General features: G+C 60.3%; 93 protein-coding genes and 5 tRNA genes (2 of these 98 cut by a window edge). 49 read left to right on the forward strand and 49 right to left on the reverse strand.

From position 1 onward, the window contains the following. Positions 1–373: the final stretch of a zinc dependent phospholipase C family protein gene (locus tag BLW03_RS08535; protein ID WP_074653368.1), read on the forward strand. It extends 1,253 nt beyond the left edge of the window; 373 of the gene's 1,626 nt are visible here — the last part of the coding sequence; its start codon lies beyond the left edge, outside the window; it ends in the stop codon at positions 371–373. A gap of 76 nt (positions 374–449) precedes the next feature. Here BLW03_RS08535 and BLW03_RS08540 read toward each other — a convergent pair whose 3' ends face one another. The 3 genes from BLW03_RS08540 to BLW03_RS08550 form a co-directional block, all read right to left on the reverse strand. Then, positions 450–716 (reverse strand): hypothetical protein, encoded by a 267-nt coding sequence (locus BLW03_RS08540; protein ID WP_074653370.1) that lies wholly within the window; start codon positions 714–716, stop codon positions 450–452. A gap of 424 nt (positions 717–1,140) precedes the next feature. Next, complete coding sequence (locus tag BLW03_RS08545) at positions 1,141–2,214, reverse strand: radical SAM protein (RefSeq protein WP_074653371.1); 1,074 nt, start codon at positions 2,212–2,214, stop codon at positions 1,141–1,143. A 150-nt stretch (positions 2,215–2,364) separates the two neighbouring features. After that, positions 2,365–4,068 carry an alpha/beta hydrolase-fold protein gene (locus BLW03_RS08550; protein WP_074653373.1) on the reverse strand — a complete coding sequence of 568 codons (1,704 nt, stop codon included), beginning with the start codon at positions 4,066–4,068 and terminating at the stop codon, positions 2,365–2,367. Between the two features lie 147 nt (positions 4,069–4,215). On the opposite strand from BLW03_RS08550, the gene BLW03_RS08555 reads away from it, so the two are divergent. Together BLW03_RS08555 and BLW03_RS08560 are read left to right on the forward strand one after the other, a co-directional pair. After that, positions 4,216–5,616 (forward strand): NADP-dependent isocitrate dehydrogenase, encoded by a 1,401-nt coding sequence (locus BLW03_RS08555; RefSeq protein ID WP_074653374.1) that lies wholly within the window; start codon positions 4,216–4,218, stop codon positions 5,614–5,616. Between the two features lie 184 nt (positions 5,617–5,800). Beyond that, positions 5,801–7,201, forward strand: a complete 1,401-nt coding sequence (locus BLW03_RS08560; RefSeq protein ID WP_074653376.1) for an NADP-dependent isocitrate dehydrogenase — start codon at positions 5,801–5,803, stop codon at positions 7,199–7,201. 69 nt (positions 7,202–7,270) lie between these two features. Here the strand turns inward: BLW03_RS08560 and BLW03_RS08565 are convergent, their stop codons facing one another. Then, a complete protein-coding gene (locus BLW03_RS08565; RefSeq protein ID WP_244502016.1) occupies positions 7,271–7,819 on the reverse strand; it encodes an alkylhydroperoxidase, AhpD family in 549 nt (182 codons plus the stop codon). A gap of 109 nt (positions 7,820–7,928) precedes the next feature. Then, a complete protein-coding gene (locus tag BLW03_RS08570; protein ID WP_074653379.1) occupies positions 7,929–8,468 on the reverse strand; it encodes a peroxiredoxin in 540 nt (179 codons plus the stop codon). 400 nt (positions 8,469–8,868) lie between these two features. Here BLW03_RS08570 and typA point away from each other — a divergent pair, with 400 nt between their 5' ends. From typA to BLW03_RS08600, 5 genes are all read left to right on the forward strand, one after another. Continuing rightward, on the forward strand, positions 8,869–10,680 hold the full coding sequence (typA, locus tag BLW03_RS08575; RefSeq protein ID WP_074653381.1) for a translational GTPase TypA: 1,812 nt from the start codon (positions 8,869–8,871) through the stop codon (positions 10,678–10,680). Between the two features lie 271 nt (positions 10,681–10,951). Next, the gene (locus BLW03_RS08585; RefSeq protein ID WP_074653385.1) at positions 10,952–11,296 is read left to right on the forward strand and encodes a hypothetical protein; all 345 of its coding nucleotides are present in this window, start codon (positions 10,952–10,954) and stop codon (positions 11,294–11,296) included. A 2-nt stretch (positions 11,297–11,298) separates the two neighbouring features. Beyond that, positions 11,299–13,038 carry an ArnT family glycosyltransferase gene (locus BLW03_RS08590; protein WP_074653386.1) on the forward strand — a complete coding sequence of 580 codons (1,740 nt, stop codon included), beginning with the start codon at positions 11,299–11,301 and terminating at the stop codon, positions 13,036–13,038. A 69-nt stretch (positions 13,039–13,107) separates the two neighbouring features. After that, complete coding sequence (locus tag BLW03_RS08595; protein ID WP_074653388.1) at positions 13,108–13,806, forward strand: hypothetical protein; 699 nt, start codon at positions 13,108–13,110, stop codon at positions 13,804–13,806. A 171-nt stretch (positions 13,807–13,977) separates the two neighbouring features. Then, positions 13,978–14,940: an LOG family protein gene (locus BLW03_RS08600; RefSeq protein WP_139285147.1), complete on the forward strand. Its 963-nt coding sequence runs from the start codon at positions 13,978–13,980 to the stop codon at positions 14,938–14,940. A gap of 58 nt (positions 14,941–14,998) precedes the next feature. Here the strand turns inward: BLW03_RS08600 and BLW03_RS08605 are convergent, their stop codons facing one another. Beyond that, positions 14,999–15,946, reverse strand: coding sequence for an alpha/beta fold hydrolase (locus tag BLW03_RS08605; RefSeq protein WP_170834992.1), 948 nt, complete (start codon positions 15,944–15,946; stop codon positions 14,999–15,001). Between the two features lie 132 nt (positions 15,947–16,078). Between BLW03_RS08605 and BLW03_RS08610 the strand changes: the two genes are divergently transcribed. Next, a complete protein-coding gene (locus BLW03_RS08610) occupies positions 16,079–17,245 on the forward strand; it encodes a glycosyltransferase (protein WP_074653391.1) in 1,167 nt (388 codons plus the stop codon). Here BLW03_RS08610 and BLW03_RS08615 read toward each other — a convergent pair. After that, positions 17,184–18,422, reverse strand: coding sequence for a hypothetical protein (locus tag BLW03_RS08615; RefSeq protein WP_074653393.1), 1,239 nt, complete (start codon positions 18,420–18,422; stop codon positions 17,184–17,186). The genes BLW03_RS08610 and BLW03_RS08615 overlap by 62 nt on opposite strands. Positions 18,423–18,548: 126 nt before the next feature. Between BLW03_RS08615 and BLW03_RS08620 the strand changes: the two genes are divergently transcribed. Next, positions 18,549–20,507 carry an ABC-F family ATP-binding cassette domain-containing protein gene (locus BLW03_RS08620; RefSeq protein WP_074653394.1) on the forward strand — a complete coding sequence of 653 codons (1,959 nt, stop codon included), beginning with the start codon at positions 18,549–18,551 and terminating at the stop codon, positions 20,505–20,507. Between the two features lie 268 nt (positions 20,508–20,775). Here the strand turns inward: BLW03_RS08620 and BLW03_RS08625 are convergent, their stop codons facing one another. Next, the gene (locus BLW03_RS08625) at positions 20,776–22,587 is read right to left on the reverse strand and encodes a TonB-dependent receptor plug domain-containing protein (protein ID WP_074655878.1); all 1,812 of its coding nucleotides are present in this window, start codon (positions 22,585–22,587) and stop codon (positions 20,776–20,778) included. Positions 22,588–22,715: 128 nt separating this feature from the next. On the opposite strand from BLW03_RS08625, the gene BLW03_RS08630 reads away from it, so the two are divergent. From BLW03_RS08630 to gluQRS, 4 genes are all read left to right on the forward strand, one after another. Then, on the forward strand, positions 22,716–23,765 hold the full coding sequence (locus BLW03_RS08630) for a CPBP family intramembrane glutamic endopeptidase (protein ID WP_083350414.1): 1,050 nt from the start codon (positions 22,716–22,718) through the stop codon (positions 23,763–23,765). 205 nt (positions 23,766–23,970) lie between these two features. Continuing rightward, a complete protein-coding gene (locus BLW03_RS08635) occupies positions 23,971–26,775 on the forward strand; it encodes a phosphoenolpyruvate carboxylase (protein WP_074653396.1) in 2,805 nt (934 codons plus the stop codon). A 119-nt stretch (positions 26,776–26,894) separates the two neighbouring features. After that, complete coding sequence (locus tag BLW03_RS08640) at positions 26,895–27,776, forward strand: hypothetical protein (RefSeq protein ID WP_074653398.1); 882 nt, start codon at positions 26,895–26,897, stop codon at positions 27,774–27,776. Between the two features lie 47 nt (positions 27,777–27,823). Beyond that, a complete protein-coding gene (gluQRS, locus tag BLW03_RS08645; protein WP_348270839.1) occupies positions 27,824–28,726 on the forward strand; it encodes a tRNA glutamyl-Q(34) synthetase GluQRS in 903 nt (300 codons plus the stop codon). Between the two features lie 52 nt (positions 28,727–28,778). Here the strand turns inward: gluQRS and BLW03_RS08650 are convergent, their stop codons facing one another. Then, on the reverse strand, positions 28,779–29,672 hold the full coding sequence (locus BLW03_RS08650; RefSeq protein WP_074653400.1) for a LysR family transcriptional regulator: 894 nt from the start codon (positions 29,670–29,672) through the stop codon (positions 28,779–28,781). 71 nt (positions 29,673–29,743) lie between these two features. Between BLW03_RS08650 and BLW03_RS08655 the strand changes: the two genes are divergently transcribed. Beyond that, on the forward strand, positions 29,744–30,628 hold the full coding sequence (locus BLW03_RS08655) for a DMT family transporter (protein WP_074653401.1): 885 nt from the start codon (positions 29,744–29,746) through the stop codon (positions 30,626–30,628). 53 nt (positions 30,629–30,681) lie between these two features. Here the strand turns inward: BLW03_RS08655 and BLW03_RS08660 are convergent. The 3 genes from BLW03_RS08660 to BLW03_RS08670 all read right to left on the reverse strand — a co-directional run bounded on the left by BLW03_RS08660 (position 30,682) and on the right by BLW03_RS08670 (position 32,254). Then, positions 30,682–30,758 (reverse strand) — tRNA-Pro (locus BLW03_RS08660). Positions 30,759–30,889: 131 nt separating this feature from the next. Continuing rightward, a complete protein-coding gene (locus BLW03_RS08665; RefSeq protein WP_074653403.1) occupies positions 30,890–31,126 on the reverse strand; it encodes a superinfection immunity protein in 237 nt (78 codons plus the stop codon). A gap of 126 nt (positions 31,127–31,252) precedes the next feature. After that, positions 31,253–32,254 (reverse strand): aldo/keto reductase, encoded by a 1,002-nt coding sequence (locus BLW03_RS08670; RefSeq protein ID WP_074653405.1) that lies wholly within the window; start codon positions 32,252–32,254, stop codon positions 31,253–31,255. Between the two features lie 144 nt (positions 32,255–32,398). Between BLW03_RS08670 and BLW03_RS08675 the strand changes: the two genes are divergently transcribed. After that, entirely contained in the window at positions 32,399–32,797 is a 399-nt protein-coding gene (locus BLW03_RS08675) for a RidA family protein (RefSeq protein ID WP_074653406.1), read from the forward strand. A gap of 80 nt (positions 32,798–32,877) precedes the next feature. Beyond that, the gene (gene msrB, locus BLW03_RS08680) at positions 32,878–33,324 is read left to right on the forward strand and encodes a peptide-methionine (R)-S-oxide reductase MsrB (protein WP_074653408.1); all 447 of its coding nucleotides are present in this window, start codon (positions 32,878–32,880) and stop codon (positions 33,322–33,324) included. Positions 33,325–33,380: 56 nt separating this feature from the next. On the opposite strand, the gene BLW03_RS08685 is transcribed toward msrB, so the two are convergent. After that, positions 33,381–33,773 (reverse strand): hypothetical protein, encoded by a 393-nt coding sequence (locus BLW03_RS08685; RefSeq protein WP_074653410.1) that lies wholly within the window; start codon positions 33,771–33,773, stop codon positions 33,381–33,383. Between the two features lie 35 nt (positions 33,774–33,808). After that, on the reverse strand, positions 33,809–34,282 hold the full coding sequence (locus BLW03_RS08690) for a DinB family protein (RefSeq protein ID WP_074655881.1): 474 nt from the start codon (positions 34,280–34,282) through the stop codon (positions 33,809–33,811). A 64-nt stretch (positions 34,283–34,346) separates the two neighbouring features. On the opposite strand from BLW03_RS08690, the gene BLW03_RS08695 reads away from it, so the two are divergent. Both BLW03_RS08695 and BLW03_RS08700 read left to right on the forward strand, forming a co-directional pair. Next, the gene (locus BLW03_RS08695) at positions 34,347–35,663 is read left to right on the forward strand and encodes an ArnT family glycosyltransferase (RefSeq protein ID WP_074653411.1); all 1,317 of its coding nucleotides are present in this window, start codon (positions 34,347–34,349) and stop codon (positions 35,661–35,663) included. Between the two features lie 64 nt (positions 35,664–35,727). Continuing rightward, positions 35,728–36,282, forward strand: coding sequence for a hypothetical protein (locus BLW03_RS08700; RefSeq protein WP_074653413.1), 555 nt, complete (start codon positions 35,728–35,730; stop codon positions 36,280–36,282). 74 nt (positions 36,283–36,356) lie between these two features. Here the strand turns inward: BLW03_RS08700 and BLW03_RS08705 are convergent, their stop codons facing one another. From BLW03_RS08705 to BLW03_RS08730, 6 genes are all read right to left on the reverse strand, one after another. Beyond that, positions 36,357–36,833 carry a hypothetical protein gene (locus BLW03_RS08705; protein WP_074653414.1) on the reverse strand — a complete coding sequence of 159 codons (477 nt, stop codon included), beginning with the start codon at positions 36,831–36,833 and terminating at the stop codon, positions 36,357–36,359. A 76-nt stretch (positions 36,834–36,909) separates the two neighbouring features. Continuing rightward, positions 36,910–37,482: a hypothetical protein gene (locus BLW03_RS08710; RefSeq protein ID WP_074653416.1), complete on the reverse strand. Its 573-nt coding sequence runs from the start codon at positions 37,480–37,482 to the stop codon at positions 36,910–36,912. Positions 37,483–37,890: 408 nt separating this feature from the next. Next, the gene (locus BLW03_RS08715) at positions 37,891–39,411 is read right to left on the reverse strand and encodes an AAA family ATPase (protein WP_074653417.1); all 1,521 of its coding nucleotides are present in this window, start codon (positions 39,409–39,411) and stop codon (positions 37,891–37,893) included. Between the two features lie 55 nt (positions 39,412–39,466). Beyond that, positions 39,467–40,585 carry a hypothetical protein gene (locus tag BLW03_RS08720; RefSeq protein WP_139285149.1) on the reverse strand — a complete coding sequence of 373 codons (1,119 nt, stop codon included), beginning with the start codon at positions 40,583–40,585 and terminating at the stop codon, positions 39,467–39,469. 599 nt (positions 40,586–41,184) lie between these two features. Further along, positions 41,185–43,803, reverse strand: coding sequence for a RelA/SpoT family protein (locus BLW03_RS08725; RefSeq protein WP_074653421.1), 2,619 nt, complete (start codon positions 43,801–43,803; stop codon positions 41,185–41,187). 55 nt (positions 43,804–43,858) lie between these two features. Further along, a complete protein-coding gene (locus BLW03_RS08730; RefSeq protein ID WP_212733164.1) occupies positions 43,859–45,058 on the reverse strand; it encodes an alpha/beta hydrolase in 1,200 nt (399 codons plus the stop codon). Between the two features lie 378 nt (positions 45,059–45,436). Between BLW03_RS08730 and BLW03_RS08735 the strand changes: the two genes are divergently transcribed. After that, positions 45,437–46,273 (forward strand): TIGR03435 family protein, encoded by an 837-nt coding sequence (locus BLW03_RS08735; RefSeq protein WP_074653422.1) that lies wholly within the window; start codon positions 45,437–45,439, stop codon positions 46,271–46,273. A gap of 176 nt (positions 46,274–46,449) precedes the next feature. Beyond that, the gene (locus BLW03_RS08740; RefSeq protein WP_139285150.1) at positions 46,450–48,063 is read left to right on the forward strand and encodes a DUF5060 domain-containing protein; all 1,614 of its coding nucleotides are present in this window, start codon (positions 46,450–46,452) and stop codon (positions 48,061–48,063) included. A 189-nt stretch (positions 48,064–48,252) separates the two neighbouring features. On the opposite strand, the gene BLW03_RS08745 is transcribed toward BLW03_RS08740, so the two are convergent. Then, complete coding sequence (locus BLW03_RS08745) at positions 48,253–49,962, reverse strand: L,D-transpeptidase family protein (RefSeq protein ID WP_074653425.1); 1,710 nt, start codon at positions 49,960–49,962, stop codon at positions 48,253–48,255. Positions 49,963–50,055: 93 nt separating this feature from the next. Here BLW03_RS08745 and BLW03_RS08750 point away from each other — a divergent pair, with 93 nt between their 5' ends. Next, positions 50,056–50,316, forward strand: coding sequence for a hypothetical protein (locus BLW03_RS08750; protein ID WP_074653427.1), 261 nt, complete (start codon positions 50,056–50,058; stop codon positions 50,314–50,316). A gap of 195 nt (positions 50,317–50,511) precedes the next feature. On the opposite strand, the gene BLW03_RS08755 is transcribed toward BLW03_RS08750, so the two are convergent. From BLW03_RS08755 to BLW03_RS08760, 3 genes are all read right to left on the reverse strand, one after another. After that, positions 50,512–51,270, reverse strand: a complete 759-nt coding sequence (locus BLW03_RS08755) for a DUF72 domain-containing protein (RefSeq protein WP_074655882.1) — start codon at positions 51,268–51,270, stop codon at positions 50,512–50,514. A gap of 33 nt (positions 51,271–51,303) precedes the next feature. Continuing rightward, positions 51,304–51,459: a hypothetical protein gene (locus tag BLW03_RS20605; RefSeq protein ID WP_170834993.1), complete on the reverse strand. Its 156-nt coding sequence runs from the start codon at positions 51,457–51,459 to the stop codon at positions 51,304–51,306. 71 nt (positions 51,460–51,530) lie between these two features. Beyond that, positions 51,531–51,606, reverse strand: a tRNA-His gene (locus BLW03_RS08760). Between the two features lie 61 nt (positions 51,607–51,667). Between BLW03_RS08760 and BLW03_RS08765 the strand changes: the two genes are divergently transcribed. From BLW03_RS08765 to BLW03_RS08785, 6 genes are all read left to right on the forward strand, one after another. Then, a complete protein-coding gene (locus BLW03_RS08765; RefSeq protein WP_074653429.1) occupies positions 51,668–52,882 on the forward strand; it encodes an acyltransferase family protein in 1,215 nt (404 codons plus the stop codon). A 21-nt stretch (positions 52,883–52,903) separates the two neighbouring features. Further along, positions 52,904–53,512: a DUF4112 domain-containing protein gene (locus tag BLW03_RS08770; protein ID WP_074653430.1), complete on the forward strand. Its 609-nt coding sequence runs from the start codon at positions 52,904–52,906 to the stop codon at positions 53,510–53,512. 168 nt (positions 53,513–53,680) lie between these two features. Next, positions 53,681–53,757, forward strand: a tRNA-Pro gene (locus BLW03_RS08775). A 102-nt stretch (positions 53,758–53,859) separates the two neighbouring features. Next, a complete protein-coding gene (locus tag BLW03_RS20405; RefSeq protein WP_139285151.1) occupies positions 53,860–54,195 on the forward strand; it encodes a hypothetical protein in 336 nt (111 codons plus the stop codon). A gap of 26 nt (positions 54,196–54,221) precedes the next feature. Continuing rightward, positions 54,222–54,347, forward strand: a complete 126-nt coding sequence (locus BLW03_RS21130) for a hypothetical protein (protein ID WP_280138028.1) — start codon at positions 54,222–54,224, stop codon at positions 54,345–54,347. 24 nt (positions 54,348–54,371) lie between these two features. Continuing rightward, positions 54,372–54,992: an HD domain-containing protein gene (locus tag BLW03_RS08785; RefSeq protein WP_074653433.1), complete on the forward strand. Its 621-nt coding sequence runs from the start codon at positions 54,372–54,374 to the stop codon at positions 54,990–54,992. Positions 54,993–55,177: 185 nt separating this feature from the next. On the opposite strand, the gene BLW03_RS08790 is transcribed toward BLW03_RS08785, so the two are convergent. Beyond that, positions 55,178–55,621, reverse strand: a complete 444-nt coding sequence (locus BLW03_RS08790) for a c-type cytochrome domain-containing protein (protein WP_074653435.1) — start codon at positions 55,619–55,621, stop codon at positions 55,178–55,180. A gap of 319 nt (positions 55,622–55,940) precedes the next feature. On the opposite strand from BLW03_RS08790, the gene BLW03_RS08795 reads away from it, so the two are divergent. From BLW03_RS08795 to BLW03_RS08820, 6 genes are all read left to right on the forward strand, one after another. Then, on the forward strand, positions 55,941–58,100 hold the full coding sequence (locus BLW03_RS08795) for a DUF5715 family protein (RefSeq protein WP_074653436.1): 2,160 nt from the start codon (positions 55,941–55,943) through the stop codon (positions 58,098–58,100). Between the two features lie 21 nt (positions 58,101–58,121). After that, a complete protein-coding gene (locus BLW03_RS08800) occupies positions 58,122–59,072 on the forward strand; it encodes a YIP1 family protein (protein WP_244502017.1) in 951 nt (316 codons plus the stop codon). A 174-nt stretch (positions 59,073–59,246) separates the two neighbouring features. Further along, the gene (locus BLW03_RS08805; protein WP_074653438.1) at positions 59,247–60,311 is read left to right on the forward strand and encodes a YheT family hydrolase; all 1,065 of its coding nucleotides are present in this window, start codon (positions 59,247–59,249) and stop codon (positions 60,309–60,311) included. Then, positions 60,305–60,898, forward strand: a complete 594-nt coding sequence (locus BLW03_RS08810) for a hypothetical protein (RefSeq protein ID WP_074655884.1) — start codon at positions 60,305–60,307, stop codon at positions 60,896–60,898. Before BLW03_RS08805 ends, BLW03_RS08810 begins: the two co-directional genes overlap by 7 nt. 92 nt (positions 60,899–60,990) lie before the next feature. Further along, positions 60,991–61,067 (forward strand) — tRNA-Arg (locus BLW03_RS08815). Positions 61,068–61,376: 309 nt separating this feature from the next. Next, positions 61,377–61,835 carry a nuclear transport factor 2 family protein gene (locus BLW03_RS08820; protein WP_074653440.1) on the forward strand — a complete coding sequence of 153 codons (459 nt, stop codon included), beginning with the start codon at positions 61,377–61,379 and terminating at the stop codon, positions 61,833–61,835. A gap of 487 nt (positions 61,836–62,322) precedes the next feature. Here BLW03_RS08820 and BLW03_RS08825 read toward each other — a convergent pair whose 3' ends face one another. The 4 genes from BLW03_RS08825 to poxB all read right to left on the reverse strand — a co-directional run bounded on the left by BLW03_RS08825 (position 62,323) and on the right by poxB (position 66,601). Then, on the reverse strand, positions 62,323–62,814 hold the full coding sequence (locus BLW03_RS08825) for an FtsX-like permease family protein (RefSeq protein WP_170834995.1): 492 nt from the start codon (positions 62,812–62,814) through the stop codon (positions 62,323–62,325). A 289-nt stretch (positions 62,815–63,103) separates the two neighbouring features. Next, a complete protein-coding gene (locus tag BLW03_RS08830) occupies positions 63,104–63,307 on the reverse strand; it encodes a hypothetical protein (protein WP_074653443.1) in 204 nt (67 codons plus the stop codon). 354 nt (positions 63,308–63,661) lie between these two features. After that, a complete protein-coding gene (locus BLW03_RS08835; RefSeq protein ID WP_074653444.1) occupies positions 63,662–64,519 on the reverse strand; it encodes a GGDEF domain-containing protein in 858 nt (285 codons plus the stop codon). Between the two features lie 345 nt (positions 64,520–64,864). After that, entirely contained in the window at positions 64,865–66,601 is a 1,737-nt protein-coding gene (gene poxB / locus BLW03_RS08840; protein WP_074653446.1) for a ubiquinone-dependent pyruvate dehydrogenase, read from the reverse strand. Between the two features lie 209 nt (positions 66,602–66,810). Between poxB and BLW03_RS08845 the strand changes: the two genes are divergently transcribed. Next, positions 66,811–67,020, forward strand: a complete 210-nt coding sequence (locus BLW03_RS08845; RefSeq protein WP_074653448.1) for a hypothetical protein — start codon at positions 66,811–66,813, stop codon at positions 67,018–67,020. 28 nt (positions 67,021–67,048) lie between these two features. On the opposite strand, the gene BLW03_RS08850 is transcribed toward BLW03_RS08845, so the two are convergent. After that, entirely contained in the window at positions 67,049–68,092 is a 1,044-nt protein-coding gene (locus BLW03_RS08850) for an LLM class flavin-dependent oxidoreductase (protein WP_139285154.1), read from the reverse strand. Then, a complete protein-coding gene (locus tag BLW03_RS08855) occupies positions 68,082–69,092 on the reverse strand; it encodes an ATP-grasp domain-containing protein (protein WP_074653449.1) in 1,011 nt (336 codons plus the stop codon). The genes BLW03_RS08850 and BLW03_RS08855 overlap by 11 nt, the downstream gene beginning before the upstream one ends. Positions 69,093–69,523: 431 nt before the next feature. On the opposite strand from BLW03_RS08855, the gene BLW03_RS08860 reads away from it, so the two are divergent. Beyond that, a complete protein-coding gene (locus BLW03_RS08860) occupies positions 69,524–73,093 on the forward strand; it encodes a TonB-dependent receptor (RefSeq protein ID WP_244502018.1) in 3,570 nt (1,189 codons plus the stop codon). Positions 73,094–73,141: 48 nt separating this feature from the next. Then, positions 73,142–74,587 (forward strand): sulfatase-like hydrolase/transferase, encoded by a 1,446-nt coding sequence (locus tag BLW03_RS08865; protein WP_074653452.1) that lies wholly within the window; start codon positions 73,142–73,144, stop codon positions 74,585–74,587. 40 nt (positions 74,588–74,627) lie between these two features. Here the strand turns inward: BLW03_RS08865 and BLW03_RS08870 are convergent, their stop codons facing one another. Then, complete coding sequence (locus tag BLW03_RS08870) at positions 74,628–76,058, reverse strand: sulfatase family protein (RefSeq protein WP_170834996.1); 1,431 nt, start codon at positions 76,056–76,058, stop codon at positions 74,628–74,630. A 270-nt stretch (positions 76,059–76,328) separates the two neighbouring features. Between BLW03_RS08870 and bcsA the strand changes: the two genes are divergently transcribed. Beyond that, on the forward strand, positions 76,329–80,708 hold the full coding sequence (bcsA, locus tag BLW03_RS08875; protein WP_074653455.1) for a UDP-forming cellulose synthase catalytic subunit: 4,380 nt from the start codon (positions 76,329–76,331) through the stop codon (positions 80,706–80,708). A gap of 42 nt (positions 80,709–80,750) precedes the next feature. Continuing rightward, positions 80,751–81,923: a glycosyltransferase family 4 protein gene (locus BLW03_RS08880; protein ID WP_074653456.1), complete on the forward strand. Its 1,173-nt coding sequence runs from the start codon at positions 80,751–80,753 to the stop codon at positions 81,921–81,923. Between the two features lie 90 nt (positions 81,924–82,013). On the opposite strand, the gene BLW03_RS20415 is transcribed toward BLW03_RS08880, so the two are convergent. From BLW03_RS20415 to BLW03_RS08910, 6 genes are all read right to left on the reverse strand, one after another. Continuing rightward, a complete protein-coding gene (locus BLW03_RS20415; protein WP_139285155.1) occupies positions 82,014–82,304 on the reverse strand; it encodes a hypothetical protein in 291 nt (96 codons plus the stop codon). A gap of 196 nt (positions 82,305–82,500) precedes the next feature. Continuing rightward, positions 82,501–83,787 carry an MFS transporter gene (locus tag BLW03_RS08890; protein ID WP_074653459.1) on the reverse strand — a complete coding sequence of 429 codons (1,287 nt, stop codon included), beginning with the start codon at positions 83,785–83,787 and terminating at the stop codon, positions 82,501–82,503. A 122-nt stretch (positions 83,788–83,909) separates the two neighbouring features. After that, positions 83,910–84,809, reverse strand: a complete 900-nt coding sequence (murQ, locus tag BLW03_RS08895) for an N-acetylmuramic acid 6-phosphate etherase (RefSeq protein ID WP_074653461.1) — start codon at positions 84,807–84,809, stop codon at positions 83,910–83,912. A 69-nt stretch (positions 84,810–84,878) separates the two neighbouring features. Then, entirely contained in the window at positions 84,879–86,750 is a 1,872-nt protein-coding gene (locus BLW03_RS08900; RefSeq protein WP_074653463.1) for a tetratricopeptide repeat protein, read from the reverse strand. Positions 86,751–86,845: 95 nt separating this feature from the next. Continuing rightward, complete coding sequence (locus tag BLW03_RS08905; RefSeq protein WP_074653464.1) at positions 86,846–87,490, reverse strand: energy transducer TonB; 645 nt, start codon at positions 87,488–87,490, stop codon at positions 86,846–86,848. Continuing rightward, positions 87,487–88,248, reverse strand: coding sequence for a sigma-70 family RNA polymerase sigma factor (locus BLW03_RS08910; protein WP_074653466.1), 762 nt, complete (start codon positions 88,246–88,248; stop codon positions 87,487–87,489). Before BLW03_RS08910 ends, BLW03_RS08905 begins: the two co-directional genes overlap by 4 nt. Before the next feature lie 311 nt (positions 88,249–88,559). Between BLW03_RS08910 and BLW03_RS08915 the strand changes: the two genes are divergently transcribed. Beyond that, positions 88,560–88,862 carry a hypothetical protein gene (locus tag BLW03_RS08915; protein WP_074653467.1) on the forward strand — a complete coding sequence of 101 codons (303 nt, stop codon included), beginning with the start codon at positions 88,560–88,562 and terminating at the stop codon, positions 88,860–88,862. 129 nt (positions 88,863–88,991) lie between these two features. Further along, positions 88,992–89,067, forward strand: a tRNA-Ala gene (locus BLW03_RS08920). A gap of 464 nt (positions 89,068–89,531) precedes the next feature. Here the strand turns inward: BLW03_RS08920 and BLW03_RS08925 are convergent. Together BLW03_RS08925 and BLW03_RS08930 are read right to left on the reverse strand one after the other, a co-directional pair. After that, on the reverse strand, positions 89,532–90,863 hold the full coding sequence (locus BLW03_RS08925) for a DUF1501 domain-containing protein (RefSeq protein WP_074653469.1): 1,332 nt from the start codon (positions 90,861–90,863) through the stop codon (positions 89,532–89,534). A gap of 10 nt (positions 90,864–90,873) precedes the next feature. Next, positions 90,874–92,643: a DUF1800 family protein gene (locus tag BLW03_RS08930; RefSeq protein WP_170834997.1), complete on the reverse strand. Its 1,770-nt coding sequence runs from the start codon at positions 92,641–92,643 to the stop codon at positions 90,874–90,876. Between the two features lie 226 nt (positions 92,644–92,869). Between BLW03_RS08930 and BLW03_RS20610 the strand changes: the two genes are divergently transcribed. Together BLW03_RS20610 and BLW03_RS08945 are read left to right on the forward strand one after the other, a co-directional pair. Then, positions 92,870–93,106 carry a hypothetical protein gene (locus tag BLW03_RS20610; RefSeq protein WP_170834998.1) on the forward strand — a complete coding sequence of 79 codons (237 nt, stop codon included), beginning with the start codon at positions 92,870–92,872 and terminating at the stop codon, positions 93,104–93,106. A gap of 584 nt (positions 93,107–93,690) precedes the next feature. Next, complete coding sequence (locus BLW03_RS08945) at positions 93,691–94,914, forward strand: dipeptidase (protein ID WP_074653480.1); 1,224 nt, start codon at positions 93,691–93,693, stop codon at positions 94,912–94,914. Between the two features lie 11 nt (positions 94,915–94,925). Here BLW03_RS08945 and BLW03_RS08950 read toward each other — a convergent pair whose 3' ends face one another. The 3 genes from BLW03_RS08950 to BLW03_RS08960 all read right to left on the reverse strand — a co-directional run bounded on the left by BLW03_RS08950 (position 94,926) and on the right by BLW03_RS08960 (position 100,626). Continuing rightward, a complete protein-coding gene (locus tag BLW03_RS08950) occupies positions 94,926–96,293 on the reverse strand; it encodes a hypothetical protein (RefSeq protein WP_244502019.1) in 1,368 nt (455 codons plus the stop codon). A gap of 68 nt (positions 96,294–96,361) precedes the next feature. Next, a complete protein-coding gene (locus tag BLW03_RS08955) occupies positions 96,362–97,345 on the reverse strand; it encodes a Gfo/Idh/MocA family oxidoreductase (RefSeq protein WP_074655887.1) in 984 nt (327 codons plus the stop codon). An 8-nt stretch (positions 97,346–97,353) separates the two neighbouring features. After that, entirely contained in the window at positions 97,354–100,626 is a 3,273-nt protein-coding gene (locus BLW03_RS08960) for a TonB-dependent receptor (RefSeq protein WP_074653482.1), read from the reverse strand. Positions 100,627–100,758: 132 nt separating this feature from the next. Here BLW03_RS08960 and BLW03_RS08965 point away from each other — a divergent pair, with 132 nt between their 5' ends. Beyond that, positions 100,759–101,562, forward strand: a complete 804-nt coding sequence (locus tag BLW03_RS08965) for a GntR family transcriptional regulator (protein WP_074653484.1) — start codon at positions 100,759–100,761, stop codon at positions 101,560–101,562. Positions 101,563–101,604: 42 nt separating this feature from the next. On the opposite strand, the gene BLW03_RS08970 is transcribed toward BLW03_RS08965, so the two are convergent. From BLW03_RS08970 to BLW03_RS08985, 4 genes are read right to left on the reverse strand one after another with little or no spacing between them, the layout of a single operon-like run. Continuing rightward, positions 101,605–103,908 (reverse strand): family 20 glycosylhydrolase, encoded by a 2,304-nt coding sequence (locus BLW03_RS08970; RefSeq protein ID WP_083350425.1) that lies wholly within the window; start codon positions 103,906–103,908, stop codon positions 101,605–101,607. Between the two features lie 25 nt (positions 103,909–103,933). Then, on the reverse strand, positions 103,934–105,100 hold the full coding sequence (locus BLW03_RS08975; RefSeq protein ID WP_074653485.1) for an N-acetylglucosamine-6-phosphate deacetylase: 1,167 nt from the start codon (positions 105,098–105,100) through the stop codon (positions 103,934–103,936). Beyond that, a complete protein-coding gene (locus BLW03_RS08980) occupies positions 105,097–105,861 on the reverse strand; it encodes a 6-phosphogluconolactonase (protein ID WP_074653487.1) in 765 nt (254 codons plus the stop codon). Before BLW03_RS08980 ends, BLW03_RS08975 begins: the two co-directional genes overlap by 4 nt. A gap of 42 nt (positions 105,862–105,903) precedes the next feature. Continuing rightward, positions 105,904–107,382, reverse strand: a complete 1,479-nt coding sequence (locus tag BLW03_RS08985) for a sodium:solute symporter family protein (protein ID WP_074653489.1) — start codon at positions 107,380–107,382, stop codon at positions 105,904–105,906. A gap of 364 nt (positions 107,383–107,746) precedes the next feature. Here BLW03_RS08985 and BLW03_RS08990 point away from each other — a divergent pair, with 364 nt between their 5' ends. Then, complete coding sequence (locus BLW03_RS08990) at positions 107,747–108,118, forward strand: response regulator (RefSeq protein WP_170834999.1); 372 nt, start codon at positions 107,747–107,749, stop codon at positions 108,116–108,118. Between the two features lie 15 nt (positions 108,119–108,133). Here BLW03_RS08990 and BLW03_RS08995 read toward each other — a convergent pair whose 3' ends face one another. Beyond that, positions 108,134–109,756 (reverse strand): ribulokinase, encoded by a 1,623-nt coding sequence (locus tag BLW03_RS08995; RefSeq protein WP_074653492.1) that lies wholly within the window; start codon positions 109,754–109,756, stop codon positions 108,134–108,136. A 151-nt stretch (positions 109,757–109,907) separates the two neighbouring features. On the opposite strand from BLW03_RS08995, the gene BLW03_RS09000 reads away from it, so the two are divergent. Further along, a complete protein-coding gene (locus BLW03_RS09000) occupies positions 109,908–111,182 on the forward strand; it encodes an MFS transporter (protein WP_074653494.1) in 1,275 nt (424 codons plus the stop codon). Here the strand turns inward: BLW03_RS09000 and BLW03_RS09005 are convergent, their stop codons facing one another. After that, a complete protein-coding gene (locus tag BLW03_RS09005; RefSeq protein ID WP_244502020.1) occupies positions 111,183–111,947 on the reverse strand; it encodes a GntR family transcriptional regulator in 765 nt (254 codons plus the stop codon). Positions 111,948–112,050: 103 nt separating this feature from the next. On the opposite strand from BLW03_RS09005, the gene BLW03_RS09010 reads away from it, so the two are divergent. The 3 genes in view from BLW03_RS09010 to BLW03_RS09020 are tightly spaced (at most 11 nt apart) and all read left to right on the forward strand, a layout consistent with a single transcriptional unit that may run on beyond the window. After that, entirely contained in the window at positions 112,051–113,136 is a 1,086-nt protein-coding gene (locus BLW03_RS09010; protein WP_074653495.1) for a sialidase family protein, read from the forward strand. Positions 113,137–113,147: 11 nt separating this feature from the next. Further along, positions 113,148–114,041, forward strand: a complete 894-nt coding sequence (locus BLW03_RS09015; RefSeq protein ID WP_139285156.1) for a dihydrodipicolinate synthase family protein — start codon at positions 113,148–113,150, stop codon at positions 114,039–114,041. After that, positions 114,038–115,343, forward strand: the 5' portion of a protein-coding gene (locus BLW03_RS09020) for a fucose isomerase (protein ID WP_074653498.1). Its footprint extends 281 nt past the window's final position; the window shows 1,306 of its 1,587 coding nt (coding positions 1–1,306); the start codon lies at positions 114,038–114,040; its stop codon lies off the right edge, out of view. Before BLW03_RS09015 ends, BLW03_RS09020 begins: the two co-directional genes overlap by 4 nt.

Below are 115,343 nucleotides of genomic sequence, written 5' to 3' on the forward strand. Positions count from 1 at the left end.
GCAGGCAGCGGCAACCGCCGCGCAGGCTGGCGTCGATCCAGCGCAGGCCGGCGCTGCCATCGCGCAGCCATTGGGCGATGTACCGCTGACCCTCACCTCAATCGACCTTGACACCGGCAAGACCACAGCACCGGGCGAGTACGGACTTGCCGACAAGACCTACGCGGAACTGCTGGAGAAGGTAGCCGTGTTGCCCTCGATCCCGGCAGATGCCCTGCTCCGCAAGGATCTGCTGCTGTACTTCGGCGCGGACCAGGCGGCGAAGAACTCCTTGAGCAAAAACCCGAAGGACTGGGCGAAGGTCCAGAACGCGCTCGCGCAGATGAAAGCGGCGCCGGCAGCACCTCCGGTAACGCAAACAACCGGGGACTGAGCGGCGCCTGTGATTGAGCTTTCGGGGCAGCAAACAGGATGGAAACAGTCATCCCGCCTTGGAGCTGCAACAGACTTCAGTTCGATTTCGCCTGTGCTTTTGCCGCAGCCTTTGCTGCTTTGTCCTGCTGCTTCAGCGCCTTCTGCTGCGCTTTCTCAGACTTCTCCTGCTCATGGCTGGCGTGTGCCTGCTTGCTGAGTTCCTTCTGCGCGGCCTTGCTGTCTGCAGGGCTGGCCGGCGCGGCCTGAGCAGCGGGGCCCGAAGCCTGGGGTTCCTGTGCGAACGATGCGCCTACTGCGAGAAGTGTCACAAGGGTTGCGGTAGCAAATGTGTTGCGATTCATCGATGTCTCCTGCGGTGTTGGATGGCCCACACACTTTGGAGGCAACATGCCAAGCTGCGTCGGACTGCATCGCCAACATAAAGAAGACGGAGATTGGATACCCCATTCTTGTCTGGGTTGGCGAAGCCTCGCCGTGAAGCCTCTGAAAATCCTGTCAAGCCCTTAATCTCACAAGTCACACAAAACAAGGAAGATCCAAGTGGCCGGAAATACCTCCGGATTTGAGATAATAGAAACAGAAGAAAAAAGGCGAGGCCACGGGCCTCGCCTTTTGCGTTTGCTATCCACAATCGACGTAAGTCGTCTGTTATCTATTATTTAGCTCTAACCCCTTTGGAATCTAATTTTTGCCAAATCGGGAACGTCAACTCGTTTCGAATCTAATATTTAGCGAAAACAGGGGGGAGGGGGTACTGCCATGACGCTACTGAATCTGAACCAGTTCCCCATGACCGCTGTGCGCCGTCGGCGGCGTCACCGAGTTGCTCTGCGGCGCGCGCCAGTGGTCGATGTAGCTGACCTGGTGGACGCAGGAGATAGTGCAGTTGGGCGCACAGCCCTTCTCCGTCAGGAACTCACGCTTCACGTCCGCGGTGGTGTACTCCGACAGCGGCGTCGCAGGGTAGCCACGCTGCTGCGAACAGTAATGCACCAGGCCGTTCTCGCAGACATACAGGTAACGACCGCCAGCGCGGCAGCGCCAGTCGTTCGGCTCGCCGTTTGCGATGGCTTCCTGGAAGTGATTGAAGCGCGAATAGCTGCGGCGCGTCAGCTTGCGGACGCGCTCCCAGACCGTGCGCTCTTCCCCGCCCAGCGGCTTCAACTGGCCGCTGCCATCGTGAATGATGCCGATGGTCGACGAGAAGCCAAGTTCCAGTGCGCGCGTCGAGACCGTAAATGCATCCTGCGGGTTGGCCACACCGCCGCCCACGACAGAGTTGATATTCACGTGAAAGTCCGCGAACTCGGCCAGCCAGAGCAGGCGCTGGTCCAGCACTTTCAGGCTCTTCTTCGACACGGCATCCGGCATCACGTTGTCGATGGAGATCTGCATATGATCCAGACCGGCCCTGTTCAGGCGCTCGATCCGTTCCTTATTCAGGTAGTAGCCGTTCGTAATCATGCCGGCCAGCGCGCCGGTCTTGCGAATGCGCTTGATGATCTCGTCGAGATCAGGGTGCATCAGCGGCTCGCCACCCGAGATGGTGATGACCGACGTGCCCAGGCGACCCAGGTCGTCGATGCGGCGCAGCATCTCGTCCAGCGGCGTGGGATCGCTGTGGTCGTCGTACTCGTTGCAGTAGGTACAGGCCAGGTTGCAGCGGCGCATCGGTACGATCTGCGCCATGTAAGGGTGGCCCGTCGACAGCACGGCAGAGGCAATCCCGCGCAGCTCGCGCAGGCGAAGCATCGCCAGCTTGATGCGGCGGCGCAGCGGCATGGGCCGGTGGCCCGGCTTGAACTCAAACGCCGGTTTGGTAACAACTGCAGTCGACATACGCTTTTGATTCTATCTCGTTCGAGACGACGCGACTTTCTGCCCGAACGCTTGAAGAGTCGCTGCGGAACCCGGATGCCCCATTCCGTTGCGAAGCAAAAGGGTAGGCTATCGCGCGGAGGCGCGACCGTCTTTCAACTGTCAAGGAAATCAGTACACCCAGCTCTTCACATCCGCTCCGGCCGGAGCGGTTTTGATCATGTGCTCGGTCATCATCGGCAGCAGACGTTGTGCCCAGTTCGCGCTGTTCTGCTGCATGGTGTACTCGCTCGGGCCGCCCACGTAGCAGTGCGGCATGCCCGGACCGTACTGGAAGGTGGCGTCGCTGTGCGGATTGCGTGTGCTGTCGAGCTGCGTCTGCAACAGGTGCACCGCGTTGTTCAGGAAGTACGTATCGCCATCGCCGACAGCAACGTGCAGCTTGCCCTCAAGCTTTGGTCCCAGCGTCGGCCAGTCGCGCTGCAGGATCGCGGCCAGGTCGTAGTGGTCTTGCCAGTACTGCACCACCTTCTTATCGATGACGCCGGTGATCGGGTCCAGCACCGGCGCGGGGTAGCCATCCGCACCCTGCGGCGAGAACACCGCCTGCCAGATCATCCACTGCTCGGTCGAGCGGCCGTGGGTTCCCAGCACCTGCTCGAACGCGAACTCATCGCCAGTGTTGGCGAGAATCGACCCGTCCGGTTTGCGATCGGCTGCAATCGGCACGCTGCCGAAGTCGCCATGCCGCACGAAGGCGTTGGTGTCGTTGTAGAGATCGATGTTCTGGTACGCGTGAAAGTCCACCGGATCCGGACACGCGCCGTACGCACCGTTGTAGTTGTCCGGGTAGAAGATCTGCGTCGCCAGCGCCTCCCATCCGCCTGTACTACCACCGGCGGTAGCCCGCGCCCAGCCAGCGCCGATGCCGCGAAACTGCGCCTCGACCGCAGGAATCAGCTCCTCGTTGACCGCCGATCCATACGGCCCAACGTTCGCCGAGTCCACGACGTAGCTGTCGTCGTAATACGGATTCTGGTTCTGCACGTACAGCATGATCACTCGTGGCAGGCGACCGGTCGTCCAGTCCTGGAAGAAGCGATAGCCCGAAACAAGCCGCGGAACGGCATCCCCCGTCGGCGGTGCGGCAGTGAACGTCGGCTTCATGCCGTAGGAGAAGTGGTCCTGCCAAACCACCAGCGGATACTTCGCGTTTGGGTGCTCGTCAAAGCCGTCCGGCAGCAGCACCCACGCGCCCAGGTACGTGTCACGGCCCCAGAACCTGCTGAGCTTCTCACTCTTGAAGCGCATGTATTTCAGCCACCTCGACGTTGCAGGGTTCGCTGCAATGACCTCAGGATCCTGCGGTGTGCCCTTCATCTCCGGCAGAAAGGCGTCCAGTGTCAGTTTGATCGGCGCACTCGACTTCGGATCGAAGTGAACCTTCACCGGCTTGTTGTACGGATTGCCCGGCTTGCGATTCCAGTGCTGGCCCTCGCCCTTATCGGGTGGGAGCCAGACGGTCTTGCCGTTTCCAAGATGGAACTCTTCGTAGACATTGAAGACGCCCTGCACAAAATAGTCTCCTGCCGGAATCTCAGGGAGCGAGCGCAGCGGATAGCCAAAGGTCTTCGCATCGATGTTCACAGTGGCAGCGGAGGCCGCTCCATCCAGTCCCACGTCCACGCCGAAGCCCTGCGCCGACTGATACTGCTCGTCCATCTGCATGCGCGGTTCAGACTTGTCGTCCTTGCTGAAGATCACGATCAGGTGACCGTGCAGCGTCTTCGAGGGCAGCGTTACCTCCACCGTGCGCTGTGCAAGCGCCGCCGTGGAAGTGAGCAGAAGTGCGATGGCAGCAAAGGAGGTCATCATGGGTGGTCTCAATGTATCAATCGCGGAATGTCGCAGGCTATGCGAGCCTCCAGGCCGAAGGGGTTATCGATAATCCGTTAGACTGGAAGATGACCATGCGGAAGAAATCTCCGCTTGTGAACCCCTCACAATGGAGAGCAGCGGATCGTGCAGACAAGCTACAACGGCATCGAAGTCCCAACAGACGGCAGAGCAATCACCTACGCAAACGGCACCTATGGTGTTCCTGATGTGCCGATCATCCCGTTTATTGAGGGCGACGGCGCCGGCCGCGACATCTGGAAGAATGCACGCAAGGTGCTGGACGCAGCCGTGCAGAAGAGCTATGGCGGCACAAAGAAGGTGGCCTGGTACGAGATTCTGGCCGGTGAAAAAGCTTATGGACTGACGCAGAACTGGCTGCCGGACGATACCGTTCAGGCCTGCCTCGACTTCCGCGTCAGCATTAAGGGACCGCTCACCACGCCCATCGGCGGCGGCATACGCAGCCTGAACGTAACGCTGCGCCAGACCATGGACCTGTATCAGTGCATCCGCCCGGTGAAGCACTATCCCGGCGTGCCCAGCCCCGTCACCAATGCGGATGATGTGGACGTCGTCATCTTCCGCGAGAACACGGAAGACATCTACGCCGGCATCGAGTTCAAGGCAGGCTCGCCCGAAGAGGCCAAGCTGCGGGAGTTCGTCAACACTCAGCTCCTCGCAGGCACCAAGAAGCAACTGCGCTCCGACGGCGGCATCGGCATCAAGCCCATCACGGAGAGGTCGTCCAAACGCCTCGTCCGCGCGGCCATCCAGTACGCCGTTGATCACGGCCGTAAGGTCATGTCGATCGTCCACAAAGGCAACATCCAGAAGTTCACCGAAGGTGCCTTCCGCGAGTGGGGCTATGAAGTCGCCGTCACCGAGTTCCGCGACAAGATCGTCACTGAGCGTGAAAGCTGGATCCTCGGCGCACTCGACAAGGATCCGAATACACCTTCCGAGGCGATTGCAAAACTCGTCGAGCCGGGCCTGAAGTTCGCACCTCCCGCCTTTGAGCAGAAGATCATCGCGGAAGTGAAGGCTGTGATCGCCGCCATCGGCAAGACCCACGGCAACGGCGCATGGAAGCAGTTGATCCTCGTCAATGACCGCATCTGCGACGCCATGTTCCAGGACCTGCTGATGAAGCCGCAGGAATATGACGTTCTGGCTACGACCAATCTCAACGGCGATTACCTCTCCGACGCCGCGGCCGCGCAGGTCGGCGGTCTTGGCATCGCGCCTGGTTCGAATATCGGCGATGGCTATGCCGTCTTCGAAGCGACCCACGGAACCGCTCCGCGGCTCGCGGATCAGGACGTCGTGAATCCCGGCTCTGTGATCCTTTCGGGGGCGATGTTGCTGCAGCTGATTGGCTGGAAAGAAGCTGCCGGTCTCGTTGAAAAGGCGATGGAAAAGACCATCTCGCAGAAGTACGTCACGGTCGATTTCGCAAAGAACATGCCGGGCTCCACGCAGGTTGGAACCACGGCATTCGCCGATCGCGTGATCGAAAACATGTAAGGGTCACGACTCGTACGGAATGGAGGAGGGGCACCGCGAAGTTACGCGGTGCCCTTTTCCATTGGAGCGAAACGGTAACATTCTCGCCTGCGCTCCCATCGGCGGTATACAGTGGCGGTGTCTTTTGGACCCAGGGCTTCCGCGCGTCCAGACAAAGTCCCAATCCCGATGGAGCTAAGCACCCATGCAGACAAGCTATAACGGCATCGCCGTCCCCACCGAAGGCAAGGCGATCGAGTACGCGAACGGCACCTACACGGTCCCGGATAATCCGATCATTCCCTACATCGAAGGCGACGGCACAGGCCGCGACATCTGGAAGGCTTCGCAGCGCGTGTTTGATGCCGCGGTCGAGAAGGCGTACGGCGGTAAGAAGAAGGTCTACTGGCTGGAAGTGCTGGCCGGGGAAAAGAGCTACCGCAAGACTCAGAACTGGCTGCCGGATGACACCGTGAAGGCTACCGTCGACTTTCGCGTCTCCATCAAGGGACCGCTGACCACACCGGTGGGCGGCGGCATTCGCTCGCTCAACGTAGCCCTGCGCCAGTTGATGGATCTGTACCAGTGCGTGCGCCCGGTGAAGTACTACGCCGGCGTGCCCAGTCCGGTAAAGCATCCGGAGAAGCTGGACATCGTCCTCTTCCGCGAGAACACGGAAGATATCTACGCTGGTATCGAGTTCCGCGAAGGCACGCCGGAAGCGAAGAAGTTCATCGACTTCGTCAACAACACCATGCTGGCCGGCACCAAGAAGAAGGTCCGCGAAGACTCGGGCGTTGGCGTGAAGCCCATCTCCATCTTCGGATCGAAGCGCCTTGTCCGCGCGGCCATTCAGTACGCCGTAGACCATGGCCGCAAGTCCGTAACGCTCGTCCACAAAGGCAATATCCAGAAGTTCACCGAAGGCGCCTTCCGCGAGTGGGGCTATGAAGTCGCAACGGAAGAGTTCCGCGACAAGGTCGTCACCGAACGCGAGAGCTGGATCCTCGGCAATCTGGAACAGCATCCGGGACTGTCCACCAGGGATAACGCCACGATGATTGAGCCGGGCATCGAGTACGCACCTCCCGAGTTTGGCGAGAGCGTCATCAAGGAAGTCGAAGACACCCTGCAGGCCATCGGCGAGACGCACGGCGGCGGCAAGTGGAAGAGCAAGATCCTCATCACGGACCGCATCGCCGATTCGATCTTCCAACAGATCATCATCCGCCCGTCGGACTACTCCGTCCTCGCAACGACCAACCTCAACGGTGACTACATCTCCGACGCCGCAGCAGCGCAGGTCGGCGGGCTTGGCATCGCGCCGGGCGCTAACATCGGTGACGGCTTCGCCTGCTTCGAAGCAACGCACGGCACAGCTCCAAAATACGCCGACCTCGACGTCATCAACCCCGGCAGCGTCATGCTCAGCGGCGTCATGATGTTCGACTTCCTCGGCTGGACCGAAGCCGCACGCATGATCGAAAACAGCATGGAAAAGACCATCCAGCAGAAGTTCGTAACTTACGACTTTGAACGCCAGATGCAGGGCGCAACCAAGGTCAAGACCAGCGAATTCGCCAGCAAGCTGATCGAGAACATGTAATTCAGTTCCCAACATGCAAACAGAGGCGCCGCGATGTGTTGTCGCGGCGCCTCTGTTTCGACTTACAAATTAGACAGTTGCGAGTTCCGGAGCAGACGCCGTAGCAATTTCCTCCAGCACCGGTCCAATCGCGTGAATCACCGAGCACACGCGGATCACCGCGGCAATCGTCTCTTCCGAAACGCCCTTCGAACGGACGACATTCTCGTGGCTGTCCACGCACTTGCCGCAGCCATTGATGGCCGACACCGCTAGGGACCACAGCTCGAAATCATTGTGATCCACGCCATGCGAGCGCAGCACATTCATCCGCAGCTTTGCGGGCAGCGTCGCGTACTTCTCATTCGACGACAGGTGGTGGAACCGGTAGTAGATGTTGTTCATGCCCATGATCGCAGCGGCAGCTTTGGCAGCATCAAGTTCGGTGCCGGACAGGTGCTTCGCAGCTTCCGCAACCGCCGCAGCCGTCAGCGGGGCGGTGCGCGTTGCAATGGCCGAAGCCACAACCGTGCCCCACAACTGCTGCTTCGTCAGTTCCGTGTTGTTGCGAACCAGCGAGGAGTAATTCAGGCGCAGATCCTTCGCATAATCGGGGAGGGAGTCAATCAGGATATCCATCGACATAAAGCGTTTCCTTTCCGCGGCCCATAGATATGAGCCGCGCTGAAGAATGCGGGCCACAGAGCAAGTCTGTGGCCCGCGCATGGGTCGTTCGAACGTGGGAGAGTTACGCGGTGACGAGGGTTTCTTCGCCCTTCTGCCAGTTGCAGGGGCAGAGTTCGTCGGTCTGCAGAGCGTCCAGAACGCGCAGAACCTCCTGCGGATTGCGACCCACCGACAGGTCTGTGACGTAGACAAAGCGGATCACTCCCTGCGGATCAACCAGGTAGGTGGCACGCTGAGCAACGCCTTCTTTCTCATCCAGAATGCCGAGCTGACCACACAGGTCACGCTTCACATCGGCGAGCATGGGGAATGGCAGGTCGCGCAGATCCTCATGGTTGTTGCGCCATGCCAGGTGGACGAACTCGCTGTCGATCGACAGACCCAGGATCTGGCAGTCGCGATCCTTGAACTCCGTATTCAGCTTGCCGAACGCTGCGATCTCCGTGGGGCAGACGAAGGTGAAATCCTTCGGCCATGAGAAGACCAGCAGCCACTTGCCGTCGTAGGTCTTGTTGTCGATGGTCTGAAAAGCGTTGTTCTTATCGCGGGAAACGGTCGCAAGAACGCTGAAATCGGGGAACTGTTCGCCAATACCAAGCATAGGAAAATCTCCTGAAAAAGTGGGTGTCGAGTGATGCAGAAAGCGCAGCCGATACGCTGCGAAAGCGGTTTGGCCCAAAAGCCTGTAAGCGTAGTAAACAAGAATTGTTATTGTCCAGCAAGCGTTCTCAGCTGTGGATGGGCGATCAGCGGACGATGACTGCTTTCCTGTTCGGTTTTGGAATGGGTGCGAAGGCGATACCCATACCGGCGCGTTCACCCCGTCGTAACGACTCGATTCGCTCAATGCGATAGACTAGATAAGATGTGCGCGAAGTCCTTGCGGACTTGTCTGTGCGCCTCCCTCTGTCAGCTCATGCTGCCTGCTCTTTCGTCGAGCGCGTGCGTGTGCCTGCAAGACTCTTTCGCGCATCGCCGCGAAAACAAGAAGGTACCAAGTTTTGAGTTCAGTGATTCGCAACATCGCCATCATCGCGCACGTCGATCACGGCAAGACCACCCTGGTTGACGCGATGCTTCGGCAGAGCGGCACCTTCCGCGCGAACGAAGCCGTGACCGACCGCGTCATGGACTCGAACGACCTCGAGCGCGAGCGCGGCATTACGATTCTGGCCAAGAACACGGCCGTTCTGTACAACGACACCAAGATCAACATCGTTGACACACCGGGCCACGCCGACTTCGGCGGCGAGGTCGAGCGTGCACTCAAGATGGTGGACGGTGTCGTCCTTCTCGTCGATGCATCGGAAGGTCCGCTGCCGCAGACCCGCTTCGTGCTGGGCAAGGCGCTCGCCGCCGGCCTGACCCCGATCCTCGTCATCAACAAAATCGACCGTCCTGACGCGCGTGTGCAGGAAGTGCTGAATGAGGTCTATGACCTGTTCATCGACCTCGACGCCGACGAGAGCCTGCTCGACTTCCCCGTGGTCTACACCAACGGCAAGGCCGGCACGGCGACTCTGGACATGGCTGTCCCTGGTACCGATCTGCAGCCCCTGTTTGAGACCATCGCCAAGGCCATCGCACCCGCAACGGGCGACGCGGACGGCGCTCTGCAGATCCTCGTGACGAACCTGGATTACTCCGATTACCTCGGACGTCTCGGCATCGCTCGCGTCTTCAGCGGTACCCTCAAGACCGGCGACATGGTCAACATCGCCAAGCTTGATGGCTCGTTGATGCCCGTCAAGATCACCAAGCTCTTCAGCTTCAATGGATTGAAGCGCACTGACATCGAAGAGACCACCATTGGTGACATCATCGCCGTTGCCGGCGTTGCCGGTCTGACCATCGGTGAGACGATCACCGGTCTCGAGAACCCGCAACCGCTGCCGAAGATTGTCATCGATGAGCCGACGATCGCCATCCAGTTCTCCGTAAACAATTCGCCGTTCGCCGGCCGCGAAGGTTCCTTCGTCACCAGCCGTAACCTGCGCGAGCGTCTCGACAAGGAACTGCAGACGAACGTCTCCATCCGCGTTGAGGATACCGACAGCCCCGATACCTTCAAGGTGCTGGGCCGCGGCGAACTGCAGCTTGCCGTTCTGATTGAAATGATGCGTCGCGAAAGCTTTGAGCTCACCGTCGGCCGTCCTGAGATCGTCACCAAGCGCATCGACGGCCAGCTAATGGAGCCCGTCGAGTACGTCACCATCGACGTTCCGGAAGAGTTCGCCGGCACCGTCATCCAGAAGCTTGGACCCCGCAAGGGCGAAATGATCAAGATGCACGGACAGGGCCGTGTTCGCATGGAGTTCAAGGTGCCTTCGCGTGGCCTGATCGGCCTGCGTTCGGAGATGCTGACAGAAACGCGCGGCACCATCGTGATGAACACCCTTTTCGACGGCTACATCGCCTACCAGGGTGAGATTCCGCAGCGCCCTACCGGCGCTCTGATCAGCGACCGTACCGGCGTCACCACCACCTACGCGCTGAACGGTTTGCAGGAGCGCGGTACGCTCTTTCTGGGTGATGGCGTTGACGTCTACGAGGGCATGATCGTCGGCGAAAACAGCCGCGATAACGACCTCGACGTAAACTGCGTCCGCGAAAAGAAGCTCACGAACATGCGTGCTTCCTCCGCAGACGAAGCACTTCGCCTCGTTCCCTACAAGCAGCTAACGCTCGAGCAGTGCATTGAGTTCATCGCCGACGACGAACAGGTGGAAGTCACCCCCAAGTCGCTCCGCATGCGCAAGAAGGTGCTGCAGGCCAATCGTCGCCCACGTCGCCAGGGTGGCAGCGGCGAATAAGACCTAAACCAGCAGATTAAAAAGGAACGCAGCGAGCCAACGAGGTCGCTGCGTTCTTCTTTTTGCGCCAAGATAGCTTCAAGCTCGGCACAAAGCCGGGCGCTCCAATCTCTCGCAGCTTCATCGCGAAGGGGTGTTTCGCGCGAAGCGCGAACTGGCTCTCGTGATTACGCGGTCCTTTTTCGATACCACCACTGATCCAGCCCCGGACATAAGACGGCACCCGCGCAGATGCCCTTCCTCGGCTCCCGCTCTGTTAGCGTTAGAGCTGATGTCCGTGCCGCAGCAGACCCGTCTCGCAGCATCCCCCTCGGCGCAGACCGCAAGTGCCGCTGCGCCTCCGTCCGAGTCGCTGGGGCCACCAGCCGCACCGGTGTGGCTGCAGCGCCTGTCGTTGTTTGTGCTGGTGATCTTCTGCCTCTACCTCGGCCTGCTGATCGCCGTGCTGCCGTGGTGGAAGGACATGTGGGACCGCAACGCACTCCTGATGGAATACCCCGCGCTGCGTTCTTTCCTCATGCGTGGCCCCGTACGCGGCCTGATCAGCGGACTGGGCGTACTGGACCTGTGGATCGGAATCAGTGAGCTAATCCACTACCGCGACTATCGGAGCTAACGATGGAGACGGCCCAGACGTCGATCACACAAGCCCCAACGCTGACACGAGGGGATACCTTCGTAGGATGGCTGTGCATTCTCCCCGTACTACTCAGCGTGCTGGCGGCTGCACCGTTCGCCGAGATGGGCGTGCACGACGACTGGTCCTACATCTACAGTGCCAAAATCTTTGCTGAGACCGGCCATATTGCCTATAACGGCTGGGCCGCGTTCCCGCTGGGATGGCTGCTATTTGCCGGGGCACTCTTCATCAGAGTCTTCGGGTTCTCTTTCACCACAGTTCGCTCAGTTGATGTCATCATCGGCTGTCTCTCCGTACCGCTGGTTCATGCGCTGTTTCGGCGTCTTGGTCTAAGTCGCAGGACATCGGTTGCAGCAACCCTGACGCTTGTCTTATGTCCGCTGTTCCTAGCGCTGACAGCAAGCTTTATGTCCGACATTCCTTCGTTGTTCTGCATGCTCCTCTGCCTCTACGGCTGCGTCCGGGCGATGCAGGCGCGCACTGATCGCGCAGCTTGCGCGTGGCTAATGACAGCTGCTATCGGAAACCTGGCAGGCGGGACCGTGAGGCAGATTGCCTGGCTGGGCGTCCTAACCATGGTTCCTGCAACCGCATTCTTCCTACGCCGACGACGTGGAGTATTCGCTACCGGCATGGCGGCATTTGCACTTTCAGTCCTCATGATTGCGGCCATCTTGCACTGGTTCAACCACCAACCCTACGTTGCAATCGAGCCGCTGCTTCCAACGGAGTTCTCACGAAGGGGTCTATGGCTCATCGTGAAAGTTGGATTCCGAGCTGCCTGCACCATGGTCCTTGTTCTGTCGCCTCTCCTCTTCGCGCTCGCGATGGGGTACCCGATCCGAGATCGCCGCGCGCGGCGCGCACTGCTGGCGATATTGAGCGTCATCGCACTGGTCATCGTCTTACTTTCGTCGCGGCATGGCGGGGTACGGTGGCTCACCATGCTGACCGGTGACTACCTCAGCGCCAAAGGCATTCTTGATCTGCCGTGGTTCTATGTCCCCGCTCCGGACGTCCTTCCACGCTGGGTGCAGGCGCTTTTCACGGCCTTTGCATTCTCTACTGCTGCCACCTGCCTGCTGCTATGGAGTCGCGAGAAGAGGGATTGGCGCCACGTTCGTACCGCGATTCGCGGTCCGCTCTTCTTCTTGCTCGGGCCATTCACAGCGGCCTACCTGCTCTTGGTCATGACGCGCGCCGCCGTCTTTGATCGCTACTTTCTACCCGTCCTGTTTGTTCTTATCCTGCTGCTGTTGCGTTGGATGGAGCGCAGGAGGGATCAGCCGATCTCCGTGGCGTGGGTTCTGCCACTGGTTGCGCTTACGGCCTATGGAGTCGCCGGTATGCATGATCTGTTCGCCTTGACGCGTGCGCGACTCATGGCTGCAGATGAACTGCGTTCCGCCGGAGTTCCGAGGACGGCCTTCCAGGCCGGATTTGAATACGACGCCTGGACACAGTTGGAGAAGACTGGTCATGTCAATGAGCCACGTATGCGGACACCGGCGGGGGCTTACCAGCCATGGACCAAGCCCGCCAATGTATCGGACGAATGCGTGCTCTGGTTCTCGAACTACACGCCTTCAATCCACCCCGAGTATGTCCTCTCAAATCGGCCGGGAACTTGTTATCCCGTTGCCGACATGCCACCCGTTCACTACCGGACCTGGTTTGCACCGAGGGAACACACGATCTACATCGAACGCCTGAAGTAGCCAGCATGCACTAATGAGTTTTGCGATGCCGCTCGCCCTATCGAAACCGAGCGATGCTACGCTTTTCGCATGAGGGCCCTCGCATTCTTCCTTGCCGTCTTCGCAGGTATCGCGGTCGCGCAAGCCCCAGCTCCGCTGCACAACGGCCAGTCCGTCCAACTGCATGGAACGATACAGCTCGAGCCGAAAGGACGGCTGCAATTCGCCACGGTAAGAACGAAGGAAGGGTACGTTGCCATCGTGGATGCGGGTGCGGGGAAAGCAGCACGCGGCCAGGTGCTCCATGAGATCGCGTTGAGCGGCTACCACCGGTACGACCTGCTGGCTGCCCACCGCGACCAGACAGTTACTGTCACTGGCAAGATGATGACCAACGGCGATAGCCCCTACTATTTCAAGAACACTTCGCTGATGGCAACAAGCATTCGCCTTGCGGATGGCACCGAGCTACTGGGCGAAGCACGTGAGCAAAAGGTCGCAGCGGATGTTGGGATACTCCGCGTTGCCATCACACTGCCTGCGGAACTTACCGCACCATGGGTCTATGACGGGCCGGGCTTCAGTGACTCGCAACGTCCCGCCGTCTGCAGCAGCAACGGTGGAGGCGATGTCGTGAACTGCTACTGTCCGCTGGGCTTCCGCGCCTCGGAGGCTGTGATGCTATCGGATAGCAAACGAGAAGCCGGCAAGCTCATGGGACAGTTAGCACAGTTCGGTGTCGGCGATGGTGCGCGACTCATTCGCCTGGATCTCACCTGCATGCGCTAGGCGATCTCCCGCAATGTGCCTGTGCGCGGAAGGCCCGTTCTTGCTAAGCCCAAGGAGATCCAGAGTGGAATTGGGCAAGTATTCCACGGCCTCCAGAGCCCGAAGTTATTTCGCCAAGGCACTGGACACAACACTGAACTGCCCAACGCCCCCAACGCATCTCATCGAGTGATGACGAACAAACCGATGCCCGAAACGCCGCTGGAGCAAGCTCCTCTTGCCTACGAGAACGAAGAATTCCTGGATAGCCCGGACGCGCGCATGTTGCGCATCATGGCCGAGTACCAGGAGCCAATGGCCCGCTTCCGCCGGGAACGCATCCAGGACACCGTTGTCTTCTTCGGCAGTGCCCGCTTTGCCGCTTTGGATGTTGCGCAGGGTCGGATGCAGCTGCTGGAAAACTCTTACTCCAATGAACTGGCGCCCGACGCCGAACAGCCCGCGCAACCCGGCGACATCAACGCAAGCGATCTGAAGCGCAGGCATGCAGAGACCGCCATCGAGATGGCGGGTTACTACGAGGATGCGCGCAAGCTCGCGTACATGCTGACCGACTGGACCAAGGGCCTCCCCGGACGCCGCAGGCGTTTTGTCGTGACCAGTGGTGGCGGTCCGGGCATCATGGAGGCGGCAAACCGTGGGGCATTCGAAGCCGGGGGTAAGACCATTGGCCTGAACATCGCACTGCCCTTCGAGCAGCGGCCCAATCCGTACATAACCCCTGCGCTCAACTTCCAGTTCCACTATTTCTTCATGCGCAAGTTCTGGTTCGCCTACCTGGCGAAGGCTCTGGTGGTCTTCCCCGGCGGCTTCGGTACCCTCGATGAAATGTTCGAACTGCTGACGCTGGCGCAGACCCACAAGATGGCTAAGGAGATGACGATCGTCATCTACGGCAGCGATTACTGGAAGGGCGTGATCAACCTGGATCTGCTTGCGGAGAAAGGCGCGATCGCGATGAAGGACAAGGATCTGTTCCGCTTCGCCGATACTCCCGAGGCGGCCTTCGCCATCCTGCGTGAGGGACTGCAAAAGCACTGCCCACAGTGCCCGCCCGACGAGAGAGTGCCGGACGAACCAGCACCCAATGCGCAGGAAGCCCTTGGTCCGGACATCGCAGCTACCCTCGGCTGACCGACTCCCACTCATGACGAGGAAGCCCGTCGTGTATGGGGTAGCGCGGAGGCATTTCCTATCTGCCGAGGAAACCTTCAACGGCCTCAACGAACTTCCCCGGTTGCTCCAACGACGGCACGTGGCCGCTTTGCTCCACGAGGACAAGTTTTGCACCAGGGATCGCCTCGGCATACGCATGCACCTGTGCAACGGGAACCGTGGAATCTTCAGCACCCCAGACTACAAGCGTCGGCAGCGTGATGCTGCTGGCCTTGTCGCCTACGGCTTCCTTCAACACGGCAGGGTTCGTCATGAAGGCATTGGTGACGAGTCCATCGTTCGCAGCAAGCTTCGTGATGAAGCGTCGCTTTGCAACCTCTGCTGTAATCAAGTCCTTATTGAAGAAGACCGCCCGAAGCCCAGTGATGACCTCGTCGACCGTACTGACCGATAGGTGGATGGTTGGGCTCGGCACGCCGGCGGTCTGCGGCACAACGAAACCCGCTGCGTCTTCAAGGATGAGACGGCGCGGTGGAGGCAGCGTGCTGCCAGGTACCAGTGCCTGCTCAGCGTACGCGGCGGCGACCCATCCGCCAAGCGATTCGCCCAAGAGATCGAAGCGCGTGACACCGATCGTGCGCAGGAACTCTGCAAGGAACTCAACATAGGTCTGCACGCGGTATGCGATCAGTGGTTTATCACTCTGGCCGGAACCAATCTGGTCCAGCGCAATGACGCGACGATGCTTCGCAAGCGCCGGCAACGACGGTCCGAAGTCGACGTCGGCCTGAGAGCCATAGCCATGCACGAGTACCAACACAGACTGGTCCGGAGAAGTGGACTTGCCCATGTCGTAGTACGCGATGCTTTGCCCAAAGACAGGGACGCGATGCTGCGCAGGCAGTGGGTGCCCAAAAATATCTGTGTTGTGTTGAGAAGCAGCCACGTGAAGTTGCGCGAGGGACGGCACAGGAAGGCAGAGCGCGGAAAGCGCCAGGAGTGCGAAGCGTAAGCGAATCGTCATAGTCATCTGGTGGCCGCCACTCATGCGAGAGGTCGTCCCTGAGAAGAAGCCTACTCCATGACGAAGACTCCTGCCCGCAGATGAGCACGACATCCCGTCACACGATGCGCATCGCTCTGATACTTTGTCGCCATGGGTGCGCCGCGTGTCGCCTTTTTTCCGGACTCGTTTCACGAGGTGAACGGCGTGGCCCACACCGCGCGGAACTTCACTGCCTACGCGCAGCGTCACGGGCTCCCCTTTCTGGCCATCCGCGCGGGCGCGCCAGGCTCTGTTGGCGCCGCAATTGTTACCACGCAGGGCTCCGTGACGGCGGTCGATCTGCCGCGCGGCCGCGCCTCCATCGCCATGGAGAAGGACCTCAGCTTCGACCCATTCTTCGCGCGCTATGGCCGCGTCATCCGCCGTGCGTTGCGTGACTTCAGGCCGGACGTCATCCACATCACGGGCCCAAGCGAACTCGGGATCTTCGGCGCATACTTCGCCTGGAAGATGGGCATCCCTCTGGCAGCAAGCTGGCACACCAACGTACACGAATATGCTGGACGCCGATCCGCACGACTTGGTAGTCGTGCCGCTCTTCGAATCGAGGAATCAGCACTCGCTGCTACCGCCCGCTTCTACAGCCTGGCGAGTGTCTTGTATGCGCCCAATGAAGAGCTCTGCACGCTGCTGGCACGCACGCAGCGGCCCTGCCACGTGATGCGCCGCGGCGTCGATACCACACTCTTCAGCCCCTCAAAGCGCACGCGCGCGAAGGACGACGGGACCGTCGTGCTCGGCTATGTGGGCAGGCTCTCCGTCGAGAAGAACATCGCCATGTTGCCACGCATTGAGGCGGAACTACGCGAACTCGGCATCACCAACACTAAGTTCGTAATCGTGGGTCAGGGTGGTGACGAAGCGTCTCTGCGCGCCTCGCTCCCCACCGCCGAGTTTGCCGGTGTGCTGCGCGGCGAAGCGCTCGCGGCCGCTTATGCCAACATGGACATCTTCGTCTTCCCTTCGGACACCGATACCTTCGGCAATGTCGTGCTCGAGGCCCTCGCTAGCGGCGTTCCTGCCGTTGTCACAACCGGTGGCGGACCGAAGTTCATCGTGCGCGACGGCGTCACAGGCTACGCACGAACACCATCGCTGATGCCTGAGCCCATCGCCGATCTGGTGCGTGACGCGAGCCTGCGCCATACCATGGCGACGGCCGCCCGCGAGTATGCCCTGGGTTGTCGCTGGGACGCTATCTTCGATGGTGTCTACGCGCACTACCCGGCGGCGGCGCATCTGGATCTAATGCGGTAGATGGTGCATAGCTGTCGCTGCGAACCTCCGCCAGCAGAGCCGCGCCGGCAGGCAACACGCCCGTCTCGACATTCACCGAACCCATGCCACCGTCGCCTCGCAGCAGCGGACGAAGGTACGCTCCACGCATGCCCTGCGCGGCCATGACTTGCGAAAGATGCAGCGTGATGGCTCCTTCCGAATTGTTCGTGACCAGCAGCAGGCTGCCCCGTGCATTGCGTTGCCGATCACGCAACAGCCACGCGTGTAAGCCCGGATTCCCCGTAGCCAGAACAGACATCACACTCGACCGCAACACCGCGTGCGTACTGCGAAGCGTCAGTACCTGCTGCACCGCGCTGCGATCTGCTGCAGTGGTCAACAAATGGCTATCCAGCACTGGTGCGCCACCCGACAACAGCAGCGGCAGCAAGCTGCGCAAGGCCGGCACCGAACTTGGCAACTGCGCCCCCGGAGCGCTCTCTGCAACGGCACTGGGCGGCCCTTGTTTCACAATCTCCACAACCTGGGTTGCAGTGTTCATTGCCCCTTGTCCACCAGCCTCCACATCCTGTGCGGAGACAAGGTGCAGCGTAATCGGATCGTGGCGCGATGTGGCCGCATTCCGCGAAGTTCCGCTGCGTGCCGGCGAGGAGACGGCCGCCACACCCGGTGTCCTTGCCATGAGGATGCGTTGTCCCGGGAAACGGTCGATTGTCTCCCGAAGGATGCGTGCCATATCCAGCTCCGTCGGCGTAATTGTCCCGAGATCGAAGCCGGCGACGCCACGGCTCAACCAGAAGCGGATCTCGCCAGCACCACGGTCCCCCTGCGCGCGCTGCAGCGGCATCCGCACCAGCACATGCATGCGGCGGGCAGAGGCCTCGCGCAGCAGCTCGTCCAGATCCTGCTCCGAACCGAAGCTCGGATCGAAGGGCAATGCAGCATCGAAGGGGGGCCGCAGATCCGGCAACAGGACGCTGTCCGCGCTGACCGCGCTCATGTTCTCCAGACTCTTCGCTACTTCCGCGAAGGTGACGTCCCCGCTGAAGCGCACAAACGCGGCATGCTTCCACCATGCCTCCGGCGTAATGCTATTGCCGCGCCACCCCGCGTGCGCCAACTGCTGCGAGCGTGCCACGGCACACACCCCACCAAGGAACATTCCGGAAAGCAGGCGGCGACGCGAGAAGGACATGGCACAACGTTAGATGCGGGAACCAACCGGGGCAAGGACCGCATCCCAACCCGTGCCCTCTCTCAGCCCAACTGTCCGCCGCGCCAATGTTCCCTGCCTGCCTCGATGATCTGCGAAAATGGAAGGATGCTGCATCTTGCCGACGGGTCCAAGCGCTTTGGGCATAAGCTTTTATTTGAAGGCGCCAACTGGCTCATTACGCCGGACGAGCGCACCGGCCTCGTGGGCGGCAACGGCACCGGCAAGTCCACGCTGCTGAAGGTCCTCGCGGGCGTCGAGCAGTTGGACGGCGGCCAGCTCAATCGCAGCAAGGGTCTCACCATCGGTTACCTTCCCCAGGACGGCCTGGTGATGCGCGGCAAAACTGTCTTCGAGGAGTGCCTCAGCGTCTTCCACGAAGCCCTTGCGATGGACAAGGAGATGGACACGCTCAGTGACCAGCTCGCGCACTTCGATCCGGCCTCGCCGGAGTACGCGGCAGTGGCCGACCGCTTCTCGCTCGTTAGCGACACGCTGCAGCAACATGACCTCTACAACCTTGACGCACAGGTGGGCGCGGTCCTGGGTGGCCTTGGCTTCAGCAAGGACGACTGGCGCCGCCAGACGGAGGAGTTCAGCGGTGGCTGGCAGATGCGCATTGCGCTCGCGAAGCTGCTGCTCGAGAAGCCGTCACTCCTGCTGCTTGACGAACCCACGAACCATCTGGACCTTGAAACTCGCAACTGGCTTGAGGAGTACCTGCGGAGCTATCCGCGTGCGTTCATCCTCATCTCGCACGACCGTTACTTTCTTGACGTGACCGTCACCAAGATCACGGAAGTCTGGAACAAGCGCGTGTGGTTCTATACCGGCGGCTACGAAAAATACGTCAAGCAGAAGACCGAGCGCCGTGAACAATTGGCCAAGGACTATGCCAGCCAGCGCGACCGCATCGAGCAGCTCGAAGCGTTTATCAATCGCTTCCGCTACCAGGCCACAAAGGCGAAACAGGTGCAAAGCCGCATCAAGGAACTCGACAAGATCGAACGCATCGAGGTGCCGGAGGACGAAGAGACAATTCACTTCTCCTTCCCGCAGCCGCCCGCCAGCGGACGCACTGTTTGCGAGGTCACAAACCTCTCCAAGCGCTACGACCCGAAACAGATCCTGTCGAATGTGAATTTCACCATCGAACGTGGCGATCGCATCGCGCTCGTTGGGCCCAACGGCGCGGGTAAATCAACACTCATCCGCATGTTGTCCAAGCTCGAGGAGCCCACCACCGGCACCGTACGCTTCGGCCATAACGTGGTTGCCGATTACTTCGCGCAGGACCAATACAAGGTGCTGGACCCGAATGCCAAGATGCTCGATGACATCAACGCATCCGCACCAAAGGTCGCACCTGTAGAACTGCGCAACCTGCTCGGCGCGTTCCTCTTCGCAGGGGACGATGTCTTCAAGCAGCTCGGTGTCCTGAGCGGTGGCGAGCGCAATCGCTACGCATTGGCACGCATGCTCGTGTCGCCCGCAAATTTCATCCTGCTCGACGAGCCAACGAACCATCTTGACCTGCGTGCGAAGGATGTCCTCCTCGAAGCCATCCGCGCCTTTACAGGCACTGTACTCTTCGTCTCGCACGATCGCTATTTCATCGACGGCCTTGCAACACGCGTCTTCGAATGCGATCACGGCGGCGTGCAGGTCTATCCCGGTAACTACGAGGACTACCTGTGGCGCAAGAACGGCGGACCGGAATCGCTGCAAGCCGCAGCCATCGAGATGCAGCGCGCGCACATCCCGGTAGTTGAAACACCCGTCGCTGTCATTTCGCCTGTGACCACGCCTGCTGTCGCGAACGTGAAGAAGCTGAATCCCATCAAGCTGAAACAGATGCAGGATCGTATTCGCTTTGCGGAAGACGAAATGCCCCGCATGGAAGACCGCATGACGGCTCTGGAGACAGCAATGGGAAACTTCGTCTCTGCAGAAGAGTCGCAGAAGCAGACTGCAGAACTCGCGGCACTGCGCAAGCAACACGAGACTCTCATGCTGGAATGGGAAGAGCTTTCAACACAGTTGGAAGAACAAGGCGCTGCAGTCTGATCAGACGGTTATGCTGCGTCTGGCGATGATGAAGCCAGCCGCATAACTATTTCTGACAAATTCGAATCAGGCCGCTTCCGGAGGGGCGTGGCTTCAGTCATGCCTTTGAAGTGAATCTGAAACCCGGCTTCAGCCGCTGAGGCAAGTTCCCTCAGGGGCTAAAGCCCAAAGTGGCTGGATCAGAAATTGTGATGGCTGAAGCCACGCCCGTCCGAAAGCAAAGACCCACTCATGGACCCCGAAGTGGGAGGTCACTCGTCAGACATGACTAATGCCTGCGGGTGAGATTGATCTCAATCCCTGCAACAATGCCGCGGCCCGGCATACGTACCGCCAGGATCTCGGCATAGCCGGTGTTCGCCAGATTCGTTAATTGAACGTAGGGATGCAACCAGCCCGCCTCGCGTGACGCGCCAAGGTCCATCACGGCATACGGCGCCAGGCCGTAACGCTGTGTGACGGAAAATGCCGGTCGCAACTTGATGCCGTGCCGTTCTTGCACGAACCATTCCACGGCGGCGCGGTTCACTGGATAGCTGAAGAGATACTGCGACTGCTGACCATCCAGCGCACTCTGCGCGCCGAAGGTAGCCGTCCAGCTGACCCGGAGCTGCTGCCCGGCCGCGGGGCTGGTCTGCAGAGATGCCTCAACACCGGCAAGACGCACACGCGCCAGGTTGCTCGCCTGCCACTTCGTCACGGATGAGCGGCGCAGATACTCGATGGCATTGCTCTGCTGCGACAGGAAGCCAGTCACCGAGACCGCCATCGTCTTACCGCGATACCAGTCGACACCACCGTCGAAGCTCCACGCCGATTCTGGCTTCAACGCAGGATTGCTGATCGTCGTCGGGTCGTTGTAATAGAGGTCCGTATAGGTGGGCAGGCGAAAACCATACCCCGCGCTGCCACGAAGCTTCCACTTTCCTTGAAGCAGCACACTGGCTGCGAAGGTCGGAGAGGGCACGATGCGGCCACCGCTCAAAACTTCCTCCCGCAGGCCGGCTGAGAAGGTCGCCGTGCGCGCGTGGAGATCGACATCAACATACCCTGCGCCTCGGTTGCGTCCATGCTGGCCAAGCGCATTGCTCCGGATACTGTCGGTGTTCTCCTCGAGCCCTGCAAAGATTCTGCCGATGTGCCCCAGAACATGCGCGTGGCGCACCGCACCCTGCCAGCTTTGGTCGATGTGATTGTTCTCGTACGCCGCAGGACGATCGCGGATGAGGTCATAGACATCCGCATGCCTGCGATAGGCCGCCGCCGCCGTGGTGGCCGCACCAAGCCCCTGCGTGAGCGACGCAAACCATCCCTTCGTCCGCTCCCACGACGGATAGTTGCCATAAAACTGATCCGCGCCAAAGGCTCTGTCACTGCCCGCGACCAGTAAATCACTTTCGCCCAACCGTGTCGTCGCGCGACCTTCCACGCTGACACTCTCACTGCGATAGTCACGGTCCGGCATGAAGCCGCTGGAGAAGTCACGCGCCCCGGCCACGACCACGCTACTGCGGCTTCCTGCGACTGCGCCGACGAAGCTTTGCGTGTTGACGCCGTAGTTACCGCCACCCGCGCGGAGGCGCAGCGAGCTTTCCGTCGGCTTCCAGGTCGTCACATTGACGACACCGCCAAGCGCGTCGGAGCCGTAGATCGTCGAACCCGATCCGTGCAGCACGGCGATCCCGCCAAGCGCCGGTAGAGGCACGGGGATATCGAGGTTGAAGTGGGATGTCTGCGCGTCGTTGACTCGCAGAGCATTCAGTAGGACAAGCGTCTGTTCAAAGTTGCTGCCCCGGATAGAGATGTCCGACTGCACACCCATCGGACCTCTTTGACGGATATCGACCGACGCATCGGTACGCAAAGAGTCCTCAAGGCTCTGCAGCTGTAGGCTGCGGTCTTCCATGTCCAGGACGGTCACAGCGCGAGCGCTTTGTCCCAGCGCGACGGGCTCTGGGTCGCCCACAACGCTAACAGTGTCCTTGACGGGTGGCACCACAGGGTCAGACTTTGGAACCTGCTGCGCGGTTGCCGGGAGGTAGCTTGCAGCGAGGACTACGAAGCAGACTGAAGACGTCATACCGCTTGCCGCGAAAACCCTTTTGCCGACCTGCCACATCTCTCGCAGTGTACGTGCGGTCCGGAGAGACTGTCTGCCCCTGGTCTGTCGTATCGTGGAGACACTCTCTGGAAGGACGAGAGTTCGACATGTCCGACGAGATCACGCCGCAAGCCAAACCGATCGATACAACCGGGGAACCTGAATGGTTCCCACCTGCCCAGGACGACAGCGTCACCCTGCATCGTCCAGAGCCTTCGTCCGCCGTCCGCCGCATCTTCTTCGGACGCGACGGCATGCGGGCGGGCTGGGCGCTCCTGCTATGGTTGCTCTTCGCGGCGATGCTCGCGCGTGGCGTGAACGCCATGCTGCGCATCCTGCTGAGCGGCCGCGTCGCGCCGCATACCATGCCGGAATGGCTAACGCTGCTCAGCTCCACCATTGGCTTCTTCACCGTTGGCGCTGCTGGTCTCATCGTGTCGCGCATCGAGCGCAAACCCTGGTCCGCCTATGGCATTGGATCGCCACGGAGCCGCACCGGCGATTTCGGAATGGGTCTGCTGTGGGGCTTTGGCACGCTCTCTGTCCTGGTAGGAATGCTGCGCGCTGGGGGCTATCTTGCCTTCAGTGGGCTCAATCTCCATGGCGTTGCCAACATTCTCCTGTGGGCCGTGATCTTCGCGCTCTCGTTCCTGATGACGGGCTTCTTCGAAGAGTTCACCTTCCGTGGTTTTCCGCAATTCACGTTGACGCGCGGCATCGCGGGTGCTCTACGGAGTATGGGCCTGGAAGACCACGCTCCCGCTGTGGCCTTCTGGATCACGGCCAGCCTGCTCGCCATCCTGTTCGGTGCTGTGCATGCAGGCAATCCCGGCGAGGGCCGCATCGGTCTGGTGTCCGCAGGACTCATTGGCTTCCTCTTCGCCTTCAGTCTGTGGCGCACCGGATCGCTATGGTGGGCCATTGGCTTCCACGCGGCGTGGGACTGGGCGGAGTCCTACTTCTACGGGACATCCGATAGCGGCCTCGTGCTACCGCATCGTCTGATGACTGCTCTGCCTGAGGGCAACCTGCTCTTCAGCGGCGGCAGTATCGGCCCGGAGGGCAGCATCTTCATCTTCGCCATCATTGCGCTGGTGGCGGCCATCATAGCATTCACGCTGAAGCCAAGAGCCGGGTCGCCTTCCGCCGAGTTTTAAGTCGTGTCTCGCCTGAGCGCAAAGATCGGCTTTGCGTCTATGGATGGAATGGCTGGGTGCGAGTCGCTTTCCGGGGAGTGCCCATGCATGACGGCTCCGTGAGTGGGCTAGTCGAGACGTCTTTGAATGTGCTTCCGAATGCCAGAAGCGGACCTTCTGCCCATCGAGCTGATACGGTCACGCACGATCAGGCATAATCGAAACTATGGCGGGTCTGTGGCAACCGGCAAACTGGAGTCAGCGGCTTGCCGAGCTTGAGGCGAGTACGCCCGAGCTGAAGTCGGCGCCCCTGCGGCGCGATGTACGGTCGCTGGGTACGCTGTTGGGTGAGGTTCTTCGCGAGCAGGTCGGCGAAGATCTCTTTGAGCAAGTAGAGACATTGCGCCGGCTGGCGGCAGAGCGGCGACAAGCAGAGTTCGATGGCGACCACGCACTTGCAGCCAGCGCGTTGCAACAGGCGTTGCTGCTGGTACACACGCTGCCGGTCGACCGGGCGTACCAACTGGCACGCGCCTTCGGCTTCTACTTTGAACTGATCAATCTGGCAGAGACGAACCATCGCAAGCGCCGCCGCCTGGCCGGTGGTCTGCGCAATGATGCAGAGCCGCAACGTGGCAGTCTGCAAGGTACGCTTCGCCGCATGCGCAAGGCTGGTTACACCGCCGAAGAGGCGCTGTCGCTGCTGCGGAAGATCTGCGTCACCCCGGTCTTCACAGCACACCCCACAGAGGTCGCGCGTCGCTCCGTCATCAGTAAGCGCCATCGCATCGCGCAACTGCTCGAAGACCTTGACCGCATCCCCCTAAGCGATGACGCCCTGGAGCAACTGGAGCGTGGACTGCTGACCGAGATCACGGGACTGTGGCAGACCGACGATGTCCGCCTGCAGCGGCCGGCTGTGACAGATGAGGTCCGCATGGGCCTCGACTACTTCAATGACAGCATCTTCGAGACGCTGCCCGCCCTCTACGCCGAGGTGCGTAGCGCGCTGCACAAGGAGTACGGTCTTAACCTGGCGCTGACCGATCTGCCGACACTCGTTACCTTTGGCTCGTGGATCGGCGGCGATCGCGACGGAAATCCCTTTGTGACACCACAGGTCACACGCGAGGCATTGGCCATGTCACGCGAGGTGCTGATGAAGCACTATCGTGCCCGCCTGGTGGAAGCAGCGAAGCATATCTCATCGTCCACACAACAGGCCGCCGCAAGTCCAGAGCTGATATCGGCTGTTGAGGCTTACCTGCGACAGATCCCGGTCGCCGGGGAGGAGATGCGCGCACGCTTCCTGTGCGAGCAGATCCGCATCCTGCTGACGTGCATGCTGGCCCGGCTCGGCAGTGAGAGCGAGTTGTTCATCGCTCCCGCTGACACAGATCGCCTGCCGCCCTATGGCAGCGCGGACGAGATGCTGCACGACCTCGGCCTCATTCGTTCTTCGCTGATGGAAAACCGCGGCGAACGCATCGCGGAGAGCATCCTGGATCCGCTGATCCTCGAGGTCCGGACCTATGGTCTTCACCTGCAGACGCTGGACATCCGCCAGCATGCCAAGGTGCACGACGCGGCCATCACCGAGATCACAGCATGGCGTGAAGATGGTTCCCTTCCGCCGGCACTTTCAGACGCCTCGGCTGAGGTCATCGACACCTTCCGTACGGTCGCGGCGGTCAAGCGCTCCGGCGACCCGAAGAGCATCCGGCAGTACGTCATCAGCGGTGCGACAAGCGCGGAAGATGTGCTCAAAACGGTTTGGCTGGCGCGTCTTGGTGGCGTGACCGCTGAACACACGGAATCGGACCCTGGAATCCTGATTTCTCCGCTCTTTGAATCGATTCAAGATCTGCAGAATGCGCCTGATATTTGCCGCGAACTGTGGACCAGCCCGGCGTATCAACCACTGCTGGAATCCTCCGGTCGGCGTCAGGAAGTGATGCTCGGCTATTCCGACTCGAACAAGGATGGCGGCATGATCGCGTCTACGTGGGAGGTCTGGAAGGCCCATCGCGCCGTGCACACCGTGGCTCGCGAATGCAAGGTAAAGCTGCGTCTCTTCCACGGTCGCGGAGGCACAGTCGGCCGTGGCGGCGGGCCAACGCATCGCGCGATCTACGCCCAGCCGCTTGACAGCTTCGACGGCAGCCTGCGCATCACGGAACAGGGCGAAGTGCTCAACTTCAAGTACAGCGACGTCGTGTTGGCTGAACGCAATCTGGAGCTAATGATTGCCGCCTCACTCGACGCCGTCGCGCGCCCGGACCTGCGTAGTTGCGAGGGCTGCAGCACGCACCTGACCGGCGCCATCGAGCCGGCCTGGGAGTCCACGATGGACGCGCTGGCCGAATGGTCATTCGAACGTTATCGCACGGACATCCTCGACAACCCGGACACGTTCGATTACTTCCAGCAGGCCACTCCGGTCGCGGAGCTGGAGCACGCCAAGATCGGTTCGCGACCAGCCAAGCGTACGGGCAAGCGATCGCTCGCGGACCTGCGGGCCATCCCCTGGGTCTTCGGGTGGATGCAGTCACGGCACACCGTGCCGGCCTGGTACGGCGTTGGCACCGCAATGGAACGCTTCACCACGGAACATCCGAATGGTCTGGAGCAGTTGCAGCGTATGGCTCGCGAGTTTCCGCTGTTCCTGGACATGGTGCGCAACATTGAGTCGGCACTGGCCAAGAGCGACTTCGGCATTGCGCAGATGTACGCCTCGCTCGTCGAAGATGAGGCGCTACGCAACCGCGTCTACCCGATGCTGAAGGACGAGTTCGAGCGCACGCGGTCGATGATTCTACTCATCACACAGCAGGCAGATCTGCTGGAGCAGAACGCGGTTCTTGCACAGTCCATTCGCCTGCGGAATCCCTATGTGGACCCCATGAGCTGGATCCAGGTGGACCTTCTGCGTCGCAAGCGCGAGGCAGGTGAAGCGGACGAAGCTGCCATCAATCGAGCCATTACGGGGACCATCAACGGCATCAGCGCGGGCCTTCGAAACACCGGCTGACCTCCCCAATTTGTGTCACATCGCCAAACGAATGCCAGTGCTACGGTGAACCTGAATCTGGATTTCTCCTGATTCGCTGTTCACCGCTGCTCCTCCTCCTCAGCGGTGATGGAGGTTTTTTGATTCTTTTCTGGCATTTTGCGCGGGCTTATTTTCCCGCGGCCGCATTTCTCTTCTGCACCGCCGCCTGCTCCTCCGCGATTGGTCAGGCATATTCCGCATCCCCCTCCGCCGATGTCAGCACTAGTCAGTCGCAGCAGGACAGTGGGTCGACACTCGCCACTACCGTGCCCGCGACAGGCATGACATACGAAGAGCGGACACGCCTCCCCACCCGGGAGCTTTGGAAGCATCCCGGCCTGGGCATCAGCGTTGGTTTGAACGGTATCGGGCTGGACATCGCAGAGCCGATGGGGCAGCACTTCAATGTGCGCGCAGGTGGTGAGTACCTGAAGTACACTGGCAACTTCACCAGCGACGGCGCACAGATCGGCGCCGATCTGAAGGTGGGCGGCGGTCACGTGGCACTGGACTACTACCCATGGCACAACGGCTTCCGTATCAGCCCACAGGTCCGCTTCGGCGTGCAGACTGAAGCAAATGTGAACGTCATCGTGCCGTCTGGTCAGTCGATCAGCCTTGATGGAGGAGACTACGTCTCGAGCAACGCCAACCCACTGCACGGCACGGGCTTCGTCGACACGCGCAAGACGGCGGTGGGCCTCAGCGTCGGCTATGGCAATCTGAGCTCCCGGCACGGCGCGCACTTCTCGTTCCCGGTGGAGTTTGGTTTCTACTACATCGGTCAGCCGACTTTTGCCGTTACCTTCACTGGCAGCGCCTGCGACCCGACCGTACCGCAGCCACTCGGCTGCCAGGACGTATCTTCCGACGCGGGCTTCCAATCCGATTTGGCGAAGTTCATCAAGCGCCAGAATAACAACTTGAGCTATGCGTCGTTCTTCCCCATTGCCTCTGTGGGCGTAGGCTATCGTTTCTAACGCCGCTTCTCAAACCGAAGGACAAAGGCCGTCCGACTGGGCTGCCTTTGCCCTTCGGATTTATCGTAAAGGCGATGTTCTACCGCGGACGGCTCGCTCCATCTCCCTCGGGATATCTGCATCTTGGTCACGCACGCACCTTCCTCGTTGCTGCGGAGCGCGCAGCCTACGGCACGCTGGTTCTGCGCAACGACGATCTTGATACGCAGCGTTGTCAGCCACACTTCGTCTCGGCCATGCTCGAAGACCTGCACTGGCTCGGCATCCACTGGCAGGAAGGTCCGCTGAGCGGCGGCCGCGACACCGGCGACTTCGGACCGTATGCGCAAAGTCTGCGCGGGCATCTCTATCGAGACGCCTTCGAGCATCTGCGTGCCGCTGGCGCGGTTTACCCGTGCTCCTGTTCCAGGCGAGATCTGCTCGCGGCTTCGCGCGCACCGCACGCCGCAGAGGACGATGAGCCGATCTATCCAGGTACATGCCGGAGCCGCTCGCCGCGCGAAGGCCAGCCAACCGCCTGGCGCTTTCGTGTGCGTGACGGTGATATCGTCCACTTTACTGATGGCCTGCTCGGACCCCAGGAGTTCGTGGCTGGTCGTGACTTTGGTGACTTCGCCGTTCTACGTCGCGATGGCGTACCAAGCTACCAATTAGCCTGCGTTGTGGACGACGCTGCGATGCGCATCACCGAGGTCGTTCGGGGCCGCGATCTCTTACGCTCAACGGCCCGGCAGATCCTGCTGATCCGCGCATTGGGTCTCCCACAGCCGGCCTACGCGCACACCGATCTGGTGGTCAATGAACACGGCGAGCGCCTGGCCAAGCGCGACGACGCACGCAGCATCCGCGCGCTACGCCAAGCAGGGTACACGCCAGAAGAAGTGAGGACGATGGCAATGCAACAACGATCGACGGGATGGGACCTCGAACACCTGAGATCTCACCCCTGAGACATTAGGTGCAAAGGCAGTGTCACACGCTTCTTACGATGGACATCCGCAACTACTTCACCACGCCAATTGTCTCAATCGCAGTGCGCCAGAAGGCCTGCATGGATGGCGAGAACCAGCGATCGCGACGACGTACGAGTTGCGTGTAAACCTTCAGTTGCGGTGACGGCCATCGCAACGCGACCAGCGTACCTGCGCGCAGATTCTCAGCGACCACCATCTCCGGCAAAACAGCGATGCCCATGCGGGAGAGGGCGCATTGCTTCACCGCTTCCACACTGGCGAACGCAAGCGCATGGCCCAACCGGACGCCAGCTTCACGCAATGCGCCTTCGAAGACACCGCGATAACTGCACGTCTCCTCGGTCAGCAGGAGCTGTTCTGCCACGATGTCTGCTGCAGTGATGCGCTTTTGCGAAGCCAGAGGATGCTCGCGTGCCACTACAGCGCGGATTGGTTCCGACCGCAATACATGGGTGATCAGTTGAGGATCACGAATGCGTTCGCTGATGCTGACACCGACATCAACGCCCATTTGAACCGGTGGCCCGGACTCGGCCACACTTGCCGCGTTGAGGACAATCTCCACTTGTGGATAGTCGGTTTGGAACCGCCGGAGCAGTGCAGGAAGGCGATAGGTAAGCACGCTTTCGCAGGCGCTGAGCATCAGTGCGCCGGCTGGCTCGCCGTGCGCGCGGGCACTCTGCATAGCTTCTTCCGCCATACAGAGCAGCCGCTCCGCATGCGGAAGAAAGGCATGGCCCACCTGCGTTAGTTCCAGCGATCGCGGCAGCCGGTGGAAGAGCGGTGAGCCAAGCTGTTCTTCCAGACCCTGCACCTGCGCCGTCACGCTGGACTGCGCGTAGTGCAGGCTGGATGCGGCGCGCGTGAAATTCCCTTCGCGCGCCACCGCGAGAAAGGTACGTACCTGAACGAGATCAAGCAATCGGCAGCTCCGATGGCAGCCATCAAAATGATTCGCTGGACGCGATGGCTCTCCAATGCAATTCTAGGCCCATGAGCACGCGTACGGTGTTGCAGATTCTGCTTCTGTCGGCCATCTGGGGAGTGTCCTTTCTCCTGATTCGCATTGCGGGCGAGAGCTTCCCGCCACTCTGGATTGCGGTCATGCGATCAGGCCTGGGTGGCCTGTTGCTATGGACCGTACTGCTGTTACAGGGAAAGCGACCGGCAGCAAAGCAGCACGTGCCATACCTGCTGCTGGTGGGTCTGTTCAACAACGCCATTCCCTTCACCTGCTTTGCATGGGGTGAGCAGGTCGTGCCGAGCAACACGGCATCCGTGCTAAACGCGACCACGCCGATCTGGACGCTGCTGATCGGTCTTGCAGCGACGCGCAAGGGCACACGCGCAAACGTACTCGCGGGTGTTGCGCTCGGATTCGCGGGCGTCCTCATGGTGGTGCTGCACCAATCGAGCGGAAGCGTCGCCGATGTGCCACGTTCGGTATTCCTGCGAGGTGTTGCGCTGATCTCGTGCGGCGCGCTCGGCTATGCGATTGCGTCGGTCATCGCCAAGGCAAAGTTGCAGGGCGTCGATCCAATCGTGATCGCTGCCTCACAGCTCGGGTCGGCATTCCTGATGGTCACGCCGCTGGCACTTGCTGGCCCTATGCCGACGCACGTACGCGCGGCCACACTCGGTGCAGCTGCGGTGCTGGGCTTCGCCGGCAGCGGCATTGCCTACCTGCTCTTCTTCCACGTCCTCAGCACGTCATCTGCGACGCATGCAGTCGCCGTCACATACCTGCTCCCGCTGTGGGGTGTCTTCTGGGGAGCGATCGCTCACGAGCCTATCGGGGTTTGGACCTTTGCCGGAGTTCTGGTCACGATTGCAGGTCTGGCGCTAATGAATCTACGACCAAAGCCGGCTGCGGCGTGACATTGCGAGCAATGGCAAAGGGCGACCGTGAGGTCGCCCTTTGCTCTGAATAATGGTCGGGGAGAGAGGATTCGAACCTCCGACCCCCTGGTCCCGAACCAGGTGCTCTACCAGGCTGAGCCACTCCCCGATGCCGTGCGGTGAATCGTTGGCGAAAGGGGCTGAGGGGCCTGTTTCACCTCAGCAGCCAACTAGGGTAGTGTACCAGAGATCGTCCGGCTTCTCAGCGACGACACGGTACGTTGGCTCTTCCCGCCGCTGTTAGAAGCGCTCCCACTGGGCGCAACGTCCTCGGATATAGGGCGAGCCGTACGGAACCGGCATATAGACGGAACGCGGCATGGAGAGCAGCGCCCAAACCATCATGGCTGCCCAGCCGATGCCTGTCCACCCAAAGAGCAGGTTCAGCAGCAGTACGCCTGCAACACCGTGGCCGCGACGCGCGGCAAGGATGCTGGGAAGGAAGTAAAGCACACACAGCAGGGCGAAAGTGATCATGCCAGGCCGCCTCCAGGCGGCGCACGGAAAGATACGCCGCGCTATCGGCGAAAGTTCCCAGACAATCGCGCGACCGCGGAGTGGCCGGAACGCGAGATGCGCCCGGCCCATTTCGGCACCTGCAGCCTATGCTTCGACTGGCAGAGCTCCCACCATAGCGGGATCTGCCTCGGCGGTATCGTAGGCGCTCGCCAGCGAAAGCTCGGAAAGTTGCTCCGCTGACAGTTCTAGATCGGCTGCGGCGAACAGATCGTCCATCTGGTCGATGGATGTGGCGCTCGCAATCGGAGCCAGAATATTCGGGCGCGACAACAGCCAGGCCAGAGCGATGGAAGCCGGCTTCGCTCCGGTATGCTTCGACACCGAATCCAACGCAGCGAGGATCTTCAAGCCGCGGTCGTCGAAATATTTACCGAGCATCCCGGAGCGCCTGGCACCCTCTGCGTCTGCTGCGGTCTTGTACTTCCCTGTTAGGAAGCCGCTCGCGAGAGAGAAGTACGGCACGACGCCGATGTTGAATTCCGCTGCGACAGGCGCAAGATCCCGCTCGTATTCCTGCCGCGTATGCAGGTTGTAGTTCGGCTGAAGCGTCTCATAACGCTGCCATCCGGCATTGCGAGCGACCTCTTCTGCGGCACGCAGACGGCGACCGTCGTAGTTGGAGGCGCCGATGGTGCGTACCTTACCCTCCTGCACCAGGTCATTGAAGGCACGCAGCGTTTCTTCCAGCGGCGCCTCCGCGTCGTCGATATGAGCCTGGTAGAGGTCGATGTAATCCGTCTGCAGACGGCGCAACGATGCCTCGACGGCCGCGCGCATGTACTTTGCGCTCAGGCCCTTCTTGCCCTCACCCATCGGGTTCCCGAGCTTGGTCGCCAGCACAATGGACTCGCGCTTGCCCGTGCGCTTGAGCCAGTTACCGAGGATCGTCTCGCTCTCGCCACCTTTGTTACCGGGAACCCAGCTCGAGTACATGTCCGCCGTGTCGATGAAGTTAAAGCCACGATCGGCAAAGTGATCCAGTACCGCGAACGATTGCTCCTGATCGATCGTCCATCCGAAGACATTACCGCCAAGCATGATGGGCGAGACCGGGGTACCAAGCGCGCCAAGTGTACGCATCTTCATGATTCGATTCTCCTCAACGGTTCAGATGCAGCGGCACAGGAATGGCTGCGGGTTCGGCGTCTCTTCGACCAGGTTCCAGGAGAGACTCTCGGCAAACCTCCTGACTCCAAGCAGGAGTCACCGCAGAACGCTAATATTCATGGAATGAGTGCCACCAAGACAGCCATCACCACACAGGGCGCACCAGCCGCCATTGGACCTTACTCGCAGGCCGTACGTTCCGGCGATCTGCTCTTCGCCTCCGGCCAGATTCCCATTGATCCTGCGACCGGCAACCTGGTCGAGGGCGGCATCGAGGCGCAGACGGAACGCGTCCTTGCGAATGTTGCTGCTGTCCTTTCCGCAGCAGGCCTGGGCTTCGGAGACGTGGTGAAGACCACCGTTTACCTGAAAGACATGAACGACTTCGCTGCCATGAATACCCTGTACGCGCCGAAGCTGGCGCCCGAGGGCACAGTGCCACCCGCGCGGTCGACCGTCGAAGTAGCGCGTCTGCCGAAGGACTCGCGGGTCGAGATCGAAGTCACAGCGCGCTTCTCCTAAGCGGGACTTCACTCGGAAGCACTAGGGCTTCCCATGGTCCATTGGCCGCTCATTCTGCGTCTAATGGACGGAGGATCATTATGGCTGAGAATCTAAAGGCGACTTCGTCTGCTACGGCGGACAACGCGCCGCGCCGTGTGCACAAGACCGAGGAAGAGTGGCGTCAGCTGCTTTCACCGGAGCGCTTCGCGGTTCTGCGCGGCAAAGGCACCGAACGCGCTTTTACGGGCGAACTCTACGAGAACCACGACGACGGCATCTACCACTGTGGCGCGTGCAACGCACCGCTGTTCACGTCGGACACCAAGTTTGAGAGCGGCTCGGGATGGCCAAGCTTCTTCACGCCGGTGTCACCGGACGCAGTCGAAGCCATCGAGGACAATGCTTATGGCATGCGTCGCATCGAGGTGGTCTGTGCAACCTGCGGATCGCACCTGGGACACGTCTTCCCGGACGGCCCAAACCCGACCGGCCTGCGTTACTGCATCAACTCCGCTTCACTGAACTTCGAGCCGGAAGCGAAGTAGAGCAACCGAATCACAGCGAATGGCCGCGGCTTCGGCCGCGCCCATCGCGTTTGGACTCAGTGGCAATGCTTCGCCATCAGGCGTTCTCGCACGACCGCGGTCTCATGGTCTTCCGCCGGCTCCTGATCGTCGTCAACCACGTGGCCTGAGTGCAGATTCACGGAGTAGAGTCCTACCTCCTGTGTACCCCGCTCTGGCATCTGTGCTGTTACGCGGACGGACACGCTGCTTGCGCTGGCGCGCGCAACTGCGGTCGAGATCGACGCATGCAGATTCTGCTCGAAGGCGCGAGCGTTCGGGGTTGCTGCGGCGAGCGATCTCGCATCGCCCGCACTGAGCGTTGCTCGACATGCACTGCGTGGCGGCGCCGGCATCGCGCCATCCGCTGCATGCGCAGACAATGCAGTGATCAGGCTGCCAGCTAATAGTGTTGAGAGTCGCATCGTCATGCGTTCGTCTCCGGTTGCGAGGTGACGTCGGAACGCTAGCTTCCCAGCTGCTCCTTCAGCCGCAGCAGGTGGTTCCGATCATGGCCCGCGATGGATTCGAGCAGCTCCGTGAACGGGAAGGTACCGCGTTCCGGATGGCTCAGGTTATTAGAGCGCTCGGCAGCGGAGACGGTTGTCAGGAACGCCACGTTCCACGCACGCAGCGCGAGGAAGGTTCGCAACGCATCTGCGGCGGAGTACGCACTGTACCGAGTTGCCCAGACATCCTGGTCGAACGGCGTCACCGTCGCTCCGGGCGTCTCCATCGCCTGCCGCATGCGGAAGGCCCACACGATCTCGCAGTCGGCAAGATGCGCGAGCACCTCGCGCACACTCCACTTGCCGGGCTCCAGCGGCTTGTCCATCTGGTCGATCGTCAGACCCGCAATTAGCGACTGCAGTTCCGACGGCGTTGCGATCAGGATGTCGACCGCATCGCGGCCATCAAGGTAGTTCGCATAAGGGTTCATGCCAAACACTCTATCGCGCCGCAACACGATCACGTGAGCTTCGCGATAAGGTGATGGAGACGCGATGCCGACTCAGCCAATCTCCGCAAGCCAGACTATACAGGCCGACCACCGACTGCGCTGGCAGATCTTCGCCGCAGCCTTCGCCGTACGTGTGCTCTACATCCTGCTCGCGCACACCTTCCGCATCCGTCCCAGCGACGACCACTTCGAGTTCGGCTGGGAGATGGGACGCATCGGCCGCGCGCTTGCGACAGGACACGGCTACAGCGATCCGTTCACCGGACACACAGGCCCGACGGCGTGGGTTCCACCGCTCTACACGCTGCTGGTTGGCGGTGTCTTCAAGCTCTTTGGTGTCTACACAAAGCTCTCCGCGTTCGTACTGCTGACCGTCAATTCCCTGCTGAGCGCGTGGACTGCGGTGCTCTGTTACGAGATCGGTCTGCGCTGCTTCAGCCGTCGCTGCGCCGTGTGGAGCGGATGGCTCTGGGCGCTGTATCCGGCGGCATTGCAGTACGCTGTCCGCTGGGTCTGGGAGATGGCTGCGACCGCTGCTGTGTTTGCCGCGATCCTTGTTGTCATGCTGCGGTTGAGCGGTGTTGGCGAGGAAGAGCCACCGCAGCAGCCATGGCAACTGTGGGCTGCGTTCGGGCTGCTGTGGGCAGCACTCGCCATGCTGAATCCGACGCCAATGCTCATGCTGCCGTTCACCGCGCTCCACGCGCTCGCTGCTCCGGGCTGGCGAACGGCGCTGCGTCCGCGAGTGCTCAGGGCTGCGTTCGCAGGTCTGCTGTTCGTCGCTGCGCTCGCGCCGTGGACCGCGCGCAACTACGCGGCCTTCCATCGCTTTATTCCGCTGCGCGACAACTTCGGTGCGGAGAACTTCGAGGGCAACAGCGACTGGTCAACCGGCTTTCCGTGGGGCCGAACCGTGCCGCTGGAAAACCGCACGATCCTCGCGGAATACACCGCAATGGGCGAGCCTGCATGGACTGCCGACCGCGGCGCGAAGGCCAGCGCGTGGATTCACACACATCCAAAGCAATTCGTTGCGCTGAGCATCAAGCGAGCGTGGATGTATTGGGCCGGCGTGCCCAAGTCCGTACAGGAGGCTGGCGTGCTCGAATACGGACGCCTCGTCAGCTTCCAGTTCCTGTCGCTCGCAGGCATGCTCGGCGCGGCGCTGGCCGTTCGGCGACGAGCACCCGCAGCGTGGATCTTCTCACTCAGCATGATCCTGCTGCCGCTGCCGTACTATGCGGTGACGGTGCAGGCGCGCTTTCGGCATGTGCTGGAACCAATCATCTGCGTGCTCGGCGTCTTCCTGTTCCAGTCAGCGACCCGACGCAGAGTGAAGGATCGTCGTGAATTGGCGTAGTGTCCTCGTTCTCGCTGCGCGATATGCTGGCTGCCATTGACGCACTTCCCGGAGGAAGCTATTCATGCGCCGCAGCAATATCGCAACGGTCTCGCTGATCGCACTTGCAACACTCGCGTCCATCGCTCCTGCAGCCCACGCTGAGAGCCACAATCCCGCAGACTATCCGTTGCGCGTGCACGTCTTCGGTCGCAGCCAGACGACCTTTTACCACAATCGCCAGGCGGAAGAGGCAAAGGGGGAAGGCCGCGCAAACCTCTTCGAGGGCGGCGAGGCGAAGGGCGTCGACTTCCAGTACGAGTGCGACCACAAGCTGCAGACATCCTCCGGATTCGAGACCTATCCAGCGAAGTGGAAGAAGCCAGGTATGGAACTCGTCATCCTGCAGCCGGAGTTCGGCAAGCCCGGCAGCTTTGACACCTGTCATCTGAAGGTGATGATGAAGGACTTCACCTACATGATGCGTAACGGAAACCTCGCGATGGAACCCACACCCGTGTACAAGGAGTGGATGACGAAGCACGAGTACGATCCGGAACACGGCAAGAACATGCCGATCGCGAACATGCCCGCAGCGCAGGGCGTTGCTCCTCAGCCGCCGGCTGCCCCACCGCAGTAGCAATCCATAGACATCAGAAACGACAAAGGCATCCTCTGCAGGATGCCTTTGTCGTTTCACGCTGCACTCAGGATCTAGCGGTGTCCGCCGCCGCCGTGAGCTCCACCGCCACCGCCAGGATGTCCGCCACCGGGGCCGCCCATCATGTGCTCACCTTCCGGTCCATGTCCCGGGTTGCCGATGTGACCCTGTCCGTCGCGGCCTTCATTGCCGCGGAAGTGGTTGTAGGCCTGATCACCACGGCCGGGGAGCGGTCCGCGATATCCGTTGTGCGGATCGAAGCGATTGTCCACGTGGCCGTAGAAGCCGCGCGGTCCATGGAACCAGGGGCCTGCGCCGATGAAGATACCGCCGTTGAACCAGTCGGGACCGTAGTAGCCGTAAGGCGCGCAATCATACGGAGCGTAGTCAAAGTAGCCGTACGGGCAGCCTGGGGCCGGCCCACCAACGTTGACGCCAAAGGAAACCTGCGCCTGGTCGGCACGGGGAGCTGCAAGCATGACGCCGGCAGCAATCACTGCAGTAGTACATAGAGTCTTGAACGAAACCATTGGTCTACACCTCACTCAGTTAGAAACCCGACAGACTGCAGTAGTTGCAAAACAAGTTTGATCGCATCACGCCGAATCAGGCCGCGTCCCTGGCGAATCCGTCTTCGTCATACTTGTCCTCATCGTCATCCTCGTCATCTTCCTCGGCGTCATCGCCCATCTCTTCCCATTCGCGCAGACTCTCTTCGTGTTGCAGCAGGTCCGGCGGAACACGATCGGCAGGCGCCATCATCGTGCCGTCTTCACTGGTCACAACCTCGTTCACGGGGTGCCGGGCTTCACTGTGATCGCGCTTGTGTGGAGCGCAGTTGTTGCTGGCGAGTTGCAGACCGTAGAGCAGCGCCGTCGCCCGGCCCACGTCCATCGCATCGGATGCGAGCGCATTCACCACGGTCGAGATCGCCATCTGAACGGAGGTGCGGTCCTCCAGCATGCCAAGATCCGGCGTGCGTGCCGCCTGGAAACCGACAGGCCGACCATATCCGATGGTCACACCCTCGGTATTGATGAGCGCACGGTCACGCTGCGCATGCAGCGTGGCTCGGTGACGAGCGTACATGCGGTTATGGAAGCAGAACTCCTGGCCGGTAAGGCGCAGCGATCGGCACTGTTCGCCGCTGGAAAGGATGTGTCGGCAGATGGGCAACATAGTTTCTTACTCCTGAATGCAAAAGGCCCGCCGGAGAGGCGGGCCTTGCTGGTGATGGTCGGTTGGCGCGGACAGGAGGGGGTACCCCTCCCCCTGTTTGGGCTAAATATTACTTTCTAAACGAGTTGACGTTTCCCGCTTTGGCAAAAATTAGATTTCAAAGGGCTTACAGGCAAAAATCAGATAACAAAGGACTTAGGGCACTTCGTGCCGTTCTCGACGCTTCGCGTGTTCGTTGGCGATCAGACTTGGCTTGCGCCGGGTCGGTCACTCCTTTCGCTGGCGTGGGAAGGGCTACTTCAATGATAGCGAGTCCGGAGAAATCACCGGCCAACTAGATGTCGCATGGAATCAATGAGATGCGTGGTCCCGGGACTTGACAGGCATTTTCGATGCCCGGCCTACTGCCTACGCCATTGATCTCTCACGAGCACCGGGAACGGACACATCGGCCTTCGGGGGAACTTCTAGGGCACGGCGCTGCCGTTCCAAAGCTTCCCTCCGCGCCCTAAGCTCCCGCTCATAACTCCAGAGTTCGCCAAGATCATTGCGCATCTCGTCTATCGTCCGCACTTGGGGAATCCGTCCGGCAGCTCTATCGTGTCCGGAAAACTCGGAAGCACGCTTCATCGCAAAGAAGACCCGCTTGTAATCCTCGTCGCTTACGTTCACACCTTTGAGCGACTGCGTGGAGACGCCTGGCTGGAATCGTCCCACAACATCATTCAGGAGACATTCCTCTACCAAGCGCTCCCAAGTCTCACGGAGTTTCGAATAGAAAGCTTCCGTCCTTTCGAGATTCTCTGGAGGAAAGCTAGTCGCTTGATCAGGCATATCTTGGAGCATCACCTCCAAGAACTTGTATCGCTCCTTAACCTTCTTCACTTGCCAAGGACCATCGTCGAACGCCACTTTACCAAAACCTTTGCTTCCGTCTCGATAGATCCAATTTCGCAACACGGGCACCTGCGCCTCACTTGCCGCGACCCAGAGGGCATAGTAGAAGCCGAGATCGTGGGTGAAAACAATTACCTGTTGTCGCTTCTCCGCTTCCTTCACCAAGCGTAAAGCGATCTGCTCAACGTGTAAATGATCTAGAGACGAGACCGGATCGTCGATAACAATTCCGTCACGACCAGGTATTGTCGTCACCTCGGCCAGGAAGCAAGCTAATGCCAACCCTCTAAATTCGCCTTCACTCAAGATTCGTGAATTTGAGTCCCGACCCGTTTTAGATAAGGCAGCCCCTATATATGAAGCGCCCTTTGCGCTTCGCCCCTCGACTTTAATGGGAAGGTATCCCAACCCGAGGAACTCTATCTCTTTCTTTAGGTGGCTAGCGAAGTCCTCTGTGAGATGAGCATCCCGAAGCGCACTACTCTTTCTCGAAATTGCCGTCGTGGCACACTGGGACTTACATTTCCGTAGATCACGGATTTTACGGAGGATTCGTAATCTCTCTTTCAGGCCTGGTAGCGCCTCGGCGCAGACCTTGCGATCCAAAATTTCCGAATGCTCGTTGCTCAGTTCAATCAATGCGTCCGAGTCCAAAGATTCCCGCTCTAGCGCAGCCCTTCGTAAATCGAGGCCAGCGATTGCTTCTTGAATCTTGTCAGGTAGGCCCGCATCAAGTGCACTATTTGGGCAATCACCCTCCGAGACGGAGAGACGCATCCGTTCGGCCTGCAGACAGAACGTGGATATGAGCTTCGAAAGCTCCTCCATCTGTGGAGATGTCGCGATGAGCTCAGCAAGCGACTGAATTATTTCAGTCTGCGTAGGAGTGATTAGCGCGCCGAACTCTAATCTCTTAGCCTTAAGCTTCGCTTCGGCTTCTGAAGCCTTCGCCTGCGTTCGATCAACTAAGAAGTCCCTGAAGCGCTGTAGGCGCTCTACAGATCCACTATCGAATTGTTGCTGGCAGAGCAAGCAGACACGATCTTGCCCTGTGGAGGGAAAGGGCTCGCCTGGATATATTTGCTCACTAAACGACTCGGCACTTCGAAAGAGACTTCTCCATCCACTCACTGAGTGGTGCATCCTTCAACGGGTCTTCGGAAAACCGCCCTTCAGATGCGATTTCAGCAGCTTTGCGAGTTTCACGGGCTTCTTCAATAAGCTGCGAAAATGCCTCCACCCCCTCCCGCGATAGAAGCAGCAGCAAGTTTTCCACTTTGCTTTTCAGGATTTCGAAGGTCGCTTTAAACCGCGCAATCTGGGCGAGAACCTTGTCAGGAGCCGACAAGGCTTGGATCTTGTTCTCCAACTCCAGTAGGAGCGGGTCGTCCAAAGCGGTCCAACAAAACTCCGCTTCAAGGCTTGAAGCAGATGGCAGCGGTCCAGTGCTAGTGCACTGAAGATCTTCAAGTTGCGTTAGGAACTTTTTGCTGCGAACCTTCGGTAACGGCCCCGTGACAAATTTTTCTAGTTCAGCAATCTCTTCTTCCAAATCCTCTGAGAGAGATTCGCAGAGCTTTCCTAGCCGAGGAAGTACGTCCAACCCGGCTGGTAGAAATTCGATCCGGTTTTGCTTATCTGCGTAAAGTGGGGCCGTTGAAGAGTCAAAGACTGAAATGCGGTTCAATGCTTTGGGCGCCTCTAAGCCATCTATCCAAACCGTCGAGAACTCCTCTTCATCAGTCTTGTAGGAAATTGAGGCGCTAGCAGGCGGAAAAGTTGCATCCACAAAGACATTGGCGAGGACCCCTCTCTGCTCATCTCGAGTTCTGCAGACCTGCTTTATGATCCGGGCGTAGCCTGTCTTCCCGCTGCCGTTGTAGCCGTAAATTAGCGTTATCCCTGAGTTTGCGAATACTAAGCTTTGGCCTCCCGCCAGACGGTTGGCATTTTGCACCTCACTGATTGAAGTTAGCGCGGTGACTTCTTGTTCGTTTGAGAGCGGTAGCTTAAGATGGTCCTCTCTGAGGCAGTCGAAGGTGCCTTCTTCGCACAATGAGTGGGCCGCACGCAGGTTTTGAGTGATCTCTATCGTGTCCTGCAGAGTTAAGTCTGCCTGAGTGCATATGCGCCGCATCGCGTCTTGCAACCATTTCGGGCTTGCAGAGGCAAACGCTAGGAGTTCTCTTGAAATAGGCTCTAACACGGTATAACTGCATTATTAACCCCGATTGCCAGCTAAGTCTTCAACTATTGAAAATAGTTTCTGTCAGATCTTCGATACGCGCTGCACACTCGCATACCGTCTCTCGGCGCATGTCCACCGCCAGTTCTTGAGGTGGCGAAGGTGGTGCTAGGTAATGATAAGGAAAGGCAATTGCTATCAGGAGGTGTGGAGTTGGAGTCTTGAGCGGGAGTTGCCTGTCTTTGCTGCTTCTTTCATCTTTGTCCACGAGGTTTGTCTTCCGACTACCTGCTTGCGCTGCGCGGTGAAGTGTAGCCAAGTTGCTCCGCAGTTCTTGCATTGGCATAGCTCGATGCGGGTGAGGACTTTGCTGGATGGTTCTTCCGTTGCGGGCCTAGTTTTGGGTACATCTCCAGGAGTTCCTAGTAGCGGCCGTGCTCGATGGAGTCGTGGGCGAGGTGGATGAAGTTGTCGGCTGCGGCGGTGTCGGCGTCTTCGCGCCCAATTTCTGCTGTCGGCCTTTGCGCCGGAGCTCTTCCCCTCCACGATCAAGAGCGAGGAACCTTCTTTGCGGGTCCTCGGTGCGGAGAACTTGCCGCAGCTTTCACACAAGGTGGCGCCTAGATCTTGCTGACGCGCTGGACTTCGCGGACGCCGGGGACTCGGCGCATGTCGACCGTTAGTTTGTTCAGGTGGCGGAGGTCGAGGGTTTCTACGACGAATTCCACGGTAGCGGTGGTGCCGTCGTCGTTGGCGCGGGAGTCTACGGAGCGGATGTTGGTGTCGTCGTCGGAGATGATGGCGGTGAGTTCTTTGAGCATGCCGCTGCGGTCGTCGCAGGTGACGATGAGGCGTACGGGGTAGCGGGTGGGCTTGGGGGAGGTGCCGCCGCTGGGTGTGTTGCTTTCGGGCATGGGGGCCCACTCGACCTGGATGCGGCGGTCGCTCTCATAGAGCAGGTTTTGCACGTTGGGACAGCTGCGGGCGTGGACTGCGACGCCTTTGCCGCGGGTGACATAGCCGACAATCTCTTCGCCGCGGATGGGGTTACAACAGCGTGCGCGGTAGACGAGCAGATCGCCCTGGCCTTCGACCTGGAGCGAGTCCGAGCCTTTGCCGAAGTAGACGCGCTTGACCGCGTCGGACATCTTCGAAAGATCGGAGGCGGGTACGTTGGCGAGGCTGCCCGTCGGAGTTTCTTGTTTGTGGCTGCTTGTTTCTTGTTCGCTTGCGTCGAGTTTGGTGCTGCCGGGTACGAGTTTGTTTAACGCCTGGCGGGCGCTGTATTTCCCGAAGCCAATGGCTCCGAGTAAGTCAGGACCGGCGCCGAGGCCGTAGTCGATGGCGACGCGGTCGTAGTCTGCGTCGTTCAACTTATGCAGACTTACTTTGAATTTACGGGCTTCGCGCTCGAGTAACTTGCGGCCGATTTCAATGGCGCGTTCGCGCTGGTGCTCGTTGAGCCAGTGCTTGATCTTGTTGCGGGCACGTGAGGACTTTACGAACGACAGCCAGTCGCGCGAGGGTGTGTGGCCGGTCTGCGTGGTGATCTCAACGATGTCGCCGTTGCGCAAACGATGCCGGAGCGGCACGATCCGACCGTTGACCTTGGCACCGACGGTCGTGTGACCGACCTCGGTGTGGATGGTGTAGGCGAAGTCGATGGGGCTGGCGTCCTTGGGCAGGACGACAACCTTGCCCTTGGGCGTGAAGGTGTAGACCTCCTCGGGGTACAGGTCGATTTTGAGCGTCGACATGAACTCGTTGGGGTCGGTCATCTCGCGCTGCCATTCCATCAACTGGCGGACCCATGCGAGGCGCTGCTCGTCTTTGGCATTGACGGATTCGTTGGCCTTGTACTTCCAGTGCGCGGCGATGCCGTCTTCGGCGATGCGGTGCATTTCCTCGGTGCGGATCTGCACTTCGAACTGGTAGCCGCCTTCGGCGACGAGCGTGGTGTGCAGCGACTGGTAGAGGTTGGGCCGCGGCATGGCGATGAAGTCCTTGATACGGCCGGGGACGGGGCGCCAGATGCTGTGGAGCAAGCCGAGGATGGCGTAACAGTCCTGCACGGTCTGCGTGATGACGCGGACGGCGAAGAGGTCGTGTACCTGCGAGATATCGTCGTCGCCGCCCTGGGCTGCGTCGGCGACTAACTTCTGATTGATGGAGTAGAGGCGCTTGATGCGGTACTCGACGCGTCCGGGCAGGCCGTGGCGGGTAAGTTCGAGTTGGAAGCGCGAGACGATGTTATCGAGGAATTCTTCGCCGCCGCGGTTGCGGACTAACTCGACGTCCTGCGCGAGTTTTAAGAAGCGGGCGGGATCGACGTACTGGAAGGCCAGGTCTTCAAACTCGCCGCGTAACTTACCCATGCCGAGTCGGTGGGCGAGTGGCGCGTAGATATCCAGAGTCTCGCGTGCAATGCGCTGCTGCTTCTCCGGCTTCAGGTGGCCGAGGGTGCGCATGTTGTGCAGGCGGTCGGCCATCTTGATGAGGACGACGCGGATGTCACTGACCATGGCGAGGAGCATCTTGCGGATGTTTTCGGCCTGGTGGTCTTCCTTGTTGGCGAACTTGATGCGGTCGAGCTTGGTGACGCCGTCGACGATGTGCGCGACCTGCGGGCCGAAGCGTCGGGAGATCTCTTCGGTGGAGACGGGCGTGTCTTCCACGGCATCGTGCAGGAGGCCTGCGGCGATCGCGGTGGAGTCCATCTTCATCTCGGCGAGGACCTGGCCGACTTCAAGCGGGTGGATGATGTAGGGCTCGCCGCTGGCGCGCTTCTGACCTTCGTGCTGCGCCATGCAGAACTGCCAGGCGGAGCGGACGATTTCGAGGTCGTCGCCGGGGCGGTTGGCGCGGACGGTGGCCAGCAGGATCTCAAAGTCGTGGTCGATCTTTGAGGTCACTTCTTTTGCGAAGTTAGGCAGGTAGAGCGCGGAGGCGAGCGGCGGTGGGAGCGGCTTCTCAGTGGGCGGCCCGGGTTGCGCGAGGACGCCGGCTGGCTCTGCGAGGGATTCCAGCGCAAGGGCCTCGGGGTCAAGCGGCGCGGGAATGCCGTTCGATTGGGGCGCGGCCGGCGCGGGCATGGGGCGGCGCAACGAGTCTTCCGGCGCAAGGGGTTTCTGCGCAGGGAGAGCCGCCTCAAGATTCCGCCCGGAATCGCTGGAGGTGATGGTTGTGGAATCGGTTGTCGCTGGCGCCGGCTGCGGAGAGACCGACTGCGAGTGGTCCATAGGTCATTCTAGCTTGCGGCCGCGGGCCGACTGTTAGCAGAAGAGCGGGATTGTGTCAGGGCTGGCGCGGTGAGGCGTTGTTGGCCTGGCCATTGGGCGGTGCGGGGGGTGGGCCAATGCGTAAAAATCCTGCGATCGGCGCTTTGCCGGTGTGGGCCCAGTTCACGAGCTCGTCAAACGCGCGGCCCACTTCTTCCGGTGAGAAGGCGCAGTGGCCTTCGTGGTGTACGTACTGCTGCACCAGGTTGTCGGCGTAGCCTGCGTGCGCGACTTCCGCAGCGTACAGCGTCAGGGAGTTCGCAGGAATCAGCGGGTCGTAGATGGTATGCAGCGCGAGCATAGGCCGCGTAAGCCGGCCGCTGGGCCAGTAGTGTGCCATCAGGTAATCGCGCGCTTTCGGGTCGGGCGCGTAACGGTGCACGCCGTCATTCAGCGCGTAGTCCGTGATGGTGTTGATGCTGGTGCCGGTGTACAGCCAGTTGCGATTGTCGAAAGGATTACCACCGGCCTTTCGCTGCATGTCGCCGATGACATACGTGTAATAGCCGATGACGCGAGAGACTTCCACATCCGAATGCAGCAGGGTAAGTTCGCGCATGGCGAGTGCGGCATCGGGCTTCGAGCGCAGTGCGGCAAGTACTTTCGCGCGCAGGGCGTCGCTCTCCTGAAAGTCTGCGGGGACGGGATCGAGGGGTCCCATCAGGCCCGGGAAGTAGTAATCAAATGCTGCGCGGGTGGCGAAGCGGCGGTCCAGATGCACGTAGCTTGGGCCGACGGCGCCGCACAGGTCAAGGCCTGCGATGTAAGTGAACTTACCCTTCTGCTGGGGATTCAGCTCCATCGTGATCATGGTGAGCGCACCGCCCATGCTGCCGCCGGCGGCGTAGGTTTCGCGTGGCTGACCGTACTGCTTGATGAAGTAGCGGCGCAGCGATTCCGTATCAACATAGCCGGCCTGCAGAGCCCAACCGGTTTCGCTGTAGCCGCTTTGAATGACGGCATAGCCGCGCTTGAACATCTGCTCCGGCTGTGCACCGATGCTGCCATCGAGGCGGAAACGGAAGGGTGATTCCGAGTAGCCATGGTAGAAGACGACCAACGCGTGGTTCCAGTTTGCGGGCACGTCGATGCGGTACTCTGCGCGGCCAAGCACGCCGACCTCGATGGTCCCGGCGGAGGACTTCAGGACTTCCGGCTCGCCCGTGGGCGTCGGCGATGCCTGCGCGAACGCACGGCCGCATGCTGCCGCGAGCATTGCAGCAGCTACGCAGCAGAGGAGCCGACGCCGAAGATGCATGAACATCTGGATGTGATGAGGATACCGCAGACGCCATGTTCGCAGTGACCGGAGGGGCTTTCTGTCTGCCATGGCCTGGTTGTGGGAGTTCAGCCGCTAAGGTCTGTCGATTGCTTGCGGCGGCCCGGGAAGCATACCGCGGAGCTGAAGACCCTTTCTTTCGCCGGATTCGGCAGCATCCATACCAACCCTTTGAAGCGAGACATAGGCGCCCTCCGATCGCGACTGCCTGCGCAATTCGAATGACACTCCCCTCCGACATCAGGGAGAATGCTTTACACGCGGCTGCCGTCCGACCGATGCGATTGCTGCACACCTGATTCGGAGGACCACTGCATGCTGTTTCTTCTGCGCAATGTCTTGTTTGCAGGCGCGCTTGCGATTGCGCAGGCGCGCTCTGCCGGTGTGGCTCCGCTCACCTCGGGAAAGTCGCCTCTTGCCTGGGCATCGGTGGCCATCCATGAGAGCGACCCGACAAAAGACGCGACCTCCTGGAACAGTCAAGCCAACGGCGTGGACATCAGAGGCCTGGGCTTGAAGCAACTGATCTCGCAGGGCTATGACTTCAGCGTGACGCCCTTTCGGGACGATGAGATCTCGGGGCTTCCGAACTGGGCACGGAGCACGCGGTATGACATCGTGGCCCGCGTGGATACCGAAGATATTCCGGCATTCAAGAAGATCACCGATCTGTCCATGCAGGACACCATCGCAGCCTTCTCTGCCCGGCAGGCTACGGGCCAGATGCTGATGATGCAGAGTCTGCTAACGGATCGGTTCCATCTGAAGGTTCACTGGGAACAGAAAGAACGCGCGGTATACACGCTGTCCGTGGCGAAGGGTGGGCTTCGTTTGCAACCGGCTGCCGATACACTCCATGGTTCGATGATGTTTTCTCGAGGGCACCTTTCGGGGAAAGGTGTGCCGGTGTCATTCCTCGCAAGCCTGCTCGAAATCCCTTCGGACCGGACTGTGTCGGACATGACTGGCGTGACCGGTTCTTATGATTTCGATCTGCGCTTCGATCCTGCAGATGGTGCTGCGGAGACACCTTCCAACGACCCCAATCTGTTCACCGCTTTACAGGAGCAGCTTGGGCTGAAGCTGCAGAGTAGCCGCGCTTCCGTTCCGGTACTGGTGGTCGATCACGTGGAGCGGCCCACGCCGAATTGACTCGCCGCGGGCGTGGACCAAGACTTACTTCGCGGGCTTAAACCCGTTATGTGGGTGATCCTTATGGCAGAGCGGAAGCCATGCCCCTCCGAAAGTCTTCGCTTTGCTCGAAGGCCCACTTATCCGCTTTGCGTAGGAATGGGCCACGGGGTTTGTGCCGCGCTTAGTATGGCGAGATGGATCGCAGGCAGATGTTGAAGGTGACGGCGGGCGTTGCTGCGGGGCTGATTATCGAGGTCGTTGAGGGGCCGGTTGCGGACGCACTGCCGGGTGCGGCTGAGGGACTGGTGGCTCTCTGGGATTGCTTCGAGGTTTCGCTGCCTGGGCCTGCCGACGGAAATCCGTTTCTCGAGGTGACGTTTGCGGCGAAGTTCTCGCAGGGTTCTCGTGTCCTGTCTGTGCCCGGCTTTTATGACGGCGATGGCCGCTACATGGTCCGCTTCATGCCCGATGCCGTGGGCGACTGGACGTATGTGACGGAGAGCAACGTGCCCACGCTGGCAGGTCATAAGGGCGGCCTTCGCGTGGTGGCTGCGAGCGGTAACAACCATGGGCCGGTGCGAGTGGCTCATCGCTTCCACTTTGCCTTTGCGGATGGCAAGCCTTACTTCCCTTTCGGCACGACGTGTTACTCCATGGGCTTTATGGGAGAACCTTATGAGACGCAGACGCTGGACGCGCTGCGCACCGCAGGCTTCAACAAGGTGCGGCTGTGCCTGATGCCGAAGGGACAGGGCTCGCGACCGGAGCCTCGTTTGCCGTTCGTGAAGATACCGGCAAACGATGGCAGGCCGTCGCACTTCGATGCAGCGCGGTTCGACCCGGAGTTCTTTCGACACTTTGAGCAGCGCGTGCTGGATCTGCAGAGGATGGGCATTGAGGCCGATGTGATTCTCTTTCATCCCTATGACGGCTGGGGCTTGAAGAGTATGTCGGCCGAAGAGGATGATCGCTATCTTCGGTATGCCGTCGCTCGGCTGGCGGCTTATCGCAATGTGTGGTGGTCGATCGCGAATGAGTATGACCTGGTCAAGACCAGGACGATGACCGACTGGGACCGACACTTCCAGGTGGTGGTTGCGAGTGATCCATATGAACACCTGCGCTCGATCCATCACAGCAAGGTGGTCTATGACCACGGCAAACCGTGGTGTACCCACGCCAGCCTGCAGGAGTATGACTTCAACAAGTCCGAAGAGCGGCGGCAGGCGTGGGGCAAGCCGATTGTCTATGACGAAATTCAGTACGAGGGCAACATCGCTCGCCGCTGGGGGAATCTTTCGGCCGAGGAGATGACACGGCGCTTCTGGCTGGCGACGGTGGCGGGCGCCTATGCGACGCACGGTGATACTTTTCTCACGCCACCGGGGGAACCTGTGTGGAGCGATGGCGGCAAACTACGTGGTTCGAGCGCGCCTCGCATCAAGTTTCTGCGCGAAATAGTGGAAGGCCTGCCGACGGCCGGGCTGAATGAGTTTGTGGGTGCTTATTACCTGTCGGCTGGTATTGAAGGTCAGGTGTATCTCTATTACTTCGATTTTCATGCGCTGGCTGAGTATGACTTTCCCTTGCCTGCAGGGATTACTTTCAAGGGATGGCTGATCGATCCGTTCGCCATGACTCGTATGGAATTGCCGGGCACCTATACCGGTAAGACGAAGGGCACCTCGGCTGTGATCGATGAGAATGTCGGACAGGCGGCGGCCGGTGGCACGAATCATCTGGTGCTGCCGGGTCGCCCCGGGATGGCGGCCTTGTTTGTGCGGGTGGGGAGTTCCCTCAGGGGCTAAAGCCCGGTTTTGGGTGTGATGCTTGATGGCATGGCTGAAGCCATGCCCTCCGAAAGAGGTTCGTGCTTTACGCGAATGTCCCACTCATGACGATGAAGCTGTCATGAATGAGGCACCCGGAGTTGTCGTTGCAATGCAAAGCGGATGCCCGTTGGGCATCCGCTTTCTGGTACTGACTGGACTTTTTGTTTATGCGTCCTTTTCGGTGACTGCCTTCATTGGTTTCTGAGGATACGGGCGGCCGGCATCGAGTGTCTTTTCGAGGTCTGCGTCGTAGCCATACATGTCCTTGAAGAAGTGGATCTCGCCGTCGTCAGACCAGGCAGTGGAGTAAAAGATCACTACCGGGATCGGCTTGGGGAGCGAGACAGACTTGTTGTCGTCGCCGTTGGCCATGGCTTCTGCGATCGTGTCTGCATCCCACTTGGGGTTGTCGCGGAGGACCCAGTCTGCGAGCTTCGGCGGGTCCTGTACGCGGACGCAGCCGTGGGAGTAATCACGGCGTGTGCGCGAGAAGAGTGCCTTCTCATTGGTGTCGTGCAGATACACGTTGAACTGGTTGGGGAACATGAACTTCACCAGGCCCAGCGAGTTCGAGGTGCCGGCCTTCTGCCGGACCATGACCGTGCCCTGCGCGATGCGGTTCATGTCGGGCGATGCGGGCTGGCCCTTCAGATCAACCGTCTCGTAGTTCTTCGCGCCCAGGTAGCCGGGCTGCTTTTCCATGTGCGGAATGATCTCTTTCTTCGCGATCGACGGCGGCACATTCCAGTACGGGCGGAAGACGAGATACTTCATCTGATCCGCGATCATGGGTGTGTGGTGCGTGTCGTCGCTGCTGGCGCCGTCGACAACATTCATGCGGAAGACTTCATGATGATCGGCGCCGGTGCCTTCGAAGGCACGTAGCTGAAATTCAGGCAGGTTCACCATGATGGCTGCGTTCTGATAGTCGTCGTTCAGCCAGCGCCAGCGCTCCATGCTGTCGGCGATCTGTGTGACGCGCGCGGTCACCGGCGTGTTCAGTGCGACGACGACATCGTGCCCAAGCTTGCCGTCTTCAGCAATGCCGTGGCGATGCTGGAAGTGCTTCAGAGCGTCCGTGACGGTGTTGATGTCTGCCGGCGCATTCGCATCGCCGCCCGTGGAGAGGTCACCATACAGCGCCAGCTTCTGTTGCAGCGACTGCATCGCCGGATAACCTGCGGTGAGTGGAACGACCTTTGCCTTGCTGTCGATCTCCGGCAGAGGTGTGCTGTGGTCCTGCGGGACGAGGTCGAGATAGTGCGCGAGCGCAGTCTTCAACTGGCTGTACTGCGCGGCCTGCGGCTCGACAGCGTCCAGTGCCTTGGTGACGTCGCTGGCGTCCAACACCTGGCTGCTGAGGATGGCGGAGGCATCGATCTTGCGATCGTCATAACCCTTGATGCCGAAGGTGAAGTGCGCAGGATTCGCGCGGCCCATGTGAAGGTCGCTGATGAAGCGCATGGCATTCACCGTCAGTGCCACGTCAAAGATCGCGACGCCTTCGGGCGACTTGAGATTTGCAACACGCTCCTGCCACTTGCTGGCGTCGTAGTCGTCCGGGCGAAGGCCGCGCTTGATGGCATTGGAGAACTCGGAGAGCATGGCATTCGCCTGGGCGGTGGGCTTGCCGTTCTTGATCCAGACCGCGTCAAAGTCGTGCGTGTCATACACGCTGGCAACCTGCGACTGAATGTCCGCGAAGTCCGGATACTTCATACCGTCGAGCTTGCCGGGCGTGACGTCTGCCTGGATCTGGGCGGTGTAATCCGGCTCGGAGCTGGCGACGTGATGTGCCAGTTGATGTGCGCGCTTGCAACCAGACAGAAAGGACGTGGCGGAAAGGGCGCCGAGGAGGATCAGTTTAGGGAGCATTCGCATGTGTATGCCAGCTAGGATGCGCGATTTGGCGTGGCGGTTCGTGTGGACCGTGTTTGGTTGGGTTCAGGGTGCTAGGCTGAGGCCTGCATGGATGCACATTTCTTCAAGCTGGACCTGCGGTTGCTGGGCAATACGTTGTGGCTGCACGCCGATCCCTCCGGCGATACGCTGGGGCCGGACCATTCGCTGCGCAGTCTGCGGCCTGTGCGCTTTCGGACGGAGAGCGAGGCGCTCCGGGCGCTGACCGCCGCGGAAGTGGGCACGTGGACGAGCTTTCCGCACGACGGGATCTACGCCACGTTGTCGCACCGGGCGCTGCGGACGATCGGGTTTCGCGGAAACTTCTAGAGTCAGCGGATTTTTCGCGGGATCGCGCTTGTCCGCGTGATTCGGCTGTTCCGCATGATTGGGTTGTCGCGTTTTCGGGCGATATCCCACTCATGACGATGAAGCCGTCAGGAATGGGGCGCCCGGCTTGCGGGCCTTCGCGAAAGTGGGGCAGCCGGATGATCGCCGGTCAATCCATCTGGCATCAACGCCCCTTTACAAATCCTGAGCGGCGGCTTGTAGCAGCATGCTTTCTGCGGCGAGTGGGCCGGTGGGTTCGTCCTCGTGTTTGTAGTAGACGAAGACGTCGCGGGTGGCGCTGAGGGCGTGGAAGCGGGCGGCGTGGTCGGCGACCGTGGACGCGTCGTAGCCGCCCGGCATGCGCAGGCGGTAGCAGGCGAAGTCCGGGGCGGTCTGGACTTCGGGCGTGCAGAGGTCTTCGCTCTCGGCGATGCAGACGGCTGCGCCGTGTGCGCGCAGGGCGGTCCAGGTGTCTTCCGTGAACCAGCTTTCGTGGCGAAACTCAAAGCAGATGCGGCCTGCGTTGGCCATTTGTGGCAGCGCCAGGAAGGCTTCGAGGCGGGGTGCGTCTGCTTTGAAGTTGGGCGGTAACTGGAAGAGCAGGCAGCCCAGCATTCCGGCGCTGCGGACGGGTTCGAGCGCCGTCAGAAAGCGGTCGATGGCGTCGCCGCAGTCGCGCAGGCGCTTGCGGTGCGTGACGATCTCAGGCGCCTTGAAGCTGAACCGAAAGCCTGCGCCGGCGGCGGCCATCCAGCCTTCGAGCTGCGCTGCTGTCGGCAGCGCGCGGAAGGTGTAGTTGACTTCGACGGAGTTGAGGCGCGAGGCATAGTGCTCGAGAAAGCGCTTGGCCGGGAACTTGGGCGGGTAGAAGCCGGGCTTCCATGTCGCGTACGCCCAGCCGGAGGTGCCGGCGAAGAGGGCTGCTGGCTTCTCGGGTTGGGTCTGATCCGGCATGTCTTCCACGCTCTCATATTGCGCGATGGGGTGTCATGTGGACACGGGACTGGGTGCATTGGTGCCGGGTGCTCCATTCATGACGGCTACTTCGTCATGCGTGGGACTCGCGCGGAGCGCAAACGTGAAACCTTCGGCAGCCAGGACGGTCGCGCTCAGCGCGACATCCCAACCTGGCTTCGCAAGCATTGGGCACCCGTCGTGTCACTGCACCGCAGACGCTGAAACGGACACCTTGCGGTGTCCGTTTCTTAGATATTTGGGGCGGCTAGAGGGATTTGAACCCTCGACATCGGGTGCCACAGACCCGCGTTCTAACCCCTGAACTATAGCCGCCGTACTCTTTCGATTGTAGCATCGCAGCCACTTCTGCCCCCAATGGCCTTATGCTGCCCCTATGGCGTATGGCGAACGGGCGGAACTCGATCCTGAGATTGCATCCACGGTGGACTCGGATGTGGTGCGAACGAAACCGAAGACGGAGCGACTGCTCTCAGTCGATGTGCTGCGTGGACTGACCATCGCCTTCATGATTCTGGTGAATAACCAGCCCGGGCCGGGCGCGTTCTTTGAGCTGCAGCATGCGCAGTGGAATGGCTTCACGCTGACCGACCTGGTCTTTCCGACGTTCCTGTTCCTGGTGGGCCTGTCGCTGGTGCTGTCGACTGCGGCGCGGCTGGCTCGCGGCGCTTCGCGGCAGACGCTGTTTCTGCATGCGCTGCGTCGCTCTGCTGTGCTGGCGCTCTTCGGCATCGTGGTGAATACCTTTCCGTTCGAGCATCTGGACCGCATCCGTTTCTACGGCGTGCTGCAGCGCACGGCGATCTGTTACCTGGTGGTGAGCACGCTTTGCCTGCTGCGGACGGGATGGAAGGACAAGGCAGCCGTCGCCGTAACGTGCCTGGTCGTTTACTGGGTGCTGATGCGCTTTGTGCCGGTTCCCGGCTTCGGCACGCCGACGCATGAGATCCCCATCAACGATCCCAATGCCAACCTGACGGCGTGGCTGGACCGGCTGATCTTCGCGCCGCAGCACCTGTATCAGCAAGTGCGCGATCCGGAGGGCTTGCTGTCTACACTCCCTGCGGTCTCGACCGCCCTCTATGGCGTGCTGGCGGGAATGTGGCTGCGGACAAAACGTGCGACTGCGGCAAAGCCGATGGGGCTGGCGCTGGCCGGGGCTTCGATGGGCGTCGCGGGGCTGCTTTGGAACTACGAATTCCCCATCAACAAGAAACTTTGGACGAGCTCGTATTCGCTGTGGGCAGGCGGGCTTAGCCTGCTGCTGCTGGCCCTGGCCGTTTACCTGATCGACGTGAAGCGGTGGGGCCGCAGCGGCCTGCCTGCCGATGAGGCTCCCGCGATCTACAAGCCCCTGATGGTCTTCGGCACGAACTCGATCCTGGCGTACATGGTGTCGGAGCTGCTGCCGGTTGCGGTGGCGCTGATCCACACAGCGAACGGCACCGTTCTGCGAGTCTATGAGAACTGGCTGCGGGGTCTGATACCGGTTCGCGGCTGGCCGGAGCTGGTCTTTGGGCTGACGGTCGTGGCAGTGACGTGGGCAGTGGTCTATCCCTTTTACCGCAAGAGGATCTTCCTGCGCGTTTGACCTGGCATCAGAAGAGGGATCATGGCACCGATGTCCGAACCCGAAATTCTTCGCCCACGCATCCGCGCCGGCTCCGAGCTGTTCAGCGACCGCAATCTGGATCTGCTGTCGCACCTGCTCGACGACTTTCTACGCATCCCCGGCACGCAGATCCGCTTCGGGCTGGACGGTATCGTCGGCCTGATTCCGGGCGTGGGCGACATCATCGGCGCCATGGCGTCGTGGATCATCATCCTGGCGGCGTGGCTGCGCGGTGTGCCGCGGGTGACGCTGGCGCGCATGCTGGCGAACGTGGCGATTGAGACGATCATTGGTACCGTTCCCGTTCTGGGCGATGCGTTCGACATTGCGTGGAAGGCCAATCGGCGCAACTTCGCTCTGCTGGAGCGGTCGATGGGCGCGGTGCCGCATTACACGGCGGACCCTGCCTTAGGCACGGGATTCGGTGCAGGTGCGGCGAGCGCGCAGACGCGAATCGGAACAACGCCTCAGCAGCAGAAGAAGCACCGGTTCTCTGACTGGATGTTCCTGTTCTGGCTGTTCTTCGGCATGCTGTGCCTGCTGGCCATCCCGCTGGCATTGCTGGCGTACGTGGCTGGGAAGTTCTTTGCCATGGGTGCGCATCGGTAGGATTGCGCTTTGCGCCGATACTAAGTGTCGCGCTTTGCGCGAGGCCCACTCATGGAGCCGGCATGGGTGGGCTCCCCGGTCTGTAAGGCGCTTTCCGTGGCGGGGTTTCGGGCGCCCGACATCTTGTTGTTCTCGATAGCGGCCGGGCGTCGTAGAATATCTCTTAGTCGGGGCGTAGCGCAGCCTGGTAGCGCATCTGCTTTGGGAGCAGAGGGTCGGGAGTTCGAATCTCTCCGCCCCGACCATTCCTTCTCAATCTCACAAACTTTCCACTCTGAGGGCAGATTTCGCCTTCGAGGCAGGACTGTTTTGCGTAGCTGTATGCAGGTCCGCCCTTCGGAGGCTGCATGCGTCTTGCTTCGTTCGTAACCTTCTCCATACTGTCCTGTGCCTGCGGGTCAAGTGCTCTCGCGCAGGGTCCGGCGATACCTGCTGCGGGATGTCCGGCGTTTTCGCTACGGCCCAACCTGGATGGCGGCCGGATGCTGCCGTCGTCTTCGAAGACACAGAAGCGCTCCGTGACGGTGATACTGGGCGGCTTCGGCGGCGGTGCCGTCGTGGAAGCGGATGTGACGCTGTTGGGTGTGGAGAGTCCGGCGGGCGTCTATCCCATGGTGCCCGCGGCGAAGCCGGTACGGCATCCTTCCACCTGGTCCGGCCAGACGGTTCCGATGGTCCCTTAACTGTCGAGCTTGCGCTGCCCCCGGCCATGACCAGCATCAACGGCGCTACGGTGGATGCTGCTTCCTTTCGCAGCGGCCAGACATGGAAAGCGGCAGAGCAGAGTACCTGCATGGTGCGAGTGGGCACCGCGCTGCTGGCCGACGTGAGATAGTCCGTCGGGTATGCTGGCTGCACCATGAGCCGACCAAACCAGGACTGGCGTGCTGCGCTGATTGAGCGCATTCGCATTGAGGCGTTGCCACCGGAGAAGTTTTCGCATCAGGCCCGGCTGTATGCGGTGGCTCGCGACCTTGCCGACGCAGGCACCGATCCCGTCGAGGACGATGTCCTCTTCGGAGCTGCGTGGGTGCACGATCTAGGTGTCTTCACGGGCCACAGACCCGCCGATCCGGAACAGTTGAAGCAGTGGGATTCGACGGCCTATACCGTTGCACATGCGGGTGCTGTGCTGCTGGAGTGTGGCTTCCCTGCAGACAAGATTCCCGCGGCGATTGAGTGTATTCGGACGCATGAGGGCCATGGATCGCCGACGACACCAGAGGGCATCGTTCTGCGGGATGCGGATCTGCTGGAGCAGTTGGGCGCCGTGGCAGTGATGCGGACGACCGCGAAGATCGCGCAGGACACACGCTTCATCACCTTCGCCGATGCTGCCGGCTCTTTGCGGCGGGCTTTGGATTCCGTGCCCGGGCTAATTCATCTGGCTGCGGCGCAGGCGATGGCGGAGCCTCGAATCCTGATCTTGCGGGAGTTTCTCGAGGCTTTGGAGGCTGAGTCTGGCGGCCTGCTTCGCTGAGATTCCCTCAGTGGCTGAAGGCGGTATTTTTCATGGCTGAGAGGCCATGGCCCTTCGAAAGAGGGTCGCGCTGTGCGCGAGGCCCACTCATGACGATGGAACGGTCATGAATGGGCCACCCGATCCCCCTATTCCCTATTCCCTATTCCCTGTCCCCTGTTCCCTGTTCCCTGTTCCCTGAACCGCTACCGGTCCATCACTGCGCCGTCGGCGATCCATTTGCTGATGGCGGCGATCTCGTCTGATGAAAGCTGTCCTTTGGGCGGCATGGGGCCAGGGTGGCCGTTGGGGCCGGCTGGCCCCTGGTGCTTGATCAGTTGCAGCAGCAGGCTTTGTTCCGGGTGGCCTGGGACGACGACCACCTTGTCGCTTTCGCCACCTTTGAGCAGCAGTTCGCGTGTGGACAGGTTGAAGCCGCCCTTGTGGTTCATACCGGCATGGCAGCGATAGCAGTTCTGCCGCAACACTGGCTTCACGGCCGTGTCGAAGTGGTTAAGCGCTGCTGCTTCCGCAGGTGTCGACGGATGGAAGGTCGGTGGCGGTTCCGCTGCAGGGCCGCAGCCGAGAAGGGTGACGGTGATGGCCGCGAGCGCCAGCGGGAGGATTCGGTTGGACGTGGCAAGTGGCATCGACACTTCTAAGGGTACGTTGTCGCTGCACACTCCGCGCGGACACCTCATCTGCGGCGCGATGGCATGGTTGCGATCAGGCGTTTCTGTCGAGCCGATGGATTTCTGTCCGGCGGATGCTCTCCCGTCGTGAAGATCCGATGAGGTAGTTAATTTGTGGAGTGCGGAGCCGATGCTTGAAGAACCGGATCGAATTTCGTACCTGGTTTTACACCATGCACATGGGCAATGACGCCAGAACGGCACGTAACCGATCAGTTACGAACCCGAATGGACACTTGGTCGACGACGGCCGTGCCCATAGGCTGAAGGGGCTCTGATGTTTGATTCTCCGCGGCCGGCCACTGGCATGTCCGCAACCCCATACGGATCCGCTCACCGCCTGCCCGTGCGCGCGATAGCGCTGGCGCTTGCAGCAACACTGCTGCCCTGCGCTGCTCTCGCTGCCACACGGCACGCAGCGGCACCCTCGCATGCGAAGGCTGTTCCCGCTCGCCATGCGGCGGCTGTGCCGGTTGCAAGGCCAGCACGCGGCCGTGCGATTGCTGCTGCCCCGGCCAAAGGTCACCATGGCAACGCCGAACTGGCGCGTGCCGAGGCTTCAACTTCTCGCACCCCTTCCAGGTCTTCCCGCCACATGACACCGGCCGAGAGCCGCCGCGCCGCCGCCGACGCACGTCGCGAGGCGGCAGCGGAAGCCGCGGCTGAGGCCGCACCGGTTCGCCGGTCCGGCCGCAATGCAGTTGCCGGGCGCCTGGCAGCGTCCCATGCGCCCGCCGAGCGCGGAACCCCTGATCCAAGCCCCGCGGCTCGCAGCCGTCGTGCCGCAGTGGCGGAGACGCGCATGCCGGCGCCGGCCAAGGCACCGGAAGAATCAGCGGCAGACCGCGCCATGCAGGATCGCGTCCACGCCTGGTACCAGTCGCATGGCCTGGCGATGCCGGCAGCGCCCGCACCTTCAGCACCCGCAGCAGAAAAGCCTGTGAAGGCCGTGCGTCCGGCAGGCCGCGTCACCGTTGCCGATTCCGAGGATGCCGGTTCGGATGATGGCACTGCGGCGCCGATCGTTCGCATGATTGCCCCGACGGCGAAACCCAGGACGGTTGCGCACACCAGCCCCGCACCGGATCTCTCTCCCGAGCCACGCAAGGCGACGGTTGCCGACTTTGATCGTGCCCTGCAGCAGAAAAATCAAGCCATACGGGCCGCTGCCGTTGAGGCGCAGGCGCACACCACCGCTGACGATGATGCCGCGGAGGCTTCCACCCAGATCCCCGGTACCGCTCCGACCGAACGTGTCGCGCTGCCGTTTACGCATGGCGATCTGCTGACGGCTTCGGCGACCTCTGGCGACCTACCGCTGCGGCAAGCGACTCTGACGACGCCGAAGTCTGAGAATCCGGACAAGCATCTGAACAAGCACACGGATGCCGATGTGCTTGAGAACTCTGCCGATGCACTGACTGCGACAGACGGCAAGCGGCCGAACGTGCGTGCCATCTCTGAGCAGACTGCGATGGCCCCGACGCAGAAGCTGCAACTGCCAAAGCCGATCGCCATGGCTCACGGAGCGACACCCGCGGTAAGCGCCGTGAACGCCGCCGGCAAGAAGCAGCAGGTGGATCCGCAGACCGTCGCCGGCCTGACCGACGAGACCTTTGACGACAACAGCGACCCCATTACAACGGCTCGCAGTGCTGTGACAATGGCCGCGAAGTCCTTCAAAACGGCCCCCGTTTCCGATCTGGATGACGACGCGATGCGTGCGACGACTTCAACCGTAAAGGTCAACCTGTATAACGACCGCGGCAAGCTGATGATGATCCCCGCGATGAAGGGGACGCACGAGATCCTGGTGCATCAGAACCAGATGGCCGTTGCCGATGGCCTGGACCGCATTGAAGACGATGATCAGTTGCTGGACATGCGCCGGTACAAGCTGCTGGTGGCGTTGCCGGACAACGAGGCGTTGCAGGTCGACGATCGCCTGCCTTCGAACCGTCGTTATGCGCGGCCGTGGTCGGTGCGCTTCCTGAACGACCTTTCGCGTGCGCACTACACACGCTTTGGTACGCCGCTGATTGTCACCAGCGCGGCGCGCACCGTGGAGTTTCAGAAGCGGCTGGTCCGCATCAACGGCAACGCCGCACCGCCGACGGGCGATATCGCCTCACCGCACCTTTACGGTCAGGCTGTCGACATTGCCAAGCACGGCATGAGCGTGACGGAGATTGCGTGGATGCGGGCGTACCTGACGCCGGTTGAGACCGAGGGCAAGATCGATGTGGAGGAAGAGTTCCAGCAGGCCTGCTTCCACATCAGCATCTATCGCCGCTACCTGGGCCTGCCCGCACGCAAGCACACCACGCCCGCAGATCCACTGCCGGAACGCACGCTGCAACAGGTGAAGGCGACGCCCGATCCGGTGCAGAAGCACCGTCGCCTGCCGACGTCGATTCTTGCGACCGGTCTGCGATAGGAACGATCTTCTTCTTGACGAATGCTAGTTGATCGAAAGGGCACAGCGGAAGCTGTGCCCTTTCGCACGCTCCAGTCTTCCTTCACGGACGTAGCGCACCCGACGTTCAAGAATTTTCTTGTGGCGATGTGGAACGGCGGCGCTAGAATCGCTGCCATCAACACAGGAGCGCGCGCCGTGACCGATGCCGCCTTTCCCGCTGCTGCTACTTATGTGGATCTGCCCCCGGCAGGCCCGCGCGATGCGTACGATGGTCAGCCCGCGTTGACCTCTGTCGAACGCGTGACCAATACCTTCTTTTCACCCACCGAAACATTCGCCGACCTGCGCCGCAGCCAGTCCTGGTGGCTGCCGTTTGTTCTCGTCGTGCTGTTCAGCTACCTGTTTAGCGGTGTCGCGGTAACGCGCATTGGACTGCCTGCGCTGGCTGCCAGCGCCATCCATAACAATCCCACGCAGAACCAGCGCTATCAGGACGCGAGCCCCGAACAACGTGCGCAGACGATGACCGGAACGCGGGTGGTGATGGGGATTGTGCTGTCTTCCTTTGTGCTGACGGTGCCACTGTTCTGTGCGATCTTTGCGTTGCTGTTGTGGGTGGGGTTCAACTTCATTCTGGGTGGGAGCGGCACTTTCAAAGGCATGTTTGCCGTGGCGATGTTCGCGTCACTGCCGGGCATTTTGCGATCGTTGCTGATCATCGGATTGATGTTCGCAGGTGACCGCGACAGCTTCAACATCAACGATCCCATCGGTACCAATCCGGGCTTCTACATGGGCGCGGACAGTTCGGCGTTTCTGAAGTCGGCGCTGTCCTCGGTGGACCTCTTCTCTCTGTGGACGCTTGCGCTCGTGGCGATCGGCGGAGCCATCGTCGCTCGCGTGAAGGTGAAGAACGGTGTGACGATGGTCTTTGCCGCGTGGCTGATCTTCGTCCTGCTGAAGTCGGCTGCGGCTGCGGCGATGAGTTAGAGCAGGCGCCAGGGATCCGGCTCCATCAACCCATGTCTCGCCGACAACTGGTCGCACGTTTCAGTCGAGACGTCAGGCACTGCGTCTCACCGACCCGTTTTGCGCTCTCGTGGCGCGCCGTCGCCTCTGCACTACCGGTTCCCGTCGTAAGTGTGGTGCAATAAAGGCATCCTTTTGGACGCCTCGACTCCATTTCATCCGCGACGCTGGCTTTCGAACGGCCACCTGCAGACCATCGTGGGCAACTTCCTGCCGCGCACGGACCGTCTGCCGCCTGCATCGACTGAGCTGATCCCTGCTCCGTTGCCGACGGAGATGCAGGCGCTGCCCGAGGCGGTCGCGCTGGATCGCGCGCTGCCCACGCGACTGCTGTGCCACTGCCACTGGCAGCCCGACGCAGACGATGCAGTGACGGTTGTGCTGGTGCACGGTCTTGAGGGTTCGTCTTACTCGCAGTACGTCATTGGTAACGCGAACAAGCTGTACGCCGCGGGCTGTAACGTGGTGCGGATGAACATGCGCAACTGCGGCGGAACGGACGCGCTCTCCCCTACCCTGTATCACTCCGGCTTGAGCGGCGATGCGAAAGCGGTGCTGCAGTGGCTGATCCAGCGTGGCTGCCGCCGCATTGCACTGGCGGGGTACAGCATGGGCGGCAACCTGGTGCTGAAGGCAGCGGGCGAGCTCGCGACGGGTGTTCCAGATGCGCTGATCGGTGTCGTCGCCGTTTCGCCACCGATGGATCTGGGAGACAGCGCGGACGCCCTGCACCACTGGTCGAACCGTGTCTATGAGCAGCGGTTTCTGCGTAACCTGCTGAAGCGTTATCGTCGCAAGGTGCAGCTGTATCCCGAGGTCTTTGATGGGGCTCGCGCAGACAGGGTGAATTCGATCCGGGATTTCGATCAACTGGTGATGACACCCTACTGTGGGTTCACGGGCGCGGATGATTACTACACACGCGCGGCAGCTGCCCGTGTTGTCGACCGGATTGCCGTGCCGACGCTGGTGCTGCACGCGTGCGATGATCCCTTCATCCGCCTAAGCGCCTCCACACGCGAGAAGCTCCGCGCCAACCGCCACGTCACTCTGTTAGAGCCGGCGCATGGCGGACACTGCGCCTTTCTGGAGCAGCCAACCGAAAATTACGATGGGTATTGGGCGGAGAAGATGCTGCTGCAGTTTGTGCGGACATGCGCGGCCGCGACCGCCACGAGGGAACGAGTACCGGCATGTTGAGCGAGTGGAGTGCAGAGTGTGGCGCGGACGATCCCGTGCTGGTGGTGCCGTGGAGCTCGCCCGACGGCGAACTGGAGTGGGTGGACCTGCGCGAGGACCCCTACGCGCTGGACGACATCCACGAAGCCAATGACCACCCTGCCCTGATGGCTGCATTGCGTGCGCTGAACGGTCCGCGATCGCCAGTGTTCACGGCCAAGTGCGATGTGTGGACCATGGACTCTGACGAGCTGGAAGCCGCTCGCATGGAACTGATGGTGGAAGACGCTGTGGCGACGGCCGGCATGGTCAGCTACATCGACATGGTGTGGCGCGAGCGCACGATCTTCGCGTCGCGGCCTCGCATGGAACAGATGCTCTATCGCCTGGACCGGATGGCGGTTGAGCTGTCCTACTCGCTGGCGCAGGTGGAATACATTCTGCGGCCCGCCGTCGTGGAACTGGAAGGCGCGGTGGGCGAGGGCTTCGCCGTGACCCTGTACGTGAAGGCCGTCGGCGTGGATGAAGCCGAAGCAGCCGAGCGCTGGGACGAGGCTCTGCGCGCCGTGACCGCACTCCTGCGCGCCAAAGAACTTCTGGGACGCTAAACGGCTGTCCCCGCGCAGGTTGCGCGCCTTGGAACATCCAGTCAAGGAATCCTTGCGCCCGCACTGGCCCCGCGCGGTAATCTAGTCACAGGGAACCAGTAGCTCAGCCGGATAGAGCATCTGCCTTCTAAGCAGAGGGTCGCAGGTTCGAGTCCTGCCTGGTTCACCAATCCCTCGAACGATTCCCGACGACATAACGACATCTCCGCACGGGGCTGTACCGGCTCGCTCATGTCCATCCGAGTGCAGACCATGTCACGCGAGCGTTCGCTAGGTTGATCCTGTTTCGGCTGTAGACCTGCTCCGCGGAAGATCCGAACTGCGATCATTCGCCGCTTGCTGTTTCCGAAAACCAGACTTTGAGGAGCTTCCGCGCAGTTGCGGTCAGTCACGTAACGGACTAAATTCCGCATCCGGCTTTACATCCCCGCGCCTTACATGGAGACTTGAGCCATCTTGTCCCGTGAGGCTGTCACCTATGCTGACGCGCAGTGTTCTTCTGTTCTCGTTGCTGGTACCCGCTCTGACCTTGCATGCCCAGGATGTAGACGCTAAACGCAAGTTAGGGATGGCTGGTCAGGCCCTTGGCAGGGCACTTGCGACACACGACCAAGTTGCACTCGAAAAGCTATGGTCACCCCAGATGATCGTCAACGGTCCAAACAATACCGTGCTCACGCGCGCCGAGATCTTCGAGGGCATGAAAAACGGCCTGCTCGATTACGAGGCTGGCTACAAGACCACGGTCGAGAAGGCCGAGTTCATCGGCGACGTCGCTGTCACCATGGGCGAGGATAGCTACACGCCTGCGTTTGGCCCGGACAAAGGCAGGCTGCTGCATCGCCGCTCCACCAACGTCTGGCAGTACACCGATGGCAACTGGATAATGATCGCGCGTCAGGCCACGATCTATGATCCTGCCGTGAAGCACTACTGAGTGCATCGGGATGGCGCCCTCCGATAAGGAAGAGAAGTCGCTTGGCATCATTGGCCCCGCCTCCCGCAAAACTGGGTTATCGGAAAATGATTGGTCCTTGCAACCGGTATGGGGTTATGTTGCCCGGAATCCAACAAACACGAGCCCTGCGGTCAGAACGGCAATGGTGATAGGAACTGCGAACCACCATTTGGTCCCTTGCTGAGTCGCGAGGAGGCCGAGGCCGCAAGAGGTTACGGCGCACACAGCCACCGATCGGTGGCGACAGAGGCCATCCAAACAGGAGGAGCAGACTGACGATGCCCAGCTTGTCTGAACGAACCATACCCAGATCGTAGCGGCGTTTTTCTACAACCGCGTTATCGGAAACTTCTTCGCCGCTGTTTTCTAGGATCCGAGGTGGTGCTTCTGCGAGGCTTTCTATCTCGGAGGATTCCCTCGCGATCCGTCAGCGGAACACACATCGCGGAGAGCAACAAGATCCGCATTATTCCTCGTATGCCAATGCCTTGAGCACATCGATTCGAACAGCCATCCATGCAGCGATGTAACCAGCGGCAAAGTAGATCCCGGCAGCGATCATTCCAGCGGGTAGCCAAAAGCTGTACGGTGTGTGCAACACGAAGAGATCGCCAAGTGCAGCTGAAATCAGCAAGCCATTCAGGTAAGCAAGAAAGATACCAGCGATCGTTCCCGGAACCGCCACGAGGAGGGTTTCCTGCAGAAGAAGGAGCAGGATAAGGGAGAACGATCCACCTAACATCCGCAGAATTCCGAATTGCCGCGTCCGCTCCCGCACTTCGGAGAATCGATGGAACGTCATAAAGAGCGCTGCTGCTCCAGTGGTAAGCCAAGCCATGGCCACAACAGTTAAACGAATCACAATAAGGACCTTGTTAGGATGGCTGGTCGGATCCACGGTTGTCCCCGCCAGGGTCAGTATCATCATGACCGGCAAGGCCATCCCCAGGGCGCTCAAGGACGCCTCCGGAGAGTTATAGCGAAGGTATCCTCGCACTAATGGATGAAGCGCAGGCATTCCGCATGTATACCACCTGAGTGTCAAGCACAGCCCGCGTGGAGGCCAAGATGTCGCTCACAAAGCAGCAAAGGTAACTGGCGATACGTTTGCCTGCAACAGCATCAAGATGGGCAGTCCCGATAACCCGACTTCGAGGCATGCACCTGCTACGGTGTTATCGGAAACAGCCCTTGAGCCCCGGCCGATGTCGGGCATTGTTCTCGGAAGGAATTCTCTCCTGGTGAGATTAGTGAAGGTAGTCTGGCTTCCGGGTGCTGTGACGCAGAATGCTCTCCTGGACGCGACGTGCGACTGTCAGGTCGCGGGGGATTGCGGAGTGGAGAATCGAGGCAGGATAGACGAATTGCTGACCATCCTCGAAGTCTACGATCACGTAAGAGTCAGTATTTCGCACGGACAGGATCTTTACTGGCTTGGAAACGTCGGACATCTGCACCTCGGCACCTCTGGATCGATTCGTTCGCCGAGTAGAATAGCCGACGTGCCGTCGCAGTTGAAGATAGAGCCTCTTAGGAAATTCTTAGGAATTCATAAGGCTTATTGAAATTCCAGCAGTCGTGCCGACGAGTCGCTTGCTCGAACGTCATCGCCAATCGAATAAGTGCATGCGCAGTCTTTGATCCTGCTGAGGCACCGCCGATTGGGGTCCTAAGACCAGGGATTAGGGGCACGTAATCATTTACCGAATGCAGCCCGATATCCCGCGCGGCCCATCCAGCATTGACAGACGAATCTCACCATACCGGTGCGGGCATGTTACTCAACACTGGCTGTGATTCGATCGTCAGGCGTAAGTCTTCCTGAGTCTTGTGATTGGTTCGTCGAGTTCATCGGCGATGACGACCCGATTGCGGCCGCGTTGCTTTGCGGCGTACATTGCGGTGTCAGCCGCTGCGACAAGGTCGCTGGAGCCTCTGCGAAAGACTGAGTTACTTGCGACGCCGATGCTCACGGTCAATGGAACGACCTTGCCTTCGACCTTCACTGTCGCACGTGCGACCTTGGCCCGAATATTCTCCGCGTGGCGTTCGGCGAGTGCGGATGACGTGTTCGGCGCGACGATCAGGAACTCTTCTCCGCCATACCGGCCGATGACATTCGGTGGCTCAACAGCCTTCTTCAAAATACGCCCCACCTCTTCGAGCACGCTGTCTCCCGCCCGATGACCCAAGGTGTCGTTGATTGTTTTGAAGTTGTCGATGTCCAGAAGCAAGACCGATAGCTGCGTGACTCCAAACCTGCTTCGCTCACACTCGATATCGAGCAGCGTGTCGATTCGACCGCGTGTGAAGAGCCTTGTCAGCGGATCAAAGAAAGCCGCCCTCTCCAGGCCGTCGATGCGTGCGAGATCCTTCGCCGTGAGGAGTGAGACGAAACAGACACCCAGCACGAACACTGCCGACGCCAACAGAGTGCAAGCGATGAGCGAGTCCTCATAGTGGCCCGCGCCTTCCGTCTGGTTTGTGTAAAGGAAGCCGAAGCAGCCCATGCCCGAAAGGAATAGAAAGCCTCCCAGGGCGGCCCATGCCAACTTCAATCCCTCTTTCTTGGTGGTATCTCGAATGCGCTGAACTACGAGGACGGAAGCGGACAACAGGAAGATGGTCACTAAGAGAAGAAATTGGACAAGGGTATTGGACATGTCGCTCCGTGGGCGCGCATTTAGGAAGGCTTTAGCCAGCAGCCTTTTTCATCACTGTTCCAAGGAAAATAAGATGATGGAGCGTTCCTTCAGGTTGCCGATTTCGGCAGAAGATACAGTGATTTCGCTTCGCCAAAGGGCACAGTAAACCGAACTACTTTTCATTCCGGAGTGGCGGTAACGTCTTTGGAATGAGTTCGTAAGCCGATCATGCTCTACGCGCCATGCACATCATGGAAAACTATTTCGCGAGACGGAACGGTGCTTAGGGTTTTCAACAAGAACGTGGTTAGTGCTCCCATCCGACACCCCCGTTTCATACCTGAGACAGGGGAGCCGGATGAGCTATCTCCAGAGGTTCGTTTTCGCCATGTCGAGCACCTCGTGGCCGTCGCCGTGCAGCATGGCCTTCAACATGTAGAGGTTGAAGCCGGCGGCCTGGGCGAGCGTAATGGTGGGCGGCAGTGAGAGTTCCTGGCGAGCGACCACTGCATCGATGACGGCGGGGCCAGGATGGGCGAAGGCTTCCCGAAGCGCGGGGATGACCTGTTCCGGGGTTTCGACACGCCAGGCGCGTATGCCTGCGCCGGATGCGATGGTGGCGAAGTTTGTCGGCTTGAATTCGGTGGCGTACGTTTCGACGCCGGCCGCCTTCATTTCCTGCTCCACGAAGCCGAGTGCGCCATTGTTGAAGACGATGACCTTCACGGGGAGATCAAGCTGCCGCAGCGTGAGCAGGTCTCCGAGCAGCATGGAGATGCCACCATCGCCGGAGAGTGTCACCACCTGGCGATCTCGCTCCGCAGACTGGACGCCAATCGATTGCGGCATGGCGTTGGCCATGGTGCCGTGGTTGAAGCTGCCAATGAGGCGACGCTTGCCATTCATCTTCAGGTAGCGCGCGGACCACGTGGTGGGCGTGCCGACGTCGCAGAGGAAGACCGCGTCTTCAGCGGCGAGATCGCTGATGCACTTCGTCAGATACTGCGGGTGGATGGGAGACTTTCCGGGCTCGCCCACTGCACGCTCATCGAGTTCTTTCCGAACCTTCTGAAAGTGCTTGACGGCGTCTTTCAGGTGGCTGCTCTTATGTTTTGTCAGCAGCGGCGTCAGGGCCCAAAGAGTGTGCTTCACATCGCCGATGAGACCGACATCGATCCTGGTACGACGGCCAAGCTGTTCGCCTCGTAAGTCGATCTGAATGACCTTGATGCCTTCCGGATAGAACTGCGAATAAGGGAAGTCCGTGCCGAGCATCAGCAGCGTGTCACAGTCCTGCATGGCGCGATATGCGGAGGGCATACCGATAAGGCCGTTGAGTCCGACGAAGTAGGGATTGTCATACTCGAGATACTCTTTGCCGCGCAGCGCGGTGATCATGGGCGCCTGCAGCACCTCGGCCAACGCAAGTACTTCCGTACGAGCGTCTGCACAGCCGGCTCCGGCGAGGATGGTGATCTTCTTCGACTCATTCAGTAACTTTGCTGCGCTTGCGAGGGCGGACGCGGGTGGCAGAACGGAGCCTGCAGGACCGGCGATGCCGAGGTCGATGGCGGGAGACGATGCGAGTTTGGTAAGGATGTCTCCAGGGATGACGACGACCGCAACACATCGCTTTGCGATGGCGGTGCGCATGGCAATGGCAAGCACGCGCGGCACCTGCTCGGGCGTTGAGATCACCTCACAGAAGTCCGAGCAACTCAGGAAGATCTGTTCCGGGTGCGTCTCCTGAAAGTAGTTGGTGCCCATCTCGGCGCTTGGAATCTGTGCGGCTATGGCAAGGACCGGCACGCGGCTGCGATGACAGTCGTGCAGACCATTGATGAGGTGAAGATTTCCGGGGCCGCAGCTACCGGCGCAGACGGTTAACTGGCCGCTGATCTGCGACTCGCCACCGGCGGCGAAAGCGGCAACTTCTTCGTGTCGAACCATCTGCCACTCAATGCCGTCGTGGGAACGGATGGCATCCGTGAAGCCATTGAGCGAGTCACCGGCTACGCCGTAGACGCGTTTGACGCCTGCTTTCAGAAGTGTTTCTACGAAGACGTCGGCGACTTTGGCGAGGGGTTCTTTCTTCCACATGAAGATCGTTAACTTCCTTTTCCGGTACAGGTACCTGCAGGCTTGGATGCAGAGATGGAATCGGAAGGGCGTTGGCACCGTCACTGACTTGCGAGGCGTGGTTGCAGAGCGCCGGCGGCGATGTCATTCGCTCCGCCTCTGCGGCGCGCTCATCGTTCACGCGCCACTTTTTTTCTTCATGGTTGCCCGTCTGCTTGCATCTTAGGACTATGGCAAACCGTAAAAGTGTGTTGCTGTCGTTGGTACTAACCTTCTTCTTCGGCCCGTTTGGCATGCTGTACAGCACCGTGCCGGGTGCACTGATCATGCTGGTGCTGTATGTGGCGCTGGGCATTCCAACCCTGGGCTGGGCGATCGCAGTGCTGCATCCGATTGCGATGATCTGGGGCGCCATCGCGGCGGATCGCGCGAACCGCTAGAGTCGCCGCCCAGACTGCGAAGAGAGGATCAGGCGCCCAATGGCTGCATGACTGAATCGCTGAACCGCTCCATCTCTTCCAACTGCGGGCTGAACTGCAACAGCAGCAGGTCCACGCCGGCTTCGGCAAAGCGACCGACCTGATCCTGTACTTCTGCCGGTGTTCCGGTAAGTCCGGAGCGAAGGCCACGGTTGGACACGGAGTATTCCTGCAGTGACATGCTCTGTTCGAGCTGCGTGCCCTGCAACCATTGCTGGTAGTTGGCAAAGCCTTTCGCGTTGCTCTTTACATCGGTGATGCGGTCCATCTCCGTCTTCACTTCCGCGTCGGAATCCCGCGTGAAGGAGTAGCCTGCGACGCCGAACTGCATGGGTCCTAGGCTGAAGCGCTCCCGGCGCTCGCGCATGTCTTCGATCTTCTTTGCAATGTGCTCGGGAGAGTCGCCGTGCATGACATAGGCGTCACACTTCTGTGCGATGAGATTTTTGGCTGCTTCCGACTCTCCTCCTGCGTAGATAGGCGGACGAGGCGAGCGCACGGGTTTTGGTTGCAGCACGGTGTTTTCCGTCTTGTAGTAGCGGCCATCGTGCGAGTAACTCGGCTGCGTCCACAGCGCGTTCACCACGTCGAGCCATTCGGAGGTACGACCGTACCGATCGTCGTGCTGCTCGAAATCCACGCCATACATCTTTGCCTCCTCCTGCCACCAGGAGGAGACAACATTCAATGCCAGCCGGCCGTTGCTGATGCCGTCGATGTTCGCGGCCTGCTTCGCGAACAGCGCGGGTGAGTGGAAGGTGGGGCGAACCGCCACCATCAACTCGATCGATTCTGTTACAGCTGCGAGAGCCGCTGCAGTCGACCATGCGTCGAGACTGGGCGCGTCGACACCCTTGATGTCATTCAGGTTCAGTTCCGCAACAAGGCTTAGATCGAAGCCGATCTGTTCGCTGCGCTGGGCCAGTTTTTTCGTATAGGCCCAGCTTGCCTCCATGCCTTCGTCTTCCACGTTGCGAAGCCATCCGCCGAAGACCGGCATCCAGTAACCGAAACGCAGCGGTTTAGATGGCACGCCGAATCTCCTCTTCAAGAAAGTCCGCGAGGTTTTCGAAGGGGTTGAAGCCGATGACGCGCGGAGCGTCCGCGACAAAGTTTGAGAGTGCATTCACGTCGTAGTAGTAGATCTCTCCATCGCGATCATCCACGATGTACTCGATGCCACCGACGTCGATGCCTGCTGCCTGCATGATGCGCTCGACATTCTGAATGACCTCAGGCGGTGGTGTGTAGCCCTCCACCTTCAGGCCCGACTTGCCTGCTTCCAGCACGCACGCATTGTCGAAGGTTTCGACCTCCTTGATCTGGCAGATGTCTGCGGGGCACAGGTCAAAGGTTTCGCCGGTAAGGTGCACGTGGATGGCGTAGAGGTACTTGCCGTTGAGCGTTTCGACGCGGGTGATGTAGCCGCCGCGTGCGGGGACAAATTCCTGCACGAGGGCGATGCTGTCGTAACCGAGGTCGATCTGATCGTTGTCGACAGCACTCTGCAATTCTTCCTTCGAGTTGAAGCGAACAATGCCCTTACCGCTGCCGCCGATGTTGGCCTTCACGATGATGGGGTAGCGAAGACCTTCAGCCGCAGCGACGGCCTGGCTTGCATTGTGAATCACGCGCGATGGCAGAAACTTTAGGCCAAGCGAACGCAGTAGCGAGTGCTGGGCGGCCTTCGAGATTTCGTAGCGGAACGCCTTGGAGCCGTTCAGGACTCGCAAGCCGAGCGACTCAAGATGTTCGAGGTACGCAAGCGTGTGGAAGATGCCGGATCCGTGGTCACGGCTGTTGGCCGACGGGCTCATGCGGTTGAAGAGCACCTTGAACTTCGGGTCGTTGCCTCCGATGTCATAGAAGTGGTCGGGGATGAAGGCCTTGCCAAACGGAACGCCGCGGCGCTCCAATTCCGCAAAGACCGGCTTGAACCACTCGGGGTGCTCATACAGAAAGACGAGCGGTGCAGCCGCTTCCTTCGCGGGTGCATTCTGCGGCAAAACTTCTTCAGCAACCTGGCTCGACATGGGCAGACTCCATCCTCTTTTGACTCGTTATCAACAACAGTTTAGACGCTGCACCAGCGGTCCAAGCTTCGTGGTTTCGTGCCTGTCTTGCCTGTATTCCGCCACGCGCCGGTTGGACAGGTTGGCACACGGGCGTTGCGCTGATGTAGTATTTTGCCCATGCAATCTTCCTCGATATCTGAGCGCCTGCTCCGCGAAGACTGTTGCTCCTGTTGTTGTTGTCGATGACTCCGCTCGTCCAATAGCAACGCGCTCCGGCGCCTTTTTTCCAAAACTCCAGAACATTTCCAGCAGTGACTGAGTGAACGCGCCCCACGCTGCGTTTTCCCGCTCCCTGCCATGAGGATCACCTGATGCTGGTTCCATCCCGCAGCGGGGAAGACCGTTGGCTTCGTGCGCGCTCTTCCTTCTTTCGTCCCTCCCATGCCGTCATGACCGCCGCACTCTTTGCGGGTGCGAGCTTGCCTCTGCACGCGCAGGTGGACACAGGTTCCCTTGCGGGCACCGTCACCGATACGACCGGGGCGGCGATTCCCGATGCGGATCTCACGTTGCGGGAAGAGGCAACGGGTGTGACGGCTCGGCTGCATACCGCGAGGGACGGCAGCTTCAACTTCAGCCCGTTGAAGCTGGGAACTTACACGCTGACGGTAAAGCACGATGGCTTCAAGCAGAGCGTGGCGGAACATCTGAATGTCACGATCCAATCGCGACTTGAGGTACAGCCACATCTTGAAGTGGGCGGCGCGGGAGAGGTGGTGGAAGTATCGTCCACCAGTCCGCTACTTGAGACGCGATCGTCGTCGGTGCAGCAACTGGTCGATGAGCACACCATCAATGCCCTTCCCCTGAATGGTCGCAACGCAACGTTTCTTGCGCAGCTCTCGCCCGGTGTGACCTTTGCACAGAGTGACAGTCGCAACTTGCAGTCGAGTGGTTCATTTGCTGCGAACGGTGCGCGTCGCACGCAGAATAATTACCTGCTGGATGGCATGGACGATAACGCCGCCATCGCCGACCTGGTGAACCAGGCGCAGTACGTGGTGATGCCGCCGCCGGATGCGCTGCGCGAATTCACGGTGCAAACGAGCACTTACTCGGCCGAGTTTGGGCACTCCGCAGGTGCGGTGCTCAACGTCAGTACAAAGGCCGGCGATAACAAATTGCATGGCAACGTGTGGGAGTATCTGCGCAACAGTGCGCTGGATGCGAAGGACTACTTTGTTCTTCCAACGCAGAAGAAGCCTGCCTTCCGCCAGAACCAGTTCGGTGGCACGCTGGGCGGCCCCATCGTCATCCCGAAGGTCTACGACGGACGCAACCGGACGTTCTTCTTTGCGGACTACCAGGGCACACGCATCGCACAGGGCAAGACCTACACCAGCACGGTGCCAACACTGGCGGAGCGGAACAGTGGCTACACCAATCTGCAGGACCTGATCGCGTTGCAGTCGGGAACACTGACCGATGCGCTGGGGCGCGTGTTTCCAACGGGCACCGTCTTCGATCCCTCCACGACACGCGCTCTGCCCACGGGCGGCCTTGACCCGGTGACTGGTCTCCGTGGCACTGCGGGTGCGTATGTGCGTGATCCGTTTTACTCGGGCGGACTAAGCGGTGTGAGTAACTTCAACACCACGTCAAATCGTGCGTTGCTGAACCAGCTTCCGGCCGGCCGCATTGCGCCGAATGCTGTTCAGTTACTGAACCTGTATCCAACACCGACCGGCACGACGCTGCAGAACAACTATGTCAGCAGCCCCGTCAATGTGACACGGACCGACAGCTTTGATGTGCGCTTCGACGAGACACTCAGTCAGCGCGATTCTGCCTTCGTGCGCTACAGCTTCGTCAACACATCGCAGGTGGTGCCCAGCCCTTTTCCGGGCATTGCGGATGGCTCGGCATCACGCCCCGGCAACGGTCGCACGCAGTCGCAGAACATTGCGCTGAGCGAGACACACATCATCACGCCGCGACTGGTGAACGAGGCGCGCGTGGGTTACAGCAAGGTTCGCGATACGCGGCTTCAACTGAATGCGAATACGCTGGGCATCCCTGCGCAGTACGGCATCCCGGGTATCCCGCAGATTGCCGGCAATGGTGGCCTTCCCCAGTTCAGCTTCGGACAGTTAACGGCGCTTGGCTCACCCGGAACTTTGCCGAGCGATAAGTCGAGCAAGGTTCTGCAGTTCACTGAGAATGTGACGATCGATCGCGATCGCCACCAGATCCGTGCGGGTGTTGAGTATCAACATGTTGCCTTCCCCACCCTGACCCCGACGACGTCGCGCGGCGCTTTCACAAACAATGGCAGTTACACGTCGATCGTTGCAACGACGGATGCATCGACAGATCGCGCACAGTTCCTGCTCGCTCCGCGGCCCGTGGTTGCAGGCAGCCTGCAGAGTCTTGGTGGATCAAATGCTGTATCTGCATCGAGCTTCTCGCCGATCTTCAAACTTGTGCGGCAGTACGTTGGTGCTTACGTACAGGACAGCTGGAAGGCATCCAGCAACCTGACGCTGAATTATGGTGTGCGCTGGGAGTTTCTGGGCATTCCGACAGAGAGTGACGGCCGTTTCGCCAACTTTGTGCCGGCCCAGGCGGGCGACACAAAGGACAACACCTCGCGCTTTTACATACCGCAGTCGCAGGTTGCGAATGTGCCCGTGGCGTTCCAGAACCTGCTGGCGCAGGACGGCATCGCCTTCACGCCCATTGCGGACAAGGTGCTGGGCTATGCGCAGAAAGGTAACTTTGCGCCACGGGTTGGCTTCTCATACCAGGCGGATTCGAAGTTAGTCATTCGCGGCGGATACGGCCTGTTCTACCAGGGTTATGAAAACCATGGACTCAGCATCAGCCCCTGGGTGAACTATCCCTTCCAGATCACCAGCAGCTACACCGCCGGTAGCTCGGTTGCGCCGGTGACTGCAGATAACTCCGTCGGACCTATTTCAAATGGTTTGACGAATGTCCCGCTGACGGCTGCGAATGCGTCCCTGGGTGCGTTGTCGCTGTTTGGTGAGCCGCGCAATCCGAAGACGACTTACAGCCAGGCCTTTAATCTGCAGGTGCAGTACCAGGTCTCTCCGAACACAATTGCTTACGTTGGTTATGTCGGCAGCAACGGCAAGCACATCATGTCGTCGCTTGGGTCCAATGCGGTGAGCTCGATCCTTGCACCAACTGCGAATACCAAGGCGAACTCGTTCTTCAAGGACTTCTCGGTTGGCGGCAACTATGTCTCGCGCAGCGGGTCGACGAACTACAACTCGCTGCAGACCGGTGTGGAACATCGCTTCAGTCACGGCTTCAGCGTGATCGCGAACTTCACTTACTCCAAGTGCCTTGGCACCGCGCGTGACCTGCTGGATAACGGTGTCGGTGGCTACCGTGCGCCCTATGTTGCCGGGTATGGCATCGGTGCGGACTATGCGCCATGCGACATTGACGTACGACGCATCCTGCATACCAGCGGCAGTTATGAATTGCCCTTCGGCAAGGGACGCAGCTATGCCACGTCGGGCGTAGCCTCTGCGCTTGCCGGTGGATGGTCAGTGAACTGGATCTACTCCACGCAGGATGGCCAGCCGTTCTCCGTGGCCTGCACAAGCACGACGGCGGCAGGGCTTGGCTGCTTTGCGTTGAAGGTGCCCGGCCAGTCGTTGTATGCCAGCGGCAACCGGGTGAAGAACTTCCTGAATCCGGCTGCGTTTGCGAATCCCGCGGTGGGTAACCTTGGCGGCGCATCGGGACAGGTAAGCGGTCCGGCCTTCCGGCATCTGGATCTTTCGCTCTTCCGCCGCTTCAACCTTGGCGAGGCGCGCTACTTCGAATTCCGTGCGGAGAGTTTCAATCTGACGAACACACCAAACTTCGCGCAGCCGGGTAGCCTGAACTTCACGTCGCCCACAACGTTTTCTTCCATCAGCGCAACGCGCGATAATCCAAACGACCCGCGGGAGCTGCAGGCCAGCCTCAAACTCTTCTTCTAGGCATCGAGACGAAAGAGCGCACACTTTAAGAGAAGGATATGCAGGCATATGAATCGTAGAGATTTTCTTATGAAGAGCGGCGTCGCAGCTGCGGCCACAGCCTCCTTAGGCAACGGCGCCGTTGCGCAGACTGCCGTGACGAAGAGCGGCAAGGCGCCGAGCCGGAAGCCGAACATCATCGTTTACCTTTCGGATCAGTTCCGCTGGGACTTTGTCGGCGCAAACGGAGCGAATAGCTCCACGAAAACGCCGAACCTGGATGCGATGGCGAAGCGTGGCAAGAACTTCACACATGCGGTCACCAATCAACCGGTGTGCGCCCCGGCGCGATCCGTTTTGATGACAAGTCGCTTCGCCACGGAGACCAGCGTGTGGCACAACGGTCCCGCGCTCGATAACACGCTGCCGACACTGGCCGGCGAGTTACGCAAAGCGGGTTACACCTCAAACCTGATTGGTAAGTGGCATCTGGCGCCGTCGGCAGAGAAGGATGGTGGCGGCCCGGGCTATGTGAAGCCCGAGTATCGCGGCGGCTTTCTTGACCTGTGGGAGGGAGCGAATGCGCTCGAACATACCTCGCATCCGTTTTACGGATCGCTGTTCGATGGGGATGGGAAGGAGATCAAGTTTGAGGACCAGTACCGTGTAGATTTCCTGACGGATCGAACTGAAAAATTCCTCCGGCAGAAGCATGACAAGCCATTCTTCCTGTTCGTCTCGCAACTTGAGCCCCACCAGCAGAATGACGAGAACCGCATGGTGGGTCCGAAGGGTTCGGCCGCGCGCTTTATCAATGCGCATGTACCGCCCGATCTGCGCGCGTTGCCGGGTGACTGGCATCAGCAGCTCCCGGACTACTACGGCGCCTGCGAAAGCATTGACGCTTCTGTCGGCCGCATTCGCAAGGTGCTGCACGAGACAGGCCAGGCGGAGAACACTATCTTCGTCTTCATCAGCGATCACGGTTGCCACTTCATGACGCGCAACCAGGAGTACAAACGGTCCACGCACAACAGTTCGGTACGCATTCCATTGATCATTGACGGCCCGGGCTTTGAAGGTGCGCAGCAGATTCCCGAGTTGACCGGCATCATCAACGTCGCGCCCTCATTGCTGGAGGCTGTGGGTGTGCCGGTGCCGAAGACGTGGAAGGGCCGCAGCTTTCTGCCGCTGTTGAATGACACTGCGGCACGCGAGGCGTGGCCGAACAAGGAACTGATCCAGATCAGTGAGTCAATGACGGCGCGCACGATCAAGACACCGGACTGGACTTACTGCGTTGCAGACATATCCGGTGCGAGGAAGGCTGCGAGTCCGAAGTACCTGGAGTGGCAGCTCTATGATCAGCGCAATGACCCGCATGAGTTGGTAAACCTTGCAGGTCGCAAGGAGTATCTGGATGTGGCAAAACAGTTGCGCGGCGAGTTAGCCGAGTTGCTGCAATATGCCGGAGAAGGTACGCCGGAGATCCAGCCGGCGACACTCTATCCGTAGACATTCCGAAGAGATGCCCGCCGAATCCGGCGGGCATTCTTTATGCTTCGAGGTCTGCCGCACCAAGCGGCTCGCGCCACGCGTCGCCTGCAGCGAAGCTCTTGCTCCAGGTGTCACATTGCGCACGAAGCTTCGCGAGCATGCCTTGATGGGACGCATCCACGGCAAGGTTCTTTACTTCGTGCGGATCGTTGCGCAGGTCGTAGATCTCTTCGAAGGGCGCCGCGTTGTCCGTGTACTGGATGTACTTCCAGTGCAGCGAGCGAACGGCACGGCTGGAGGGAATCAGGCCCGCGTCCGGGAACTTGTGTTCGACATACCAGGCTCGCTGCGGCCCCGGCGCTGATCCCCTCATCGTCGACAACAAACTGCGGCCGTGCGTTCCCCCGGGTAAAGGGATACCGGCCAGGTCCAGCAGCGTGGGATGAAGATCGAGGTTCAGCGTGGGATCGCTGACGCGAACGCCCTTGCGACTGGCCGCGGACCGCGGATCGAAGACGATCAGCGGGATTCTTGTCGGCTCCTCATGTGCGTACCATTTCCCTGCGAAGCCGTGCTCGCCATGGTAGACGCCATGGTCCGCGGAATAGAGGATGACGGTATTGTCCGCGAGGCCCTGCGCGGACAGCTCTTTTCGCAGAGCACCCACGGCATCATCGATGCCGGTGATCAGGGCGTAGTAGCCCTTCATCGTCTCCTGCCGCAGTTTCGTGGTGGTGTAACGGGTGCTCCATCGGCGGCGATTTTCTGATCGCTGGATGGGCAGCGGAAAGCGCTCAATGTCCGACTCCGGTGCGCCCTGCGGCAGCGGTGGGTTCATGCCCGCATAGCGTGCCAGCGTTGTGGCGGACGGCAGGTAGGTGCGCGGATCTTCGTCCTGCTCATGTGGCGCCTTGTACGACACGGAGAGGCAGAAGGGTCTGTCGCGCGGCGCCGAGCGGATGAAGTTCGTCGTCTGTTCAGAGAGAATGTCGGTCAGGTGCGGCCCGGGCTCACCGTTCGGGAAGTACTTGCCCTGCCCGCCGAAACCTTTCCAGACGTCGAAGGCGTCGGCTGGCATGGTCGCACCAACGCCGAACTTACCGAGGAAGCCGGTGTAATAGCCGTTGCGTCGCATCTGCCCAAAGTAGGACCGCTGCACCTGCGCAGGACTAAGCGGTGTGGCGAAGTCGTAGATGCCGTGTGTCGCAGCGTACTGCCCCGTCATGATGCTGGCGCGTGATACGCAGCAGATGGGCGTGGTGCAGAAGTGGTTGACGAAGTGCAGGCCCTCGCCCGCCATCGCGTCCAGGTGGGGTGTCTTTACGAAGCGATTGCCGGCGCAGCCCAGCGCGTCCGCACGGTGATCGTCACCCAGCAACAGGACGATGTTTGGTCGCTGTGCTGTGCGAGTCTGCGCTGCCGTTGCCATGTGACTGGATGCGGTAAGCCCCAGCAATTCCACAAATTCACGCCGCGTTATGCCCATCATTCCTCCCCGGTAACAGCTTATCGGTTTGATACGGACGATAAGTGCCCCGTGGACCAGCATTTTCGATGGTTTCGCGTCGTTGTTCTGTGGTTTCCTGCACCAATCACGGTGCATCCACCGGGTGTCTTGAAGTACGTTCGCCGAACCGTTAAGCCCCTGATCCATTGGGTTGACCATCCGCCAACCACCTCAAACGTGTCATTGCGGTTCCCCACATACCTGCAAAGATTGAGTTCGCGAGAGATCTTTCCAAGAAAGCGTCCCTAAAGTATGCTGCTCCGCATTTTTCGGATCATCGTTGTCTGCGCCTGTACGTTTGTTCTCTTCCAGTTTGTGAGCCTGTACATGAGCTGGTCGAAGCAGGTGATCTTTGGCTGTCTGACCGTGATGGTCGCCATGGCGATCAACCGTGCAGGCAGGAGCCGGCTGCTGACCATCTCCTTAATGCTGCTGTCGATCGCGGCCACGCTGCGCTACGGCTGGTGGCGCATACGGATGGTGGTGGGCTACTTCTCGGACGATACGAACCATCGGTTGTCCATCGACGCCGTGTTGATGCTGGTGCTGCTTTCCGCGGAGATTTACACGGTCGCCATCATGGTGCTGGGTTATATGCAGACCAGCCAGCGACTGGAGCGCAGGCCTGTTCCGCTGCCGGCGGATGAGTCACTCTGGCCGCATGTGGATGTCCTGATTCCCACCTACAACGAGCCACTTTCGCTGGTGCGCTATACCGCGCTTGCCGCTATCAATATCGATTACCCGCCAGAGAAGCTGCACGTCTACATCCTGGACGACGGCACACGCAAGGAGTTCCGCGAGTTTTCAGAGCAGGCTGGCGTTGGATATGTTGTCCGGGAAAAACACAATCACGCGAAGGCCGGCAACATCAACCATGCGCTGACCCAGATGGATTCGCCGGTGGTCACCATCTTCGATTGTGATCACGTCCCCACGCGTTCCTTCCTGCAGATGACGCTGGGCTGGTTCCTGGTGGAAGACCGGCTTGCCATGATGCAGACGCCGCACTTCTTCTACTCGCCCGATCCTTTTGAGCGGAACCTGATGCAGTACAAAACGATCCCGAATGAGGGCGAACTGTTCTACGGCATCATCCAGGATGGCAACGACCTTTGGAATGCGACGTTCTTCTGCGGCTCCTGCGCAGTCATTCGGCGCAAGGCACTGGATGAAGTCGGTGGCATTGCGACGGAAACCGTTACAGAAGACGCGCATACCAGCCTGCGCATGCAGAAGAAGGGCTGGAACACCGGTTACATGAACGTTGCGCAGGCGGCCGGCCTGGCGACGGAGACACTCGCGGGCCACGTTGGTCAGCGTGTTCGCTGGGCTCGCGGCATGATCCAGATCCTGCGCACGGACAATCCGTTGCTGGCCACCGGCATGAAGCTGACGCAGCGGCTTTGCTACTTCAACGCCATGATGCACTTCATGTATGCCGTGCCGCGTTTGATCTTCCTGGTAGCGCCCCTGGCGTACATGCTGGGCGGTCGCACGATTATTCCGGGTTACTGGCTTGCCATTCTCGCGTACGCGCTGCCACATCTCATCATCTCGAACATGACGAACTCGCGCGTGCAGGGTACGCATCGCCATAGCTTCTGGAATGAGATCTATGAGACGGTGCTGGCGCCTTACATCCTGTTCCCGACGGTGCTGGCACTAATCAACCCGAAGCTTGGCAGCTTCAATGTTACGGATAAAGGCACTACGCTGGACGAGACGAAGTTTGATCGCAAGATCGCCGCACCCACCACGTGGCTGTTGCTGCTGAACTTCGCCGGTATCCTGTTCGCGCCGTACCGCTTCTTTGTCCTTGATCCAACGCACCCCGGCGTCGTGCTCAGCAACCTTTTCTGGATCCTGTTCAACGTCGTCATCCTCGGCGTTGCTGCGGCGGTGGCTCATGAGCAGAAGCAGCGCCGCGCTTCGGTGCGTATCCCGGTTCGCATCCCGGTGGTTGGCACCACGAGCAGCGGCGTGCAGTTGCTTGGTATGACGGAAGACATGTCCGTCGGTGGGGCCTCGCTCACTCTTTCGGGTGATCTGCCGGAGCTGCGGCCGGGTGAGCATGTGAAGCTCACCTTCCCGGTCCAAACCGGTGACCGGACAGTTACAGCCACTGTCATCCGACTGAATTCCGGCAAGCTGCGCGCGCAGTTCAACAGCCTGACGATTGAAGAAGAAGAAGTGCTGACGTGTGCGCTGTACTCCCGCGCTGACTCATGGGTGAATGTCCGCGCAAAGGTTGAGCGCGACCGCCCGTTCGTCAGCCTGGGCCGCATCGTTGTACTGTCGCTCACGGGCCTGAAGCAGGTGATGCTGGGTCTGTTGCCGGAGAAGCGCAGCCCCGCGCCGGTTCCGGCACGCGCTGTTTCCGTCATCCTCCTGGCGCTGGTGTCGCTGGCAGGTCTGCGCATGGGAGCCCAGAACGTCGGGCCTTCGATGGCTCCTTTCGCCACTGGGACGACCGTGCCCGGTGGCGTCGCATCCGGCACGCAGATTGCCGGCCCGGAACCGACACACATCCGCTTCAAGGACATGGGAGTGGCTGGTGAGGCCGAGCTGCGCGGACCGCACTCGTACTACCCGCTCCACTTCATCCTGCCGCACACGCTGATGCCGCGGACCGCAACACTCACCATCGGCTACCGTTTCAGCGCGGAACTGAGCCACGCCGCGACCGCGTCCATCCGCGTGCTGTTGAACAAGACTCTGATTGCCACCATCACGCCGGACACCGCGGCGACACGCGCCGGCCATTACTTCATTCTGCCCATCACGGTGCCGACGGACCTGTTGATCCGCGATAACGACCTGACGATGGAGTTCCTTGGGAACGGCGTTCTGCAGACCAGCGGAAGGGCGCAGGCGGAGGTCCTGGCGCGCATCGCCAATGCTTCCGAGCTGGTTGTTGACGGCGCTGCCCTTCCCTTCCGTACCGACATCTCGCTGCTGCCACTGCCACTGTTTGACAGCGATATGCAGGGCACAACGACGATCCCCTTCGTCTTCCCCACGCAGCCCGATGCCAAGACCGTGCAGGCCGCAGGCATTGTTGCCTCGTGGTTCGGCATCCTGGCCAGCACTAAGCCCATCCGCTTCCGGGTTGTCGTGGGTGCCGTCCCGCCGGGCAATGCCGTCGTCTTCGTCAACAAGTCTTCCGGGCAGGCATTCTTCCCGACCACATCGGCTGGCGCTTCGCTGCAGTTGAGTCCCAATCCTTCCGACCCGGATGGCACTGCGCTGATCGTCTCTGGCGACAATGGTGATCAGGTCGTCCAGGCCGCACGCGCGCTCTCCCTGCGTGCCAGTCATGTGGATACGGGCGAGCCACAGCAACTGCTGGGCAATGTGCTGCACGTGGATGACTTCGCACTGCCCACCGAACGGGCCATTGACGACGCACCGCGCTGGGTTCCAACGGATCGCCTTGTACCCCTGAGCAAGTACATCCCTCAGAACGCTGAGAGCACGGATGGTTCGCGCCCCGTGCCGGTGTACTTCCGTGTGCCGCCGGACCTGTATTACGGCGAAACCGAAAACCTGAACCTGCTGCTGCGCTATCGCTATGACGCACACGCCGTCGCCGAAGGGTCGGCGCTGCGTACGTACATCAACGGCACACTGATCAATGAGGCTCCGCTGCCGGCAGGTGAAAAGCGCGTCGATGGACAGCGTCAGACACTGTTGCCCGTCGCGAACATGCGTCCCTTCACGAACACGCTGCTGTTCAACTTCGACTTCGTACCCGTGCGCGGCGCGGCGGGCAAGCAGGTGCAGGGCAGCATCCTGAAGAATTCGTCCCTTGACCTGCGCAACCTGAACCACTGGGCCCAACTGCCCAACCTGGAACTGTTCGCCAACGCGGGGTTCCCGTTCACACAGTTCGCGGACCTGGGGCGCACCGTGGTCGTGCTGCCTCGCCGGCCCAGTGGCGCGGAGATCACGCTGTTGCTGGACATGATGGGCCACTTCAGCCGCCAGACAGGCTACCCCGCACTGCGTGTGGAAGTCGCCGGTCCGGACGATCTGGTGCGCGAAGACCGGGATTACCTCATCCTTGGAGCCTTCGGCACGCAGCCCGCCTTCGCTGCACTGCATGACAACCTCCCCATTGCGCTGGATGCCGACGGCGTTCACGCCAAGACCATGGACAACTACCTGACGCGCGCGCAGCGCTGGTGGAACGGCATCACCGGCCAGCCGCTTCCCGATCAGGAGTTTGCACGCGACACAAGCCTGGCTGATTCGGTGATCGAGGGCATTCAATCGCCTTATGCGTCCGACCGTTCGCTGGTGGCCGTTGCCCTGCGTGACGATAACGTGGAGCCGATATTTGCCGACCTGTTCCTGGAGCGGTCGCAGTCGAGCGATATCTCGCGCACGGTAAGTCTTCAGCGCGGCGATCGTTTCCTGTCGTATGAACTGAACGTCGCGCGCTATCACGTGGGCAACATCAGCCGGTACACCGCCATGCGCATCTGGCTTACGCAGTACTTCTGGGTACTGCTGGTCTGCGTCGTCTTCTGCACGCTCGTCCTTGGCCGGTGGCTGCGGGACTCTCTGCAGGCTCGTGCCGATGACCGCCTGAGTGCCGCGAAGAACGAGGCTCATGCGGTCGTCTAAGGCGCGGGAGCTGGCGTCTTGTAAGCTTTAGCCGACCCCTTCATGAAAATCATCCAGGCTACCTTCGGCGTCTTCCACCACTTCGAGCTTGCGCGAGAGCTCAACCGCCGCGGCCACCTGGAGCGCATCTACAGCACCTTCCCGTGGAAGCGGCTGGAGCGCGAAGGCGTGCCCCACGACAAGGTAGAAACCTTCCCGTGGCTGCACACACCGCAGCTCCTGCTGTCACGCAAAAACCTGCTCCCGCAGGCGCTCAGGAGAACCCTTAGCTACCGCGTTGCGACCACTTACGACACTTGGATCGCTCGCCGGATGCCGCCTTGTGATGCGTTGATCGCGCTCTCTGGCGCGGGGTTGAAGGCGGGCAAGCTGCTGCAGTCGCGCGGTGGAGTCTTTCTCTGTGACCGGGGTTCAACCCACCACGCGTACCAGTCCAACATCCTGCGCGAGGAATACAGGATTTGGAACGTTCCCTATCCAAGCTACGATCCACGTGTGGAGCCCCGGGAGATTGAGATCTACGAGCAGGCGGACGCAATCGTCGTTCCCTCGCAGGTCTGCCGCGATAGTTTTCTGCAGCAGGGAGTAGCGCCCGACCATGTTCACGTGATTCCATACGGCGTTCGGCTGGACCGCTTCCACCCGGACGGCGCCCCATCCACGGGCCCTGACGCGCCGTTCGAGGTGCTGTTCGTTGGCGGTGTCAGCCTTCGCAAGGGCATTCCGTATCTCCTGAAAGCCTTCGCGGCGCTCCCCCATCCGAACAAGCGTCTGCGTGTGATCGGCAGTCTCGATCCCAACTTTGCACCGCTGCTGGCGACGCTGCCACAGGAGAACGTTGAGTTCCTGGGGTCGCTGCCGCAGCCACAACTCGTCGCGTACATGAGCCGCAGTCACGTGATGGTTCTGCCGTCCATTGAAGAGGGCCTGGCGCTGGTGCAGGGACAGGCACTGGCGTGTGGCTGCCCCATCATCGCCTCGACCGCCACCGGCTCGGAAGACCTGTTCACCGATGGCGTTGAGGGATTCATTGTGCCCATCCGTTCCGTGCAGGCCATCACCGATCGGCTGCAGTGCTTTGTTGACGACCCAACGCTGCGAGACCGCATGAGCGCCGCTGCGCTGAAGCGAGTGAAGTCCTTTGCCGGGTGGAGTGAGTATGGTGACCGCTGGGAAGCGCTGCTGCACCAGTTGACTCAAACGAAGAAGCGCTGATTTCATCGCCCAGCGGCAGCTTTAGAGTGAGCGTGCAGCAACCTACTGCACCAGGTTTCCGGGTCGACGAACCATTCGCCCTCCACACCTTTACCTTGCAGGCTGAGGCGTATTGGTCGGAGGCGTGGTCGGCGGTGGCGGTGGGCCCTGGGTGGTCGGCGTCGGTGGCTCCGGGCTGGCCGAGGGATTGATCGGATCTGGGGTCTTTGCGGCATCGCCTGTTGGCGTCGTAGTCGTCGTGGATTTCTTCGAGGACTTCTTGGCCGGCTTTGACTTCGTCGTGGTGGTCGACGTGGACTGTGCCGTCATTGGCATGGCCACTGGCAACGCCAGTGCCAGGGCGACGCCTGCTATCGCAAACCTATTCAGAAAATGAGCCATCGGTCTTCCTCCATGCCACTTGTGGCAACACGGAGATAAGAGCAAGGCACAGAGTGGAGGGATGCCCTGAGACTTCGCGGTGCATTGTTGCCCAATCAACAAGTCGGGTGCGTCACGTCTCGCACCAGACGTGGATTTCCAAGGATTTGGCAGCGTCACGATCCCATGGCTTAGAAGCAAAACACGGTATACCCGCTTATTCCACGGGCAGCATTGGAACGTCGGCGCGCGAGACGTGCCGGGGAACGGGCCGGCCGGTGGCATGACGCCAGATGGCAAGCAGGATAAACACCAGCTCCAGACCACAGATGCCACCGATGCCGTAGTGCTGCCACAGGATCGGCGACAGGGCCGATGCAATGGCGCCACCCACGAAATAGCACGTCATGTAGATGGTGTTGATACGCGAGCGAGCCGCTGGCCGCAGCGCGAAGATGCGAGACTGGTTCCCGAGCTGCATGCCCTGCATGCCGATATCCATGAGGATGACCACTGCACCAAGCGTCAGCAGGTAGGGCCACAGGTGCAGATGTCCCGCCACCTGCGCGTGGGTCGCGACACGTTCCGTAAGGTATATCCCCACATACGACATCGCAAGAATGCCAAGGCCGACGGACAGCACGAAGCGTGGGCCACGGCGGTCGGACAGCTTGCCTGCAGTAGAAGCCACGGCGGCGCCTGCCGCAGCCACGAGACCGAAGGTGCCGGTGACTGCAGCTCCCTGTCCATGCGACGCCATGACGAAGGCAAAGGTATTCCAGAAGGCCGAGAACGTACCGAAGCTGAGCGCGCCGACGATGCAGCTCTCACGCAGCAGCGGCTCCTCACGGAGCAGGTCCCACAGGGACCGCATGGCCTCGCCGTAGGTAAGCTTTTCCTTGGGAGGCAGCTCCGGCATCAGGCGTTTGATCGCCGGTACCAGTGCAGCCGAGACCAGCGCGGCAACGAGGAACACAACGCGCCAGCTCGCGATGCGAGAGGTCATATGCGCGGCCAGTTCCGATACCCATCCGGCGAAGGTTCGCGCCAGCAACACTCCGCTCAACAGCCCTGTCATGACAACCCCAATAGCCTTGCCACGCTCACGCGGCGCCGCAAGGTCGGGTGCAATGGGCAGAACGATATGGGTCACGCAGGCCATCGCACCGGAGGTGGCGCTCAACAGGAGCAGCAGCGGCAATGAGGGTGCACATGCCTGCAACAGCAACGCAACCGACACCATCGCGAACATGCGCATGATGAGCTTGCGCCGCTCGAGCGTGTCGCCCAGCGGCGTGAAGCTGAGCATGCCGAGTGCATAGCCAACCTGTGTGGCAACGCCGACCTGGCCTGCCGCGGCAGCGTTCACGCCAAAGGTCGCGCCCATCTCCGGCAACAGCGGCTGACAGAGGTAGATGGTCGACACACCCACGCCGCAGCACAAGCCTAGGAAGCCAAGATGCGCGTGCGGTTTCGTTGTGTCGGGCGGTGCTTCGTGCTGCATACCTTCAGTTTACTTGGAGCGAGTTACAACTCTCATTGCGCCGTGTCCCTGAAAGCCGTGCCCTTACGATCCGTGCATACCCTGAAACACCTTCGAAATGCCGTGTAATCCGTCTGATTCGGTTACTCGCCGAGTGCCTTGCGCAGAATCTGATTCGTCTCTGCAAGCCGCGCCTCGGCTGCTTCGCGCGTCATGCCGAGCTTCTGCATGACGATGGCCGCACGAACGCTACCGCCCTCCTTCAGCAGGGAGGCAGCCTCGTGCGAGGTCACGCCCGTCGCCGCGGCGATGATACGTTCCGCGCGATCGACGAGCTTCACGTTTGTCGTCTGCACGTTCGTCATCAGGTTGCCGTAGACGTGACCCAGCTTGACCATCAAGCCGGTCGAGAGCATGTTGAGTGCGAGCTTGGTCGCCGTGCCCGCCTTCATGCGCGTGGAGCCGGTTATGACCTCTGCGCCCGTTGCGGGCGTAATGGCAATGTCACTCGCCGTCTCCACGGGCGAGCCGGGAACACAGGAGAGGCCGATGGTCAGGCAGCCATGCTGCTGAGCGGTTTCCATTGCTCCCAGGACGTACGGCGTACGGCCGCTGGCGGCAATACCCACCAGGACGTCCTGCCCGGGTGACTGGTTGAAGCCATTCGCCATCAGGTCGATCCCGCCCTGCTCGCGACTGTCCTCCGCACCCTCAGCACTCACACGCAGCGCAGGATCGCCACCGGCGATGATGCCCACAACCAGATCGCGCGGCACGCCGTAGGTCGGAGGGCACTCGCTGGCATCCAGAACACCCAGGCGTCCGCTCGTGCCCGCGCCCATGTAAAAGAGTCGGCCACCCTTTTGTACGCGCTCATAGATTGCGTCGACAGCTTTCGCGATCTGCGGGATCTGTTCCGCGACTCGCGCGGCGACGGTTGCATCCTCATCGTTGAAGACGCGGAGCATCTGCTCTGTGGGCAGCGCATCGATATGTTCCGAAGCGGGGTTGCGCGTTTCGGTAAGCAGGCTTGCTAACTGCATTGCATTGACTCCAAAACTGATGTTCCTTCTTCGCGAAGCGTGGGCTTGCTCGCTCTTGACCAGACAAACCTACCGCCGCGGAGCTGTCGGAATAACTTCCTCGCTGGGCTTGTAGCTTTCCTTCTGCTTCTTACCCGTGGGATCAAGTTCCTCATCATCCGGCGACTGGTCGCTGTCCGTTACGGTGCGCTTCGGTGCGGCGAAGGGCTTCTGGATGCCTGCCTCGGCAGCTGCGCGCACGTCCTGCTGAATGCCGGGTGTGTTCAGCGCTGCCTTGTACTCGGCGACGGCCTTGGGACGGCTGTTGCCCCGCTGCGTGTCATACAGACGGCCGAGGTACACGTGCGACCATGCCAGCGTACGCGGGTCCTTGCTGTTCGCAACAACCTGCGTGAAACGGTCATACGCGGCCTGCGGGTCACCCTGTGTCAGCTTTACGCGGGCCAGGATATAGAGCGCATCGCCCGAGTTTGGATTGGTTGCGAGTTCCTTCTCGGCAAGCTCTTCCGCGCCGGTGCGGTCGCCCTTCTGCAGCTTTAACTCCGCCTGATCCACGATCGAAAGCGAGCGGCGTGGCGAGCGTGCGTGCGTAATGCCCGCACCAGCCACCAGGTTCGTACTGTCCGGCGCGAAGAATGGAATCTTCTTTGCCTTGCTCACCTCTGACGGCACGTCCATCCCGTAGACCATCTCACCGATGCTCTCCTTCAGGCTGATGCCTTCACGATCCTGGATCGCCAGCTTGTCGTAGAACGAACCGGTCAAGACCCAGCCCGACTCCATGTCGAGCAGCACCTGCCTGCGACGAACGGCTTCGGCCTTCTTGTCGTAGTCGATCAGAGCCTGGTTGTAGTCGTCGATCTCCGTACGCGCCTTGACCGCACCGGGCTTGGCCGGCTTCGGGATACCAACATCCATGGTGCGCGCTTCGATCGCCTTGATCAGGCATTCCGTCGTCAGCGCGACGATATCGCTCTTGTAGGTGAAATCGATGGGCGCATCGCTCACCGTCTTCAGCAGCGGCAGCAGGCGATTCGTAGCACCGGCGCGGGCGTAGATGATGGGATCCACGTTGTAGAGCAGATACATGCGCCGAATCTGGTCCATCTGCAGACCGGCAGCACGGTCGCTGACCGACATACGCGATCCCGGCGAGGTCTTGCTGATCGACGGATCCTCCACCTTCGTTGGCGAAACTGCGATGAAGTAATCCGTGCCGTAGATGCGAGCGTTCACGGCCTGTGGACTCAGCATTGGCTCCAACAGGACTTCGAAGCGACGGCCGTCATAGCTGGACACCGGCTGGTGCAGATAGACGTTGGTCTCCAGCAGCATGCGCGTCACGCTGTCATGCACCTGCAGAACCGCGTCCTCGTACTCCGCACGGTGACGCGCGAAGATGCTGTGTAACTGCGCCTTCACGGCAAAGTCCCGCAACAGGGGCAGGATGCCGATGACGTTCTGCGAGTCGGGCGGCAGATCGCCTTCGCCGACGGACAAGACAAGATCGGGCGGGGGCGAAAGGAAGAGTGCCAGCGAGACATACTGCGCCAGGTTCCGCGCGCCGGGCTGCTTGTGTCCGTCGATGTAGGTGCAGAGGGTGTCGTGCGCGGCGCGGGCTTCAAAGCCTGCCTTCACGGCCGTTGCCATCTCCGCACGAATCGCCGCGCGGACGGGCAGCGAACTCTCAAGCCCGTTGTCATACCCACAACTGTTCAGCGCCGCGGCCATGGTAAAGAGCGTTTCGCTGGTCTCAAGCGACACGGCCGATCCACCGGCCTCAACCGCGCGACGCACCACGGTGGACGACGGCTTCTGCGGATCCTGCGCGGAATCGTCCGGCTTGTTGGTGGACGACGAGGACGAGCTCTGTGCAGGCAGCGTGGCCGCGCTCAGGGCGAACGTGAGGAGAAGCAACGGAACTCGAGAGAAGAGACGCACGGGTATTCGACGGACCTCAGCGAAAGGTGTACCAACCGCTGAGTCTAGGCCGGTGGTATCCCTTGGTCAAACTTCGCGTGACAGCCTGCGGCGACCTACGCCCGAACGACCACATCGGCAAACGTCAGCACCACGCTGCCTTTGACCGGCTGGCCGAAGACATGTGCCGGCTGGAAGACCCCCGTCAGCATGCGCTGGCGCAGCGCCGCGGCTTCTACATCGTCCAGTGCGCCGGAGAGTACGTGATAGTCATACACGCGGCCCGAACGGTCGACCATCGCCTGCACAACGAGCGGTGCGTCGTTCACACTGCCCACTGGCGGAACGCCAGCAGAGGAGTACAGGTAGCGCGGCGCGGAGAAGCCCGTCAGCGGCTCGTCATTCGCCTCGACCGCCTGTTGCGGGGCAAGTGCGCCCAGCATCAGGGCGCCGCCCACGATGGCAATCATTCCAGCCGCGACGCCAACCTGCAGGCTCATGGGCCGCACCGTGTTCTCCCAGAACATTTCGACCGCATGACGAAGGCGGCCGGTCAGCCGACGATCCGCGCGCACACGCTCATGTGACAATGCCAGCCGGATGCGCAGCGACAGATCGTCCGGCACCGTCACCGGTCCTAGCGCACGCAGGGCATTGTCCGTCAGAGCCCGCTCAAACCCAAGCTCATCGTCAACAGGCGGCTTGGTATGCAGGCCAACGCGATCCAGCAGGTGCTCCAGCTTCTCAGGGGAGAGACTCATCGTGCCTCCTTGGATGTTGCTGCGGTTGCGCGCGCTGCAGATTGTGGTGCCTTCTTGTGCACGGGCCGTGCAAATTCCGGAAGCCGGGCTCCCAGCAGCGTTCGCAGGGCGGCACGACCGCGCATCAGGCGGCTTTTCACCGTGCCGATGTTGATATTCAGAATCTCGGCGATCTCGTCGTACGCCATACCCTCGACCTCCCGCAGGATGACGACGGTGCGAAAGCTCTCCGGCACGTCGCGCAGGGCTGCTTCCACGGTGGTGCGTAACTGGGCCTGACGGGCGTTCTCAAAAGGGGAATCGCGTCCGTCCGCGAGCGTATCGCGCAGGGAGAACGTCAGCTCTCCATCCTCATCGGTCGAGGAATCCCCGTCGATCGTGATCTCTGCCTTCTTATGCCGGACCCACCAGCGACGGCTGTTTGAAGCCTCATGCATGGCGATGCGATAGATCCATGTACGCAGACTGCTGTCGCCATGGAAACCGCCAATGGAACGGAAGACCTTGATGAACACATCCTGGGTCACATCCGCCGCATCTGCCGGGTCAGCGAGCGAGCGTAACAGGAGCGAATAGAGCGGGCCACTGTACTGCGAGATCAATTGCCGGAAGGCGTCGTCCGATCCCGCCTGCAGCGCGGCAACGAGCGCAAGGTCTTCGGCACGCACCTCGGGTCGCGCTGCGGTATACGTACCCGCCTCGCTGAAACCACCGCCGATTGCCCCTGTTACCGGATCCATCACCGCTGCCCCGTTCATCGCTTGCCTCTCAAAGGTACGGTTTGCGCGCCCCGTGTGCAATGGGGCGGGATGGTTGGAATGGGTGTGCCACCCGCCGGCGGATGCGGAGTGCTCTCGCTCACTCTGCCTCTATAGACACCGCCGCCTGCCTTGTTTGTTCCCGAAATGCAGGCAATCTCCGAGGAAAAGCGGAAGTCTGGCGGTATCAATTGTGTCGCGGATCCGACAAAAGAAAAGTCGGGGCCGAGCGCAACCCTCGCCGATGACCCCGTGTCTACCCCTTCGAATCGCCTCCGCTGCACGGCGGAGTTTGAAAGGGAGATCGCACCATGAAGACATTCACACAAGTCATGCTGATCGCGGGCCTGGTAGGTGCTGCTGCAATTCCTGCCGCAGCCGATGCGCAGGTGTACGTGCACGTCGGACCGCCCCGCCCCATCTATGAGCGCCGCCCCCCACCGCCTCGCCCCGGCTGGGCATGGCGCGCCGGGTACCACCGCTGGGATGGAGCCCGCTACGTCTGGATGCCGGGTGAGTACGTCGCTCCACCGCGCCCCCGCGCCATCTGGGTCGGAGGCGCATGGGTTCACGGTCCCCGCGGCTATTACTGGCGCGAAGGCTACTGGCGCTAGGAGCGGTGCGTTTTCGGCAGGGCGGCCCTCACACGGGCCGCCCTTCTTTCGAGAACAGGTCCAAACTGTAAAGCCGCGCGAACCGGTGCGGTTTACTCAGGGCCGGAAACCGGGTATCCTGACAGAAGTGGGCCTGTGGCGCAGCTGGGAGCGCGCTTCCATGGCATGGAAGAGGTCACCGGTTCGATCCCGGTCAGGTCCACCAAACCTCCTTTACAATCAGTGCTTTAAATCGCTCTCAGCGGTTCACACCTCCAGCTTAGGTGCTTTCCGGTGTTGAACGCCTCCGGGCCCACAGTACCTCGGATCTTCGCAGTTGCCAGCGCTGCCTTAATGCCGTTCAGGCGAGTTTGCTGAAGTCAGCGGATCTGCAAAGGGCTGCTGACAAATCCAACTCTTTTTATCGGTCTTACGGTCCCTAACGAACCGTTTCCCAAGCTGACTGGGGCATGCACACGAATACTCGGCACTTCAAAGGCTCGCTCGGTTGGTGACTGCGACACAGCGATGGACCTACAGCGGGAAAGTAAAACCAGAGTTCCGCTCACTTGTTCACTTTTATCCTTCGTCCCGCGATCATGATGCTCCCCGCATTGGCCCGCGATCTTTCCCAGGAAGATGCGGGTCACAAGCGGCCGTCGAGGAAGAATGGCAAGGCTGCGCTCAGCTTCAGTTTGAAAGCTCAATGAGCCCGCTTGGAAAGCTCTTTAGATCAACGAAGACATCATTTAATTGAGTGGCATTGAGTCCCATCCATTGCCCGAGACCTGCCGTCATTTGTGTCACCGATTGAGCGGGGATCCAAGCGCCTAGACCGTTGCAGTCGCTGGGTCCGCCAAATCCCATTTCAGGAAGCGAGCCAATCACTCTTCCACCGGAAATCCCACCTCCCAAGATGAAGTGGTGGCCCCCCCATCCATGATCGGACCCGCCGTTCACGTTGGCTTGCAACGTGCGTCCGAAATCGCTATGTGTGCACACGATCACCTCATCGGAAAGGCCAAGCTCATCAAGCGCCGCAAAAAATGCCCCAACACCCGCGTCGAGCTCATCGAGATACATGCCCTGCAGATTTGCCTGATTCACATGCGTGTCGTATTCACCCTGCTGGATGTAGAAGACCTGCCGCGAAGCTCCGATCGTGGATCGACCAGCCATTATCTGCGCGATTTTTTGCATTCCCCTGCCAAAGGTCGAAATAGGAAAGGGTGTCTTGAGTGTGACCGAACTGGAAGCTCGATCCAAAATCGACTGGCTCGCCATGGCCTCCGCGCGCAGTGCTGCATGCTGCTGAACGAACTCGTTCTGCACGGATTTATTGGTAGCTGCCATACTTCCGATCACGGCATTTAAGGAAGCTGGGATCGCAGCAAAGGCGGAACCACTCTGAAGAGCTACTGCCTGCACAGACTTTCCGATAGTGAATGTCGCACCACCGCCTGCGGAGATTACTGGAGGCAGACTGCCCGAGTCCGAGCTTACGTAATCAGCGATCCTCCCGCCCCAACCCGTATTCACTGTTGCGCTCGCCTGCGCGCTCTCCCATTGCTGAATTCCGATTGGATGAGACATCGACATGCCGGGATAGAGGGATGGACTCTGAAGTACCTGTGCCTTCGTGGACGGCTTAGGCAATGAGCCTACGTTCGCCACGACCACGCCCCGCCCCCTGTTGTGCAAAGCTGCGATGTTCTTGAGCGAGGGATGAAGACCGTACGCATTGCTGCTCGTAGAATCCATGATCGGGTTAAGGGTGTTGATGTCCAGGGCAATGCTCGGTCGTAGTGCCGTGTAGTCACGATAGGTCTTTGCATCCATCGAAAGAAGGGTGTTATTGCAGTCATTCCCGCCAGGCATCGTAATAAGTACCAGTGCTTTGTATGACTGACCAAGTTGAGAGAGCGCCTCGGCGCTGACATGATTAGTCCAGAGCATGGATGCGGACGCAGCCACGCCGAACTGCGTTCCGAACTTAATGAAGTTCCTACGAGTGATACTCATCTTCCATCTCCTACTGAACAACCATGTAGTTGTCATCATTTAGCGCGAGAAATACTGCAGACTGCAGCTTTATCGCTGGATCCGACACCGTGTCGCAGTAAGCCAGAATGGCATCCTGTGTACTCTGCGGCATTCGTCCGTGGTAAAGCATGTGGTTGAGAGCTTCCAGCATGCTTGCGGGCGTCGGAAAGTTCGTATACAGCCTGCTTCGTGTGGCGTTTGGAATCTCCGTCTCTGTGCCACTTGCGATTCCCCAAAGAAATTGGCTGCGTTCGACAGACGTCAACGTGTTTAGCAGCTGAAACTCTGGACTGTTCAAACTTGTGCCGGGTATGTCATAAGCAGGACTGAAGTAGCTGAAGACCGTTGGAGCAAACCACCACTCTTCACCGAGACGCCCTGGGACATAGGCCGGTTGCACATCGAATGTGTTTATGTTGAGCAACGAGAGGGCTGAAAGTTCAAGGTAAAGCGGATCTTGAATAAATCCGTCAGTTGGATTTGTGAGGCCGCCGTCGCCGGCGCGAGCCTCAGCGTCAAGCAGAATCGCCTTGATGACAGCTCCCAGATTCCCACGCACGCCGCTTCCATCGTTCTTAAAGACCTGCACGATCCGTCGAACGTAATCGCCCGACGGCTGACTCTTCACAAATCGCTGGATCAGAAATTTCGAGATGAAGGGAGGCAGGTTCTCATTTTGAAAGATGGCTTCTATCGCCTGCTGGCGGTCTTGGGATGCTGTCTGGCCTGCGGGAAGCACAACATTCCCAAACAAGATTTTGGAACTCGTGTCATGCTGCGCTTCCGTCGCAACCAATGGAGCCGACCAGTCAACACCGTAAAAGGTAAAGTCGGGATTCCCTGAACGGACGAAATTCCACCCGGTAAAAACTCGTGACAAACTTTCGATCGTGTCCCCGTCGTAGACGGGCTGGGTGTTACCAGCTTGGTCCAGCTTCGGTGTACCGTCCTCATTCAACCTGACAGTACCAAGCGAGAACAATTGAACGATCTCTCGCCCGAAATTCTGATTCGGATGTAGCTTGGGGTCGCTTGATGCAGCGTTTCCCGGTACGTCCAGCATTGCTGCTGGGGCGTACGTACTCGCGGCGTCGAGCAAAATCTGTTCATAGGAACCAAACGCATGCGCCTCGAGCTTGGTCTCCCAGGGAATCAATGCATAAGTCTTGAAGATGCTCGCCCCTGGAATCAGTATCTGTAATGCCCATGCCGTCCGGTATCGCAGCGACTGGTTGCCGTTCAGCACGCCTTGCATGAACTGCCAACGCGGGTCCGCAACGGTGCTATAGGGGCTAGCCTGCGACTGGAGTTGTTCGTCTATGTAGCCTTCCAGACCTGTCTGCTGGATATGCTCGATGAGATCTTCGCGAGGTCCGAATGCCGCCTGGGTTGCGAATCGAGATGCAGTGTCGTAGCTCACCGCTGTCGGCGCAATGCGAGCCGAGAGACAGTTACAATCTCCGGCGGCCGAAGTAAGAGTAATCGGCACAACGCCGGTCTTCCATGGAGGCAGATAGCCCGTCGCTGACACGGTCGTGGCCGTCCGAGCGGTAGTTGTAAGTACAGTACCGTCCATCTTGATCCCGGTCTTTGAAGGCAGAGCAGATGTCGATGTAATTGTGAACGAGACGAAACCACCCGTAACAACGGTGGGGGCGAGAGTAAGCGCGGAGGCTGAAATTTGGGTTACTGGATTCTGCAGAGCAATGGTTGTTTGCGCAGTTTGGCTCGCATATGCATACCGCACGATGGCGGCCATGGTCGTAGGCAAGACTGTGGGCGCGGTATATACACCGGCAGCGGTGACGGTGCCGCTTCCGTTACCACCCACAACGGTCCATGTGCCGCCGAAGAGCTCCAGATTGCCTTGCATGGCCGTCAGCGAGACAGATGAGCCTAATTGAACCGCAGAAGATGATGAGACGACAGTGATAGGCGCGGGCACCGCCGATGTGGGGCTCCCTGTGCTCCCAGTAGTACCTGAATTGCCATTTCCCGTTGTGCTGGTGGATGTTGTGCCGGTCGACTTCGCGGTGGCGGCAGTCGAGACTGTTCCGCAACCAGTCAGCGCAGTGACGAGCACACTCAACATTGAGAACGTGATCCACTGCAGTAGCAATCGCGAAGATAAAGAAGTCTTTGGCATGAGCATCATCCCCATGCTTCTATCGGCTCTTATCCGCTCCCGGATCAACACAATGCATGATTTATATTTCAGTTGACGCTACCGATATGGCACTCAGGGAAGCCCTTTGGCTTTACGGATATGCTCAATGCGAGAGCGCAAGTTGATGATGTAGATTGGCTTGTCCGTAGCAGATGCGAGTTGCCTGGTGGAGAAGCTTCGAGCTTTCGGCATGGCTAACATGCGTCCGGCAGTTCCCTACGCAGGCAAGCTCAATGCGCGCCAAGGCTTGCGGCATAGCCGCCGACTGAGGACCGTTACGGTGGACATGTGTACGTGCCAGGATTAGTGCTTTTGCTTGCGGCCTAACGCGGGGTTATTGCGGGGGGCAGGTCGTCTAAGCAATGCTCAATCGGTCAGAAGTTCGCTGAGGGCAGATGCGTGCCGACGCTATCACGTGTGTTCAGATAGCTTCCCGTCCGAGCCACATAAAGCTGGTTCGAGCGCATGGCGAACAAAGCCGCTGGATCAGCAAAGACCGGACGATGCGCGCTTTCGTCACGAGTGGGGCGATTGGGTTCCGAACCTGAGATGGACTCCACTTATTGCTGACACTTGAGTATTGCTGCAGCTTTCCATCTCGTTGAAGTGCGCCGAGCGCGTATCGTCTCATAGGGGACTATGCATTTCAACAATCTGAACCGCCGTGACTTCCTCACGAAGTCTGCCATTGCAGCAACAGTGACGATGCTGCCAGGCAAATCATTTGCCGGGATCTCCGCGCATGCAGCGGACCTCCATCAGAGCGCATACGTCTTTGATGGGCACGTGCACGCGCTCGACCGCGAGTTTTATCACGGTGGCGACGTTACCGACCGTGTCGATATTGGGCAGTGGGATCTCTCGCGCGCAAAAGAAGGGGGTGTTGACGCCTTCTTCCTATCGATCTACACACCGGAGGAGTACTACCCGGGCCGCTACGAAACAAAGCAGGCGCTTCGGCGCATGGACCATGCGCTCGACCAATTGCACAAGGCAAATCCGCAACTTGGCCTCGCGCTCAGCGGTCAAGACCTGACAAGGCTGCAGCAGCAAAACAAGATCGCCGCGATACTCGACATCGAAGGAAGCTACGATCTCGACGGTGACCTGGGCGCTCTTCGTTCCCTTCATCAATTGGGGCTGCGCTCCGCCCAGGTGTCCGCGCACAACTGGAATCAGCACTACGCCGATGCTTGCTGCTCTACTCCGCAGTTCAACGGCCTGACGCCCCACGGCCGTGATGTAGTGCGCGAGATGAATCGGCTCGGCATGGTCATCAATGTGTCTCACTCTGCGGACATCACGATGGCACAAGTCATCGATGTCAGCGATCGGCCCGTGATCGCCACGCATCACGGCCTGCGCCAGGTGAACGACATTCCACGTAATATCCCTGATCCATTACTGAAGAAGCTGGTCGATCGTGGTGGCGTCATTGGCTTCCAGATTGGCAGCGAGTTCGCCTACCCTCGCGAATACGCATGGCTTACCGAACATCGTAAGAAGACGTTCTGGGACACCACGAGCATTCCGGAGCGCACGAAAGGTAAGAGCATCTACGAGATCGATCAACTTGTAGCTCCCACATTCCCGATGCTCGGGGCCGAGGTGCCTGTTGAAGTCGCGATGCACATCGACGATTGGGTCGGTGTTGTCGATCGCGCCATCCGACTCGTCGGCGAGGACGCCGTGGCATTAGGCAGCGACTTTGACGGTGGGCCCACACTCGCACGCGGCATGCGCGACGTGCGTGACTTGCCCATGATCACCGAAGCGATGCTGCGCCGCGGCTACTCCGAGGCCCGCATCCGAAAGTTCCTTGGTGGCAACCTGCGGCGTGCATTCTCCCAAGCCACGGCCTAAGCCCGACAAACCTACGACTCAAATCCGCGACCGTATGGGGCCTTTGGTGGTCGCGGTCCTGTTTCAAAGAGTGGACCATGCGTTGAGCGATAGCGCATGTTCAGGAACGGCGTTTCGATACGCCGGCCTACAGACGAATAACGTCCATCCTCCCAGCAAGAATCCATGGTGAAGTCCGTGATCCCGGTGGCCAACAGCAACCGCTCCGCGTTGAAGGGCTCCTTCTTCGTCACCATCATCTCGATCAGCCAGTGCGAGTGTGCATTTGAGGCGTGATATTGCGAGAAGGGCCCTGGCCACCCCAGCATCGAGACGATCGTGGGTTCCTTCTGACCTTCTATCTCGCCCGCGTAGGTCCATCCCACATTTGAGCCGGAGATGACGGCGGCTTTCGTTCCGTCGTTGTAGTCCACGATGCAGACGTTAGAGCTCTTTTCCTCTTGAAAGCTTCCAGGCCTGAGCGTGAATTGCTTTCGCACCGCTTCCAGCAAACTGGCAGCCCACGGCGTGCGCTCCACCCATTTCCAGGTTTCGGGTCCACGGATGCACTGCACCGCCTTGACGCCAGTCTCACCGCCCTTCCGGCGATCAACGAATGCCTGCAACGTATCAACGCAGTGGAACAACGCACCTTCGTCGGCTGTCCCGCCGACCAGAATGGAATGCAAAATCGGCGTGTCTACCGGAAGCTCAATCTCCGGCTGACGAAAGTAAGCGGGAATGGAAGACCCGCCGGTTAGAGGAAAGCCTAACTCTCTCGACTTGTCATACATCCACTTCGCCTCGTCCCAGTTGTACGAGAGGTGCTTGTCATTGAAGACGGGGACCGATCGCTTGCTTTTCTCAAACACCGTGATGACCTGCTGATACATCCACCAACGGGGCAGCAACCACTGGCCCTTCAGATTGAGCGGGTAGTTTCCATGTTCCCCAATGATGACCACACCATCCACGGCGAGGTCGTTGCCGCCCAGCGTGACCGCCTCACCGACTGTCTTGAAGATCGGGATTCCTTTTGCCTTACAGACCTTCTGTCCCAGCACGCTCGTCTCGAACTGGTTTAAGTAAACGGACACCACCTCCACGCGCGAAGACGTCGGCTCGCCTTTCCACCAGTAACCATCGATCAATTTATCGATGATCCAATCTGCGTGGGAGTTGGGGGCGCCCCAGTAACTAACAAGGCAGGCCAGCCGTGGTGGCCGTTGCGAGGGCTGGGGGACCTCTCCAAAGGCAACATCAGTCCATGCTGCAACACCTGTCATGCCGACCAGTCCCAACATCTGACGTCTCGTGTAGAGAGCATGTGGCGCCACCGCCTTGTCCACTGCACGGGGATCTACCATCTCTGAGAGGATTGAGTCTTGCGTCGTCTTCATGTGCGGTGTGTCACCTGTCATTCCCTGGATCATTCTCTTACAGCCTGCAGACGGCATGTCGATCGTCATCACTTCATCGAGACAACGGGGATATGGACTGAAGCCCCACCTCTCTCCAGACTTTGCTGCGCGGCGTCCATGACTTGAAAGATCTCCAGTGTTTCGCGCTCGGGGATCGGCGGCCTTCCGGATCGCGCGAATCGTACGATCTGTTCGACAAGCGGTCCATAGGCAGAGGACAGGTCCATCAACTCTGCCTTCGCGCCACTCTTGAATAGAACGGCGCCATAGGTAGATTCGGGATGGATCAACCGGACGGTACCGATTCGCCCGTCAGACCATGTGAGTCGCAGAATATCCGTGTCGCCAGTGCGTGACTGAGCCACTTCCACAACGCCGGGTCCCATGAGACTGAAGAGTGATTCGATGGAGTGGATGCCGTAGTAAGTCAGGTCTAAGGGGAAACCGTCGATGTACTTGCCTGGGCCCCACGTCTCCGCACCGGTCAGATTCTGCGGCCGTTGCTCGTGGCCGTAGCGTAGAGAAGAGCTGCTGAACCATGGGATCTGGCGCGCATCCAGAAGTTTCACGACGGCAATCGCATCTGCCAGCGAACCCGCGAGCGGCTTATCGATGAAGATCGGCTTGCCACATCGAGCCGCTTCCTCCACTTCTTTCAGACGCACACTCACGTCCACGCTCAACAGCAGAAGCGCATCGGAGGTCACGCAGAGGTCGCGGATCGAGGCGACGAAAGGGATCGACCAGGTGTGCTGTAGTGTGTCGGAAAGCTTGGCGATGCGGTCACGACTGATGGAAAGCGTCGCACTGCCCCCACGGTAGGCTGCGGTTACACGTCCGCCACTCACATGATCCTTCGCGGCACTGTCATTCAGAATGCGCGTGAATTCCACAGCATGGGTCGAATCCGTTCCCACGATGCCGAAGCGAAGCTCGCCAGACTGCGCATGGCCCGACACCGACCCCAGCCCAAACATTGCGGCCAGAATCCATGCGGACCATGCGTATCGCGAGTTACTGCCTGACTTCACAGACACTCCTAGAAGATCAGTTTCGCACCGAGCTGCAGGATACGTGTCGTCCCGGCGCCGGTGATCTTGCCGAAGGATGCGGCGCCTACTGTCACGCCCGGTGTGTTGTAGCTGGTCAGATTCAGTGCGTTGGTGCCGTCTGCGCGGATCTGCAGGCTGCTCTCTCGGAAGAGTGGAAACTGACGCATCAGCGACAGGTCCACGTCCTTATAGAAAGGTCCTGTCATCATGTTGCGCGAGGAGTTGCCATCGATGGCTACTCCCGTCGTAGCAGCGTTCTGCTGGAATGCTGCTGTGTTGAACCACTGATTGATGCTGCGATTTGCCAGGTGGAAATCACCGACTAACTGCGCGCGGTCACCCGTGGTGCTGCCGTCCAGGTTTGCGTCGAGGCCATTCAGGATCGTGTACGGTGTTCCGCTGTGGAACTTGCTGATGGTGGACACCTGCCACTCGTTGAGCACGGAACGCAGAAGCCGGCGATCGCCACGATATACCGTGGGCTTCCAGACAATGGCGACGGAGGCCATATGGCGGAAGTCATCCGAGGCGCGACCGCGTTCCGCAGCCAGATTGTAGTTATCCTGCGCGCCGGAGAAACTCGTGGTGCTGCCGAGGTCCACGGTATCGATCGTCTTGCTCCACGTGTAATAGCCGTTCACGCTGAGTGAGCTTCCAAGCCGCTGCCGCACTTCAACCTGCAGCGAATCGTAATACGCGCTCTGTGTCGAGTCGATCAGGTTCACTGGGCCATAGATCGGGTTCGGCCGGCGTGATAACACATTCGCCGCAGTGGTCGTAGCCGTAGCATTGGGTCGCGGCGCGTTGACGTCCGGCCCATAGGGAAGGTGCTTACCCAACGAACCGACATACGCCACCTGCACACCAAGGCTCTTTGTGACCTGCTGCTGGATGGAGAAGTTCGTCTGATACGTATAGGGCCACTTGAAATTCTGCCCGATGCCGGATGCGGCAGCGCCCGTCACGAAGCCGAAGCTGAAGGGAAACGGATTCGCGATGTTGCCGGTCGTGTTGGTTCGGTACGGGTTAGCAAGCGTCGCTCCCGTGATCACACCTGCATTGGGATAGCTGTAACTCAGGGCGAAGGGCTGGTAGTTCTGCGGAATATTCCACTCGTTGCCGGACACACTACCGAAGTACATACCAAAGCTGCCGCGGATGGATGTGGTCCCGCGTCCGCTGGGATCGAACGCGAAACCAAAGCGTGGCGAAACGTGCCCATACTTGACCGCTACGATGCCGCGTGTGATGCCCGGATCCCCCGGGAAGAGCTGGCCTACGGGTGCATTCGGATACACGATCGATTTGGCTCCCGGAACGTACGTGGTGTTCTTATTCTGCGGATCGGTGGGTGGCGTCTGGATGTCCCATCGCACGCCCATGTTCAGCGTTAGCTGGCGCGTCGCTCGATAGTCATCCTGCACAAAGAAAGCCGTATTGAAGCTGTTGGTATACCCATAAGTTGGGGAAGCCTGCACGATGGATGCTGGCGAACCGATGATAAAGCTTGCCAGGGCGTTTCCCGCGTACTTTACCGCTGGGCCTGTCGTACCGGGAGCAACGGTACTGCCGGCAGTGATCGTTGAGTTGAAGGTGAACGTGCCATAGTTCGGTTGAGTCGCTACCTGGATATCCTTGTCCAGCGCGAACTCTCCACCCATGCGCAGCGAGTGCTTCGCGCGCGTGTACGTGATGAGATCGCGTACCGAATAGAAGTTGGTGCCAGCCTTAGGCCCGGCGATGCCTTCGGCCAGGCTGAAGAAACCCGTTACCGCGATAGCCGGGAGCGCCTTCGGTCCCTGGATCGTGTAGGTGCTGCCAAGGTCGCCGAGCGAAGTCTCCGGGGTGTTCAGGCGGCCCGCAAGGTTACGTGTGTAGGCAAGCCAAACCTGGTTCACGATGTTCGGTGTGGCGACCGTCGTCAAGCTGACGATGGCATTCTGTTGCCGCCACTGGTAGTTGATCGTCGACCACGGAATATTCGGGCTGCCGGACTGCTGCGACGTGTTGCCGCTGGTGTTGAAGTACTCCACCATCACCTTGTTCCGTTCGCTGAGCGTCTGATCCACCTTGGCAAGAAATTCATCGGTGGTGTACTGCGTCGGAAAGTATCCCTTCCATTGATTGGTGCCAACATTGGCCTGGGGAAGGTATTGATCGATCACGCGGCGTGCCACTGCATCCTGCCGGTTCGCGCAGATAACGCCCGAGACACCGTTACAAGTGAAGAACGTGCCGGTCACCGGATCGATCGGTCGCTGCGCGATGGGATCGGCGGAGAAGTCGCCGTTGCGCTCTGCGGCGGTCGGTACGCCTGCGCCGGTGAGGAAGTTGCTCGAGGTCTGCCGCAGGCCCGCATAGGAGCCGAAGAAGAAGGTTCTGTCCTTGCGGATGGGGCCACCAACGGCCGCGCCAAACTGGTTGCGATTCAGCGGTGCCTTCGGCAGCGCGGACGAGCCCCAGTCGCGCGCCTTGAGCGCGTCGTTACGGAAGAACTCAAAGAGCGAGCCATGGAAGGCGTTGGTTCCGGAGCGAGTCACTACGTTGATGACGCCGCTTGAGAAGCGTCCCTGGTCTGCCCCGTAGCCGCTCGTCTGCACGCGGAACTCCTGCGTCGCATCTGGATTCGGAACGATGTTGCCGGTATTGCGCAACGCAGTCATGTTCGTGGCGCCGTCCAGATAGTAGTTCACAGACCCGGTGCCGGCATCCACGCCGCCGTTGATCTTGGTACGCTGCTCGGGGAAGCCCAGCACGATAGAGTTCGCGTTCGACTGCACGCCCGGCGTGATGTCCAGCAGGGTATACGGATTGCGATCCACCAGGGGCAGTTCCGTGATCTGGCGACGCTCGATCGTGGTGCCGATCTCGGCGCTGGCCGTGTTCACCGTCGCCGAGCCTGCGATCACATCCACCTGTTCGCTCGCGGCACCCATCTGCAGCTTCGTGTCCAGTGTGGAAGCCACTCCTGCAAAGAGCGTGATGTCTTTCTGAACCTGGGTCTTGAAGCCCGCCGCGGTGACGGTCAACTGATAGTGTCCTGACGGCAGCAGGTTGATGCGGAACTCGCCCTGCTCGTTCGCAGTGGCCGTATAGGTCTGGTTGCGGTCCACATCCAGCAACACCACGGAGGCCTTTGCTACGGCAGCACCTGACGCGTCCGTCACCACACCGACAGCAGAAGTGTTCGTGACTTGTCCGTAGGCCGCGCTCGCGAGAACCGCAACGGCTGCAAGGGGAAATAAAGTCCTGGTGCGCATGGGTTCTCCAAGGTGAAGACGGAATAAATTTTAGGTGACATTTACTGAAATATCAGTATTGGGCAGTAGTGTCAATTGGTTATTTTGCGGCCATCTCGCGGCGGACGCAGGATTAGACTGGGGCTGAATCCTATGACCGTCACCACTCACGTCCCTTTCGGCGCCAGCCTCTCGCACGAAGCCTATCTACAGATTCGCGAAAAGATCCTGCGCGGTCAGATTCCCATGGGTGGTGTGCTCTCGCGCCGCCAACTGGCGGAAGAACTTGGCATGAGCTTCCTGCCCGTGACGGAAGCGGTACAGCGCCTTGAGAGCGAAGGCCTGGTGGAGAGTAAGCCGCGCGTGGGGACGCGTGTCCGCATTCCTACGCCCAATGACATTCGCGATCGCTACATCATCCGCGAGGCGCTGGAAACGCAGTCCGCCAGGCTGTTCTGCGAGCGTGCCAGCCAGTTGGAACGGCGTGGCCTGCAGGACATGGCACATCGCCTGGATGAAGAGGCAGGTCGTGTTTCGCCGGATCCCTCGTCGCAGTACGCCTATCAGTCTTTCCACCTGCAGTTCCACATGCAGATCGCGCATTGGGCTGGCAGCACCCTGCTCTGCGAGATGTTGGAAAAGAATCAATTGCTCGTCTTCAACTGGCTCTTCGACATCAACGCAGAGTCGTCGATGCCCGCGGGCCGGCATACGGAACTCGCGACCGTACTCACAGGCGATGATCCGGACGCTGCAAGCCTCGCCATGGGCAATCACATCCGGTGGGGCATGAGCGAGATCCAGGAAGCGATTGCGCGGCGATTCAGTGTGAGCCTCCCGCCCATCGGCCGAATGGCGCGTGAGACACCCGCGTCGCAGCGAGCAGCAGTTGTAAAGCCAAAGAAACAGACCGCGAAGAAGGCTGCAAAGAAAGCCAGCAAACGTAAGTCCGCATAGCGCCGTCAGGAGGAGCAATCCTGCTCCTCCTGACGGAGATCACTACCTGGGCGTCGGCTGGATGTAGTTCAGCAGCCACACCGTGCCAGGATCTTCTGTGTTCTCCACTGCAAAGCAGAGATCGTGAACTCCCGCTGCACCCGTGATCGCCGCAGGCGGCAATGTCACGACGCCATCCTTGCGCCAGGCTGGTGCGAGAGGCACAGTGGTCAGCACTGGCCCCTTGCAGCTGTCCACATGCACCGCGACCTTTGCTGTGGTCATGGTGCTGATGGGGGCTGGCATGGGTCGGCTGCCGGAACGGAAGATGTACGGGATGCTGCCCATGCCCAGGGTCACGCCATTGAAGCGATCCAGGTCGGCCTTGCGATAGATCCAGCAAGGATTCGAATAAACAACGCGAAAGACGGGCCGCTCTGCATTCCGTGGTGGATCCTGTTCCATCTGGATTCCGGCAGAACCGGTGCAGGCATCCAGTTCGCGGCTGTCACGCCGCATGGTCGAGGCAAGCGTGATCTTCTGCGTCATGGGCAGGCCGAGCGCCGTGGTGCCATCGAACGCAAGCGCATGGACCTCGGACGGTAGAGAGATCTGCAGATCGCCGTTGAAGACCGGTGAGGTCTTCTTCACCGGGGAGCCATCCAGGGTGTAGTGGATCTCGCCCAGGTTCCCTTGCGTCGCCAGTTGCAGGCTCGCATGATCACCGGCACCGGTGGGAGTAGCGTGTGCCTGCACTTCAAAGACGCTGAGTGCCGGCTTCACACCGGCATCCTCAGTGCGTTGCAGATCTGCGGGCAGCCGGTGCAGAAAGTCCTTGTAGTCACGACGGCCGTCCGGCGACCAGGCCATCTCGGCGAGCGCTGCAGCGCGTGGAAACAACATATGCTGAACACGATCTTCGGTCAGCACATACTCACTCCAGATGGAGCCCTGCACGCCGAGTACATGGGCCTGCTCGGCCGTTGTAAGGACCGCAGGCAGCGCCTTGAAGTTATAGACATCAGCCAGTGAATTGACCGGATCGCGACCCGCGGTTTCGTCCGTCGCATCGCTCTGGCGATAGTTGAAGTACAGCGGGCGGTTCGGCGTCAGGATGGCATCATGGCCCTGCTTCGCGGCCGAGACGGCTCCTTCGATACCGCGCCAGGACATGACGGTGGCATTCGGGGAAAGTCCACCCTGCAGGATTTCATCCCAGCCCACCAGCCTGCGGCCGTGCGCGTTGATGAATTTCTCCATGCGTCCCATGAACCAGCTCTGCATGGCATCTTCATCATGAATGCCGAGCTCCTTCATCTTTGCCTGGACGGTCGGGTTCGACTTCCACTGATCCTTCAAAGCCTCGTCGCCGCCAACGTGGATGTACTCACCAGGGAAGAGGTCCATCACCTCGGTCAGCACATTCTGCAAAAATTCAAACGTGGCATCGTCCGTATTGAAAAGTGTGGGATAGATTCCCCAGCCCACCGGCATCCCCGGAAGCCCCTTCGCGCTGCCCAGTTCCGGATAGGCCACCAGTGCCGCGGTGGCATGGCCCGGCATCTCGATCTCAGGCACCACCGTGATGTTGCGCTCCTTCGCGTAAGCCACTACATGGCGGATCTGGTCCTGCGTGTAGAAACCACCATAAGGACCTGTCGGCGCGTTGGAACCAGCCTGCCAGGGTGGCATGGTCTGCGGGCGGAAGCCGCCAACCGACGTAAGTTTCGGGTAGCGCTTGATCTCGATGCGCCAGCCCTGGTCTTCCGTAAGGTGCCAGTGGAAGGTATTGAGCTTGTGCTCCGCCATGTAGTCGAGCAACTGCAGAATGAACTGCTCGCTCTGCATGTGGCGCGCTGAGTCCAGCATGATGCCGCGCCAACGAAACCTGGGGCCATCTTCAATGTGAACTGCGCTGATGGATCCCGGCGCATGGGCCATCATCTGCCAAAGGCTGATCGCGCCATACAGATAGCCGGCACGGCTGCCCGCGGTAATGGTCACGCCGGCTGGGGTGACATCGAGCGCGTAGCTTTCGTCATCACCACCCTTCTCAGGTCTGTGCGCCTCACGATGAACGAACGTAAGCTGCGGCGCCTTCGTCTTTTCGCCTGTAAGCAGAGCAGGCGTGTGCGTTGTTGCGAGCAAGCCCTGCAGATAGCGCGTTACGGAACTCGCATCAACATCAGACGTCGTCGCACGAACCGCAAGGCCACGCCGAAGGTCAAGTGTTCCTGACGATGCTTCCACACGCGCAGGCGCAGGGATTACTGAGTTGGCAGTCTGTGCCTGCGAAGTAGCAAAGAGTGAAAGCGAACAGAAAGCGACCGGCAAGAGTGCGTGTTTGGTGCGAGATATCGTCTTCAATGCGTTCTCCCTCAGGGTGCGTTCTTCAGTTGTTCTGCAATGCCGGCATGGAGCGGCCTTCTACAAGTACTTCGACCAGATGGAACGTGCCGTCTTCAGCGGACCAACGGAAGATCAGCAGGTCCGCGGACGAACCGACAGCGAGCGTTCCGCACTGCGCATTTAAGAAATTTGCAGGATTCGCAGTAGCCATGCGCACTGCGTCTCCCAGCGAAGCGCCCTGCAGCCCGGCAACGCGGGTAAGGGCGTCTCTGAGAGCGATGCCGGAACCGGCCAACAGGCCCGTATCGCGCATGCGGATCGAACCATCCCCGCCGACCACGACGTCACCGCCGATGGGTGAGCGATACAGTCCCGGCGCGCTACCAGCAAGCGCAACAGAATCCGATATCAACACGGCCCGCTCAACCCCCTTGGCGCGCAGCATGACGCGAAGGACATCGGCAGGCAGATGGACTCCATCCGCGATGATCGTTGCGGTCAGGCGATCCTCCGCAAGCTGTGTCCAGATCGGGTTCGGATGACGCGGCAGCTCTGCCGCAATGCCATTGCCCAGGTGCGTCGAAAGTTGTGCGCCGGCATCCACCGCCGTACGAATCTGTTCCGGTGAAGCATGTGTGTGACCCAGCGCCACCACGACACCACGATCGCAAAGGGCACGGATGTAGGCCGCAGCCTCCGGCCAATGCGGCGAGAGCGTGACCAGCTTGATCAGGCCGCCCGCGGCTTCTTGGAACTCTTCGAACTCCGCCAACGACGGCGGACGCACGTGCTCCGCAGGATGGGCACCGCGATATCCGTCGATCGGCGAAATGCTCGGCCCCTCCAGGTGCACGCCCGGCACCGCATGGGCAACGAACGCGGAGTTGCGACGGGCTTCTGCAATGGTTCGCAGTCGAGACAGCATCTCTGCAGGTGAAGCTGTGATCACCGTCGGAAGATACGTCGTTGTGCCAACCGACGCGAGCAGTAACGTGAGCCGTTCCACCGCTTGCGCATCGCAGGCGGCATCGTTCAGGTCGATCCCGCCATAGCCGTTTACCTGTAGATCAACGAGACCGGGCGCCAGCCACAGGTCATCGACATCGCCGCTATACGGGCAGATAGACGTGACGCGCGTATCTACGACCTCAACTTCGATGGACTCGAGTGTGAGGGGATCGCGACCACGGAGATGGCGCACGGTGCTCACCGTTGTGACAATCCTGCGGCAGATTCCGCGTCGAGATAGACAGTGCAACCAGCGTGCGTACGCAGGATGGAAGCAGGGCATGACGGATCGACTTCGCCGGTGAAAGCACGCGTGACGGCTGCCTCTTTCAGCTTGCCCGGCACACAGCAGAACAATTTGTCTGCCCGCAACAACCGCGGGATAGAAAGCGTCACGGCGTGGGTCGGCACATCCTCCAGGTTAGGAAAGAGCCCCTCCTCCACCTGTTGCACGCGACTCAAACGATCCAGCTCCACGACGCGAACATCTTGAGGCTCGTTGAAATCCGCAGGCGGATCGTTGAAGGCAATGTGTCCGTTCATGCCGATGCCCAGGCAGACGATGTCGATAGGATGCTGCGACATCAGCCATGCGTACTCTTCGGAGCAACGCTCAGCATCTATCCCTGGATCGATCAGGTGGACAGCGTGCAGCTTGACCTTCCCGAAGAACTCGCGCGTCAACCATGCTCCGAAACGTTGTGGTGCATCGGCCGGCAGGCCCGTGTACTCATCCATGTGAAACGCTTCCACACGATCCCAGTCGATTCCTTCTGCCTGTGCGAGCGTTCGCAGCATCTCACTTTGGCTGGGTGCCGCGGCAAAGACCACGCGCACCACCGGCTGCGCGCGAAGGCGTGCGCGAAGCTCCCCCGCAACGTCTGAAGCGGCGAGTCGCCCCATCTCCTGGGCCGTGGCTGAAACGTGAAGGACTGGCTGCCGGACTGGCGTGATCACTGTCATACGTGCTTCTTCAACCTTGAAAGAGCGTCTCGGGACGCCCGGTTAGCGCATGACCGTGAGCAGGTCGTCGGCGCGTGGATTGTGGACCGGACGCAACACGCCGGTGAGGATATAGACAAAGAGCGAGACCATGACGGGACCACCCACCGCCAGCATAAGGCTGCCACCGTTCCCGTCCATGCTGGCAGGTATCAACCAGCGAATCGCGGCAAAGGCAACCACGCCGGAGAGCCATGAGGTGATGGCAGAGAACGCTCCGCATCGCGCGAACAGCGGCAGCATACCCAGCAGCATAGGGACAGCAATAGGACCAACCAGGGCACCGTACCAGAGAAGGATCAGTCCGAGCACACCACCCATGTGGTTCGCAAGCAGGGCGATCACCATGCTGCCGCCCAGGAAGAACAGCGTGCACAAACGGCCTGCCAGCAGTTGCTGCTTCTCCGTCGCGAGCAGCCGCTGCGGCAGAAAGGCCGGCGCAATATCCCGCACCACAACAGCAGAGACGGCATTCGCATCGGACGACGTCATCGCCATGGAGTGCGCGAACAATCCCGCGAGGACCAGTCCGACCAGGCCGGCAGGCAGGTACAGTTGCGCCATCGTCGCATAGCTCTGCGAAGGGTCTCCAATGTGCGGCAGCAGCAGCGGTGCGGCCCACATGGGATAGAACAGCACCACCGGCCACACCAGGTATAAGACAGCGGAAAGCTGCGCCGATCGCCGCGCGGACGCTTCGTCCGGGGATGCCATAAAGCGTTGTGCCAGGCTCCAGGTTCCACCGTTGTAGGACAGAAAGTTGACCAGCAGATACGTCAATGCAAAGCCCAGCGTGTACTGCCCGTGGAAGAACTGGCGATGCTCGGGCGGCAGCCGGAACCACATGCCACTGACCGCAGACACTCCGCCCAGCCGGTACAGCACCACCGCACACATGGCGATGCCAGAGATCAACTGGATGATGAATTGGCTCAGGTCGGTCGCCGCATCAGCCCACAGGCCACCCATCACGGAATAGATGAGCGTCACGCCGCCGGTCAGCAGCACGCCCCACTTCAGGTCCACATGCGCAAACATCTGCAGCAGTAGTGCCGACGCCGTCCACTTGGCGCCGACGTCAAAGATCTTCAGCAGCGACCCGCTCAGCGCGAGGCAGAGCTTGGTGCGATGCCCATACCGTACAGTCAGGTATTCCAGCGGCGAGATCATGCCGGTATGCACGCGCAGCCGCACCCACCGTGGCGCAAACACAAACGATCCAATCAGCAGAGCCAGCGCGATGCTGCAGGCCCACCAGATGTAAATGCTGAAGCCATCGGAATAAGCAATCGCCGCATAGCCCACGAAGACAGCCGCGCTGTAGCCCGACATATGGTGCGATATCCCGGAGAGCCACCATGGCATCTTGCCGCCGGCTGTGAAGAAATCGCGGGCATTCTTCACCTTCCGGCGGATGCCAATCCCAACCGCCAGCATCAGCAGAAAATAGAGAGCCAACGCCACTTGGTCGAGAGTTCGCATAATCTCCAGGGAACGGCAGTACTACAACACTGATACATACTGATATATCACAAGGAAGTGACAATGGTGCGGGGCGTTTCTCTGCACCGCAACGTCACATCGTCGCTCGGCCCCTGGGAGAGCAGTTCCGCACTCTCCTGCTTGAGGCCTGCAGCCGGACTCCGGTCGCCGATCTCCTTGAAACGCTTTGCGGGTCTAGCAGAATCAACAAGTTAGACATAGCTAATCCAACGGCATGGAAGAGGTCACCAGTTCGATCCCGGTCAGGTCCGCCAACCTCCTTCAAAACTTCACGCCAGGGTCCCGGACCTCATGGGTATCGTTCGGACTGGCGCCCCATGAGCCGTCGTGCATCCAATACTTCATGACTCCCCGCAGGCCATCCGTCGTCATCATCAACGACCACATCGACACATGCACCGGCCTGGCCGAATTGCTGGAGCTTGATGGGTTTGAGGCGTATTCCTGCTTTAGCGGTGTGGAAGGTTTGTACCAGGTCACGATTCGCACCCCCGACGCGGTCCTGCTGGACATGAATATGCCGGGCATGAGCGGTTTAGAGGTATGTGCCGCCATCCGCAACCGGCAATCCATCGCGAACACCGCAATCGTCTTCCATTCCGGCGAACAGAAGCCGGCGAACTTGGACGGTGCCGACGCGTTCCTTACCTACCCAGTCCCGCTGGACATCCTTGCCGCAGTCCTTCGCGCCACCATCAGCAAACGCAGCGCATAGCTGCCGCTCGTCGAATCAGGATCCGGAGCCTCCCTTGGAGTCCGGTTCTCCTTGCGCGACGCCTTTCGCAACCTCCCGCAGCCTCTTCAATTTCGGCAGCACATGACCGAGGGGCCGAGACGGCGCATTCGACAGCCCCATGGACTGATAGATATCCAGATAGAGCCGGAAGAGTTCTTCCGCGCGCGCTGCTTCGGCTGGCTGCGGTTCAATGACCTTGTACGGCAGGCAGAGAGCGTCCTGCGCCGTCGTGATGTTGGGATAGGCTCCCGCCGCCTTCATCGCGAAAATGACCGATCCAAGACTGGTAGGCACGCCGTCCGGCACCAGCACCGGTTTATTCAGCACGTTCGCATAGACCTGGTTCAGCACGGCGCTGTTCTGCGGAATACCGCCCCCATTGATGACACGGCGGACCGGTACACCATGCTGCGCCATGCGTTCCAGGATGATGCGCGTTTGAAACGCGGTGCCTTCGATCGCGGCGAAGAGTTCGTCCTGCGGCGTGCTGCCAAGGTTCCAGCCAAGCGTGACACCGCCCACGTCGGGATTCCCCAGTACCGTGCGATCGCCGTTATCCCAGCACAGGCGCAACAGACCCGTCTGTCCAACGCGGTAATTCGCAATACCTGCGGCAAGTTCCCGGACGGTCGTGCCGGCTCGGCGAGCGATAGCGTCGAACATGTCTCCGACGGCGGGTATCCCGGCTTCCACACCGGTCATGGCAGGATCCACGCTGCCGGGTACAACGCCGCTGACACCCGGGATCACGTGGCGGTCGCTCATGACGGCAATCACACAGGTGGAGGTACCGACGACGTTGACCACATCGCCCTCGCGACAGCCTGAGCCGATCGCGTCCCAGTGCGCATCGAGCGCGCCCACCGGGATCGGGATGCCCGGTCTCAGTCCGAGACGTTTGGCCCACTGCTGTGTCAGATCTCCATAGATCTCGTCCGATGCGAGGAACGTGCCGGCGATCTTATCGCGGATGCCAGTCAGCAGCGGATCCACAGAGACAAAGAACTCCTCCGGCGGCAGACCACCCAGCGATGCGTTCCACATCCACTTGTGTCCCATGGCGCAGACGCTACGTTTCAGATCCTTTGGCGAGGTGACGCCCGTGAGCGTCGCAGCGACCATGTCGCAGTTCTCCAGCGCCGTTGCAAAGCGCTCGCGCTTGGACAGGTCGGCATGACGAAGCCAGTGCAGCACCTTCGCGAAGCCCCACTCGGGCGAGTAGAAGCCACCGCTCCAGTGGATTGCTTCGAGGTTGCCAGCGTGTGCCGCCGCCGTGATCTGTTGCGCTTCCACTGAGGCCCTTGTGTCGCACCAGAGGTAGTACTCGTCCAACGGCTGCATCGCTGCATCCACCATCAATACGCTGGACCCGGTGGCATCGATGGCGATGGATGCGACCTGATCGCCATCGATCCCCGCAGTTTCCAACACATCGCGGCTGGCCTTTGCGAGCGCGTCCATCTGGTCGGCGTGTGACTGCGTGGCATAGGCGCCGTCATTGGCGCGGCGATGTAACGGATACTCTGCTGTGGCCGTACCCAGGCGTCCGCGCTCCGAGTCGTAAAGCGTGACGCGAACGCTCAGTGTGCCAAAGTCCGCGCCCATCACGATCGCCATGCACCGTCTCCTTCATTGAGCCGGCAACGTGTGCGGCATCATGAGCATGCTACCCGTGCCTCGCCGCGCCTGTCGAGATTGCATACTTATGTCGACATAGCGTATTCATCAGTGACAGCCCTACCATGGCATCACGACACGGAGACGCAGCGTGGCACCCGCGAAAGTCATCGCCATCGACGCACCACTCGCCCATAAGGCAGGTCCTGGCAGCTACCGATGGTGGCTGATCGCCATGTTGTGGTGCGTCTGTTTCTGCAATTACGCAGACCGTCAGGCGATCTCCTCCATCTTCCCGTTGCTGCGCAGCGACCTGTCACTGAGTGATCTGCAGCTTGGCATCATTGCTTCATCGTTCATGTGGATGTACGCGGTCGCGGGACCGGTTGCGGGATGGCTTTCCGACCGCGTCTCACCGCGCAGTGTCATTCTTGGCGCATTGATCTTCTGGTCTGCAGTAACAGCCGGCACCGCGGTCTCTCACAGCTTTGGGACGATGGTTTTCTTTCGCACACTGGGCGGCCTGGGCGAGGCCTTTTACTTCCCTGCCGCAATGGCGCTTATCGGCCTCTATCACTCGACTGCGACGCGTTCCCGCGCCATGGCACTGCACCAGTCGAGTGTTTACGCCGGTACCATTGGCGGTGGCGCTCTGTCAGCCGTCATCGCGCAGAGCCACGGCTGGCGCACTTCGTTCGTCGTCTTTGGGGTGGCCGGCGTGCTGCTCGGTGTAGTCTTACTGCTGTTCCTGCGCAGACCGCCCGCACGCGCACTCAAGACGGAGACCACCACCGATCAAAACTTCTTTCACGGCGTTCGTGATGCCCTGCGTTCGGGCCGCGTGATCGCGCTGATCGTCGTCTTCATCGGTGCGAACTTTGTGGCAGTCGTCTTTCTCACGTGGCTGCCAACCTACCTCTACACAAAGTTCCACCTGAGCCTGGCACACGCGGGCTTCAGCAGCACGGCATACCTGCAGATTGCATCGGTCCTGGGCGTACTGCTGGGTGGTGTGCTGGCCGACAAGTTTGCCATGCGTCGCGTGGGCGGACGGCAGATGATCCAGGCATTCGGTCTGCTGATGGGTGTGCCCTTCATCTTCCTCACGGGCTGGTCACTCACCATGGCTGGACTCATCGCAGGCATGATCGGCTTCGGCTTCTTCAAGGGCATGTACGACGCGAACATCTGGGCCTCGCTCTACGACGTCATCCCTGTTGAGCGGCGCGGCGTGGCAGCCGGCACCATGAATTCACTCGGCTGGCTTGGAGGCGGCTTCGCGCCCATCCTCATCGCGACCGCGGCAGGACGCTTCGGCATGAGCGCCTGCCTGAGCGCGACCTCAGCGATCTATCTCTGCCTTGGATTAGTGCTGCTCCTGCTGGTTCGGAACATGCGGCGATCGGAGGACGTACTGCCCGCATAACTACATGCGAAAGTGCGCGGCGCGATCCAGCGCGGCAAGATGGTTCTCGCGCTCCCAAAGATCAAACTCGTCCAGGCGCTCCCGTCCGCTGGCCTGGATATGTTCGCCGAGTAATCGCTTGGCCTCATCCTCATCGCCCTTCAACACGGCCTGCAGGATACTGCGGTGGTGCTTGTGGATGCGCTCAAGTTCATCGCGCCGATGGCCGCTGCGCTGGATGGCGAAGATGCGGATCATCAGACGGGTGTCATTCACTACCTTCAGGATGCGTGCGTTCGAAGCCAGGCGGATGAGCATGGCATGAAAGCCGAGATCTGCCACTGCGAAGCGCTTCATCTGCTCCGCATTCAGTTCCACCTTGCCGCTCGTTTTCAGCTCCTTCAGCAGGGTTTGCGTCTCATCCAGCAGGCTCTCCAGCTTCTGCCTATCCGCAGGACGAACCCCCTCGCGCGCCGCTCGTCCGACGGCGAAGACTTCCAGTGCCTCGCGCAGTTCGTAGAGGTCGATGATGCTCTGCCGTGAGAGTTGCGTGACGACCAGTCCACCGCCCGGGCTGAGTTCCAGCAGACCCTCTGCCAGCAACTGCCCTGCGGCCTCGCGGACCGGCGTACGGCTGCTGCCCAGTTCCTTCGAAAGGGCAAGCTCCGAGAGCAGCGATCCGGCCGGCAGATCGCCCGACGCAATCTTTCCCTGGATCAACTGGTACGCCTTCATTCGTACGGACTGGCTTGGACCGGGATGGTGCGTGCTGGAGCGGCGCGGCATGGAAGCAGTCTAATGCAGCCCTGCCAGAAAATGCAGCGAACTCGGTGAAAGGTGGATTTCGTATGTCGACATACGATCCGCAAATTTGCTAGAGTCGTCCTCGATGAGACTCTCGTTCGCACTTTGCAGTGCCGCCCTCTCGCTGTCGTTCGTGCTTCCCACCGCAGGGCTGTGCCAGGCGCGGGCCGTTGAGCCGACGAAGCAATTCATCTATAAAGATGCGCCGTTCCCGTCCGCCCATGCGTCGACGATTGTCGAGGTTGGCAAAGGCGAGTTCCTTGCCGCATGGTTTGGGGGCACCAAGGAGAGCGCGCCGGATGTTGCCATCTGGATGTCGCGCCGATCTGCGGATGGCACATGGTCCGCGCCCGCAGAGATGGCGCGCGAGCCCGGCACGCCTACGTGGAATCCCGTTCTGTTCCACGCGAAGACAGGTCGCCTGTGGCTCTACTTCAAGTACGGCCCCCATCCCGCCGAGTGGACGGCCGCGCGACGCTACAGCGACGATGACGGCAAGACCTGGTCGCAGGTGGAGCACCTGCCTGCTGGCGTTTATGGGCCCATCCGCGCCAAGCCTTATGTCGCACCGGACGGCACCATCATCAGCGGCAGTTCCGTTGAGAGCTATCACTCGTGGTCGGTATGGGTCGAGCGCAGCACCGATAACGGGATGACGTGGACGCGCACCGGCCCCATCACACTGCCGGAGCTGCTGAACGCTCCATCGGCAGCACTGGACCCGGACAAGGCCATCGGACTGATTCAGCCAACGGTGATCCCCATGAACGATGGCAAGCCAGGGATGCACCTGCGTCTGTACATGCGGTCGTCGATCCAGATCCACAAAATCTGTGTCTCCGATTCAACCGACGGCGGCAGGACTTGGACCGATGCGCGCAAGCTGGACGTGGATAACCCCAACTCCGGCATCGACATTGTTCGCCTGAAGGACGGCCGCTTCGTCCTCCTCTATAACGACACGCCCACGGGCCGAACGCCGCTGAATCTGGCCGTGAGCAAGGATGGCGATCACTTCACGAATTTCGCCGTCGTTGAGAATGAGACACCCGGCGAATTCTCTTACCCTGCATTGATCCAGGGGACCGACGGCAACCTGCACATGACCTACACGTGGCAGCGTAAGACCATTCGCTACGCAACATTTCCGCTGGCATCGATACCGCGGTGAAGGATATCTCCATGACCCGGTTTTCTGGTGTTTACGCTGCACTTCTAACGCCCCGCAACTCTGTCGGCGAACTTGACCTTGCGTCATTCCGCGGACAGCTTACGACTCCATGCGCAGACCAACTGGCAGGCTATGCCGTGAACGGCGCGACCGGCGAGTTCACCATCAGCACCGTGCAGGAGCTGTCAGAGATCGTGATGGCGACGCGCGATGCCGCGCCGAACGCACAGATCCTGTGCGGCATTGGTGCAGGCGATGTGCGGTGCGCCGTAGCACGTGGCCACGCTGCGACCGACGCCGGTGCAGACGCTGTATTGCTGCCCATGCCGGCGTTCTTCCCCTATCGCCAGGACGACCTGCGCGCCTTCTGCATCGCCGTTGCGTCAGAGCTTTCGATCCCTGTACTGCTCTACAACCTTCCGCAGTTCACCACCGGCCTTACTGTCGATACGGTGCTCTCTCTGCTGACATCCGGCAGTAACATCGTCGGCGTGAAGGATAGCAGTGGGTCGCTCGATATCGTGCGCGCCATGACCGAGGCACAGGTCAGCGGGGCACGCATCATCGGCAACGACAGCGCGCTCTGCGACGCGATGGAGCAGGGGCTTTGTGATGGCGTGGTGTCCGGTGTGGCGTGTACGCTGCCGGAGCTGATGACATCGCTCTTCGCAACAAAGGGACACGGCAAGGAGTTCCGCCAATACCGCGACCTGCTCAACGAATTCATCGACCAGTTGGGAGCACTCCCGACGCCGTGGGGTCTGAAGGTGACAAGTGCGGTGCGGGGGTTCTCAAGCGAGAGCTATCCCTTTCCGCTCTCAAGCGAACGCGCCGAAGAAGCGGCGGTGCTGCGCGGATGGTTCGTGGACTGGATGAAGACGGCAACAGAAGCAGGTGTGGCATGAGCAGGATCTACCTGGTCACAAGCGGCGATCTCCGCCAGAGCGCAAACGAAGTCTGCTGGCCCGCGCAAGCTGAACTTGAAGCCGCGCTTGCAAAGGCTTTTGCGGCGGCAGGACATGAGCTAGTCCGCGCATTCCCCGTCGACGCGAAGCTGGGCCATGGCTTCATCAGCAGCCAGCGCATGGGGATGGATGTCTTCGCAAAGATTCCACCGGACGCTCCACTGGTCTTCGCAACAGCCGCATGGCAGTACACGCACCACGTGTTACCGGGCATGCGGTCGCATCGCGGGCCGATCCTCACCGTCGCCAACTGGTCGGGCCAGTGGCCGGGGCTGGTGGGCCTGCTGAACCTGAATGGATCACTCGTGAAGGCGGGCGTGGCTTTCTCGACGCTTTGGAGCGAAGACTTCACCGACGACTTCGCTCTGCGTGGTTTGAGGGACTGGATAACAACCGGCAGGCTCGCGCATGACCTGTCGCATGTAACGCCACTCGCATCCTCGGCCCTCCCTGCAGAAGCGAGGACGCTCGGCGATGATCTTGCGCTGGATCTGCAGACGCGCAAGATCATCCTCGGCATCTTCGACGAAGGCTGCATGGGCATGTACAACGCCATCATCGACGATGAGCCGTTGAATCGGGCGGCCTTCTTCAAGGAGCGGCTCAGCCAGTCGGCCCTCTACGCTCGTATGCGGACCATCACCGACGCAGACGCACAGGCCGTACGCACATGGCTGGATACGAAAGGCCTGAAGTTTAATACCGGCACCGACGAAGCAACGGAACTTACCGACGCGCAGATTCTCGCGCAGTGCCGCATGTATGTGGCGTCGGTGCGCATCGCGGATGAGTTTGGCTGCGACAGCATTGGCATTCAGTACCAGCAGGGTCTGAAGGACCTGGCACCCGCTTCGGATCTGGTGGAAGGTTTGTTGAACAATCCGGATCGCCCCCCGGTCTTCTCTGAAAACGGACGTGAACTCTTCGCTGGAGACGCGTTGCCACACTTCAATGAAGTGGATGAGTGCGCGGGGGTGGATGGCGTGGTGACGAACCGCGTGTGGAAGGCTCTTGGCCTTGATCCGTCGACAACACTGCATGACGTTCGCTGGGGCAAGACGTTTGGCGATGATTTTGTATGGCTGTGGCAGATCAGCGGCGCTGCGCCTGCAAGCCACTTCATCGGTGGCTACGCAGGCGCTGAGAGTGATCGCCAGCCGCCCATGTACTTCCCACTGGGCGGCGGCACACTGAAAGGCATTGGACGGCCGGGCGACATCGTCTGGAGCCGCGTGTTCGTCG

This window comes from Terriglobus roseus (assembly GCF_900105625.1).
Lineage (GTDB): Bacteria > Acidobacteriota > Terriglobia > Terriglobales > Acidobacteriaceae > Terriglobus > Terriglobus roseus_B.

Excerpts from the sequence above, each read along its gene's own strand:
- BLW03_RS08735 (WP_074653422.1), top strand. The coding sequence starts at position 45,437 with ATGCTGTTTCTTCTGCGCAATGTCTTGTTTGCAGGCGCGCTTGCGATT.
- BLW03_RS08810 (WP_074655884.1), top strand. The coding sequence starts at position 60,305 with ATGTTGAGCGAGTGGAGTGCAGAGTGTGGCGCGGACGATCCCGTGCTG.
- BLW03_RS08635 (WP_074653396.1), top strand. The coding sequence starts at position 23,971 with ATGGCGGGTCTGTGGCAACCGGCAAACTGGAGTCAGCGGCTTGCCGAG.
- BLW03_RS08845 (WP_074653448.1), top strand. The coding sequence starts at position 66,811 with ATGGCAAACCGTAAAAGTGTGTTGCTGTCGTTGGTACTAACCTTCTTC.
- BLW03_RS08950 (WP_244502019.1), bottom strand. The coding sequence starts at position 96,293 with ATGAAGACGACGCAAGACTCAATCCTCTCAGAGATGGTAGATCCCCGT.
- BLW03_RS08620 (WP_074653394.1), top strand. The coding sequence starts at position 18,549 with ATGCTGCATCTTGCCGACGGGTCCAAGCGCTTTGGGCATAAGCTTTTA.
- BLW03_RS08605 (WP_170834992.1), bottom strand. The coding sequence starts at position 15,946 with ATGACGATTCGCTTACGCTTCGCACTCCTGGCGCTTTCCGCGCTCTGC.
- BLW03_RS09005 (WP_244502020.1), bottom strand. The coding sequence starts at position 111,947 with ATGCCGCGCCGCTCCAGCACGCACCATCCCGGTCCAAGCCAGTCCGTA.
- BLW03_RS08785 (WP_074653433.1), top strand. The coding sequence starts at position 54,372 with ATGAGCCGACCAAACCAGGACTGGCGTGCTGCGCTGATTGAGCGCATT.
- BLW03_RS08865 (WP_074653452.1), top strand. The coding sequence starts at position 73,142 with ATGAATCGTAGAGATTTTCTTATGAAGAGCGGCGTCGCAGCTGCGGCC.
- BLW03_RS08630 (WP_083350414.1), top strand. The coding sequence starts at position 22,716 with ATGTCCGACGAGATCACGCCGCAAGCCAAACCGATCGATACAACCGGG.
- BLW03_RS08625 (WP_074655878.1), bottom strand. The coding sequence starts at position 22,587 with ATGACGTCTTCAGTCTGCTTCGTAGTCCTCGCTGCAAGCTACCTCCCG.
- BLW03_RS08545 (WP_074653371.1), bottom strand. The coding sequence starts at position 2,214 with ATGTCGACTGCAGTTGTTACCAAACCGGCGTTTGAGTTCAAGCCGGGC.
- BLW03_RS08655 (WP_074653401.1), top strand. The coding sequence starts at position 29,744 with ATGAGCACGCGTACGGTGTTGCAGATTCTGCTTCTGTCGGCCATCTGG.
- bcsA (WP_074653455.1), top strand. The coding sequence starts at position 76,329 with ATGCTGCTCCGCATTTTTCGGATCATCGTTGTCTGCGCCTGTACGTTT.
- BLW03_RS08790 (WP_074653435.1), bottom strand. The coding sequence starts at position 55,621 with ATGCCACTTGCCACGTCCAACCGAATCCTCCCGCTGGCGCTCGCGGCC.
- BLW03_RS08965 (WP_074653484.1), top strand. The coding sequence starts at position 100,759 with ATGACCGTCACCACTCACGTCCCTTTCGGCGCCAGCCTCTCGCACGAA.
- BLW03_RS08670 (WP_074653405.1), bottom strand. The coding sequence starts at position 32,254 with ATGAAGATGCGTACACTTGGCGCGCTTGGTACCCCGGTCTCGCCCATC.
- BLW03_RS08830 (WP_074653443.1), bottom strand. The coding sequence starts at position 63,307 with ATGTCCGACGTTTCCAAGCCAGTAAAGATCCTGTCCGTGCGAAATACT.
- BLW03_RS08595 (WP_074653388.1), top strand. The coding sequence starts at position 13,108 with ATGAGGGCCCTCGCATTCTTCCTTGCCGTCTTCGCAGGTATCGCGGTC.
- BLW03_RS08990 (WP_170834999.1), top strand. The coding sequence starts at position 107,747 with ATGACTCCCCGCAGGCCATCCGTCGTCATCATCAACGACCACATCGAC.
- BLW03_RS08905 (WP_074653464.1), bottom strand. The coding sequence starts at position 87,490 with ATGAGTCTCTCCCCTGAGAAGCTGGAGCACCTGCTGGATCGCGTTGGC.
- BLW03_RS08910 (WP_074653466.1), bottom strand. The coding sequence starts at position 88,248 with ATGAACGGGGCAGCGGTGATGGATCCGGTAACAGGGGCAATCGGCGGT.
- BLW03_RS21130 (WP_280138028.1), top strand. The coding sequence starts at position 54,222 with ATGACCAGCATCAACGGCGCTACGGTGGATGCTGCTTCCTTTCGCAGC.
- BLW03_RS08700 (WP_074653413.1), top strand. The coding sequence starts at position 35,728 with ATGCGCCGCAGCAATATCGCAACGGTCTCGCTGATCGCACTTGCAACA.
- BLW03_RS08860 (WP_244502018.1), top strand. The coding sequence starts at position 69,524 with ATGACCGCCGCACTCTTTGCGGGTGCGAGCTTGCCTCTGCACGCGCAG.
- BLW03_RS08960 (WP_074653482.1), bottom strand. The coding sequence starts at position 100,626 with ATGCGCACCAGGACTTTATTTCCCCTTGCAGCCGTTGCGGTTCTCGCG.
- BLW03_RS09015 (WP_139285156.1), top strand. The coding sequence starts at position 113,148 with ATGACCCGGTTTTCTGGTGTTTACGCTGCACTTCTAACGCCCCGCAAC.
- BLW03_RS08765 (WP_074653429.1), top strand. The coding sequence starts at position 51,668 with ATGGCGTATGGCGAACGGGCGGAACTCGATCCTGAGATTGCATCCACG.
- BLW03_RS08925 (WP_074653469.1), bottom strand. The coding sequence starts at position 90,863 with ATGAGTATCACTCGTAGGAACTTCATTAAGTTCGGAACGCAGTTCGGC.
- BLW03_RS08770 (WP_074653430.1), top strand. The coding sequence starts at position 52,904 with ATGGCACCGATGTCCGAACCCGAAATTCTTCGCCCACGCATCCGCGCC.
- BLW03_RS08585 (WP_074653385.1), top strand. The coding sequence starts at position 10,952 with ATGTCCGTGCCGCAGCAGACCCGTCTCGCAGCATCCCCCTCGGCGCAG.
- BLW03_RS08695 (WP_074653411.1), top strand. The coding sequence starts at position 34,347 with ATGCCGACTCAGCCAATCTCCGCAAGCCAGACTATACAGGCCGACCAC.
- BLW03_RS08755 (WP_074655882.1), bottom strand. The coding sequence starts at position 51,270 with ATGCCGGATCAGACCCAACCCGAGAAGCCAGCAGCCCTCTTCGCCGGC.
- BLW03_RS08800 (WP_244502017.1), top strand. The coding sequence starts at position 58,122 with ATGCTAGTTGATCGAAAGGGCACAGCGGAAGCTGTGCCCTTTCGCACG.
- BLW03_RS08615 (WP_074653393.1), bottom strand. The coding sequence starts at position 18,422 with ATGTCCTTCTCGCGTCGCCGCCTGCTTTCCGGAATGTTCCTTGGTGGG.
- BLW03_RS08880 (WP_074653456.1), top strand. The coding sequence starts at position 80,751 with ATGAAAATCATCCAGGCTACCTTCGGCGTCTTCCACCACTTCGAGCTT.
- BLW03_RS08600 (WP_139285147.1), top strand. The coding sequence starts at position 13,978 with ATGACGAACAAACCGATGCCCGAAACGCCGCTGGAGCAAGCTCCTCTT.
- BLW03_RS09010 (WP_074653495.1), top strand. The coding sequence starts at position 112,051 with ATGAGACTCTCGTTCGCACTTTGCAGTGCCGCCCTCTCGCTGTCGTTC.
- BLW03_RS08610 (WP_074653391.1), top strand. The coding sequence starts at position 16,079 with ATGGGTGCGCCGCGTGTCGCCTTTTTTCCGGACTCGTTTCACGAGGTG.
- BLW03_RS08570 (WP_074653379.1), bottom strand. The coding sequence starts at position 8,468 with ATGCTTGGTATTGGCGAACAGTTCCCCGATTTCAGCGTTCTTGCGACC.
- BLW03_RS08690 (WP_074655881.1), bottom strand. The coding sequence starts at position 34,282 with ATGAACCCTTATGCGAACTACCTTGATGGCCGCGATGCGGTCGACATC.
- BLW03_RS08995 (WP_074653492.1), bottom strand. The coding sequence starts at position 109,756 with ATGGCGATCGTGATGGGCGCGGACTTTGGCACACTGAGCGTTCGCGTC.
- BLW03_RS08750 (WP_074653427.1), top strand. The coding sequence starts at position 50,056 with ATGGATGCACATTTCTTCAAGCTGGACCTGCGGTTGCTGGGCAATACG.
- BLW03_RS08560 (WP_074653376.1), top strand. The coding sequence starts at position 5,801 with ATGCAGACAAGCTATAACGGCATCGCCGTCCCCACCGAAGGCAAGGCG.
- BLW03_RS08890 (WP_074653459.1), bottom strand. The coding sequence starts at position 83,787 with ATGCAGCACGAAGCACCGCCCGACACAACGAAACCGCACGCGCATCTT.
- BLW03_RS08980 (WP_074653487.1), bottom strand. The coding sequence starts at position 105,861 with ATGACAGTGATCACGCCAGTCCGGCAGCCAGTCCTTCACGTTTCAGCC.
- BLW03_RS08590 (WP_074653386.1), top strand. The coding sequence starts at position 11,299 with ATGGAGACGGCCCAGACGTCGATCACACAAGCCCCAACGCTGACACGA.
- BLW03_RS08930 (WP_170834997.1), bottom strand. The coding sequence starts at position 92,643 with ATGGCCGCCATCGTGCGGTATGCATATGCGAGCCAAACTGCGCAAACA.
- BLW03_RS08870 (WP_170834996.1), bottom strand. The coding sequence starts at position 76,058 with ATGATGGGCATAACGCGGCGTGAATTTGTGGAATTGCTGGGGCTTACC.
- BLW03_RS08945 (WP_074653480.1), top strand. The coding sequence starts at position 93,691 with ATGCATTTCAACAATCTGAACCGCCGTGACTTCCTCACGAAGTCTGCC.
- BLW03_RS08985 (WP_074653489.1), bottom strand. The coding sequence starts at position 107,382 with ATGCGAACTCTCGACCAAGTGGCGTTGGCTCTCTATTTTCTGCTGATG.
- BLW03_RS08675 (WP_074653406.1), top strand. The coding sequence starts at position 32,399 with ATGAGTGCCACCAAGACAGCCATCACCACACAGGGCGCACCAGCCGCC.
- BLW03_RS08725 (WP_074653421.1), bottom strand. The coding sequence starts at position 43,803 with ATGGACCACTCGCAGTCGGTCTCTCCGCAGCCGGCGCCAGCGACAACC.
- BLW03_RS08705 (WP_074653414.1), bottom strand. The coding sequence starts at position 36,833 with ATGGTTTCGTTCAAGACTCTATGTACTACTGCAGTGATTGCTGCCGGC.
- BLW03_RS08795 (WP_074653436.1), top strand. The coding sequence starts at position 55,941 with ATGTTTGATTCTCCGCGGCCGGCCACTGGCATGTCCGCAACCCCATAC.
- BLW03_RS08730 (WP_212733164.1), bottom strand. The coding sequence starts at position 45,058 with ATGCTCGCGGCAGCATGCGGCCGTGCGTTCGCGCAGGCATCGCCGACG.
- BLW03_RS08710 (WP_074653416.1), bottom strand. The coding sequence starts at position 37,482 with ATGTTGCCCATCTGCCGACACATCCTTTCCAGCGGCGAACAGTGCCGA.
- murQ (WP_074653461.1), bottom strand. The coding sequence starts at position 84,809 with ATGCAGTTAGCAAGCCTGCTTACCGAAACGCGCAACCCCGCTTCGGAA.
- BLW03_RS08550 (WP_074653373.1), bottom strand. The coding sequence starts at position 4,068 with ATGATGACCTCCTTTGCTGCCATCGCACTTCTGCTCACTTCCACGGCG.
- BLW03_RS08745 (WP_074653425.1), bottom strand. The coding sequence starts at position 49,962 with ATGCTCCCTAAACTGATCCTCCTCGGCGCCCTTTCCGCCACGTCCTTT.
- BLW03_RS20405 (WP_139285151.1), top strand. The coding sequence starts at position 53,860 with ATGCGTCTTGCTTCGTTCGTAACCTTCTCCATACTGTCCTGTGCCTGC.
- BLW03_RS08835 (WP_074653444.1), bottom strand. The coding sequence starts at position 64,519 with ATGTCCAATACCCTTGTCCAATTTCTTCTCTTAGTGACCATCTTCCTG.
- BLW03_RS20415 (WP_139285155.1), bottom strand. The coding sequence starts at position 82,304 with ATGGCTCATTTTCTGAATAGGTTTGCGATAGCAGGCGTCGCCCTGGCA.
- poxB (WP_074653446.1), bottom strand. The coding sequence starts at position 66,601 with ATGTGGAAGAAAGAACCCCTCGCCAAAGTCGCCGACGTCTTCGTAGAA.
- BLW03_RS08540 (WP_074653370.1), bottom strand. The coding sequence starts at position 716 with ATGAATCGCAACACATTTGCTACCGCAACCCTTGTGACACTTCTCGCA.
- BLW03_RS08685 (WP_074653410.1), bottom strand. The coding sequence starts at position 33,773 with ATGACGATGCGACTCTCAACACTATTAGCTGGCAGCCTGATCACTGCA.
- msrB (WP_074653408.1), top strand. The coding sequence starts at position 32,878 with ATGGCTGAGAATCTAAAGGCGACTTCGTCTGCTACGGCGGACAACGCG.
- BLW03_RS20605 (WP_170834993.1), bottom strand. The coding sequence starts at position 51,459 with ATGCTTGCGAAGCCAGGTTGGGATGTCGCGCTGAGCGCGACCGTCCTG.
- BLW03_RS08665 (WP_074653403.1), bottom strand. The coding sequence starts at position 31,126 with ATGATCACTTTCGCCCTGCTGTGTGTGCTTTACTTCCTTCCCAGCATC.
- BLW03_RS08915 (WP_074653467.1), top strand. The coding sequence starts at position 88,560 with ATGAAGACATTCACACAAGTCATGCTGATCGCGGGCCTGGTAGGTGCT.
- BLW03_RS08855 (WP_074653449.1), bottom strand. The coding sequence starts at position 69,092 with ATGTCGAGCCAGGTTGCTGAAGAAGTTTTGCCGCAGAATGCACCCGCG.
- BLW03_RS08565 (WP_244502016.1), bottom strand. The coding sequence starts at position 7,819 with ATGGATATCCTGATTGACTCCCTCCCCGATTATGCGAAGGATCTGCGC.
- BLW03_RS08740 (WP_139285150.1), top strand. The coding sequence starts at position 46,450 with ATGGATCGCAGGCAGATGTTGAAGGTGACGGCGGGCGTTGCTGCGGGG.
- BLW03_RS08820 (WP_074653440.1), top strand. The coding sequence starts at position 61,377 with ATGCTGACGCGCAGTGTTCTTCTGTTCTCGTTGCTGGTACCCGCTCTG.